Origin of the sequence: Exiguobacterium alkaliphilum 12/1 (genome assembly GCF_000714435.1) — a bacterium.
Taxonomy (GTDB): Bacteria; Bacillota; Bacilli; order Exiguobacteriales; family Exiguobacteriaceae; genus Exiguobacterium; species Exiguobacterium alkaliphilum.
The window spans coordinates 1-115,343 of record NZ_JJMW01000019.1 but is presented as its reverse complement, the minus strand read 5'-3'; the positions used below and the strand labels follow the sequence as shown (position 1 = coordinate 115,343).

Annotated in this window: 116 protein-coding genes, 2 pseudogenes and 1 riboswitch (1 of these 119 running past the window's edge); of the genes and pseudogenes, 9 read left to right on the top strand and 109 right to left on the bottom strand. The window is 54.3% G+C overall.

Features of this window, described 5'->3' with window-relative positions; genetic code table 11:
* The 29 genes from fliI to smc all read right to left on the bottom strand — a co-directional run.
* Positions 1-969 carry the 5' portion of a flagellar protein export ATPase FliI gene (fliI, locus tag RT52_RS03480; protein ID WP_034808895.1) on the bottom strand. Its footprint begins 351 nt before the window's first position, so 969 of the gene's 1,320 nt are visible here — the first part of the coding sequence; its start codon is at positions 967-969; its stop codon lies beyond the left edge, outside the window.
* A complete protein-coding gene (locus tag RT52_RS03475; protein ID WP_034815094.1) occupies positions 956-1,678 on the bottom strand; it encodes a FliH/SctL family protein in 723 nt (240 codons plus the stop codon). The genes fliI and RT52_RS03475 overlap by 14 nt, the downstream gene beginning before the upstream one ends.
* Positions 1,662-2,669 (bottom strand): flagellar motor switch protein FliG, encoded by a 1,008-nt coding sequence (fliG, locus tag RT52_RS03470; RefSeq protein ID WP_034808899.1) that lies wholly within the window; start codon positions 2,667-2,669, stop codon positions 1,662-1,664. Before fliG ends, RT52_RS03475 begins: the two co-directional genes overlap by 17 nt.
* 5 nt (positions 2,670-2,674) lie before the next feature.
* Positions 2,675-4,243, bottom strand: a complete 1,569-nt coding sequence (gene fliF, locus RT52_RS03465; RefSeq protein WP_034815092.1) for a flagellar basal-body MS-ring/collar protein FliF — start codon at positions 4,241-4,243, stop codon at positions 2,675-2,677.
* A gap of 21 nt (positions 4,244-4,264) precedes the next feature.
* A complete protein-coding gene (gene fliE / locus RT52_RS03460; protein ID WP_034808903.1) occupies positions 4,265-4,549 on the bottom strand; it encodes a flagellar hook-basal body complex protein FliE in 285 nt (94 codons plus the stop codon).
* A 13-nt stretch (positions 4,550-4,562) separates the two neighbouring features.
* Positions 4,563-4,994, bottom strand: a complete 432-nt coding sequence (flgC, locus tag RT52_RS03455) for a flagellar basal body rod protein FlgC (RefSeq protein WP_034808904.1) — start codon at positions 4,992-4,994, stop codon at positions 4,563-4,565.
* A gap of 2 nt (positions 4,995-4,996) precedes the next feature.
* Positions 4,997-5,365, bottom strand: a complete 369-nt coding sequence (flgB, locus tag RT52_RS03450; RefSeq protein WP_034808906.1) for a flagellar basal body rod protein FlgB — start codon at positions 5,363-5,365, stop codon at positions 4,997-4,999.
* 272 nt (positions 5,366-5,637) lie between these two features.
* Complete coding sequence (codY, locus tag RT52_RS03445; RefSeq protein WP_024370097.1) at positions 5,638-6,417, bottom strand: GTP-sensing pleiotropic transcriptional regulator CodY; 780 nt, start codon at positions 6,415-6,417, stop codon at positions 5,638-5,640.
* 37 nt (positions 6,418-6,454) lie between these two features.
* Positions 6,455-7,828: an ATP-dependent protease ATPase subunit HslU gene (gene hslU, locus RT52_RS03440; RefSeq protein WP_034815090.1), complete on the bottom strand. Its 1,374-nt coding sequence runs from the start codon at positions 7,826-7,828 to the stop codon at positions 6,455-6,457.
* Positions 7,825-8,373 carry an ATP-dependent protease subunit HslV gene (hslV, locus tag RT52_RS03435; protein WP_034808912.1) on the bottom strand — a complete coding sequence of 183 codons (549 nt, stop codon included), beginning with the start codon at positions 8,371-8,373 and terminating at the stop codon, positions 7,825-7,827. Before hslV ends, hslU begins: the two co-directional genes overlap by 4 nt.
* An 11-nt stretch (positions 8,374-8,384) precedes the next feature.
* Positions 8,385-9,266: a tyrosine recombinase XerC gene (locus RT52_RS03430; protein ID WP_034815088.1), complete on the bottom strand. Its 882-nt coding sequence runs from the start codon at positions 9,264-9,266 to the stop codon at positions 8,385-8,387.
* A 187-nt stretch (positions 9,267-9,453) separates the two neighbouring features.
* Positions 9,454-10,812 (bottom strand): FADH(2)-oxidizing methylenetetrahydrofolate--tRNA-(uracil(54)-C(5))-methyltransferase TrmFO, encoded by a 1,359-nt coding sequence (trmFO, locus tag RT52_RS03425; protein WP_051690253.1) that lies wholly within the window; start codon positions 10,810-10,812, stop codon positions 9,454-9,456.
* Entirely contained in the window at positions 10,764-12,860 is a 2,097-nt protein-coding gene (topA, locus tag RT52_RS03420) for a type I DNA topoisomerase (RefSeq protein WP_034815084.1), read from the bottom strand. The genes trmFO and topA overlap by 49 nt, the downstream gene beginning before the upstream one ends.
* A gap of 65 nt (positions 12,861-12,925) precedes the next feature.
* A complete protein-coding gene (dprA, locus tag RT52_RS03415) occupies positions 12,926-13,714 on the bottom strand; it encodes a DNA-processing protein DprA (protein WP_034815082.1) in 789 nt (262 codons plus the stop codon).
* A gap of 56 nt (positions 13,715-13,770) precedes the next feature.
* Positions 13,771-14,688, bottom strand: a complete 918-nt coding sequence (sucD, locus tag RT52_RS03410) for a succinate--CoA ligase subunit alpha (protein ID WP_034808921.1) — start codon at positions 14,686-14,688, stop codon at positions 13,771-13,773.
* 12 nt (positions 14,689-14,700) lie between these two features.
* Positions 14,701-15,861, bottom strand: coding sequence for an ADP-forming succinate--CoA ligase subunit beta (sucC, locus tag RT52_RS03405; protein WP_034808924.1), 1,161 nt, complete (start codon positions 15,859-15,861; stop codon positions 14,701-14,703).
* A gap of 111 nt (positions 15,862-15,972) precedes the next feature.
* Positions 15,973-16,242 carry an EscU/YscU/HrcU family type III secretion system export apparatus switch protein gene (locus tag RT52_RS03400; RefSeq protein ID WP_034815080.1) on the bottom strand — a complete coding sequence of 90 codons (270 nt, stop codon included), beginning with the start codon at positions 16,240-16,242 and terminating at the stop codon, positions 15,973-15,975.
* Entirely contained in the window at positions 16,239-17,078 is an 840-nt protein-coding gene (locus RT52_RS03395; protein WP_034815079.1) for a hypothetical protein, read from the bottom strand. The genes RT52_RS03400 and RT52_RS03395 overlap by 4 nt, the downstream gene beginning before the upstream one ends.
* Positions 17,079-17,089: 11 nt before the next feature.
* Positions 17,090-17,842, bottom strand: a complete 753-nt coding sequence (locus RT52_RS03390; RefSeq protein ID WP_034808930.1) for a ribonuclease HII — start codon at positions 17,840-17,842, stop codon at positions 17,090-17,092.
* A 41-nt stretch (positions 17,843-17,883) separates the two neighbouring features.
* Positions 17,884-18,744, bottom strand: coding sequence for a ribosome biogenesis GTPase YlqF (ylqF, locus tag RT52_RS03385; protein WP_034808931.1), 861 nt, complete (start codon positions 18,742-18,744; stop codon positions 17,884-17,886).
* Positions 18,745-18,756: 12 nt separating this feature from the next.
* Entirely contained in the window at positions 18,757-19,302 is a 546-nt protein-coding gene (lepB, locus tag RT52_RS03380; protein ID WP_034815076.1) for a signal peptidase I, read from the bottom strand.
* Between the two features lie 78 nt (positions 19,303-19,380).
* Positions 19,381-19,734, bottom strand: coding sequence for a 50S ribosomal protein L19 (gene rplS, locus RT52_RS03375; RefSeq protein ID WP_024370083.1), 354 nt, complete (start codon positions 19,732-19,734; stop codon positions 19,381-19,383).
* Between the two features lie 114 nt (positions 19,735-19,848).
* Complete coding sequence (gene trmD, locus RT52_RS03370; protein WP_034815075.1) at positions 19,849-20,565, bottom strand: tRNA (guanosine(37)-N1)-methyltransferase TrmD; 717 nt, start codon at positions 20,563-20,565, stop codon at positions 19,849-19,851.
* The gene (gene rimM, locus RT52_RS03365; RefSeq protein WP_034808938.1) at positions 20,555-21,070 is read right to left on the bottom strand and encodes a ribosome maturation factor RimM; all 516 of its coding nucleotides are present in this window, start codon (positions 21,068-21,070) and stop codon (positions 20,555-20,557) included. Before rimM ends, trmD begins: the two co-directional genes overlap by 11 nt.
* 52 nt (positions 21,071-21,122) lie before the next feature.
* The gene (rpsP, locus tag RT52_RS03360; RefSeq protein ID WP_034808940.1) at positions 21,123-21,398 is read right to left on the bottom strand and encodes a 30S ribosomal protein S16; all 276 of its coding nucleotides are present in this window, start codon (positions 21,396-21,398) and stop codon (positions 21,123-21,125) included.
* Positions 21,399-21,480: 82 nt separating this feature from the next.
* Complete coding sequence (gene ffh, locus RT52_RS03355; protein ID WP_034815072.1) at positions 21,481-22,821, bottom strand: signal recognition particle protein; 1,341 nt, start codon at positions 22,819-22,821, stop codon at positions 21,481-21,483.
* Positions 22,822-22,832: 11 nt separating this feature from the next.
* The gene (locus tag RT52_RS03350; RefSeq protein ID WP_034808944.1) at positions 22,833-23,156 is read right to left on the bottom strand and encodes a putative DNA-binding protein; all 324 of its coding nucleotides are present in this window, start codon (positions 23,154-23,156) and stop codon (positions 22,833-22,835) included.
* Between the two features lie 96 nt (positions 23,157-23,252).
* A complete protein-coding gene (gene ftsY / locus RT52_RS03345) occupies positions 23,253-24,224 on the bottom strand; it encodes a signal recognition particle-docking protein FtsY (protein WP_034815070.1) in 972 nt (323 codons plus the stop codon).
* 25 nt (positions 24,225-24,249) lie between these two features.
* Positions 24,250-27,807 (bottom strand): chromosome segregation protein SMC, encoded by a 3,558-nt coding sequence (smc, locus tag RT52_RS03340; RefSeq protein WP_034815069.1) that lies wholly within the window; start codon positions 27,805-27,807, stop codon positions 24,250-24,252.
* 115 nt (positions 27,808-27,922) lie between these two features.
* On the opposite strand from smc, the gene RT52_RS03335 reads away from it, so the two are divergent.
* On the top strand, positions 27,923-28,117 hold the full coding sequence (locus RT52_RS03335) for a DUF1128 family protein (RefSeq protein WP_034808954.1): 195 nt from the start codon (positions 27,923-27,925) through the stop codon (positions 28,115-28,117).
* A 31-nt stretch (positions 28,118-28,148) separates the two neighbouring features.
* Here RT52_RS03335 and rnc read toward each other — a convergent pair whose 3' ends face one another.
* The 11 genes from rnc to RT52_RS03280 form a co-directional block, all read right to left on the bottom strand.
* The gene (gene rnc, locus RT52_RS03330; protein ID WP_051622719.1) at positions 28,149-28,928 is read right to left on the bottom strand and encodes a ribonuclease III; all 780 of its coding nucleotides are present in this window, start codon (positions 28,926-28,928) and stop codon (positions 28,149-28,151) included.
* Between the two features lie 56 nt (positions 28,929-28,984).
* Positions 28,985-29,224, bottom strand: a complete 240-nt coding sequence (gene acpP / locus RT52_RS03325; protein ID WP_034808956.1) for an acyl carrier protein — start codon at positions 29,222-29,224, stop codon at positions 28,985-28,987.
* 58 nt (positions 29,225-29,282) lie between these two features.
* A complete protein-coding gene (gene fabG / locus RT52_RS03320) occupies positions 29,283-30,023 on the bottom strand; it encodes a 3-oxoacyl-[acyl-carrier-protein] reductase (RefSeq protein WP_034808958.1) in 741 nt (246 codons plus the stop codon).
* The gene (gene fabD / locus RT52_RS03315; protein ID WP_034815067.1) at positions 30,016-30,936 is read right to left on the bottom strand and encodes an ACP S-malonyltransferase; all 921 of its coding nucleotides are present in this window, start codon (positions 30,934-30,936) and stop codon (positions 30,016-30,018) included. The genes fabG and fabD overlap by 8 nt, the downstream gene beginning before the upstream one ends.
* Positions 30,937-30,954: 18 nt before the next feature.
* Positions 30,955-31,950, bottom strand: a complete 996-nt coding sequence (plsX, locus tag RT52_RS03310; protein WP_034808962.1) for a phosphate acyltransferase PlsX — start codon at positions 31,948-31,950, stop codon at positions 30,955-30,957.
* Positions 31,947-32,516, bottom strand: coding sequence for a transcription factor FapR (gene fapR, locus RT52_RS03305; RefSeq protein ID WP_034815065.1), 570 nt, complete (start codon positions 32,514-32,516; stop codon positions 31,947-31,949). The genes plsX and fapR overlap by 4 nt, the downstream gene beginning before the upstream one ends.
* An 85-nt stretch (positions 32,517-32,601) precedes the next feature.
* Positions 32,602-34,632 carry an ATP-dependent DNA helicase RecG gene (gene recG, locus RT52_RS03300; RefSeq protein WP_034815064.1) on the bottom strand — a complete coding sequence of 677 codons (2,031 nt, stop codon included), beginning with the start codon at positions 34,630-34,632 and terminating at the stop codon, positions 32,602-32,604.
* Positions 34,619-35,506, bottom strand: coding sequence for an L-serine ammonia-lyase, iron-sulfur-dependent, subunit alpha (gene sdaAA, locus RT52_RS03295; protein WP_034808968.1), 888 nt, complete (start codon positions 35,504-35,506; stop codon positions 34,619-34,621). Before sdaAA ends, recG begins: the two co-directional genes overlap by 14 nt.
* Positions 35,507-35,518: 12 nt before the next feature.
* Entirely contained in the window at positions 35,519-36,181 is a 663-nt protein-coding gene (sdaAB, locus tag RT52_RS03290) for an L-serine ammonia-lyase, iron-sulfur-dependent subunit beta (protein ID WP_034808970.1), read from the bottom strand.
* 62 nt (positions 36,182-36,243) lie between these two features.
* The gene (locus tag RT52_RS03285) at positions 36,244-37,938 is read right to left on the bottom strand and encodes a DAK2 domain-containing protein (RefSeq protein ID WP_034815062.1); all 1,695 of its coding nucleotides are present in this window, start codon (positions 37,936-37,938) and stop codon (positions 36,244-36,246) included.
* A 22-nt stretch (positions 37,939-37,960) separates the two neighbouring features.
* Positions 37,961-38,323: an Asp23/Gls24 family envelope stress response protein gene (locus RT52_RS03280; protein WP_034808973.1), complete on the bottom strand. Its 363-nt coding sequence runs from the start codon at positions 38,321-38,323 to the stop codon at positions 37,961-37,963.
* A 252-nt stretch (positions 38,324-38,575) separates the two neighbouring features.
* Here RT52_RS03280 and rpmB point away from each other — a divergent pair, with 252 nt between their 5' ends.
* Positions 38,576-38,764, top strand: a complete 189-nt coding sequence (gene rpmB, locus RT52_RS16150; protein WP_015881349.1) for a 50S ribosomal protein L28 — start codon at positions 38,576-38,578, stop codon at positions 38,762-38,764.
* Between the two features lie 57 nt (positions 38,765-38,821).
* Here rpmB and RT52_RS03275 read toward each other — a convergent pair whose 3' ends face one another.
* From RT52_RS03275 to gmk, 14 genes and pseudogenes are all read right to left on the bottom strand, one after another.
* A complete protein-coding gene (locus RT52_RS03275; RefSeq protein ID WP_034808974.1) occupies positions 38,822-39,409 on the bottom strand; it encodes a thiamine diphosphokinase in 588 nt (195 codons plus the stop codon).
* On the bottom strand, positions 39,409-39,981 hold the full coding sequence (gene thiT, locus RT52_RS03270; RefSeq protein ID WP_034808975.1) for an energy-coupled thiamine transporter ThiT: 573 nt from the start codon (positions 39,979-39,981) through the stop codon (positions 39,409-39,411). Before thiT ends, RT52_RS03275 begins: the two co-directional genes overlap by 1 nt.
* Positions 39,982-40,056: 75 nt before the next feature.
* A riboswitch (TPP riboswitch) is annotated at positions 40,057-40,156 on the bottom strand.
* Positions 40,157-40,175: 19 nt separating this feature from the next.
* A complete protein-coding gene (rpe, locus tag RT52_RS03265) occupies positions 40,176-40,832 on the bottom strand; it encodes a ribulose-phosphate 3-epimerase (RefSeq protein WP_034815060.1) in 657 nt (218 codons plus the stop codon).
* 4 nt (positions 40,833-40,836) lie between these two features.
* The gene (gene rsgA / locus RT52_RS03260; RefSeq protein WP_034815058.1) at positions 40,837-41,721 is read right to left on the bottom strand and encodes a ribosome small subunit-dependent GTPase A; all 885 of its coding nucleotides are present in this window, start codon (positions 41,719-41,721) and stop codon (positions 40,837-40,839) included.
* 46 nt (positions 41,722-41,767) lie between these two features.
* Entirely contained in the window at positions 41,768-43,711 is a 1,944-nt protein-coding gene (gene pknB, locus RT52_RS03255) for a Stk1 family PASTA domain-containing Ser/Thr kinase (RefSeq protein ID WP_034815056.1), read from the bottom strand.
* Between the two features lie 5 nt (positions 43,712-43,716).
* Positions 43,717-44,451: a Stp1/IreP family PP2C-type Ser/Thr phosphatase gene (locus tag RT52_RS03250; RefSeq protein ID WP_034815466.1), complete on the bottom strand. Its 735-nt coding sequence runs from the start codon at positions 44,449-44,451 to the stop codon at positions 43,717-43,719.
* 8 nt (positions 44,452-44,459) lie between these two features.
* Entirely contained in the window at positions 44,460-45,545 is a 1,086-nt protein-coding gene (gene rlmN, locus RT52_RS03245) for a dual-specificity RNA methyltransferase RlmN (RefSeq protein WP_034808979.1), read from the bottom strand.
* A gap of 2 nt (positions 45,546-45,547) precedes the next feature.
* Positions 45,548-46,876, bottom strand: a complete 1,329-nt coding sequence (gene rsmB / locus RT52_RS03240; RefSeq protein ID WP_034815055.1) for a 16S rRNA (cytosine(967)-C(5))-methyltransferase RsmB — start codon at positions 46,874-46,876, stop codon at positions 45,548-45,550.
* Between the two features lies 1 nt (position 46,877).
* Positions 46,878-47,849, bottom strand: coding sequence for a methionyl-tRNA formyltransferase (gene fmt, locus RT52_RS03235; protein WP_256440919.1), 972 nt, complete (start codon positions 47,847-47,849; stop codon positions 46,878-46,880).
* Positions 47,838-48,263 (bottom strand): annotated as a pseudogene (def, locus tag RT52_RS16695) (peptide deformylase); the annotation flags it as partial. The gene fmt and the pseudogene def, both read right to left, overlap by 12 nt.
* A gap of 11 nt (positions 48,264-48,274) precedes the next feature.
* Positions 48,275-50,598: pseudogene (gene priA / locus RT52_RS03225) on the bottom strand (primosomal protein N').
* Positions 50,595-51,785 carry a bifunctional phosphopantothenoylcysteine decarboxylase/phosphopantothenate--cysteine ligase CoaBC gene (gene coaBC, locus RT52_RS03220; RefSeq protein ID WP_034815054.1) on the bottom strand — a complete coding sequence of 397 codons (1,191 nt, stop codon included), beginning with the start codon at positions 51,783-51,785 and terminating at the stop codon, positions 50,595-50,597. The pseudogene priA and the gene coaBC overlap by 4 nt, the downstream one beginning before the upstream one ends.
* 59 nt (positions 51,786-51,844) lie before the next feature.
* Entirely contained in the window at positions 51,845-52,054 is a 210-nt protein-coding gene (rpoZ, locus tag RT52_RS03215) for a DNA-directed RNA polymerase subunit omega (RefSeq protein ID WP_034806394.1), read from the bottom strand.
* Positions 52,054-52,677, bottom strand: coding sequence for a guanylate kinase (gmk, locus tag RT52_RS03210; protein ID WP_081825825.1), 624 nt, complete (start codon positions 52,675-52,677; stop codon positions 52,054-52,056). The genes rpoZ and gmk overlap by 1 nt, the downstream gene beginning before the upstream one ends.
* Positions 52,678-52,833: 156 nt before the next feature.
* Between gmk and RT52_RS03205 the strand changes: the two genes are divergently transcribed.
* Positions 52,834-54,522, top strand: coding sequence for an Rqc2 family fibronectin-binding protein (locus RT52_RS03205; RefSeq protein WP_034815053.1), 1,689 nt, complete (start codon positions 52,834-52,836; stop codon positions 54,520-54,522).
* A 196-nt stretch (positions 54,523-54,718) separates the two neighbouring features.
* Here the strand turns inward: RT52_RS03205 and RT52_RS03200 are convergent, their stop codons facing one another.
* From RT52_RS03200 to RT52_RS03030, 36 genes are all read right to left on the bottom strand, one after another.
* Positions 54,719-55,675 carry an FUSC family protein gene (locus RT52_RS03200; protein WP_034806401.1) on the bottom strand — a complete coding sequence of 319 codons (957 nt, stop codon included), beginning with the start codon at positions 55,673-55,675 and terminating at the stop codon, positions 54,719-54,721.
* Positions 55,672-56,502, bottom strand: coding sequence for a DUF4097 family beta strand repeat-containing protein (locus RT52_RS03195; protein WP_034815052.1), 831 nt, complete (start codon positions 56,500-56,502; stop codon positions 55,672-55,674). The genes RT52_RS03200 and RT52_RS03195 overlap by 4 nt, the downstream gene beginning before the upstream one ends.
* A gap of 104 nt (positions 56,503-56,606) precedes the next feature.
* Positions 56,607-57,233: an orotate phosphoribosyltransferase gene (pyrE, locus tag RT52_RS03190; protein WP_034806405.1), complete on the bottom strand. Its 627-nt coding sequence runs from the start codon at positions 57,231-57,233 to the stop codon at positions 56,607-56,609.
* Complete coding sequence (pyrF, locus tag RT52_RS03185; protein WP_034815051.1) at positions 57,217-57,921, bottom strand: orotidine-5'-phosphate decarboxylase; 705 nt, start codon at positions 57,919-57,921, stop codon at positions 57,217-57,219. Before pyrF ends, pyrE begins: the two co-directional genes overlap by 17 nt.
* Positions 57,896-58,822 (bottom strand): dihydroorotate dehydrogenase, encoded by a 927-nt coding sequence (locus RT52_RS03180; protein ID WP_034815050.1) that lies wholly within the window; start codon positions 58,820-58,822, stop codon positions 57,896-57,898. Before RT52_RS03180 ends, pyrF begins: the two co-directional genes overlap by 26 nt.
* Complete coding sequence (locus tag RT52_RS03175; protein WP_034815049.1) at positions 58,819-59,538, bottom strand: dihydroorotate dehydrogenase electron transfer subunit; 720 nt, start codon at positions 59,536-59,538, stop codon at positions 58,819-58,821. Before RT52_RS03175 ends, RT52_RS03180 begins: the two co-directional genes overlap by 4 nt.
* The gene (gene carB, locus RT52_RS03170) at positions 59,535-62,735 is read right to left on the bottom strand and encodes a carbamoyl-phosphate synthase large subunit (protein WP_034815046.1); all 3,201 of its coding nucleotides are present in this window, start codon (positions 62,733-62,735) and stop codon (positions 59,535-59,537) included. Before carB ends, RT52_RS03175 begins: the two co-directional genes overlap by 4 nt.
* Before the next feature lies 1 nt (position 62,736).
* Positions 62,737-63,819 (bottom strand): carbamoyl phosphate synthase small subunit, encoded by a 1,083-nt coding sequence (locus RT52_RS03165; RefSeq protein ID WP_034806420.1) that lies wholly within the window; start codon positions 63,817-63,819, stop codon positions 62,737-62,739.
* Positions 63,797-65,077 (bottom strand): dihydroorotase, encoded by a 1,281-nt coding sequence (locus tag RT52_RS03160; protein WP_051622587.1) that lies wholly within the window; start codon positions 65,075-65,077, stop codon positions 63,797-63,799. Before RT52_RS03160 ends, RT52_RS03165 begins: the two co-directional genes overlap by 23 nt.
* Entirely contained in the window at positions 65,074-65,979 is a 906-nt protein-coding gene (locus RT52_RS03155) for an aspartate carbamoyltransferase catalytic subunit (RefSeq protein WP_034806422.1), read from the bottom strand. Before RT52_RS03155 ends, RT52_RS03160 begins: the two co-directional genes overlap by 4 nt.
* A gap of 130 nt (positions 65,980-66,109) precedes the next feature.
* Positions 66,110-67,411, bottom strand: a complete 1,302-nt coding sequence (locus RT52_RS03150) for a uracil-xanthine permease family protein (protein ID WP_034815044.1) — start codon at positions 67,409-67,411, stop codon at positions 66,110-66,112.
* Between the two features lie 48 nt (positions 67,412-67,459).
* Complete coding sequence (gene pyrR, locus RT52_RS03145; RefSeq protein ID WP_034806428.1) at positions 67,460-67,993, bottom strand: bifunctional pyr operon transcriptional regulator/uracil phosphoribosyltransferase PyrR; 534 nt, start codon at positions 67,991-67,993, stop codon at positions 67,460-67,462.
* Positions 67,994-68,185: 192 nt separating this feature from the next.
* On the bottom strand, positions 68,186-69,097 hold the full coding sequence (locus RT52_RS03140; RefSeq protein WP_034805573.1) for an RluA family pseudouridine synthase: 912 nt from the start codon (positions 69,095-69,097) through the stop codon (positions 68,186-68,188).
* A complete protein-coding gene (lspA, locus tag RT52_RS03135; RefSeq protein WP_034815042.1) occupies positions 69,097-69,570 on the bottom strand; it encodes a signal peptidase II in 474 nt (157 codons plus the stop codon). The genes RT52_RS03140 and lspA overlap by 1 nt, the downstream gene beginning before the upstream one ends.
* A gap of 58 nt (positions 69,571-69,628) precedes the next feature.
* Positions 69,629-72,355 (bottom strand): isoleucine--tRNA ligase, encoded by a 2,727-nt coding sequence (gene ileS / locus RT52_RS03130; RefSeq protein ID WP_034805579.1) that lies wholly within the window; start codon positions 72,353-72,355, stop codon positions 69,629-69,631.
* Between the two features lie 266 nt (positions 72,356-72,621).
* Positions 72,622-73,167: a DivIVA domain-containing protein gene (locus RT52_RS03125; RefSeq protein WP_024370036.1), complete on the bottom strand. Its 546-nt coding sequence runs from the start codon at positions 73,165-73,167 to the stop codon at positions 72,622-72,624.
* 18 nt (positions 73,168-73,185) lie between these two features.
* The gene (locus RT52_RS03120) at positions 73,186-73,956 is read right to left on the bottom strand and encodes a YlmH family RNA-binding protein (RefSeq protein WP_034815040.1); all 771 of its coding nucleotides are present in this window, start codon (positions 73,954-73,956) and stop codon (positions 73,186-73,188) included.
* Complete coding sequence (locus RT52_RS03115; protein WP_034805585.1) at positions 73,957-74,229, bottom strand: YggT family protein; 273 nt, start codon at positions 74,227-74,229, stop codon at positions 73,957-73,959. It abuts the gene before it with no gap.
* Positions 74,230-74,233: 4 nt separating this feature from the next.
* Positions 74,234-74,701: a cell division protein SepF gene (locus RT52_RS03110; RefSeq protein ID WP_034805588.1), complete on the bottom strand. Its 468-nt coding sequence runs from the start codon at positions 74,699-74,701 to the stop codon at positions 74,234-74,236.
* Between the two features lie 23 nt (positions 74,702-74,724).
* Entirely contained in the window at positions 74,725-75,378 is a 654-nt protein-coding gene (locus tag RT52_RS03105) for a YggS family pyridoxal phosphate-dependent enzyme (RefSeq protein WP_034815038.1), read from the bottom strand.
* A complete protein-coding gene (gene pgeF, locus RT52_RS03100) occupies positions 75,375-76,136 on the bottom strand; it encodes a peptidoglycan editing factor PgeF (RefSeq protein WP_034815036.1) in 762 nt (253 codons plus the stop codon). Before pgeF ends, RT52_RS03105 begins: the two co-directional genes overlap by 4 nt.
* A gap of 54 nt (positions 76,137-76,190) precedes the next feature.
* Positions 76,191-77,333 carry a cell division protein FtsZ gene (gene ftsZ, locus RT52_RS03095; protein WP_034805598.1) on the bottom strand — a complete coding sequence of 381 codons (1,143 nt, stop codon included), beginning with the start codon at positions 77,331-77,333 and terminating at the stop codon, positions 76,191-76,193.
* Positions 77,334-77,377: 44 nt separating this feature from the next.
* On the bottom strand, positions 77,378-78,664 hold the full coding sequence (gene ftsA / locus RT52_RS03090; RefSeq protein WP_034805600.1) for a cell division protein FtsA: 1,287 nt from the start codon (positions 78,662-78,664) through the stop codon (positions 77,378-77,380).
* A gap of 227 nt (positions 78,665-78,891) precedes the next feature.
* Positions 78,892-79,662, bottom strand: coding sequence for a cell division protein FtsQ/DivIB (locus tag RT52_RS03085; RefSeq protein ID WP_034815035.1), 771 nt, complete (start codon positions 79,660-79,662; stop codon positions 78,892-78,894).
* Between the two features lie 12 nt (positions 79,663-79,674).
* Positions 79,675-80,751 (bottom strand): undecaprenyldiphospho-muramoylpentapeptide beta-N-acetylglucosaminyltransferase, encoded by a 1,077-nt coding sequence (murG, locus tag RT52_RS03080; protein ID WP_034815033.1) that lies wholly within the window; start codon positions 80,749-80,751, stop codon positions 79,675-79,677.
* Positions 80,748-82,085, bottom strand: a complete 1,338-nt coding sequence (gene murD / locus RT52_RS03075; RefSeq protein ID WP_034815030.1) for a UDP-N-acetylmuramoyl-L-alanine--D-glutamate ligase — start codon at positions 82,083-82,085, stop codon at positions 80,748-80,750. Before murD ends, murG begins: the two co-directional genes overlap by 4 nt.
* A gap of 15 nt (positions 82,086-82,100) precedes the next feature.
* Complete coding sequence (gene mraY, locus RT52_RS03070; protein ID WP_034815028.1) at positions 82,101-83,060, bottom strand: phospho-N-acetylmuramoyl-pentapeptide-transferase; 960 nt, start codon at positions 83,058-83,060, stop codon at positions 82,101-82,103.
* A gap of 22 nt (positions 83,061-83,082) precedes the next feature.
* A complete protein-coding gene (locus RT52_RS03065) occupies positions 83,083-84,387 on the bottom strand; it encodes a UDP-N-acetylmuramoyl-tripeptide--D-alanyl-D-alanine ligase (protein ID WP_034815026.1) in 1,305 nt (434 codons plus the stop codon).
* Between the two features lie 57 nt (positions 84,388-84,444).
* Positions 84,445-86,592 carry a penicillin-binding transpeptidase domain-containing protein gene (locus tag RT52_RS03060; RefSeq protein ID WP_034815025.1) on the bottom strand — a complete coding sequence of 716 codons (2,148 nt, stop codon included), beginning with the start codon at positions 86,590-86,592 and terminating at the stop codon, positions 84,445-84,447.
* Positions 86,589-86,954 carry a cell division protein FtsL gene (ftsL, locus tag RT52_RS03055; protein WP_034805621.1) on the bottom strand — a complete coding sequence of 122 codons (366 nt, stop codon included), beginning with the start codon at positions 86,952-86,954 and terminating at the stop codon, positions 86,589-86,591. The genes RT52_RS03060 and ftsL overlap by 4 nt, the downstream gene beginning before the upstream one ends.
* Positions 86,955-86,977: 23 nt before the next feature.
* A complete protein-coding gene (rsmH, locus tag RT52_RS03050; RefSeq protein ID WP_034805624.1) occupies positions 86,978-87,910 on the bottom strand; it encodes a 16S rRNA (cytosine(1402)-N(4))-methyltransferase RsmH in 933 nt (310 codons plus the stop codon).
* Positions 87,911-88,076: 166 nt separating this feature from the next.
* Positions 88,077-89,633, bottom strand: a complete 1,557-nt coding sequence (bshC, locus tag RT52_RS03045; protein ID WP_034815023.1) for a bacillithiol biosynthesis cysteine-adding enzyme BshC — start codon at positions 89,631-89,633, stop codon at positions 88,077-88,079.
* A gap of 24 nt (positions 89,634-89,657) precedes the next feature.
* On the bottom strand, positions 89,658-90,017 hold the full coding sequence (locus tag RT52_RS03040; RefSeq protein ID WP_034805628.1) for a DUF3397 domain-containing protein: 360 nt from the start codon (positions 90,015-90,017) through the stop codon (positions 89,658-89,660).
* Entirely contained in the window at positions 90,011-90,850 is an 840-nt protein-coding gene (locus tag RT52_RS03035) for a ketopantoate reductase C-terminal domain-containing protein (protein WP_034815021.1), read from the bottom strand. The genes RT52_RS03040 and RT52_RS03035 overlap by 7 nt, the downstream gene beginning before the upstream one ends.
* 102 nt (positions 90,851-90,952) lie before the next feature.
* Entirely contained in the window at positions 90,953-91,126 is a 174-nt protein-coding gene (gene rpmF, locus RT52_RS16145) for a 50S ribosomal protein L32 (RefSeq protein WP_015881300.1), read from the bottom strand.
* 22 nt (positions 91,127-91,148) lie between these two features.
* Positions 91,149-91,676, bottom strand: coding sequence for a YceD family protein (locus RT52_RS03030; protein ID WP_034805635.1), 528 nt, complete (start codon positions 91,674-91,676; stop codon positions 91,149-91,151).
* 157 nt (positions 91,677-91,833) lie between these two features.
* Here RT52_RS03030 and RT52_RS03025 point away from each other — a divergent pair, with 157 nt between their 5' ends.
* Positions 91,834-92,961 (top strand): tRNA(Met) cytidine acetate ligase, encoded by a 1,128-nt coding sequence (locus RT52_RS03025; protein WP_034815019.1) that lies wholly within the window; start codon positions 91,834-91,836, stop codon positions 92,959-92,961.
* Here RT52_RS03025 and RT52_RS03020 read toward each other — a convergent pair.
* The 5 genes from RT52_RS03020 to RT52_RS03000 are packed head-to-tail and all read right to left on the bottom strand — an operon-like array spanning position 92,940 to position 95,753.
* Positions 92,940-93,932 carry a SepM family pheromone-processing serine protease gene (locus RT52_RS03020; protein ID WP_034815016.1) on the bottom strand — a complete coding sequence of 331 codons (993 nt, stop codon included), beginning with the start codon at positions 93,930-93,932 and terminating at the stop codon, positions 92,940-92,942. The two genes, RT52_RS03025 and RT52_RS03020, sit on opposite strands and share 22 nt — an antisense overlap.
* Positions 93,929-94,426: a pantetheine-phosphate adenylyltransferase gene (gene coaD, locus RT52_RS03015; protein WP_034805643.1), complete on the bottom strand. Its 498-nt coding sequence runs from the start codon at positions 94,424-94,426 to the stop codon at positions 93,929-93,931. Before coaD ends, RT52_RS03020 begins: the two co-directional genes overlap by 4 nt.
* A gap of 4 nt (positions 94,427-94,430) precedes the next feature.
* Positions 94,431-94,997: a 16S rRNA (guanine(966)-N(2))-methyltransferase RsmD gene (rsmD, locus tag RT52_RS03010; RefSeq protein WP_034815014.1), complete on the bottom strand. Its 567-nt coding sequence runs from the start codon at positions 94,995-94,997 to the stop codon at positions 94,431-94,433.
* Between the two features lie 56 nt (positions 94,998-95,053).
* Entirely contained in the window at positions 95,054-95,317 is a 264-nt protein-coding gene (locus RT52_RS03005; protein WP_051622553.1) for a DUF2129 domain-containing protein, read from the bottom strand.
* Positions 95,301-95,753, bottom strand: a complete 453-nt coding sequence (locus tag RT52_RS03000; RefSeq protein WP_034815012.1) for a YlbF/YmcA family competence regulator — start codon at positions 95,751-95,753, stop codon at positions 95,301-95,303. Before RT52_RS03000 ends, RT52_RS03005 begins: the two co-directional genes overlap by 17 nt.
* A gap of 111 nt (positions 95,754-95,864) precedes the next feature.
* Between RT52_RS03000 and RT52_RS02995 the strand changes: the two genes are divergently transcribed.
* Both RT52_RS02995 and RT52_RS02990 read left to right on the top strand, forming a co-directional pair.
* Positions 95,865-96,638 (top strand): ATP-grasp domain-containing protein, encoded by a 774-nt coding sequence (locus RT52_RS02995; RefSeq protein WP_245175456.1) that lies wholly within the window; start codon positions 95,865-95,867, stop codon positions 96,636-96,638.
* A gap of 101 nt (positions 96,639-96,739) precedes the next feature.
* Complete coding sequence (locus RT52_RS02990; protein WP_034805655.1) at positions 96,740-97,099, top strand: YugN family protein; 360 nt, start codon at positions 96,740-96,742, stop codon at positions 97,097-97,099.
* A gap of 91 nt (positions 97,100-97,190) precedes the next feature.
* Here the strand turns inward: RT52_RS02990 and RT52_RS02985 are convergent, their stop codons facing one another.
* From RT52_RS02985 to cyoE, 10 genes are all read right to left on the bottom strand, one after another.
* A complete protein-coding gene (locus RT52_RS02985) occupies positions 97,191-97,682 on the bottom strand; it encodes a cysteine hydrolase family protein (RefSeq protein ID WP_034815008.1) in 492 nt (163 codons plus the stop codon).
* Positions 97,683-98,098: 416 nt separating this feature from the next.
* On the bottom strand, positions 98,099-98,371 hold the full coding sequence (locus RT52_RS02980; RefSeq protein WP_034815006.1) for a hypothetical protein: 273 nt from the start codon (positions 98,369-98,371) through the stop codon (positions 98,099-98,101).
* 5 nt (positions 98,372-98,376) lie between these two features.
* Positions 98,377-98,991 (bottom strand): SCO family protein, encoded by a 615-nt coding sequence (locus tag RT52_RS02975; protein ID WP_034815004.1) that lies wholly within the window; start codon positions 98,989-98,991, stop codon positions 98,377-98,379.
* 20 nt (positions 98,992-99,011) lie between these two features.
* Positions 99,012-99,473 carry a DUF420 domain-containing protein gene (locus RT52_RS02970; protein WP_034805677.1) on the bottom strand — a complete coding sequence of 154 codons (462 nt, stop codon included), beginning with the start codon at positions 99,471-99,473 and terminating at the stop codon, positions 99,012-99,014.
* Positions 99,474-99,496: 23 nt separating this feature from the next.
* Positions 99,497-100,420, bottom strand: a complete 924-nt coding sequence (locus RT52_RS02965) for a cytochrome c oxidase assembly protein (protein WP_034815003.1) — start codon at positions 100,418-100,420, stop codon at positions 99,497-99,499.
* A gap of 134 nt (positions 100,421-100,554) precedes the next feature.
* Positions 100,555-100,884 carry a cytochrome C oxidase subunit IV family protein gene (locus RT52_RS02960; protein WP_034815002.1) on the bottom strand — a complete coding sequence of 110 codons (330 nt, stop codon included), beginning with the start codon at positions 100,882-100,884 and terminating at the stop codon, positions 100,555-100,557.
* A 1-nt stretch (position 100,885) separates the two neighbouring features.
* Positions 100,886-101,512 (bottom strand): cytochrome c oxidase subunit 3, encoded by a 627-nt coding sequence (locus RT52_RS02955; RefSeq protein WP_034815001.1) that lies wholly within the window; start codon positions 101,510-101,512, stop codon positions 100,886-100,888.
* Complete coding sequence (gene ctaD / locus RT52_RS02950; RefSeq protein WP_051622557.1) at positions 101,513-103,351, bottom strand: cytochrome c oxidase subunit I; 1,839 nt, start codon at positions 103,349-103,351, stop codon at positions 101,513-101,515.
* Positions 103,352-103,419: 68 nt separating this feature from the next.
* Positions 103,420-104,397 (bottom strand): cytochrome c oxidase subunit II, encoded by a 978-nt coding sequence (gene coxB, locus RT52_RS02945; protein WP_034815463.1) that lies wholly within the window; start codon positions 104,395-104,397, stop codon positions 103,420-103,422.
* 109 nt (positions 104,398-104,506) lie between these two features.
* The gene (gene cyoE, locus RT52_RS02940) at positions 104,507-105,436 is read right to left on the bottom strand and encodes a heme o synthase (RefSeq protein WP_034815000.1); all 930 of its coding nucleotides are present in this window, start codon (positions 105,434-105,436) and stop codon (positions 104,507-104,509) included.
* Positions 105,437-105,768: 332 nt separating this feature from the next.
* Between cyoE and RT52_RS02935 the strand changes: the two genes are divergently transcribed.
* Positions 105,769-106,668 (top strand): COX15/CtaA family protein, encoded by a 900-nt coding sequence (locus RT52_RS02935; protein ID WP_034814999.1) that lies wholly within the window; start codon positions 105,769-105,771, stop codon positions 106,666-106,668.
* A gap of 70 nt (positions 106,669-106,738) precedes the next feature.
* On the opposite strand, the gene RT52_RS02930 is transcribed toward RT52_RS02935, so the two are convergent.
* From RT52_RS02930 to RT52_RS02915, 4 genes are all read right to left on the bottom strand, one after another.
* Complete coding sequence (locus RT52_RS02930; RefSeq protein WP_034814998.1) at positions 106,739-108,094, bottom strand: cryptochrome/photolyase family protein; 1,356 nt, start codon at positions 108,092-108,094, stop codon at positions 106,739-106,741.
* Between the two features lie 52 nt (positions 108,095-108,146).
* Complete coding sequence (locus tag RT52_RS02925; protein ID WP_376778072.1) at positions 108,147-111,587, bottom strand: pyruvate carboxylase; 3,441 nt, start codon at positions 111,585-111,587, stop codon at positions 108,147-108,149.
* Between the two features lie 28 nt (positions 111,588-111,615).
* Complete coding sequence (locus RT52_RS02920) at positions 111,616-112,851, bottom strand: FtsW/RodA/SpoVE family cell cycle protein (protein WP_034814996.1); 1,236 nt, start codon at positions 112,849-112,851, stop codon at positions 111,616-111,618.
* Positions 112,852-112,938: 87 nt separating this feature from the next.
* A complete protein-coding gene (locus RT52_RS02915; protein WP_034805704.1) occupies positions 112,939-113,217 on the bottom strand; it encodes an Fpa/YlaN family protein in 279 nt (92 codons plus the stop codon).
* Positions 113,218-113,389: 172 nt separating this feature from the next.
* Here RT52_RS02915 and RT52_RS02910 point away from each other — a divergent pair, with 172 nt between their 5' ends.
* Complete coding sequence (locus tag RT52_RS02910) at positions 113,390-113,857, top strand: hypothetical protein (RefSeq protein ID WP_034814994.1); 468 nt, start codon at positions 113,390-113,392, stop codon at positions 113,855-113,857.
* A gap of 97 nt (positions 113,858-113,954) precedes the next feature.
* Positions 113,955-115,151 carry a multidrug efflux MFS transporter gene (locus tag RT52_RS02905; protein ID WP_034815461.1) on the top strand — a complete coding sequence of 399 codons (1,197 nt, stop codon included), beginning with the start codon at positions 113,955-113,957 and terminating at the stop codon, positions 115,149-115,151.
* Positions 115,152-115,343: the final 192 nt, after the last annotated feature.

Here is a 115,343-nt window from a genome sequence, read left to right as displayed (position 1 = left end):
ATCGGCAATCGGTTCGTTCATGTCGTCCCCATCGACGAGTACGGTGTAAAACGCCGTGATGGAGCCGGTGACAGCCGTCCCGCTCCGCTCGAGTAGTTGCGGCAACATGGCGAAAACGGACGGGGTGTACCCTTTAGATGTCGGGGGTTCGCCTGTGGCGAGCCCGATTTCACGTTGCGCCATCGCGAAACGCGTCACCGAATCCATCATCAACACGACTTCTTTCCCTTGGTCGCGGAAATACTCGGCAATCGCCGTTGCCGTATAGGCACCTTTCAATCGGACGAGTGGCGGTTGATCGCTCGTCGCCACGATGACGACCGAACGCGCCATCCCTTCTGGCCCGAGCTCTTTCTCGATAAACTCTTTCACTTCCCGCCCCCGCTCACCAATCAACGCGATGACGTTAACGTGTGCGGACGAGCGTTTGGCGATCATGCCGAGCAATGTCGACTTCCCGACACCCGATCCGGCAAACAAGCCGACCCGTTGTCCTTTGCCGACGGTCAATAGTCCGTCGATGACGCGGACCCCGGTCGATAAGGAGTCGAGGATTCGCGGCCGTTCGAGCGGGTTCGGCGGCTTGCGCAATACGTCGTATCGTTTTGCCGGGCGCTTACCTTCCCCGGATAACGGACGGCCGAGCCCATCGAGCACTTGACCAATCAACTCGAACCCGACCGGCACTTGGAGCATGCGGCCGGTCCCTTTGACGATACAACCGGGTGCGATTTGAGTCGTCTCGCCGTAAGGCATGAGGAGCACGCGCGCATCGTTGAATCCGACGACTTCCGCTTCAACGGCTGGACCGTTCGGCAACTCGATGAGGCACCGCTCACCGATGAACGCGCTCGGCCCGCTCGCTTCGATCATCAATCCGACGACGCGACAGACGCGCCCGACTTTCCGGACGTATTCGTCTTCCGGTGACCGGGACACGGTCTCCGTGACGAGATCAATAAGCCCCATCGGCCAATACCTCCTCGATCGTCGCCCGAATCCGTTCCAAACTGTAGGACACGTCGCGCTCACTGCCGTGGTGCGGCGTCTCGATTCGGACGCTCACCTCATCTAGCGACGCGTCGGCCCGATATTTCATCAACGGTGCATTGTCCGTCTGCCACATCGTCTCGAACCGTTGAATCGAGGCGAGGCGGGTCGGATGGACATAGATGGTCAAACTGTCGGCGTCGGGCTCACGCAAGACTTGGTCACGAATCAAATCGGCGAACAGCTGCTCATCTTTTCGGATGAGGTCGGTCGTCAACTTGGCGGCGACCTCGACCGCGAGCTCGACGAGTTGGCGTTCGGCCGAGCGCCACTTTTCGTCGTATAACTGTTCGAGTTCGACGAGCACCGTGTTCAATCGGGTCGTCAACTCATCGAACGTCGCCTTCCCTTCGCCATGCCCTTGGTCAAACCCCGCGGCATAGCCTTCGTTGTAAGCCGCTTCAAGCGCCTCGGCTTTCAAGCGCTCAATCGTCTCTTCTGCGGCGTGCCACCGTTCGCTGGCTTCGGCTTCTTCTTGCCTGAGTTTTTCATAACGGGCCGCGATTCCTGACTCGTGATCGATCTCGGGTACTACCTCAACCGCCTCAAACAACGGCTTCGAGTCGATCCGTTGCGGCTCGAACGCTGTCGCCCGTCCTCGTTTAATCACATTAGACAACGATGTCATCTCCTCCACCGCGACTGATCACGATTTCTCCGACGTCTTCTAGGCGACGGATAATCCCGACGATACGACTTTGCGCTTCTTCGACGTCACGCAACCGCACAGGTCCCATGAATTCCATGTCTTCTTTGAACGTATCCACCATTCGCTGTGACATGTTTTTGAAGATGATTTGTTTGACTTCTTCGGACGAGACTTTGAGCGCGAGCAAAAGATCGTCGTTCGCCACTTCCCGGATAATCCGTTGTATCGCCCGCGAGTCGAGCGTGACGATATCTTCGAACACGAACATCCGCTTTTTGATCTCTTCGGCGAGCTCCGGGTCTTCGATTTCAAGCGCATCGAGAATCGTCCGCTCCGTCGTCCGGTCGACGCCGTTGAGCACTTCGACGACCGCTTCGATTCCACCAGACTGCGCGTAGTCCTGCATGTCGGTCTGCGACAAGTTCTTCTCGAGAATCTGCTCGACTTCATGGATGACGTCCGGGTTGAGCCGGTCCATCGTCGCAATCCGTTTGGCGACTTCCGATTGAATCTCAGGCGGCAGTTCGGATAAGATTTGTCCTGATTTGACCGGCTCGAGGTGAGCCAAAATCAACGCGATCGTTTGCGGGTGCTCGTTTTGGATAAAGTTGAGCAACTGCTTCGGATCGGCTTTTCGCGCGAACTCGAACGGTCTGACTTGGAGCGTCGAGGTGAGACGGTGGATGAGGGCCATCGCCTTCTCTTCCCCGACCGCTTTTTCAAGCACCGTCTTCGCGAAGCCGATGCCACCTTGCGTAATGTAGCTCTGTGCCATCGCGAGCTCATGGAACTCGCCCATGATCGTCTCTTTCTGTTCAGGCGATACTTTTTTCAGTGCCGAGATTTGTAGCGTTAACTGCTCCATCTCTTCTTCGGACAGATGCTTGTACACGTTCGCCGCGACTTCTGGTCCGAGCGAGATCATGAGCATCGCCGCTTTTTCTCGGTTCGATTGTTTTGCATAGTTCACGGTACTCACTCCTCAGACATCCAAGTACGAAGAAGCTTGGCGAACTCTTCTGGGTTGCTCTCTGCCAATTTCTCCAACTGTTTCTTCTTGACGGCGCCTTCGCCTCGTTCTTCAAGGTCGAGGTCCGGCACTTCGTCTTCATATGGGACTTCCCACTCGTTCGTCTCAGCGAGCGGCTCTTGCTTGCGCTTGCGTAGTGCGAAGAAGACGAGGGCGAGTAGGACGACCGCGCCGGCTGCGGCGGCATACATCCACCATGGCGTCGCTTGCTCGGTCGTCGCGACCGCTTCCGCTTCTGCGAACGGGCGAGACACGACGACGACTTTTTGTTCCAATTCCGCTTCCGTGAGGGCTTCGCCCGTCTTCGCGAGCGATGTGCGGATAATCGAATACATCATCGTCTCGAGGTCACCTTCGAGTTGCGGGTCAATCGTCGTCGCCCCGTTCGGTGGTTCGACGATGAGCTGGACACCGAGGTCTCGAATCGTGTACGGCGCGTTTTGGATCTGTTTTGTGATGCGATTCACTTCATAGTTGATGATTTCATGATTTTTCTCGCTCTCTTCGTTACCGGTACCCGTCGCGGCTGGGAAGTTGACCGTGTCGTTCTCGGCCGTCCCGGCTGCTGTTTGCGCTCCGGTCCCGCCTGTGTACGCCTCGGCGATTCGTTCGGCCGATGTGACGATCCCTTCCATGCTGTCTTCATTGACCGGGGTGACGAGGTTTTGCTCTTCTGCCGTCTGCGTCGTGTCGATGTCGGCTGTGACCGATACGAGCACGCTACGCTCACCGAGAAGCACCGAGAGCATCTGTTGAATCTGTTGACGTACGTCTTTCTCGACTTGGCGCTTCAAAGCGAGCGGGTCGGTCGAGCCACCGCCGGCCATCGTCGACTGGTCCAGGTCGTAATACGTGAAGTATTGGTCCATAATCGAGATGTTTTCCGGCTTCAAGTTCGGTACGCTCTTACTAATCAAGTGATACAGTCCTTTCACCGTCGCCGGTTCGAGTGACGTCCCAGCACCGAGGTTCAAGACGATTGACGCCGTCGGTTCGCCTTGGTCCTCTGCTAGAAAGACAGACTTCTCGGGTAGCGAGATGATGACTTTTGCCTGATTGATGCCTTCGATTTGCGTGATCAATCGTTCGAGCTCGGTTTGCATCGCGCTTCGTTCGATCACGGCCATCTCACGGTCGGTCGTCCCGAACCCGGCGTTGTCGCTGAAAAAGCTATAATCGATGGCACCCGACTTCGGGATTCCAGCCGCGGCCAAATTGACTTTCAACTGGTCGACCCGTTCGCTCGGGACATAAACACTCACTCCGTTCGAGGTCGCTTTAATTTCTGATTTCACTCCGTCAGCCGTCAGCTTCTCTGTCACTTCTCCGGCTTCTTGGGCCGACAAGTTCGTGTACAGAGGCGCCATGTTCGGTCGTGCGAGCAACATGGTCAAGACCACCGCGACGAGTAATACGCCGGCGATGACGATGCCCCAAAAGATTTTACGGTTCTTCGGCAACGCTTGGAGCGAACCCGTCAGTGAACTGAATCGTTCTTTTAACTTCTCATTCATCGCAACTCGTCATCCTCTACATTAAACTTGCATTCGCATCATTTCTTGATAGGCTTCGACAGCCTTGTTCCGCACCTCAATCGCGAGTTGCATCGCTATCGACGACTCTTCACTTTGAATCATCACTTGATGAAGGTCGGCTTTTCCGACGGCAAGGTCGGCGCGAGCCGCACTCGTCGCCTGTTGCACGTCGTTCAACGAGCGCATCGCCTCATTCAAATACGATCCAAATTGAGATGGCGTATCTTTCACCGGGTTCACCCCGGTCGGTTGAGTTCCAATCATCGAAATCGGATTGATTTGCATCCGTCTTCACTCCTTATCCTTTACCAATTTCCATCGCTTTGACGAGCATCGCCTTCGTCGCATTCATCGCCGCCACGTTGGCCTCGTATGAGCGGGTTGCCCCCATCAGGTCGACCATCTCTTTTAACAAGTCCACGTTCGGCAACTGCACGTAGCCGCGTTCGTCCGCGTCGGGATGCGACGGGTCATAAGACAATTTATAAGGCGCCTCGTCCTCGACGATTCGTGCCACTTGCACGCCGCCCGAGACGGCGTTCGATAACTGTTTTCGAAACGGCGCTTCCTGAAGCACCGTCATCTTACGCGTATACGGCTGCCATTCTCCATCGACAAGTTTGCCGCGTGTCGTCTGCGCGTTCGCGATATTCGCTGAGACGGTGTCCATCCGTAACCGTTGTGACGTCAGCGCCGTCGCTGAGATATGAAAACTATCAAACATCCCCATCGTTAACGTCCTCCTCGTATCACCGTCTTCAAACCACCGAGCCGACGGTTGAGTTGTTCCATCATCGCCTCATATTGCAATTGGTTCCGCGCTAGTTCACTCATCTCGAAATCGAGGTCGACGTTATTCCCGTCACTGCGCATCGCACCTCCTGCACGGTCGACGATTTGGCTCGTCGCCCGCTCGCTCGGTCGCCCGCCGGCAAGTTTCAACCGCATCTCGTTCGATAGCGTCTGTTCGAAGACGGCTTGTTTCGCTTTAAAATTCGGGGTATCGATATTCGACAAATTATGACTGATCACTTTCTGGTGTAAGACCGAATGGTTGATCGCTTGCTTCATCAACTGATAGTCGGTGCCAATCCATTTCATGCGGCTCACTCGCTTTCACATAAAGATGCATGTATATACCTTATTTGGAAATTCCACTATTACATTGAAACAAATCTGTAACAGTTCTGAAAGATATTTTTAGTAAAACAGGTAAATGGTCTAACTTCTTTTTGTCGAATTTACGACATATTCTGAAAATAATTACTTTTGCACTAAAAAACCCGTTCTTTCATTCGAAAGAACGGGTTTTTGGACCTAAAGCGGTCTTTATCTAGCGATTGTAAGGCTGTTCGTGATGAACTTGCTCTGTTTCAATTAGATTTCAGCTTCTGTAACTCAAACAAGAAATTATCATTCAGTATCTTGATATAGGTTCCTTTCATCCCGAGCGAGCGAGATTCGATGACGCCGGCGCTCTCGAGCTTCCGTAGCGCGTTGACGATAACCGAACGAGTGATTCCCACTCTATCGGCAATTTTGGAAGCAACTAACAATCCTTCGTTTCCACCGAGCTCTTCGAAGATGTGCTCAATCGCTTCGAGTTCAGAATACGAGAGGGAGTTGATCGCCATTTGCACGACTGCCTTCTTCCGGGCAGACGCCTCGGCTTCCGCCGCTTTTTCACGCAAGATCTCCATCCCAACGACTGTCGCGCTATATTCTGCGAGGACGAGGTCGTCTTGCGTGAATTCGTTATTCAAGCGTCCGAGCACGAGCGTGCCGAGACGTTCGCCGCCGCCGATAATCGGAACGATCGTCGTCTTCGATTCGAGAAAGAGTTCGCGGTTCTCAACCGGGAATGCCGTATATTCGCTATCGATATCGATATTTTCCGTCGTCTCTTTCACGTTGAACAAGTTCGACGCATACGGCTCCGGGAACTGGCGGTCGACAAGGAACGCCTTCATCCGCTCATTTTCAATCTGTTGTTTGATCGCAAAGCCGAGCAAGCGGCCGCGACGGCTGACGATGAATGTGTTCGCCTCAAGCACTTCACGCATCTTGTCCGCCATCTCTTTAAAGTCGACGTGCGCGCTCGCCTCTTGTTGAAGCATCGTGTTCAATTGGCGTGTTTTATCTAGTAAGTTCATAGTTCTGATTTTCCTCCCTGTATGTGCATACAGAATCTTATAGTATATATTGGCTTAAGTCTCGATCTTCCGCAATCGAACCGACTTTTTCTTTGACGTAAGCAGGTGTGATTTGAACGTTCGTCTGTGGCATGTCGGCCGCCTCGAACGACAAGTCCTCGAGCACACGTTCCATGATCGTATAAAGGCGACGTGCGCCGATGTCATCCGTCTCGCGGTTGACGTGCGTCGCAATCTTCGCAATCTCTTCAATCGCCTCATGGGTGAACTCGACCCCGATCTCTTCAGACTCGAGGAGCGCCGTATATTGCTTGATGAGCGCTTGCGACGGTTCGGTCAAAATCTTGACGAAGTCTTCTTCCGTCAAGCTGCTCAGCTCGACGCGAATCGGGAAGCGCCCTTGCAGCTCCGGAATCAAATCGGACGGCTTCGCCATATGGAACGCTCCGGCCGCGATGAAAAGGACGTGATCCGTTTTGACGGGACCGTATTTTGTCACGACCGTCGACCCTTCGACGATTGGCAGGATGTCGCGCTGAACGCCTTCACGCGAGACGCCGGCATGGTCTTGCGACTTCGTGGCAATCTTGTCGATTTCATCGACGAAGATGATCCCCATCTGTTCGCTACGCTGCACGGCCTCGTCATGGACCTCGTTCATGTCGAGCAAGTTCTCCGCCTCTTCGGCGATGAGGAGCGGGCGGGCCTCACGGACCGAGATTTTCCGCTTCTTCCGTTTCTTCGGTACGATTTGTCCGAGCATGTCTTGAAGGTTCGACAGCCCTTCCATCCCTTGCCCTTGGAACAAGTCGACCGTCTGCTTCTCTTCCAAATCGACTTCAATCAACCGTTCCTCCAACTCGCCGAGCTCGAGCAGGCGCCGAAGCTGGGCCCGATCGCTCGCTTGTGTCGAGTCGGTCGCCGGTTCTGCCTGTTGCGCCTGACCGCCAAACAGTGCCTCGAACGGGTTCGAGGCTGTCGGGGCGGCTTTCGCCTTCCCTTGAAGCGCATCGAGGATCCGCTCCTTGGCGACGGCTTCGGCTTGGTCTTTGACGCCTTCCTTCTTGTCTTCTTTGACGAGACGGACTGACGCCTCAACGAGGTCCCGGACCATCGATTCGACGTCGCGGCCGACGTAGCCGACTTCTGTGAACTTCGTCGCCTCGACCTTGACGAACGGGGCACCGACGAGTTTGGCGAGACGGCGGGCAATCTCGGTCTTCCCGACACCGGTCGGGCCGATCATCAAGATATTTTTCGGCGTCACTTCATCCCGAAGGTCCGCGCTCAGCTTTTGACGGCGATAGCGGTTACGAAGTGCGATCGCGACTGCCCGTTTCGCATCTTTTTGGCCAATGACGAAGCGGTCTAGTTCCGACACGATTTGGCGTGGTGTCAATTCACGTTTCATTTCGAATCGCCTCCAATTGTTTCGACAATGACTTGGTCGTTCGTATAGACACATAGCTCTCCAGCAATCTCGAGTGCGGCTCGCGCGATCTCTTCGGCCGATTTTTCTGGCGAGTAGCGGACGAGGGCCCGCCCCGCAGCCAGGGCGTAATTGCCGCCCGACCCGATAGCGAGGATGCCGTCATCCGGTTCAATCACTTCGCCGTTACCTGAGACGAGAAGCAAGTGATCGGCGTCCATGACGATGAGGAGCGCTTCGAGCTGACGGAGCATTTTATCGCCGCGCCACTCTTTCGCGAGTTCGACGGCCGCCCGCGGCAAATTCCCGTTATACATCTCGAGCTTTGACTCGAACTTCTCGAACAGGGTGAACGCGTCGGCGACGCTACCGGCGAAACCGGCTACGACTTTTCCGCCATAGAGCCGGCGTACTTTTTTCGCTTTGTTCTTCATGATGACCGCGTTTCCGAGCGTGACTTGTCCGTCCCCGCTCATTGCGCCTTTGCCTTCGTGTCGGACTGCAAAAATCGTTGTTGCATGGAACATAGTATGACCCCCTACTTTCTCGGATGTGTTGCTTGATAGACCGCCCTCAGCCGTTCGGTCGACACGTGCGTATAGCGCCCCGTCGTCGACAGCGATTCGTGGCCGAGTAATTCTTGGACGGCACGAAGATCAGCCCCGCGTTCTAATAGATCGGTCGCAAAGCTGTGGCGGAGCGAGTGCGGTGTCAACGGCTTCTGGAGACCACCGCGTTTCCGTAGCCGCTTCATAACATATCGGATTTGGTCTGTTGTCACTCGATTCCCGTTTTGACCGAGAAATAAAGCCGTTTCCTCGGCACTAGTATGCGCCTGTCTGACGAGCAGATAGCGGTCGAGCGCTTCCATCGCATATTTGCCGAGCGGGATGTAGCGTTCCTTCTTCCCTTTCCCGACGACATGGACGAAGGCGAGCGCCTTGTCATACGACGCGAGGTCCATTCCGCACAGTTCCGCCACGCGCATCCCGGTGCCATACAGCATCTCGACGATGGCGACGTCACGTGCGCGCATAAACGGGTCCTCCTCGGCTGCCGCGGCATGAAGCAGCTGTTCTACCTCACTCGGAACGGCAAACGTCGGCAACGACTTGCGTCGCTTCGGTGACGTCAGGCCATGAAACAGCGGTTCCCCCCCGTTTTCACGGGCGATGAACTTCCCGAACTGCTTCAGGCAAGATACTTTTTGCGAGACGGTCGTCGTCTTGGCGTCCGCCTCGTAAAGAGCATATAAATAACGCCGCGCCGACTCCACATCATACGGATCGAGATGCGTCGTTTGGCAATATGCGGCGTACTGGTCAAGCGTCTGCCCATAAGAGCGTTTCGTATGAGGCGACAGTCGTCGTTCGACTTGGCAATAGCGTAAAAATGATTGTTGATCCTCGCCGAATCCCATTCGCTCGCCCCCTTGTTTTTGGCATAAAAACGTCTGTTCCCGTCAAATCGAAATTAGCATAGCATACAGAAAGTAAGGTGACAATAGATAGCCCTTCAATAATCTGAAAATTTTCAAAGTGTTGTACAAATTACACAATTGAAATTTAAATTCAGAAAAAAGGAAGCCAAATAATGGCTCCCTTCCCTTAAATCTCTTTATACTGTTGGATCGTCTCAAGGGCACGATTGGCGTATTTCTCGTAGCGTTCTTGTTTCTTCATTTTCTTCGGCGCGTCTTCAAGCGACGGCACAAGTCCAAAGTTTGCGTTCATCGGTTGGAAGTGCTTTCCGTCCGTCGTCGTGATGTAATGCGCCATCGAACCGAGCATCGTCTCACGTGGGAGCACGACCAACTCTTCCCCTTGAATCAGTTTCGCCGCATTGATTCCGGCAAGGAGTCCTGAAGCGGCAGACTCGACGTAACCTTCGACGCCCGTCATTTGTCCGGCGAAGAAGAGTGTGTCACGCGTACGCGCCTGATATGTCGGCTTGAGCAAGTTCGGCGAGTTGATGAACGTGTTACGGTGCATCACACCGTAACGGACGATCTCAGCGTTCTCAAGTCCCGGGATGAGTTGGATGATGCGCTTTTGCTCGCCCCATTTCAAATGGGTCTGGAACCCGACCAAGTTGAAAAGCGTCCCGGCCGAGTTGTCTTGACGAAGTTGTACGACCGCATGCGGACGCTTATTCGTCTTCGGATCTTCAAGGCCGACCGGTTTCATCGGTCCGAACAGAAGCGTCTTTTTCCCGCGCTGGGCGAGCACCTCGAACGGCATGCAGCCTTCGAAATAAATCTCTTTCTCAAATTCTTTGAGCGGGACGACTTCGGCTTTGACGAGTTCGTCATAGAAGACATCGAACTCTTCTTCTGTCATCGGACAGTTCAAGTACGCCGCCTCGCCTTTGTCGTAACGCGATTTCAAATATACTTTGTCGCGGTCGATCGTCTCCCCGTCAAGAATCGGAGCCGCTGCGTCGTAGAAGTACAAGTAGTCTTCGCCTGTGAATGCTTTGAGCGAAGCCGACAAGTCAGGTGACGTGAGCGGCCCCGTCGCCACGATGACGATGCCGTCTGGAATCGCTTGAATCTCTTCGTTGTGAACGGTCACGTTCGGATGGTTCTTTAGCGTGTCAGTGACGAAGCCGGCAAAGTCATGCCGATCGACGGCGAGCGCGCCACCGGCAGGGACGCTCGCCGTATCCGCCGCTTTCAAGATGAGTGAGTCGAGCGTGCGCATTTCTTCTTTTAATACGCCGACTGCATTTTGCAGACCGTTCGCCCGAAGCGAGTTCGAGCAGACGAGCTCTGCGAATTGATCGGTATGGTGGGCCGGTGTTTGACGGACCGGTCTCATTTCATATAAATCGACTTGAATCCCGCGCTTCGCGAGTTGCCAAGCCGCCTCGGAACCGGCAAGCCCGGCCCCGATGACAGTTACACGTTGTGACAATCTTAATCCTCCTCTTGCTGATGTACCTCGGTATGGGTACAGTTCGTACATTGATATTTGACGCCGTCTTTAATTTTCTTCTCGACCATCATGTGATCACATTCCGGACAAGGTTTTGCGACCGGTTTGTCCCAAGAAACGAACTCACAATCCGGATAGTTCGAGCATCCGTAGAACAGACGCCCTTTCTTGCTGCGTCGTTCGACGACTTGACCGTCTTTACAGCTCGGACACGGGACGCCAATCTCGACTTGGACCGGCTTCGTGTTCGTACAGTTCGGGAAACCAGAACAAGCCATGAATTTGCCGTAGCGCCCCATCTTGATGACCATCGGCGAACCGCAAATCTCACAATCGATTCCGGCCGGCTCATCTTTCACTTCAATCTTCTCAATTTCTGACTCGGCCCGTTTCAACCGTTTCTCGAAACTGCGATAAATCGGAGCGACGACATCGGTCCATGCCACTTCCTCGTTCTCGATGGAGTCGAGCAGTGTTTCCATGTCGGCCGTGAACTGGACGGTAATGAAGTCGTTGAAGTATTCGTCAATCATTTCGATGACGAGCTCACCGAGTTCGGTCGGGACGAACTTCTTCTCTTCTAACACGACATAGCCACGTTTTTGAATCGTGTCGAGCGTCGGCGCATACGTCGATGGACGACCGATCCCGAGCTCTTCCATCGCACGAACGAGTCGGGCTTCCGTATAGCGCGGCGGCGGTTGCGTGAAGTGTTGTTTCGGCTCGATCGTTTCGAAGGCGACCGTGTCGTCCACTTCAAGCGGCGGCAACAAGCCTTCCTTCTCAGGGTTCGCTTCTTCGATATCATCGTCTTTTGACTCGATATACACTTTCATGAAACCAGGGAACTTGACGGTCGAGCCGTTGGCGCGGAACGTCATCCCGTTCGACTCGACATCGATTTTCACCGTATCAAGGACAGCCGGTGCCATTTGGCTGGCGATGAGCCGTTCCCAAATGAGTTTGTACAACCGGAGTTGATCACGTGACAAGTACGGTTTCATCATGGCCGGGTCACGCAGCGCCGACGTCGGACGAATCGCTTCGTGTGCGTCCTGGGCGTTCGTCGCTTTCTTCTCTTTTTGCTTTTGAAGCGCGACATATTCTTCGCCGAACGTCGATTCGATATATTCTTTCGCTTCGGCTTTCGCCAAATCGGAAATTCGCGTCGAATCGGTACGCATGTACGTGATCAAACCGACCGTGCCTTCTTTTTTGCCAAGGTCGATCCCTTCATACAACTGCTGGGCGAGCATCATCGTCTTTTTCGCACGGAAGTTCAGCTTACGGGCCGCATCTTGCTGAAGCGAGCTCGTCGTGAACGGGAGGGACGGGTTTCGTTTGCGTTCCTTTTTCGTGACGTCGACGACGTTGAACGAGTCCCCAATCGTATTGAGCACTTCGTTCGCGTCAGCCTCTGTCTTCAGTTCGACTTTCTTGCCGTCTTTTCCGAAGAAAGAAGTCTCGAACGTCTCCCCGTCATGGTTGAGGTTCAGTTTGATCGTCCAGTACTCTTCTGGGTCGAAAGCGTTGATTTCCCGCTCGCGATCGATAATCATCTTCACGGCGACCGACTGGACACGTCCAGCCGACAATCCTTTTTTCACTTTCTTCCATAATAACGGACTCATCCCGTATCCGACGAGACGGTCCAAGATCCGTCGCGCCTGTTGGGCATCGACGAGGTCGTGATTGATTTTACGCGGGTGTTTGAACGATTCTTTAATCGCATCTTTCGTGATCTCGTTGAAGACGACACGACATTCCGTCGTCTCATCGACACCGAGGGCACGGGCTAAATGCCATGCGATCGCTTCCCCTTCGCGATCCGGGTCAGCCGCGAGAAAGATTTTCGTCGCTTTTTTAGCGGCCGTCTTCAATTCTTTCAAGACCGGCCCTTTACCACGAATCGTAATATACTTCGGTTCAAAGTCGTGTTCGACGTCGACACCGAGCTGACTCTTCGGTAAATCAATGACGTGACCCATCGAGGCTTTGACCGTATAATTCGATCCTAAATACCGTTTAATTGTTTTTGCTTTCGCAGGTGATTCGACGATCACCAAATATTTTGCCATACATCTGCTCCCCTTTTAGAGGTCATTTAAATCCCTACCATAATATTCATGTTCTCGATGATTTGTCAACGTACAATCATGAGATCGTTTAGAAATTGATCGGGATTCGTCAATGGAATCGCACCTTCTTCAATCAATCGATTCGGTCCGGCGGCGAGTCGATCGAGCGGGCTGCCCGGGACGGCAAACACCGTCTTTCCTTGCTCGAGCGCATGGCTGACTGTATTCATCGTCCCACTTTTTTCCCTACCTTGGACGACGACGAGCCGATCGCCAAGCCCACTGACGAGACGATTCCGTTCCAAAAATTGAAATTTTTTAACTGGCGTGTCCGGCACGTATTCGCTCAACAATAATCCGGTTCGTTCAATCTTGTCAAACAACGGACCATGCGCGGTCGGATAAAGGTGAGAAAATCCCGATCCGAGAACGGCGACGGTCGGTCGATTGCGGACGAGCGAGGCTTCATGTACGAGCCCATCGATGCCTTTCGCCCCGCCCGAAATCGATACAGTTTCTTCTATTAAAGGATGCAAAAACTCGACGAGCGGACGACTGATGCGATTCAATTCACGGCTACCGACCAATGCGGTCGTTCTTTCATGTAGTACCTCTAAATCCCCTCGATAAAACAAACAATACGGGGGATTCGGGATGACGAGCAAACGTGTCGGGAACAACGGGTCTTCCCACGTCATGAAGTTGGTGTACGTCTCGGTATTTCGCTTCGCCCGTTCCACTTTCCTCAAGACGGCAGAAGAAGCGTAATACGTATCGAGCGTACCGGATAAATAATGATGAACGAACTCGACAGGCAACCGTTCGGCTGCAAAACGTGCTATTGTTTGATTCATCACAATCTCCTTTATAAGAAAGAGGGATGAAAATTCATCCCTCAGACCGATTTGGCTTACGTCGTCGGTTGACCCGTGACACAAGCGTCGTATATCCCTTTTTCTTTCAAAACGCGAATGAGCGTCTCGCCGATGACAGCCGGCGTCTCGGCCACTTCAATCCCGTTGGCGTTGAGTGTCTTAATCTTCTCGGCCGCAGTTCCTTTACCGCCAGAGATGATGGCGCCAGCGTGACCCATCCGTTTGCCTTCTGGGGCTGTTTGGCCGCCAATGAAGCCGATGACTGGCTTCGTCATGTTCGCCTTCACCCATTCGGCCGCTTCTTCTTCAGCAGTCCCGCCAATCTCACCGATCATGATGACCGCTTTCGTGTCTTCGTCTTCGTTGAACGCTTTGAGCGTGTCGATGAAGTTCGTGCCGTTGACCGGGTCGCCCCCGATGCCGACTGCCGTCGATTGTCCGATACCGGCTGTCGTCAATTGATGCACCGCCTCATACGTGAGCGTTCCTGAACGCGACACGATCCCGACGTGACCTTTCGTATGGATATACCCTGGCATGATTCCAAGCTTCGCTTCCCCTGGCGTGATAATCCCTGGACAGTTCGGTCCGATTAAACGAGCCGGTTTGTCCTCGAGATAACGTTTCACTTGGATCATGTCGATGACTGGAATCCCTTCCGTGATGCAGATGATGAGTTCGATTCCGCTATCGGCCGCTTCCATGATTGAGTCAGCAGCGAACGCAGGTGGCACGTAGATGATTGACGCGTTCGCGCCCGTCGCTTCGACTGCCTCAGACACCGTGTTGAAGACCGGCACACCATCAAGGACCGTCGTACCGCCCTTACCAGGCGTGACGCCTCCGACTAGCTTCGTGTTATAAGCCAACATCTGTTCGCCGTGGAACAGACCTTGTTTCCCTGTGATCCCTTGAATGATCACTTTTGTATCTTGATTCGCCCAAATACTCATGTCGTTTCCCCCTTATCGAACGAGTGCCGCGATTTTTTCTGCACCGTCAGCCATCGAGCTCGCCGACGTGATCGCAAGACCAGATTCATCGAGAATGCGTCGTCCCGCATCCACGTTTGTTCCCTCTAAACGAACGACGAGTGGTAAATCGAGTCCGATTTCTTTCGTCGCCGCGACGATTCCTTCAGCGATGATGTCACACTTCATGATGCCACCGAAGATGTTGACGAAGATCCCTTTGACTTGGTCGTCTGACAAAATCAACTTGAACGCTTCCGTTACTTTCTCTTTCGTCGCACCGCCGCCTACATCGAGGAAGTTGGCGGGCTCGGCGCCGTAATGCTTGATGATATCCATCGTCGCCATCGCGAGACCAGCCCCGTTGACGAGACATCCGATATTCCCATCGAGCGCGATATAGCTGAGGTCGTGTTTCGACGCTTCGACTTCACGTGGATCTTCTTCCGTCGTGTCGCGCAAATCGAGAATGTCTGAATGACGGTAGAGCGCGTTGCTATCGAAGTTGAGTTTCGCATCGAGCGCGATGACGTTGCCGTCTTTCGTCGTCACGAGCGGGTTGATTTCCGCAATCGTGCAATCTGTCTCGACGTATACTTTGTACAACTTCATGACCATGTCACTGAACTTGTTGACGAGCTTCGTTGGTACTTCCATCTTGAAAGCGAGACGACGGGCTTGGAACGGACGGAGTCCGACGACCGGGTCGACGATTTCTTTATGAATCTTCTCTGGTGTATGTTCAGCGACTTCTTCGATGTCCATACCACCTTCAGATGAACCCATGATGACGATTCGGCCGATCGAACGGTCAAGCACAAGTCCTAAGTAAAATTCTTGATCGATTGCCGATCCTTCTTCGATGTAAAGACGTTGAACGACTTTTCCTTCCGGTCCAGTCTGATGCGTGACGAGCGTTTTGCCGAGAATCTCAGACGCATACTGTTTGACTTCCTCATCCGTCTTCGCAAGTTTGACACCGCCGGCTTTCCCGCGGCCACCTGCATGGATTTGTGCTTTGACAACTTTCAATTCACCGTCTAGCTTGGCGGCGGCTGAAACTGCCTCCTCTACCGTAAACGCCGGATAACCGGTCGGTACGGCGACTCCAAATGCGCGGAGCAGTTCTTTTGCCTGATACTCATGGATATTCATTTGATTTCCCCCTTAGTCCCCTTTAATATCGGCACGTCTATTGTAACGAAAAACTGAAAGCGCTGTCTATCGTTCTTGCTTTAACTTTTCATCTTTTTTTCACAAATAGCGCTAGACATCTATGATTTTATCCTGTTCCATTTGATAAAGAAACACAAACAGCTCGGCGATGACCTGATACAGGTCGTCCGGGATGTGCTCTTCGATTTGTAGCGCGTCGAGAAGCGACAACAGCGCCGGGTCCTCGTGAATCGGGATCCCGTTCGCTTGGGCGAGGGCGAGCATTCGCTCGGCGACGAGTCCGCCCCCTTTGGCGACGACGCGAGGCGACTCCATCGTTTGCTCATACGACAAGGCGATGGCTTGCTTACGTTCGCTCATATTCGAAGATCCACCTTTCCGAGCGGGGCGAACGGCTCTGGCACCGCTTCTATTTTTTGTTCGAACGCGAATCGGGACAGTTCATACCCCGCGTTATGTAACGCCAAAGAGAGTGTTGGCTCATAGGCGCGGACGAACGGACTTAAGTCGTGGCCTTCGTTATACACTTTAATCGTGATTTGCCGCTTATGGACGAGCAAATCGATCCCCGTCTCGCCGAACCGGGGCGTCTCGAGGAAGAGGACGATGCGAGCATGATCGGCGTCGAGCATCTCACGTTTCGGACCCTCGAGACGGAACTTGACGTTCTCGAACGGTCCTAAATGCGGTATGTGAAATCCATGAGCGGCGAACGGAGAGGTCTGCAACGCGTTGAACGTCTCTTGGGCGCGCATGAACGGCTCGAACTTCGCATCTTTCGTTCTGAACAGTTCGCCAATCAACTGCTTCACCTCGCTGCCGGCGCCGCTGTCGAGCAACTTTTGACCTTGCACCTTGATCTGTTCTGGCGTCTCGAGCGGTTGACGGGCGAACTTGGCGAGCTCTGAAGTGAGTAAGGCGAGCGGCGAGCGTGCTACTTGCGCTTCGGTCGTCTGCGGGACGACTTTCAACACGAGTTTCGGCTCGAGCTCTGTGACGACCATCTTATACGTGACGTTCTCTTTCACGTCGGCGTTCACCCCGACGCGAAACAGGCCTTGCGGCAGTTGCATGACGGCCTCACCGCCGGGCAATAACTGGAGCACCCTGCCGACGACCGTATTGCCGACGAGCAGTTGGCGTGACGTCTGTTCCGTCACTTTGAACGGCATGACGCCTTGGTGATCGATGCGCATCGTTTCCCCTCCTACATCTGTTTGATTGGCGCGAACGACTTCCGGTGAATCGGCGTGACGCCACGTTCGGCAAGACCAGACAGATGGTCTTTCGTCCCGTAGCCGGCGTTGCGCTCAAAGCCGTAGCCCGGATAGAGGACGGCGTAATCTTCCATCATCTTGTCCCGGACGACTTTGGCGACGACACTCGCCGCCGCAATCGAGACGCTCCGCGTGTCGCCCTTGATGAGCGACGTCTGCGGCAGCTCGAGTTCGAGGCGCATCGCATCGATCAAGAGCGCATCGACGTCATCGAGCCGCTCGACCGCTTCCTGCATCGCTAGCTTCGTCGCCTCATAGATGTTCACCTCGTCGATGACGTCGGCGGCCACGATGCCGACCCCGACCGTCGCCTCGGCCATGATCTGCTCGAAGGCGCGCTCACGGGCTCGTTTCGACATCTTCTTCGAGTCGTTCAATCCAGGATGATAAAACGAATCGGGCAATACGACCGCTGCCGCGACGACCGGACCTGCGAGCGGGCCACGGCCCACTTCGTCGACACCGGCGATGCGTTCGAATCCCGAGGCGATCAGTTCCCGCTCGAACGCCATCCGGCTCGTGTAATCGTCCCGCTCGGCCTGTTCGTGTAAGAACTGCCTATCTTTTTTGGCGATGAGCGCTAGGACGCCTTTACGCGTCTCAGTGTCGAACGACGCGCGCACCGCTTCCCACTCCTCATATCGGACGGTCTCGAGCCGTCGTTTAATTTCTTCAATCGTCATCGTATCCCTCCTATCCAAAAAAGCCCTGTTTGCACAGGGCTTCACGCCAGCTCATGGTCGGCCGGTGTCTCGAGTGAGATTCGGCCAATCTTTTCGTGACGCAACTCGTTTAACAACAACTCGCTCGCTTTCTCGAAATCGACGTAGCCGCCGCTGATGAGACCGCGTTTCTTGCCAATCAACTCAAGCAGTTCGACCGCATCCTCCGGCAACTCCTCGAGCTTGAAGCGGTCCTTCAACTGTTCCGGATACCGCGTCCGTAGCTCGCGCGCCGTGTAGAGGGCGATATCGTCCAAGTTCAAGATTTCGTCCTTGATCGCCCCTGTCGCCGCCAAACGATAGCCGACGAGCTGGTCCTCGAACTTCGGCCACAAAATCCCCGGTGTATCGAGCAGCTCCATCTCGCCGCCTTTCATCTTGATCCATTGCTGGCGCTTCGTCACACCCGGGCGGTCACCCGTGATGGCGATGTTGCGCCCGGCGAGGCGGTTGATGAGCGTCGACTTCCCGACGTTCGGGATCCCGATGATGAGGGCACGGATTGGACCAGGGTTACGGCCTTTCTCACGCATCCGGTCGTGCTTGTCTTTCATGAGCTTCTCGGCGCCCGTCATGAGCTGCTTCAAGCCTTTGCTGTGCTTCGAGTCGACGGCGACGACTTCGACGTCGTCCCGCTTGAACGCTTTGAGCCAAGCGTCTGTGACGGCAGGGTCGGCCATGTCGGCTTTATTGAGGACGATGAGACGCGGCTTGCCCGCCGTGATCTCATCGACGATCGGATTTCGGCTCGACTGCGGGACGCGTGCATCGACGAGCTCGATGACGACGTCAATCAGTTTAATCTTTTCTGTTACTTGTCTTCTTGCTTTGGCCATGTGGCCAGGAAACCATTGAATTGCCAAAAAAACACCACCTTATTCTTCTACCGTCCCGAAGTCGTCTAGCGGCCAGAACACGAAGTTCGTTTTGCCGACGACGTCCTCTTTCGAGACGAGACCGATCTCTCGGCTATCTTTCGAGTTTTGTCGATTGTCACCCATGACGAAGTATTGATCGTCCGGGACGACCGACTCGCCCGTCACTTGTTCGAGCGTAAAGTTCTCGGTGAGCGGGAACCCGTTCATTTGGGCGCGGAAGTCATCCAAATACGGCTCTTCCATCGCCTCTCCGTTCAAATAGAGCGTATCGTCACGATATTCGAGCGTGTCGCCTGGGATGGCGATGACGCGTTTGATGTAATCTTTCGATTCGGTCGCATGGAAGACGATGATGTCCCCACGATCGAGCTCTCCGACATAGTTCGAGATTTTACTGACGATCATGCGATCAGCATTTTGGAGCGTCGGCATCATCGATTCTCCTTCGACGATGACAGGTACAAAGATGAACGTCCGGATCACGAACGCGATGACGAGCGCTACAACGATCGCCTTAATCCAACTGAACACTTCTTTCAACATGCCTCACTCCTCTATCCGTTTGAACTTATTGTACTAGAAAAAAGAAGCTTGTCGCAAGCGACAAGCTTAATCCCCATCTTAACGACGGATTTCTTTAATACGTGCTGCTTTACCGCGAAGGTTGCGGAGGTAGTAAAGTTTCGCACGGCGGACTTTACCGTAACGAACGACTTCGATTTGCGCGACACGTGGTGAGTGAAGCGGGAATGCACGCTCAACACCTACGCCGTAAGAAATCTTACGGACTGTGAATGTTTCGCTGATGCCGCCACCTTTACGTTTGATGACTACGCCTTCGAACATCTGGATACGCTCACGCGTTCCCTCTACGACTTTAACGTGGACACGTACTGTGTCACCAGGACGGAAAGCAGGTACGTCCGATTTGAATTGTTCTTCTGTGATTTCACGGAACAGTTTTTGTGTGTTCATGAATGTATTCTCCTTTTTCTTCAATGTTCATGTCTTCATATGCCCAGGCATCCAACAGCGGAACATCGGTAATCGGCGGGTTTAACCCACATGCTCAAACATAGCATAAATTGATCAATCGCGCAACGACTCGAGGAAGATTTTATCGCGTTCTGTCAGCTCGGCCGCTTCGAGTAAGTCCGGTCGCCGCTCATACGTCTTTAAAAGCGACTGCTCACGTCGCCACGCCTCGATTCTCGCATGGTTGCCGGACAAGAGGACGTCCGGCACCTTCAAGCCTCGGAAGTCGGCAGGACGGGTATAGTGCGGGTATTCGAGGAGGCCGGTCGAGAACGAATCGTCCTCGTGGCTCGCCTGCGCCCCTAATACATCCGGCAACAGCCGGACGGTCGCGTCGATCATGACCATGGCGGCGAGCTCGCCCCCGGTCAAGACGAAATCTCCGATCGACACTTCATCGGTCGCGAGCTCGTCATGGATCCGTTGGTCGAACCCTTCATAATGGCCGCACAGGAAGACGAGGTGGCCTTCCCCGGCCCATTCCTCGGCGATTTGTTGGGTGAACGGCCGGCCCGTCGGCGTCGTGACGATGACGCGCGGACGATTTGCGTCGAGCGAGGCGAACGCATCGAAAATCGGTTGCGGCGTCAGCAACATGCCGGCACCGCCCCCGTACGGATAGTCATCGACTTTATGATGTTTGTTCGTCGAGAAGTCTCGAAAGTTCGTGAAGCCGATGTCGACTTGCCCGAGCCCTTTCGCTCGCCCGACGATGGAATGGTCGAGCGGGGCGAACATCTCGGGGAAGAGCGTCAACACGTCAATCTTCATCTTCAATCATTCCCGGAATCGGGGTGATGACGACCCGCTTCGCTTCGACGTCAATCTCGCTGACGACCGACTCGATGTACGGAATCAACGCATCAGACTTTCCAGGCCGTTTGATGACCCAGACGTCGTTCGCGCCCGTCTCGAAGATATCATCGACGACGCCGATGACCTCACCGTCGACGACGACGTCGCAACCGATAATCTCATGGTAATAAAACTCGTGCTCCGGGAGCTCGTGCACGTGCTCGGCATGGACGTACAGCTTCATCCCTTTATACTTCTCGACGTGGTTGATGTTCTCGAACCCTTTGAACGTGACGAGATGGAACTGCTTATGGGGACGATACGTCGTGATGGTCATCTCTTGCTTCTTCCCATCGACGTCGAGGAAGAGCGTGTTTCCTTTTTTGAACCGTTCTTCCGGGAAGTCCGTCGCAGCCAAAATCTTCACTTCGCCTTTCAACCCATGGGTGTTGGCGATCTTTCCTACGTACAACCAATCCATTGTATCCCTCCTCATAAAAATAGGCCGACCTCATAAAAGGTCGGCCGCAGGCTTACTTCGCGTTTTTCGCGTTGTGGAATTTCTCCATGATCCCTGCTTTAGAGAACAAGTTACGAACTGTGTCAGATGGCTTCGCGCCGTCTGCCAACCATTTGAGCGCGAGTTCTTCGTCGATGCGAACTTCTGCCTCTGGTTTTGCAACCGGGTTGTAGTATCCTACTTGCTCGATGAAACGACCGTCACGTGGTGAACGTGAATCAGCGACAACGATCCGGTAGAAAGGTGATTTTTTTGCGCCCATGCGCTTAAGACGAATTTTAACTGCCATGGTAATATACCTCCATCATGTGTTTAAGAATTGACAACTTTAATAGTATACTGCTTTTTCGTCCGACTGACAAAAGGTTTCTTTAGAAGAACGGAAAACCGAGGCCTTTTTTCTTCCCTTTCATTTGTCCCGACATTTGCTTCATCAGCTTCTTCATGTCGTCGAACTGTTTGATGAGGCGGTTCACTTCCTGGATGGAGCGACCGCTTCCTTTTGCGATCCGTTTTCGACGACTCGCATTGAGCACTTCAGGATGAGCGCGCTCATGTTTTGTCATCGAGCGGATAATCGCTTCGACGTGATCGAGTTGTTTCTCGTCGATTTGGACGTTCTTCAACCCTTTCATCTTACCTGCACCAGGTAACATCGAAAGTAACTCATCAATCGGGCCCATGTTTTTCACTTGACCCAATTGCTCGATAAAATCATCGAACGTGAATGATGCATCGCGCATTTTGCTCTCGAGCTCTTTGGCGGCATCTTGGTCCATCTGCGACTCGGCTTTTTCAATGAGCGTGAGCACGTCACCCATCCCGAGAATCCGTGACGCCATGCGTTCCGGATGGAATGGTTCGAGGGCATCCAACTTTTCACCGAGACCGACGAACTTAATCGGCGCTCCCGTGACTGCCTTGATTGAAAGGGCTGCCCCACCACGCGTATCACCGTCGAGCTTCGTGAGCACGACGCCGGTAATTCCGAGCAAATCATTGAAGCTGTCGGCCACATTGACCGCATCTTGTCCCGTCATCGCATCGACGACGAGGAAGATTTCATTTGGTTTGGCGATCGTTTTCACGTTTTCGAGCTCACCCATGAGCGTCTCGTCAATGTGAAGGCGACCGGCCGTATCTATCAACACGAAGTCGTGATGATTCGTTTTCGCGTACTCGAGCGCTTGTGTGACAATCTCTTCCGGTGTCACTTGATCCCCAAGCGAGAAGACCGGTAAATCGAGTTGCTTGCCGAGCGTCTCAAGTTGCTTGATGGCCGCGGGACGATAAATATCGGCCGCGACGAGGAGCGGACTCCGGTTGTGCTTTTTGCGAATCAAGTTCGCGAGCTTGCCGGTCGTCGTCGTTTTCCCCGCGCCTTGTAGTCCGACCATCATGACGACCGTCGGCGGTTTTTGGCTAAAGGTGATTGGGACGACGTCGCTACCCATCAGAGTCGTTAACTCATCGTGAACGATTTTGACGACTTGTTGTCCTGGTGTCAACGATTTCATGACGTCTTGGCCGATGGCCCGTTCTTTCACGTCGTTGACGAACTGTTTGACGACTTTGAAGTTGACATCGGCTTCTAGGAGCGCGAGGCGAACTTCACGCATCATCTCTTTGACGTCTGCCTCCGAGATTTTCCCTTTGCCGCGCATCTTCGCAAGTGACGCCTGCAATCGTTCTGATAATCCTTCAAATGCCATGCTCCAGCCCCCTACTCTAAATTTTCAAGCGCTGAAATCGTCGCTGTCACGTCGGGGGTTGTCCCGACTTGACGTTTGAGCGTCTGAAGCAACTGTTGGCGCTGTTCGTGTTTCTCGAACAGACCGAGCTTTGCTTCGTACTGCTCGAGCATCGTTTCCGTGCGCTTTATGTTATCGTAGACCGCTTGACGGCTGACTTCGAACTCTTCTGCAATTTCTCCGAGCGAAAAGTCATCTAGGTAATAAAGAGACATATAGTTGCGCTGTTTCGGTGTGAGAAGCGCCTGATAAAAATCGAATAAATAGTTCATCCGATTCGTCTTTTCTAGCGACATCCGTTCCACCTCCACATGTTAAGTGAAATCCCTTTACAACTAACAATAGTACAGCCGTCCTAACTTCTTGTCAAGTTTTTTTCTTAACAGTGAAAGTCAGGCGAGGTCATCGTTTGTCTGTTCTTTTTCCTCGAACACGTCACCGAACAGACCGAGGACGAACTGCTCTGGGTCGAACGGTTGCAAATCATCGATTTTCTCACCGAGCCCGACGTATTTGACCGGGATATCGAGCTCGTTTCGAATCGCGAGCACGATCCCACCTTTGGCCGTCCCGTCGAGTTTCGTCAACACGATGCCGCTCACGTTCGTCGCTTCTCGGAACGACTTCGCTTGCAACATCGCGTTTTGGCCCGTCGTCGCATCGAGTGCAAGGAGCACCTCGTGTGGTCCGTTCGGCACTTCCCGTTCGATGACACGCTTCACTTTTTCAAGTTCTTTCATCAAGTTGACCTTGTTTTGGAGACGTCCCGCCGTGTCACAAATGAGGACATCGACCCCGCGCGACTTCGCCGCTTGGACGGCATCGAACACGACCGCGGCCGGGTCAGACCCTTCCGCTTGACGAATGACCGGCACGCCGGCCCGTTCGCCCCAAACTTGGAGCTGGTCGATGGCCCCGGCGCGGAACGTATCGCCTGCCGCAAGCATGACCGAGCGGCCCTCTGATTTCAATTGGTGGGCGAGTTTGCCAATCGTCGTCGTCTTGCCGACCCCGTTCACACCGACGAACAGGATGACCGTGAGACCGTCCTGCATGTTGAGTTCACGCTCCGACTCGTCCTCTTGAAGACGTTTCGCCACGACCTCGACGAGCGCATCGCGGACGGCGGCCGGGTCTTTTAAGTTGCGGCGTTTCACTTCTTCTTTCAAGTCTTCAACGAGATCCATCGTCGTCGTCACGCCGACGTCCGCCTGGATGAGCAAGTCTTCGAGTTCATCGAAGAAGTCCTCATCGACTTCACGAAAGCGATAGACGAGGTCGTTGACGGCGCTCGCGAATCCGTCACGCGTCTTCGTCAAACCGTCTGTAAACTTTTGCGACACCTCTTGGGTCGAGGTCGTCAATTTATCTTTTAACTTCTTAAAAAACTCAAGTCAATTCCTCCATCTCTTGTTCCGTCTCGACGACGCGCTTCGCCTCGGCCAGTTCGACCGAGAGCACTTCGGAGACCCCGTTTTGTTGCATCGTCACGCCGTAAAGCGTGTCGGCCGCCTCCATCGTCCCTTTGCGGTGGGTGATGATGACGAATTGTGTATCGATTGAGAGCGTGCGGACGTATTCACCGAAACGATGGACGTTCGCTTCGTCGAGTGCCGCCTCGACTTCATCAAGGACGCAAAACGGCACCGGACGCGTCTTCAAGATGGCGAATAACAACGCGATCGCGGTCAAGGCACGTTCACCGCCAGAAAGCAGGCTGAGCGTCTGCAACTTCTTGCCCGGCGGTTTGGCGACGATATCGATCCCGGTATTGAGCAAGTCATGTTCATCCACTAGTTTCAAATCGGCCTCGCCGCCGCCAAACAGTTCGATGAACGTCTGTTTGAAGTGGGCGCGGACGGACGTGTATGTCTCCTTGAAGAGACGGGTCACTTCCTGGTCCATCTCGGAGATGATCGCATACAAGTCCTCTTTCGCGCTGACGAGGTCGTCGCGCTGTTCCGATAAGAACGTGAAGCGCTCGTTGACGACGTCGAACTCTTCGATCGCATTGATGTTGACCGGACCGATCTCCTCGATTTGACGGACGAGCAACTTGAACTCCTCACGCGCCTCTTCTAAGGCGATTTCGAGTGCCGGGAGGAGCTCGTAGACGAGTCCACGCTCCTCGAGGGCATCGAGTTTCCACTGTCGTTTCAACTCGAGTTCGTTATGTGTCGACTCGATTTTCCGGACGTCACTTTCCATGCGCCGGAGCACGTCCGTCGCCTGTTGCTCACGTTGACGAATAATCCGGTGCGATTCTTCGAGTGCTTTAAGTGAAGCCGTCTCGGTCTCGATGTGACGTTTGAGCGCCTCCATCTCGCCCTGCGCCGCCTCGTGGGTGAGACGGAGTTCAGCAGACGAGACGATTTTTCCGGTCGCGAGACGGTCGAGCTCGGCCTCGATTTGACCGATCCGTTCGGTGAGCTTCACACGTTCTTGATTGAACCGCTCGACTTCCGCCTCGACCCGTTCGAATTCGAGCGCATGACGCTGGCGGTCGAGCTCGAGTTGACGCATCTGTTCGCGCAAGTCCCCCGTCGTCTCGACACTTTTCGCTTGTTCGACACGGAGTGACTCGAGCTGTTTGCGGAGGACCGTCTCTTTCGCTGCTGTCGCCGCGATCTCCTCGGTCAGACGAGCGAGCTCGGACGTCGACGCATCAATCGTTCGTGCGTATCGATTCATCTCATGGTCGAACAGTTCGAGTTGTGCTTTCGCGTCTTGGCTGACGCGTTCGAGGTCACGATAACTCGTCTCGCGTTCGCGAAGGGTGATCTCTTGCTCACGTTTTTCTGTCCGTACCGTCTCGAGTTCTGCCTCGAGACGTTTAATCTCATCCGTATACTCCGTCACCCGTAACTGCTGCTCATGGAGCATGGCGAGCCCTTGCGTCAATCCTTGCTTCAAGTCATCGAGCTCGCGTGACTGCGTGAACAACGCCACACCTTGTTTCCGGCTCCCCCCCGTCATCGAACCACCGACGTTGACGATGTCCCCGTCGAGGGTGACGATGCGGTAGCGATACCCCGTCGTCTGGGCAATCCGGTTCGCCACTTCGAGCGACTTCGCGACGACGACCGCGCCGAGAAGCGACCGCTTCAATCGATCATACGACTCGTCTGTCGTGACGAGGTCGGCGGCGACCCCGACGAACCCGTCCATCGCTTCGAGGCGATGCACGACCTCACTCGGAACGTACCGCTCCTTCACCGTCGTCATCGGGACGAACGTCGCCCGACCGGCGTTCGCCCGGCGCAACTTGTCAATCTCGCGCCGGCCGACTGCCTCGTCGGCGACGACGATGTGTTGTTGCGTCTGTCCGAGCGCCGTCTCGATGGCGGCTTCGTAAGACGGCTGGACTTGAATCAGTTCGGCCACGGCACCGAGGACGCCCGGGCCCCGGTCTTTCAGCACGAACTTGACGGCATGGAAGTAGCCTTCATACGATTGCTTCATCCGCTCGAGCATATCGATTCGGTCTTCGGTCTTCTGGCGACGGCGGTCGAGGTCATGGTACGACTGTTCGGCACGCGTCAACTTGTCTCGGAGCGCACGCTCACGAGTCGTCAACTCGTCTTCGCGTTCGAGCAACTGTTGCCATGCCGCCCGCGCAACCTCGAGCGTCGAGCGCTCCGCGTCGAGCGCGGTCGTCTGTTCGCTTCGCACGTCAAGCCGGTCCTTGTTCTCACGCAGGAGGCGTTCGGTCGCTTCTCTCGCTTGCTCGATATCTCGTTCTTCGCGCTTCTGCTGATTCGTCAACGTGGCTCGTGTCGTCGCAAGTTCGAACGCTTCGCCCTGAAGCTGCTCAATTTCCGACTCGAAATCGCGTGACGCCGCCACGAGTTTTTGATCGAGCGCGTCACGCGAAGTGTCGGCCACCTCGAGCGTCGACCGTTTCTTCGCCATATCGTCCCGTGCGATGGACAAGCGGGCATCGAGCTGTTCCAGCTCAGCAGCCAACTCTTCACGTTGACGTTCAAGGCGTTCTTTCGTCTCGGCACCATGCTCTTCACGAGCCTTTGCCAAGTTGATCTCGCCAACCAAACGTTCGAGCTCGGTCGCCTGTGACCGCTCGGTTTGATGCGACGACTCGAGATGATCCCGTTTGTCCGAAAGATTCGTCTCGAGTTCGGCTCGCTCCGCTTGTAGCGTAGCCAGCGACTCGTTCAAACGCTGTTGTTCTTTCGTCGCCGCATCGAGCTCCGTCTGACAGGTCGTCAACTTTTGACCGAGCTCGGTGATTTCGGCTCCGAGGATGCCGGTCTCGAGTTCGTCATGCCGTATTTTTGCGACTTGATATTCCCGTGCGAGTGCCGCTTGTTCACGTAGCGGTTCGACACGATCGGCGAGCTCATATAAGATGTCGTCGACACGAGACAAGTTGAGCTCCGTGTCTTGCAATTTGCGCTCGGCTTGCTTCTTCCGTTGACGATACTTCAGTACACCAGCCGCCTCTTCGATGACGGCACGACGGTCTTCCGGTTTACCAGAGATGACCTGTTCGACCCGGCCTTGTCCGATGATGGCGAACGCGTCACGGGAAAGACCTGTATCCATGAACAAATCAAGGACGTCTTTTAGACGACATGGCTTTTTATTCATGAAGTAATCGCTATCCCCGCTCCTTGAAACGCGTCGCGTCACACTCACTTCTTCATAAGGGAGTCGCAGATGAGCGTCAGAATTATCGAGCACGAGGGTCACTTCGGCGACGTTCCGATGATTCTCTCCCTCACTCCCGGCAAAGATGACATCTTCCATCTTCGCGCCGCGTAGCGATTTGGCCGATTGCTCCCCGAGCACCCAGCGTACCGCGTCCGATATATTTGATTTCCCGCTCCCGTTCGGCCCAACGACCGCCGTGACACCAGGACGGAAATCTAGTTCAATCCGCTTGGCAAATGATTTAAAGCCCGCGAGTTCAATTCGTTTTAAGTGCATCGTGACCATCCTATCCTCAGTAAGCATTCATTCGTTTATTTTACCACAGTTGACAGTTCGTCAAAATGCTAGAATCATGCTATTCTAAAAAGAACTGTAGAAAGGGGTACGACACATGACGAACGAACAAATGATCGAGGCGATTCTCGACAAGATGAACATCATCAACCGCGGCGCAATCAAAGCCGAAGAATATAACCGGGCCGACAGCTCGGCCGTGAAAGAGATTTATGACTACGTGATGAACCGCTCATCGCTCTCCATCTCTGAAGTCGACGGCATCGTCGAGGAGCTCGGACAATTGAACTGAAAAAGAGTGAGCCGCGGCGGCTCACTCTTTTTCATAGGTCGGCGTAGCGCCGATTGAATTCGATTAACGCCTCTTTCGCGGCAATCTGTTCTGCTTCCTTTTTCGAGCGACCGACCCCTTCTCCGACGATATCGTCAGACAAACGGGCGTGCGCGACGAACTCCCGGCTATGGGCCGGACCGCGCTCTTCGATAATCGTATAGGAGACCGGACCGAGACCTTCCCGCTGGACGCTCTCTTGCAGCTGGCTCTTATAATCCGTCTGTTCTTCAAACACACCGGCCAAGACTTTCGGAAAAACCGCTTCGGCGAGGAACTGTTCGACTGGTTCGATCCCTTGGTCGAGATAGAGTGCGCCGATGTAAGATTCGAACACATCAGCGAGCAACGCCGGACGTTTACGTCCACCCGTCAACTCTTCTCCTTTCCCAAGCAGGATGAACTCAGAGAAAGCGTAAGCTTCGGCAAAGTTGACGAGCGATGGCTCACACACGATGGCAGCCCGTAACTTCGTTAATTCCCCCTCGGAGCGCTCCGGGTACGTCTCATACAAAAATCGTGAGACGGTCAGTTCGAGGACTGCGTCTCCTAAAAACTCCAATCGTTCATTGTCTTTCTTCAGTCCACGTTGTTCATTCACATATGAGGAATGCGTGAACGCCTGCATCAATAGCTCTTTATTCGCGAACTGAACCGAGAGCTTTCGTTCGAGCGCATTGAACTGCTCGAGGATGCGCGCGCGTTCGATTTCGTTTCGTCGGCGCCGCTGTGCCGACCCTTGACGGTCAAACCGTCGTTTGTCTTTTGTCATGGTTCCCTCCAAATAGAAGCATGCCCACCGCTCGGAATGAGCGGTGGGAAGCTGGATTACACTTTTGTTTCGATATACGCGACGACGTCGCCGACCGTTGCGAGTTTCTCTGCATCTTCGTCCTCGATCGTGATGTCGAACTTGTCTTCGAGGTCCATGACCATTTCCATCACTTCGAGCGAGTCCGCGCCGAGGTCGTCCTTAAACGATTTGTCAGCCGTTACTTCTGCCACGTCTACGCCGAGCTTCTCGGCCACTGCTGCTTGTACGTCTACTAAGATTTGTTCTTTTGTCATGATAAAATCCCTCCAGATTAAAGTATATAAAATGTGTTGTGATTGGTAAAGTTCTGTTTTACGCCATTGTCATGCCGCCGTCGACGGCAATCGTTTGACCGGTGACGTAGGCGGCTTTGTCTGATGCGAGGAACGAGACGAGGTTCGCCACTTCTTCGACTTGACCGAAGCGATTGAACGGGATTTGCCCGAGCGTCGCGTCGCGTTGCGCTTCCGTGAGCGCATCGGTCATATCGGTCTCGATGAATCCAGGACAAACGGCGTTGACCGTCACGTGGCGACCGGCAAGTTCACGGGCGACCGACTTCGTCAATCCGATAAGTCCAGCCTTCGCCGCCGCATAGTTCGCCTGGCCGGCATTTCCGGTAATGCCGACGACCGAGGCGATGTTGATGATGCGCCCAGCAGATGACTTGAGAAGTGGGCGCGTCACGGCTTGTGACGTCAAGAACGCCCCTTTCAAGTTCGTCGAGAGCACATCATCAAAATCGGCCTCTTTCATGCGCATGAGCAATCCGTCACGCGTGATGCCGGCGTTGTTGACGAGACAGTCGAGACGACCGAACGTCTCAATCGTCGTCTTGACGAGCGCCTTCACATCATCGGCGTTCGAGACGTCGGCCTGAACGGCGATCGCCTCGCCACCATTTTCTTCAATCGCGGCTACGACCGCGTTTGCTTTCTCGACACTACCCGAGTAATTCACGACGACCCGAAAGCCGTCCTCCCCTAAACGCTTCGCGATGGCGGCCCCAATTCCTCGGGACGCACCGGTCACGATGGCTACATGGTCATGCACGTACTTCTCCTCCTAACGATGCCACTTCCTCTAACGTCGTCACTTGCTTGAGCGTCACGTTCTTGTCGATTCGCTTAATCAAGCCTGAAAGCGGCGAGCTCGGCCCGAATTCGATGAACGTATCGACGCCTGAGTCAATCGCTTTACGGACACAATCCTCAAAACGGACCGATGCGTACAGTTGCTCGGCAAGTAACGCCTTTAGCTGATCCGGGTCCGTATGGACGTCAGCATCGACGTTCGAGACGATGCCGATTGACGCCGGCTTGAACGGCGACGACGCTAAGACGTCTTTGAAGCGTGACGCAGCAGGCATCATGTAGGCGCTATGGAACGCCCCTGAGACGTCGAGCGGCAAGACACGTTTCGCGCCCGCTGCCTTCAGTTCCGTCTCTGCTTGCTTAATCGCGTCGACGTGCCCTGAGATGACGAATTGACCCGGACAGTTATAGTTGGCGATTTGTACAAGGTTGCCGCTAGCACTGATTTTTTCGGTGACGTGGAACGCTTCGGCGACATCGGTCATCCCGATCACCGCTGCCATCGTCCCGTCTTTCACCTCGGACATGAGTTTCCCGCGTTCACGTACGAGAACGCTCGCCTCTTCCAAATCGATGACGCCCGCGATGACGAGGGCCGCATATTCGCCGACGCTGTGACCGATGACGACATCTGGCGCCGCCCCGGTCTCCCCATACGCGAGTGCGAGCGATGCCGCATGCGCCACGATGGCCGGTTGGGCCACCTCGGTCTGTTGAAGCTCTTCTTTCGACCCGGCTGCCATCACATCGAGTAAGTCAAACCCGAGGCGACGACCAATCGTTTGTAACGTTTCAGGACGGTCTAAGAACGTTTGGCCCATGCCGACGGCTTGTGAGCCTTGTCCCGGAAATATCCATGCTGTCTTCCCCATGTACTCACCTTCTTTACTTTAATCTGCGGTCTTCGCAGTGGCTTGTTTGATTTTAGCGACGACGTCGTGCTCCACCATGATTTTCGCTTGTTTGAGCGCGCTCATGATGGCGAGGGCGTCGCTCGATCCGTGGGCCTTGATGACAGGTGCGTTGATGCCGAACAATCCGGCCCCACCTTGCTCACGGTAATCTAGCGTCTGTTTCAATTTTTTCAACTTCGGTTTTAAGACGAGAGCAGCAAGCTTCGAGACGACGTCGCTCGTGAATTGCTCTTTCATCATCTTCATGAGCATCGACGAAGAGCCTTCGACACCTTTCAATAAAATGTTTCCGGCAAATCCTTCCGTCACGATGACGTCGACGTCGCCTGACATCGCCTCTCGGGCTTCGACGTTACCGACGAAGTGGACCGGTGCTTGTTCAAGGAGGGGGAACGCTTCTTTCGTCAGCGCATTTCCTTTCCCTGCCTCGGTCCCGATATTGAGGAGTGCGACGCGCGGACGACTGACACCGCGGACGTGCTCCGCATAGAGCGAACCCATGATGGCGTAGTCGACCAGATGTTCAGGCTTCGCGTCGGGGTTCGCCCCGACGTCTAGAATGACGACGCCGCTTCCCGTATATGTAGGGAACGTTGGCGATAGGGCCGGGCGTTCGATTCCTGGAATCCGTCCGATGACGAATAACGAGACCGCCATGAGCGCCCCAGTATTACCCGCTGAAACGAGTGCGTCGGCTTTCCCGTCTTTGACGAGTTGTGCCGCCACGACGAGCGAGCTGTCTTTTTTACGGCGAACCGCCCGGACCGGCTCGTCTTCTCCGGTGATGACTTCACTTGCAGGCACGATTGTGACCCGCGAATCGGTCAATCCGTAGGAAGCGAGCTTCACCGCGTCCCCGACTAAAAAGAGTTCCATTTGTTCGTTCGGGAAGCGGTCGACGAATTGCTTGACGCCATCCACGATCGCTTTCGGGGCATGATCCCCGCCCATTGCATCGATTGCTAACTTCATGCTTGTTCCTCCTCACCGCGACGATAAATCGTGAAGTCTCCACTGAAGACACATTCATCGCCAACATAACTTTCCACTGTGACGTCCGTCCGTCCGTCCCGACGCAGTTTGATCACACGAGCCTTGGCAACGACTCGCTCACCGAGATGCACTTGGCGACTAAAGCGGATTTCCGCTTTAGTGGTCAACGCCAATTCATCGTTGATGAGCGCCACCGCTAACGAGTTGGCCTGGGCGAACAAGACGTGCCCCCGGGCGATTTCGTTGCGGCTAAAGACGTGTTCTCGCTCTATGTCGAGGACCGAGATGGCCGATTCGTCAAGTTTCAAGTCAATCATATCACCGATGACCTCGCTCATCGCGAGCGACTTCACTTCATCGAGGTGTTCTGAAGCAACATGCTTGATCCGTTCCCGTACTTCCGGAATCTTTAGCTCCATCCGATCGAGTCGAATCGTTTGAATGCTGACAGCGAACTGTTTGGATAGTTCGTCGTCCTTGATGAACGGGTTTTGTTCAATCGTTTCTTGCAGCAAGCGTTGCCGCTCTTTCTTAGGTACCCGCATTCAGTTCCCTCCTAAACTCTATGCTAAAGAACTTAATACCTGGTACTAATAGCAGTATATATTCTTTAGGTTTTATTTTCAAGTGTTATTCTAACCTTTCGCCGACGAGCAAATCGAGACGCTTCAAATAGTCGCGAAGCGGTCCGTATGCCGGTTCGTGCCAAAACGTGTCGCTACCGAGCAGACGGACCGCGTCTTGCATCGCGACCTCCATTACTTTCAGGTCGAGGACGGGATCGGCGACACGGAAGCTCGGCAGGCCGCTCTGGGCCGTCCCGAAGAAGTCACCCGCCCCTCGCAGCTCGAGATCTTTCTCGGCCAAGACGAAACCGTCGTTCGTCTCGGTCATCGTCTTCAGGCGCAACTTCCCGACGTCCGATTTCGGGTCGCCGATTAAAATACAGTACGATTGGTCGGCACCCCGTCCGACACGTCCTCTCAATTGGTGCAACTGCGCCAAGCCGAACCGTTCGGCGTCGTGGATGATGATGAGCGAGGCGTTCGGTACGTTCACGCCTACCTCGACGACCGTCGTCGAGACGAGCACTTTTAACTCAGCGGCCGCGAACGCCTTCATGACCTCATCTTTTTCGCTACTCGCCAACTTCCCGTGCATGAGACCAATCGCCGTACTCGGGAAACGCTGTTGCAACAGTTCAAAGAGCGCCGTCGCACTCTCGACTTCGAGCGTATCCGATTCCTCGATGAGCGGCGCGATGACGTACGCTTGGCGCCCGAGAGCGAGTTCCCGTTCGACCATCGTATGGACGCGTTCGATTTGGTCGGGTTTGGCCCAATACGTCTCGATCGGTTTTCGGCCGGCCGGCATTTCATCGATTGTCGAGACGTCCATCTCCCCGAACGCACTGATGGCGAGTGTGCGTGGAATCGGGGTCGCCGTCATATAGAGCACATCAGCGAGTTCGGCCTTGTCGCGAAGCATTTTGCGCTGTTCGACGCCGAACCGATGCTGTTCATCCGTGATGGCCAAGTGTAATCGATTGAACTCGACTGGTCCTTGAATCAACGCGTGCGTCCCGACGATGATGTCGACGTCGCCCGCTTTGATGGCGGTGAGCAACTCTGTCCGCGCTTTGCCTTTGACCGAACTCGTGAGTAGCGCGACGCGGATGCCGTACGGCTCGAAAAGGGCTTGAAGTGACGCGACGTGTTGTTCGGCCAATATCTCAGTCGGGACCATGAGCGCCCCTTGGAATCCCGCTCGCACGGTCGCATACAAGGCAATCGCGGCAACGACGGTCTTCCCGCTCCCGACATCCCCTTGTAACAAGCGGTTCATCCGTTCTGGCCGTTCCAGGTCGCCGATGATTTCCCGGACGACGCGCGTCTGCGCACCGGTGAGCGGAAACGCCAACTGTTTGACGAACGCGTTCAACTGTTGCTTGTCGAGTGTGAGCGCGCGTCCTTTCCCGGACCGTTCCATTTTACGAAACGCCTGCAACTTCAATTGATAGAGCAGGCACTCCTCATAGACGTAACTGCGGCGCGCTTGCTTGTACGCGTCGACCGATTCCGGGAAATGCATCCCTCTGAGCATCGAGGCCCGGTCTTTGAGACGATAGCGTTCACGGATTGACGTCGGCAAACGGTCCTCGAACGTCGTCACTTCGTTGAACGCGAGCTTGACGATCCGGCTGAAGTTCTTTTGGGTCAGGCCGGCTCGGAGCGAGTAAATCGGTTGGAGCCCATCCGACAATTTCCCGAACTCGAGATCGGTCGCACTGATCGTCATCCGGTTCATATCCCATTTCCCTTTGACCGTCACGGTCGATCCGAGCGTCAATTTGTCTTTATAGAACGCGCGGTTGAACATCGTCACGTGCACGACGTACCGCTCCTCGAGTAAGAGCCGGAACTGAAGCCGGTTCTTCCCTTTACTATAATAGCGGACGAGCGGTTCGGCTTGCACCGTGCCGCTCCATTTGACGAGATCCCCATGCACGGCCGTCGTCACCGTCCCACTATTATAGTTCTCATAACGAAACGGGACGTGCTCAAGCACGTCCTCGATTCGTTCGAGACCCATCGCCTCTAATTTTTTGGCCATTTCCGGCCCGATACCTTTTAGTGTCGTGAGCGGCTCACTTCTCGACATTTTCTTTCGCTCCGAAGATGTTTTTCTCGAGTCGACGAGCCGTCGGTGTGTTCGCCAATCCGCCACGTGCCGTCTCTTTGAGCGCCGTCGGCATCATTTGACCAATCTCATGCATCGCCGAGATGACTTCGTCACACGGGATGCGCGACGTGATGCCCGCGAGCGCCATATCGGCCGCAACGACCGCATTGGCGCCGCCCATGGCGTTTCGTTTCACGCACGGCACTTCGACGAGCCCGGCGACCGGGTCACAGACGAGCCCGAGCATGTTTTTCAAGGCGATTGCGAACGCTGTCGCCGACTGTTCTGGCGTCCCGCCGGCAGCTTCGACGATTGCCGCAGCCGCCATTCCCGTCGCGGAACCGACCTCGGCTTGACAACCACCGGCCGCACCAGAGATTGAGGCGTTGTTCGCCACGACGAACCCGAACGCACCGGACGTGAACAAGTAACGGACCATCGCTTCACGGTCCATCTCAAGCCGGTCTTTCACCGCAAAGAGTGTACCCGGTACGACACCAGCGCTCCCTGCCGTCGGCGTCGCACAAATCCGTCCCATCGCAGCGTTCACTTCGTTCGTCCCAATCGCTTTGGCGACCGCATCTAAAATCAAATCGCCGGCGAGCGATTTCCCGGACCGGACGTAGTCTTGCATGAGCACGGCATCGTTGCCTGTGAGGCCGGTGACGGACGTCACGCCTTGGAGCGCACGCTCGACCGCTTCTTCCATCACCTCGAGGTTCCGTTCCATCATCCCGAACACGTCCTCGCGGGACGCCCGACGTACGTGCATCTCTTGCTCAATCATCACTTCCGAGATCGGGACGCCTCGTTCCGTCGCCGTCCGGACCAATTCTTCTACTGATTTAAACATAATCGATTCTCCTTATTCCCCAAAGATGGCTACCCGTTCGATTTGTGGCAACCGTTCAATCTCCGCCAACACGTCTTTTGATAAATGTTCATCAATCTCGATCGCCATAAGCGCTTGTTTGCCTTTTTCATGGCGGCTCACTTCCATATGGCCGATGTTCAGTTCGTGCTTGGCGAGGATGCCCGTCACCGCCGCAATCGCCCCGAAGCGATCATGATGCAAGACGACGAGCGCCGGGCCACCGCCAGATAGTTTCAGTGGGAAGCCGTTCAACTCGGTGATTTCAATCGTACCACCACCAATCGAGATTCCGACGATTTCAAACGTCCCGTCCTCATCCTCGAGATGGACGCGGGCCGTGTTCGGATGGTCCGTCAATGCATCGCTCGTCTCGAACCGGACCTCGATTCCGCGTTCGCGAGCGATGTCAAGCGCTTGTGGGATGCGCAAATCGAACGTATCGAATCCCATGATGCCGCCGACGATGGCGACATCGGTCCCGTGTCCGCGATACGTGTCGGCAAAACTACCGTAAAACGTGATGCGGGCGACGCGCGGTTGCCGACCGAACAACTTCCCAGCCATGAGACCGATACGCGCGGCGCCGGCCGTATGCGAACTGGACGGTCCGACCATGACCGGACCGATGATATCAAACACACTGCGATATTTCATCGCATTTCCCCCTTTCAAAAAACCCTACCTTCATTATACAGAAGGTAGGGCCGAGATACAGCTTATTCCACACTAAAAATATAGGAGTAGAGCGGTTGCTTCCCGTCATGAACTTCGATTTCAATCTCATCGTTCTTCGATTCGATATAAGCCGACAGTTCCGCGACGTCTTCAGCCGATGAACCTTCTCCTGTTAAAATCGTGATAATCTCATCGTCTGCATCGATGAGCGCGTCGACGAGTTGTTTTGCCGCTTCGAGACTCGAAGCCGAAGAGGCGACGATCTTCTTCTCGGCAATGGCCATATGGTCGTCTTTCCGAATCTCGACACCGTCGATACTCGTATCACGGACGGCGTACGTCACTTGGCCAGACTTGACCGCACTTGCCGCCGATTTCATGCCTGACTCGTTCGTCTCGACGTCCGCCTCTGGATTGAAGGCGATTGCCGCTGCGAGTCCTTGTGGGACCGTCTTCGTCGGGATGACCGAGACACCGCATGGGGCGACCGAAGCTGCTTGCTCCGCTGCCATGATGATGTTTGAGTTGTTCGGGAAGATGAAGACGTGCTCGGCGTTCGCCGCTTCGACTGCCTTGACGATATCTTCCGTCGATGGGTTCATCGTCTGCCCGCCTTCGATGACGTGTGCTGCTCCGAGTGAGCGGAACAAGTCGCTGACGCCTTCACCCATCGCAACCGTGACGATTGCGTATGGCGCTTTTGGTTTCGGAGCTGTCGCTACTGGAGTCGGTTGGACACCGTGTTGGTTCGCGCCGTGCTCTTCTTCGAGAATCGTCGAATGCTGTTGACGCATGTTCTCGATTTTGACCGCGACGAGCTCGCCGAAACGTTGTCCTTTCGTGATGACGTCTCCTGGCGTCTCGACGTGGACGTGAACTTTGAGCAATTCTTCGTCGGCGACGACGAGGAGCGAGTCTCCGAGTTCAGACAGTTCGTTCCGGAACGCATCTTCATTGAACGGTGCGTCTTTCAACTTCTCATCTTGGAAACGAACCATGATTTCCGTGCAGTAACCAAATTCGATGTCTTCGGTCGACATGAATCCTTGGGCCGCATGGGCGTGATGTTCGGCTTCGATGAGCGCGTCCATGACCGGTGTGTGCGGTTTTTCAAGTTCTTTCCCTTCGAGCGTGGCGAGGAACCCTTCATAGATGACGAGTAACCCTTGGCCGCCAGAGTCGACGACGCCGACTTCTTTCAATACCGGAAGCAAGTCCGGTGTGCGATCGAGCGACGCTTTCGCCTCAGCGACGATTCGCTCCATCAATTCGTTGAAGTCACTTGTCGACTCGGCCGCGACGAGTGCCTCGTCTGCCGCTTCACGGGCGACCGTCAAAATCGTTCCTTCAACCGGTTTCATGACCGCTTTATACGCCGTATCGACACCGCGTTTGAGCGCCTCTGCGAAATCGAGAGTCGAGAGTTCTGACTTGCCTTCAATCGACTTGCCGAATCCACGGAATAATTGACTTAAGATGACGCCTGAGTTCCCACGCGCCCCCATCAATAACCCGCGCGCAAATTTCGCCGACACGTCGGCCGCGTTCTCCGTGTTGAGTGCCGCGACTTCCTTCGCTCCTGACGTCATCGTCAAGTTCATGTTCGTTCCTGTATCCCCGTCTGGGACCGGGAAAACGTTAAGCGAATCCACGTAATCCGCATTTTGACTTAAGTTGGCTGCTCCGTTTGCGATCATGTTCGCGAGCACCAATCCATCTAGACGTTTTAAACCCACACCAAATCCTCCTCCGTTTCCGTCAGTCATTCGTCAGCCGAACGCCTTGGACGAATATGTTTACTGACGAAACGTTTAATCCTAACGTTTCACCGAGCGTGTACTTCACGCGACTTTGCACGTTGTATGCCACTTCTGACACTTTCGTACCGTAGCTGACAATAATGTGCATGTCGATATGTACATCATCACCATCTTGTCGTACGACGACACCGCGCGCGTAGTTCTCACGTTTCAATAGTTCCGCGATTCCGTCTTTCAATTGAGCTTGAGACGCCATGCCGACGACTCCGAAACATTCCATCGCCGCGCCACCCGCGAGTGTTGCCACGACGTCGTTCGTAATGTCAATATTGCCATATGTTGTCTTCATATCAATTGCCATATGGAGTAGCCTCCTTCATTCGGAATGATTCCTTCACTACATTCTACAATATCTACCTCGTTATTTAAAGGACCTGCTCCTAAACTCGGTCAATTGTGGTCGTAACCCTCATCCATTATTAAAATCCTTACCAGTAATGTCAAGTTTTTTTCTTGTCATACTATTATTTTCTAGTTGCATCGGGAAAAAACCCGTGCTAATATAAACGAGTGTCTATTAGGACGAACCCACATAAAAAAGGAGGGGAAACGCATGGCACGTAAATGCTACGTAACAGGTAAATCACCTAAGTCAGGTAACAACCGTTCGCACGCACTCAACAAGACGAAACGTACTTGGGGTGTAAACGTACAAAAAGTTCGTATTCTCGTTGACGGTAAACCGAAACGCGTTTGGGTTTCAGCTCGCGCTCTTAAATCAGGTCTCGTTGAACGCGTATAATCTTATACACGAACGAAACAAATCCCAGCGGCATGCGCCGATGGGATTTTTTTGTGCTTATTTTTTGACGTACAAGACGAGGACCATACCGTCATGTACGACGAGTTCTGCCGTTTTTGCGTCCCACTCGTTTGAAATCGTCAACGCCTCGTGGCTGACGACGTCGTGACGGTCGAGCGGGTATTTGACGCCACGGATCGTGACGTTCGCCCGCTTCCATGGAATGAGCGACAAATAATGGTCGTCACGCCGCGCAAGCGCGTGTCGGCCCTCCCGTGCGAGAGAGACGATTTGGCCGTCGGCATAAAGACACATCTCCGGGTAAGCCTCGAGCAACCCGATGTTCCCGAGCGTCATGTCGAGCCTGCCTCCGAGCGCCCCGTAGACGAGCATCTCGTCAGCCCCATGCCCGCGTGCCGCCTCGAGGGCGATCTCGAGGTCGGTCACGTCTTTTTCAGACGGATAGCGTAACGCCTCATCCGGTACGACTCCCGTGAACGAATCGAAGTCGCCGACGACGAGGTTCGGTTCAATCCCTTGGGCGAGGAGCGTCGCGTAACCCCCGTCGACAGCGATGACGTAATCGACGTCGTCGGGAAGAGACGGAACGGGTGACGGACTAGCCGCCACAATCAAGACACGCATTAGCGGACGTCCCGCGTGGCGAGCGTCGCGAAGCGCGGCGCCGTCGTGAACAAGAGCACGAGCACGATCGTCGCAATCAAGAAGGACGGGAGCATATACGTCATGTTATAGCCGAGCGAATAGGCGACGACCGGCCCTTCCGCATATTGGGCGAAGAAGACGATTCCCGACAGGACGTGCGCGGCGTAACGGAGGAGCGAACCGAGGAGCGCCCCGAGCACCAAATAGAGGACGAGCGTCTTTTTCGAACCGTCTTTGGCGGCCCGTTTCACTTGTCCGGCGAAGACGCCCGCCATCCCGACGAGGCCATACGCGAACGTGTAGTCGACTAAAAATTGGACCGGCGTGAAGATGTAGGCGCCGAACAGCAGTTGGAGCGTCCCGACGAGCGCGCCGGTCGCGAGACCGCCTTTTAATCCATGGCGATACGCCATCACGAAAATCGGCAACATGACGAGTGTGATCGACCCACCTTGCGGCATCCGATACGGCATGAGCAAATCAAAGATCAAGGCGAGCGCCGAGAAGAGTGAAATCTCAATCAGCGCCTGTAGTGTTAATTTTTGTTTCATTTTCCATTTCCCCCTTTATCGTAAAGAACGACAAAAAGCAGCATGACGTAAACGCCATGCTGCTTGGATTCGCAACGTGCATTTTCGCCACATCCCTACGTCCGTGTGAACGGAACAGGTTCAAAGGGTTAGCGCATGCCTCTCAGCCACAGATGTGACACCCCTTGCGACAATATTTGTTGTTCTATCCTCGATTATACACGAGATGCGTTGCGAATGCCATCGATTGCTGCTTTATAGTCCGGTTCGTTGTAAATCGCCGAGCCCGCAACGAGGACGTCAGCCCCTGCGTCGATGCACAGTTTCGCAGTCGTCGCGTTCACGCCGCCATCAATCTCGATTTCAAAGTCGAGCCCACGTGCTTGACGCATCTCGCGGAGTGCTGCGATTTTCGGAACGACCGACTCGATGAACGCCTGCCCCCCAAAGCCCGGGTTCACGGTCATAAGAAGCACCATGTCGACGTCTTGGACGACATGCTCAATCGTACTGATTGGCGTATGCGGGTTCAAGACGACCCCACTTTTCGCCCCGGCCGCCTTGATTTGTTGCAAGACGCGATGTACGTGATTCGTCGCCTCGACGTGGATCGTGACGATGTCCGCTCCCGCTTTAATGAAATCATCGACGAACCGTTCCGGCTGGTCAATCATCAAGTGGACGTCCAATACCATGTCGGTCTTTTGACGTAAGCTCGAAAGGACAGGCAAGCCAATCGAGATGTTCGGGACGAACTGTCCGTCCATGACGTCAAAATGGATATAATCGGCCCCGGCCGTCTCGACCGCTTTCACTTCTGCTTCTAGGTTGGCGAAGTCCGCCGCTAAAATCGATGGTGCAATTTTAATCATCAGTTCAGTACCTCCGTTGTCTATCGTTAATCTCTTCCATAAACGTAACATAGTTGTCGTAACGAGTGGAAGCGATTTCGCCCGATTCGACGGCCGCCTTGACGGCACAGCCCGGCTCGTTCACGTGGGCACAGCCCCGGAACTTGCAGTCGTCATGTCGTTCGACGAACTCGGGGAAGCACCAACGCAACTCTTCCGCTTCGAGCTCTTGTGGGAACTCGAGGCTTGAGAAGCCAGGCGTGTCGGCGACGAGACCACCGCCGAGTTGAATTAGCGTGACATGACGCGTCGTATGCTTCCCGCGGCCGAGCGACTTCGAGATTTTCCCGGTCGCAAGCTCAAGTTCAGGCGCGACGGCGTTCAACAGTGAACTCTTCCCGACACCGGTCTGACCCGCAAATACACTTGTCTTCGCCTCGAACAAGTCCCGTATCGCCTCGACCCCAGACCCTTTCTCTGTCGACGTCTCGATGACGTCATAGCCAATCGACCGATAGAGCGAAGCCGCCTGTTCAATTGCTTCCATCTCATCCTCATTCAGCAGGTCCATCTTCGTCAACACGATGATCGGATGAATCTGTTTCGATTCAATCAAGACGAGAAAACGATCGAGCAAGTGATACGAGAAAGCCGGTTCCTTCACCGAGAACAGTAAGAACGCTTGATCGATATTGGCGATCGGTGGTCGGACGAGGTGGTTCGACCGCTCGTCGACGGCTAAAATGTAGCCGGTCCCGTCTTTTTGATCTTGAATCTCAACATCGTCTCCGACGACCGGCGAGATGTTGCGATTACGGAAATTTCCGCGTGCACGACAGCGAATCTCTTGCTTTGTTTCTGTCATGACATCGTAAAAACCGCCTTGTAGGCGAATGATCGTTCCTTTCATCCTGTTTCCTCCTAGAAAAAGAGGTGACGCGCACGCCACCTCTTTGTTATTGTGCATCCTTCGCTTGGGCGTACGTGACCGAGTCGGTCCGAACGACTTCCCCATCGACTTCAATCGTCGCCGTCCCGACTTCATCAGGCGCGATGACGAGCGTATAGGAGTATGTCGTCGTCTCCGTTATCTTATCACGGAGCACTTCAATCTCGCCACGCGCATCGACCGTCCGAATGACGACCTCGACGGGCTCAGGCGTCTCGCCTTCTGCCGGTGGTTCAATCTCAACGCTCACTTCTCGTTCGATGGACGCATCCGTCGGTTCGACACCGAGCGAGACGATGACCGTCAATTCCGTACCTGGGTCAACGGCCGTGCCTGCTGTCGGCAGCTGGCGGATGATTTGGTTCGAAGGTACGCTCGTCGAATACTCGTCACGCTTGACGATTTTCAAGTTGTTTTGTTCGGCGTACGTCGTCGCTTCTTCGAACGTGTAACCGGCCAAGTTGGCAAGTTCGATTTTATTGCTGCCCGTCGACACGACGAGCGTGACCGTCACTTCTGACGGGACGACTTCTTCGCCCGGAGCGAGCGATTGTGAGATGACATCTCCGTTATCGACCGTCTCCGAAGCTTCTTTTTGGATGTCGATATCCGTGAAGTCCAAGTCTTTCAACGTTCGCTCTGCCGCCGACTGGGACAACCCTTCGACGTCCGGCATCCGGACCGTCTCTTTCCCTGCCGAGACGACGAGCGTGACCGTCGTACCGCGTTTTGGCTTCCGTCCGGCCGGTGGATTTTGTGAAATGACGTTACCAGCTTCGATGTTGTCACTAGCCCGTTCCGTCACATCGACGACGAAGCCCGAAGCCTCGAGTTCTGTCGTCGCCTCGTCTTCAGTCATTCCGACGACGTCAGGTACGACGGACCGTGACATCTCGTCTGCGACGACGTACGCCCCGATTCCACCGCCGATGAGTAACAGCGCGAGCAATAACCAGAGCCACCATTTGCGTTTCTTCGGTTTCTTGGCGTCCGGTTTCGGCTCGACCGGTGCGACCGGTTTCGACGGCTGCTCGCTCGGTGGCGTCGTCTCTTCCGCGACGACCGGTGCCATGACGAGCGTCTGGTCGAACGCATCTTGTTCCGCATTCACTCGTTTCGGCTCGTTCGCGCGCGCCGGGTCGAGTGAAGTCATGCAGTCTTTCTTGAATGAGGCGACCGACGTGTGTCGTGCGCCTGGCGATTTCGCGAGCGCCTGCATGATACAGTTCTCAAGCGCTTGCGGAATCTTCGGGTTCAAGTCCATCGGTCGAATCGGGTCGTCTTGCAGATGCTGAAGTGCGACGGCGACCGGCGTCTCTCCGATGAACGGAACACGTCCGGTCACGAGTTCGTACAACACGGCACCGAGCGAATAAATATCCGATTTCTCGTCGGCGAACTTTCCACGTGCCTGCTCTGGTGAGAAGTAATGGACCGAGCCGAGCACCGACATCGTATGCGTGAGCGTCGCGTTCGACATGGCGACGGCGATTCCGAAGTCGGTCACTTTCACGTTGCCGTTTTGGTCGATCATCATGTTTTGTGGTTTGATGTCGCGATGGATGATTCGGTTCGCATGGGCGTGGTCAATTGCATCACAAATCTGTCCCATGATGCGTAACGCCTCTTCGACAGATATGTATTCTTCTTGCAAATATTGTTTGAGCGTCATCCCATCGACATGCTCCATGACGATATAATAGATGTCTTGCTCATCCCCGACGTCATAGATGGCGACGATATTCGGATGGTTGAGGCTAGTTGCCGCGTGGGCTTCTCGTTCGAACCGTCGGATAAACTGTTCGTTATGCGAGAATTCAGATCGTAACACTTTGATGGCGACAGTACGGTTCAAAATCTCATCGTGGGCCCGATAGACATTTGCCATACCCCCGCTGCCGATTTGCTGTTCGATCCGATAACGATCGTTAATTCGTTCTCCGCTTCGCATCGGATTCATCCTCTCTTTCTATCTGTGAATTGGACGATGGCGACGGTAATGTTGTCGCTTCCGCCCAAGCGGTTGGCTTGATCGATCAATTGATCGGCTTTGACGTCAGCAGAAATCGGACGTTCGAGCACGAGCAATATATCTTCATCCGTCAAGTGATTCGTCAACCCGTCCGTACAGATTAGAATCGTGTCGAATTCAGGTTCGGCAAATACTTGTAAATCAGGTTCGACGTGCTCGTTAGAACCAATCGCGCGCGTGATGATATTCCGTTTCGGATGGACCCGCATCTCTTCCTCGGTCAGTTCACCGAGCTGTTTCAAGACGTTGACGTAAGAATGGTCTTCGGTCAACTGATGCAGCGCCCCGTCGCGTAACGCATAGACGCGGCTGTCCCCGACGTGAACGATGACGATCGTCTCATCGTGCCAGCACACCCCGGCAATCGTCGTCCCCATCATGACGAGGTTCGACTGTTTTGAAAAGGCGAGCACTTGTTCATTGGCTAGTTCCACGTTGTCGCGGAACCACTGCTCCATTTCCATCGGCGTGGCCGGAAGCGTCGGGAAAGCGCGTCGGAACTGTTCGATGACGAGTTCACTCGCGACTTCCCCGGCTTCATGCCCGCCCATCCCGTCGGCAACGAGGGCGATTCCGGCGTGCTCGTCCCCTAAAATCAGAACGGCATCCTCGTTTTGCGTCCTCACTTGCCCACGGTCGGTTCGATAGGCTAATTCCATCTTTCCCATTACCTCGTTTCTTGTTCGCGCTCCTTCGCTCGAAGCTGCCCACAAGCGGCATCGATATCCGAACCTTGTTCGCGACGAATCGTCACGTTCACTTTTCGATCTTTGAGCACTTTTTCAAAGGCAAAAATTTGTTTACGCGGTGTGCGGACGTAGTCACGCTCGAGTACGTGGTTGACCGGAATCAAGTTGACGTGACATTTGACGCCTTTCAACAAGTCGGCGAGTTGATGCGCGTGCTCTTCCGTGTCGTTGACGCCGCCAAATAAACCGTATTCGAACGTGATGCGGCGACCGCTCTTCTCCGTATAGTAATTGACGGCTTCCATCAACTTATCCAAGTTGTAGGCCCGGTTGATCGGCATGAGACGTGTCCGGATTTCCGTCGTCGGCGCGTGAAGCGAGATGGCGAAGTTGATACGCATCCCTTCATCGGCGAACTTGTAGATTTTCGGTACGATCCCACTCGTCGACACCGTGATGTGGCGTGAACCGATGTTCAAGCCGTCGTCGTGGTTGACCGTGCGCAAAAAGCGCATCAATTCGTCGTAGTTATCAAACGGTTCGCCGATTCCCATGACGACGATCGAGTCGACACGTTCACCGCTCGCGTCGAGCGCGCGTTGGACGTCGAGCACCTGGGCCGTGATTTCACCGGCTTCTAGGTTACGTTTCAAACCGCCGAGCGTCGAGGCACAGAACGTGCAGCCGATGCGGCAGCCGACTTGGGTCGTGACACAGACCGAGTTGCCGTACTCATGGCGCATGAGCACCGTCTCGATGGAATAACCGTCTTGAAGCTCGAACAAGAACTTGATCGTCCCGTCCTGTGACTCTTGACGGACGAGTTCTTTGAGCGTCGTCAATTGGAACGCCGCGTCTAATTTCTCGCGGAGCGGCTTCGAGACGTTCGTCATGTCGTCGAACGATGTCACCCGCTTGACGTACATCCAGTCGTATAACTGTTTCGCGCGGAACGACTTTTCTCCTGCCTCGATGAGCCACTGTTCGAGCTCTGCGTACGTGAGGGAATAAAGTGACGGTTTGGCACCGACCAATGGATTTTTTTCAACTGCTTTTGGATTCATGTTTATACCTCTTTCTTGAATGCGGCGATATAGAAGCCGTCCGTCCCGAACGACGTCGGGAGTAATTTAAGTTCAGCACGGTCCGATGGCACCATCGAACGTACAGCGTGCGGGAGTCGCTCACGGAGCGTGTCATCCCACGTCAATCCGTTCGACAAGATATAGTCGGCCTGCTGCTCATTCTCAGACGGGTCGATTGTACATGTCGAGTACACTAGCGTACCACCTCGTTTTAAGAGAGGCAAGACAGCGTCGATAATTTCCCGCTGGACTTTCGGTAGCCCTGCGAGTCCGGCTTTGTCTTTTGTCCACTTGATGTCCGGTTTCCGGCGAATGACGCCTAACCCTGAACACGGGACGTCGAGCAAAATTCGGTCAAAGCTCTCTCGTTCGAACTTGTCTCCGGCGCTACGCGCATCGAGGGCAAGTGCGGTCACTCCATCGATCTGAAGACGTTTCGCTTGGCGTTCAATCAATTTTGCTTTGTGCGGGTGCAAGTCGAGCGCCGTGAGCGAGCCACCGTCCATCCGTTCGGCCGTATGCATCGCTTTACCGCCCGGGGCGGCACATGCGTCGAGCACGTCATCATTCGCGTCGACACCGATCGCGTCGGCGACGAGCATCGAACTCTCATCTTGAACGGAGAGCAACCCTTCATCAATCAAGGATGTCGCGTGGACGTTCCCCGATTCGATGACGAGCCCGTCTTCTGACAACTCGGAACGTGACGTCAGTACCCCTTCGTCGGCTAAACGGTTCATCACCGCCTCGACGGTCGTCTGTTTCCGGTTGACCCGGACGGTGACCGGTGCCGGCTCATTGTTCAATTTACACATCGCCTCTGTCGCTTCGACGCCGTACGTATCGACCCAATCGGCGACGAGCCAATCGGGATGGCTATGTTCGATGGCGATGCGTTTCACGTCCGGCAATGTCGACAAATCAGGGAATCCGTCGCGAAGCACGTTTCGGAGTACGCCGTTCACGAATTTACCAGTGCCCGAATGGCCACGCTTTTTCGCGATTTCGACCGCCTCATGCAAGACGGCGCGGTCAGGCACTTTGTCGAGATAAAACAGTTGATACACACTCATGCGCAACAACGGCAAAACGAAACGGTCGAGCTTCCTCGGATTCTGAATCCGTTTCTCTAAAATATAATCGAGCGTCCGTTTCCGCCCGAGCGTCCCGTAGACGAGTTCTGTGTAGAGGCCGACATCTTTCGGGGCCAACTTCTTTTGTTTCAACAAATCGTTGACGGCAATCGTCGAATAGGCCCCGCCTTGTTCAATTTTAATCAGCGTATCAAGCGCTGCTTGTCTTACGTTCATGTCATCCTCCTAATTGGTCGCCCACTTGCAGTTTCTGTCCAGCTCCACGCATGAACGTGGCACCGTCCATTTGTTTTTTTCCAGCCGGTTGTAACAACGTCACTTTGATGGCGACATCATTTCCGGTCGCGACGACAAATCCGTCCTCCTCGAGGCGGACGATCGTGCCCGCTTCCCCGCTGCCCGTCGTCTTCTCGCTCGCGAACACTTTGACGCGTTCTCCGGCAATCGTCGTATAGGCGGTCGGGAACGGGTTCATCCCGCGGATATGGTTGTAAATCGTTTCGCCCGGTTGCGTCCAGTCGAGCGCTTCCCGCTCGCGACTGATGTTCGGCGCGAACGTGACGTCTTGCTCGTCTTGCGGCACTGCTTCAATCCAGCCTGCCAAAAATGCCGGTAGCGTCCGAATCAACAAGTCAGAGCCAGAAACGGCGAGCTTGTCGAACAGTGTGCCGACCGTATCCGTCTCCTCGATTGGCACAATCGTATTCGCAATCATGTCACCCGCGTCGAGCTTATCGACCATATACATGATCGTGACGCCCGTCTCGCGCTCTCCGTCGAGAATCGCTTGATGAATCGGCGCCCCGCCGCGGTACTTTGGTAGCAATGAAGCGTGAACGTTGATGGCGCCGTGTGGCGGTGCCTCTAACAGCTCCGTCGGGACGATTTGTCCATATGCGGCCGTCACGATCAAGTCTGGCTTGAGCGCGAGGATGTCCGCATAATCGGTGCGAACTTTTTCCGGCTGCAACACCGGAATGTCGTGGCGAAGCGCACACGCTTTCACCGGTGTCGGTTTCAATTCACGTTTGCGGCCGACCGGTTTATCCGGTTGCGAGACGACACCTACGACATTGTATCCTTCTTCGAGCAGGCGCTCAAGCACAGATACGGCAAACGTCGGCGTTCCCATGAAGACGATTCGCTTGTCCGTCCCTTTATCCGGAACGGCGAGCTTATCCGTGAACAACACACCATCTAAGTGGTCAATCTCATGTTGAATCGCTCGAGCGAAAAACCCGCTCGCTTTCACGCGCTGCTCGCGCCCTTTTAAATCTTGTGTCTTGACGACAATCGTCTCATGGCGTTCGACGAAACCGAATTCACCCGGAATGCTCAAACAGCCTTCGAGCCCGACTTCTTGACCCGACGTCTCGATGATCTCCGGGTTAATCAAGACGAGCGGTCCCGTCTCGTCATCCGTATGGACGACGGCGAGACGTTGGTTCAAGTTCACTTGCGGCGCGGCGACGCCGACCCCGTCATACTCGTACATCGTGTCGAACAGACGGTCGACCGTTTGACGCAACTTTTTATCAAACTTCGTCACCGGCTCACAGACGACCCGTAAAATCTCGTTTGGTACTTCTACTACTTTATACATCAAGTTCCACCTCACATGAATACGTATGGATTTACATCGATACTCAATTGATATTCTTTTTTGCTTATCGCTTTCGCCCGTGCCTGTTGGAGCGTGGCGAGCGCCGGATAGAGCGACTCGGGCTGTTTCGTCTTGATGAACAGCTGATAGCGATACATATTTTTCAATTTTGACAGCGGCGCCGGCATCGGTCCGTTCAATCGCGATTGGTCGATGTGCATGTTCATAAAGTCTTCGGCGAACTGCTCGGCCTCGGTCTGCGCGACGAGCGGGTTCTCGGCCGCGATCGTGACGAGCGTGACGTACCAATACGGTGGATGCGTCCCGACTTGCCGCAGTCGCATCTCCTGCTCATAAAATGCTTCATAGTCATGTTCACTCGCCGTCTCGATGACGTAATGCTCCGGGTTGTACGTTTGGACGTACGCCTCTCCCGGAAGCTTACCTCGACCGGCACGGCCCGCCACTTGTGTGACGAGTTGGAACGTGCGCTCGGTCGCCCGAAAGTCCGGCATGCCGAGCGTCGCATCGGCCGCGAGTACCCCGACGAGCGTGACGTTCGGGAAGTCGAGCCCTTTGGCAATCATTTGCGTGCCGAGCAAGATGTCGGCCTCGCCGTCCTCGAACCGTTTCAGCAGTTGTTCATGCGCCCCTTTGCGTGACGTCGTGTCTTGGTCCATTCGGATGATTCTCGCGTCCGGGATGCGGTTGAGCAGCTCCGTCTCGATTTTCTGGGTACCGGTACCGAACTGTTTAATTTTTTACTGTCGCACGATGGACATTTGGATGGCATCCCCATCTCATAACCACAATAGTGACACTTCAATCGATCGCCGTGTTGATGATACGTCAAGTTGACGGCACAGTGCGGGCACGTCAGTCCCTCCCCGCAATCCCGACACATGACGAACGTCGTGAACCCGCGCCGGTTGAGCAAGATGACACATTGTTCTTTTTTCGCGATGCGGTCGTTGATGGCGACAAACAAATCTTCCGAGAACATCGTCGTGTTGCCTCGTGCGAGTTCGCGCCGCATATCGATAATGTGCACCGGCGGCATCTTACCACCGTAACGCTCTTTCAAATGAAGATAGCGATAGACGCCGCGTTGCGCCCGTGCATACGACTCGAGCGACGGTGTCGCACTGCCGAGCACGACCGGACAGCCGTGATAGCGGGCCCGCCAAATCGCCACGTCCCGCGCATGATAGCGCGGGTTCTCTTCTTGCTTATACGTCGTCTCATGCTCTTCATCTAAAATGATGAGCCCGATGTTCTCGAGCGGGGCAAATACGGCCGAACGGGCCCCGACGACGACGTCGACTTCACGGCGCTTGATTTTACGCCATTCGTCGTATTTCTCTCCTTGGGAAAGCGCGCTATGGAGCACAGCGACGCGGTCCCCGAAACGGCGTTTGAATCGCTTCACCATCATCGGGGTCAAACTGATTTCCGGGACGAGTAAAATCGCTTGTCTGCCTTCATCGACGACTTGGCCAATCGCTTCGAGATATACTTCAGTCTTTCCGCTCCCTGTCACGCCATGCAACAACAGCGTCTCCCCGGCCTCCGCTTCACGAATCGCTCTCACGGCGACCGTCTGACTGTCGTTTAACTCGACCGTCTCGGTCACTTGCTCAATCAAGGCGTACGGGTCACGATTCAATTCAACCTCGGTCACCCGGACGGCGCCGAGCGCCTCGAGTTTTTGAAGCTGTGCCCGTGACAGGCCGATTTGCCTGAGCGACGACCAATACATGCGGGGCACGTCTTCAAGCAGACGCATCGCTTCTTGTTGCTTTTTCGCCCGGGCCGGAACGACACTCGCATCCAATCGTTCGATGACGAGGTCTGTCTTCACGGTCCGTTTTTCTTTTAATACAGGCGACAACGAGAGCTCGCCTTTTTTGGCGAGATCGAGAATGACGGACTGGACGTCTTTCGGATATTCCGACAAATGTGTACCGGCCCGAACCCCTTCCGGGAGCACCTCGCCTTTTATCTCTTTGTCATAACTGACTTTGAGCGCGGCCGGGAGCATGGCGAGTAAGGCTGATGATCGGAAACAGAGCGTCGTCTGTTTCACGTGGGTCGACAAATCGAGCAGCTCATCGGTCAAGGACGATTCCTCATCAAGAAGTGCCTCGAGCGGCTTGAGCCCGTCCCGGGTCCCTTCGGACAGACCGGTGACGATTCCAAGGAGCCGCCGCGTTCCGAACGGGACCGAGACACGCATCCCCGGCTCGATGAGCGATTCGAACTGGACCGGCACTTCGTAATCGAACGGCCGGTCAATCGTGATGACCGGTGCATCGACGTGGACGTGTGCAATCATCGAATCGCTTCCTTAAATTGAAGCAACAGCGCATGCGCCAACTCCTGTTTCGATTGGCGCGGTAGCCGGTGAACCGTGCCGTCCGCACGGAAGAGGGTGACCTCGTTCTCGTCTGCCCCGAACCCGATGCCCGGTGTCGCCACGTGATTCGCCACGAGATAATCGACACGCTTTTTCTCGAGTTTGGCGCGGGCATGCGTCTCGAGCTGCTCGGTCTCGGCGGCGAAACCGACGAGTATTTGGTCCCTTTTCTTCATCCCGAGCGTCTTTAATATATCTGTCGTCTCTTCGAGCTCGATCGTCAACGGCCCATGGACTTTCTTATGTTTCTCGGCATGGACGGTCGTCGGTCGATAGTCGGCGACCGCGGCCGATTTAATGACGAGGTGCTGGTCGTCGAAATGTGCGAGCACCGTCTCGAGCATTTCCGCGCTCGACTCGACGGGGAGCGCGGTCACGCCGTCGGGAATCGGGATTTGAAGCGGCCCGTGCACGAGCGTGACGTAGGCGCCCATATCCCGGGCCGCCTCGGCGAGGGCGACACCCATCTTCCCGGATGAGTCGTTCGAAAGGAACCGGACCGGATCAATCCGTTCGACCGTCGGGCCGGCTGTCACGAGCACGCGTTTACCGAGGAGATGTTTTGGGACGAATTGGCTCGCGATGATGCGCAGTAAGTCTTCCGGTTCCGGCAGACGTCCTCCGCCAATCCAACCGCAGGCGAGGTTGCCGACGCCAGGTTCAATGATTTGATACCCGTATGATTTGAGCGTCTCGATGTTACGGCGCGTCGCCGGATGGTCGAGCATGTTGACGTTCATCGCCGGCGAGATGATGACCGGACACGTCGCCGCTAAAATCGAAGTCGTGATAAAATCGTCCGCTAACCCGTTCGCGAGCTTTGCAATCATGTTCGCCGTCGCTGGTGCGACGACGATCAAGTCACTCGTATCCGGGACGTCGATGTGCGCGATTTTTGTCGGGTCATGTTCTTCGAACACATCCGTATAGACCGGATTCCGGCTGAGCGCTTGGAACGTCGCTTGACCGACGAACTGCTCGGCAGATGCGGTCATGGCGACGCGCACGTTCGCGCCCGCTTGTACGAGTTTCGACGTGAGTGCACACGCCTTGTAAGCAGCGATCCCACCGCTCACACAAAGCAAGATGTTCCGATCGTTCACCATTCACCATTCTCCCCTTTATAGACAATGAGACCCAAGTCGCAAACGACTTGGGTCACACTTCATCCGTTGTTCTTTTCGTTCGCGATGATTGTCGTGTCACCCGAATACAGTTCTTCTAGCGCTTGTCCGACCGGCTTATACGATTTTGGCGCGGCAACTTTCGGAGCTTTTCCGTCCTGAATTTGACGGGCCCGTTTAGCAGCGACCGTCACGATCGTGTACTTCGACGGGATTGTACGTTGTAAGGCATCAATCGAAGGGTATAACATTAAATGACCTCCATCATGGCTTTTTTATAGAGAGACGCGACACGTTCACGTTTGCAATGCTCGGCCGTCACGATCGCTTTGATGCGTTCAATCGCTTTTTCGACTTCATCATTGGTCACAACGTAATCATAGGCATCCATCAATTCGATTTCTTCACGAGCGACGAGCAGACGTTGTTTGATGACTTCTTCCGATTCCGTACCTCGACCGACGAGGCGGTTGCGGAGCTCTTGCAGGCTCGGCGGGGCCAAGAATAAAAAGACGGCTTCCGGGAAGCGTTCCTTCACTTGGAACGCACCTTGGACTTCAATCTCTAAAATGACGTCCTTCCCACCTTCGAGCGTTTCGCGTACCCACTCGACCGGTGTCCCGTAATAGTTCCCGACGAACTCGGCATGCTCGAGCAATTGCTTATGCTCAATCATGTCTTCAAACTGTTCTCTCGTTTTAAAGAAGTAATGCACTCCTTCAATCTCACCTTCACGTGGTTTCCGTGTCGTCGCCGATACAGAATATTGAAGGTTGTTATCCTCTTCCTCACGGAGTACGCGGCAAACGGTTCCTTTGCCGACACCGCTTGGACCGGACAAGACGATTAATAAACCTCGTTCTTTAAAATTCAATGCATTGCCCTCCATCTTCTAACATCACATTTCATAATAATAGCAGTCCACCGATTGTTACGGCAAGAAGAAGTTCGGATTTCCTACTTCATCGTACCATATTTTCCGTTAATCTGATAACGTAGAGACAGAAAAAGAACAAAGGTGATGAGACTAGTGGCATATGATGGATTAATGACATACCGAGTCGTGACGGAACTTCAGGCGCTCGTCGGTGGACGAATCAACCGCGTCCACCAGCCGTATGCGCTCGACTTGATGATGCAAGTGAGATCGAATCGACAGAACGTACAATTGCTCGTGTCAGCGAACGCGATGTACGCCCGACTTCAATTGACTGATACCGCAATTAAAAATCCGCAAGAACCTCCGATGTTTTGCATGATTTTACGAAAACATATCGAAGGTGGATTTATCACGGCTGTCGAACAAGTCGGCCGTGACCGTATCATCGTCATTTCGGTCCGTTCGCGAAACGAGCTCGGTGACGAGGAGAACAAACGGGTGTATATCGAATTGATGGGGCGTCACTCGAACGTCGTCTTGACGAACGAGGACGGCAAAATTTTAGACGCCATCAAACATTTACCACCGTCCCAAAACACGTACCGGACAATCATGCCGGGTAGCGAGTACTTGTTGCCACCCGCTCAAGACAAATGCGACCCGCTGACAGAACGAGTGGAAGGATTAAAACGCATCGACTGGAATGCAGGCAAGCTCGATAAACAGCTCGTCTCAAGTTTCGCCGGGATGAGCCCACAAATCGCACAAGAAATCGTCTATCGGGCCAAAACGCCTAACCGCGCGAGTCTCGAGGCGGCGTTTGACAGTGTCATTGCTGACCTTGAAGGCGAATACGTCTTCCAACAGCTCGCCTCCGGAAAAGAACGGTTCGCTCCCGTCCGCTTGACGTTCGGTGACGTCATGTCAGAAGAGACGTATGACTCGAGTAAAGACGTGCTCGACCGCTTCTTCTATGAGAAAGCGAACCGCGACCGCGTCAAACAGCAGGCGCACGATGTCGAACGGTTGCTCAAATCCGAGCTCGAGAAAAATCAGTTGAAACGAAAACGTCTGCTCGATGATTTGAAGGCGACGGAACGGTCCGATGAGCTCCAAAAGTATGGCGAGCTGTTGACGACCTACTTATTCCAACTCGAGAAAGGGATGACCGTCGCTCACGTCGTCGATTATTATGACGAGGACGGTGCCATGATCGACATCCCACTCGACCCGCTCAAGACACCGAACGAGAACGCGCAACGCTATTATAAGAAATACAACAAATTGAAAGTCGCAAAAGTCGAGGTGCAAAAGCAAATCGAGTTGAACGAAGCTGAGATCGTCTATTTGGAGACGTTGATCGCGCAACTCGATGTCGCCGCGCCGTCTGACATTATCGAGATTCGAGAAGAACTCGCTGAAGGCGGGTATATCCGTCAAAAGGCGCAAAAGAAGAAACAGACGAAAAAGATTGCCCTCGAAGGGTACGTCTCGTCGACCGGCACGGAGTTTTATGTCGGGAAGAACAACACGCAAAACGACCATTTGACGTTCAAATTCGCACGACGTGACGAGATTTGGCTTCACGTGAAAGACATTCCAGGCTCCCACGTCATCATCCGTTCGGTTGAACCGGACGAGACGACACTCCTCGAGGCGGCGACGGTCGCCGCCTACTTCTCGAAGGCGCGTGCCTCGAGCGGGGTTCCGGTCGACTACACGAAAGCGCGCCACGTGAAAAAACCGAGCGGCGCGAAGCCCGGGTTCGTCATCTACACGGATCAGCAGACGGTGTACGTCACGCCGGATGAGCGGCTCGTCAAATCACTCCAGCAATGAGCATCGGCCACGTCGCATGACGTGGTCTTGTTTGTGTAGATTCTTAGTATTGCCTTCGCTGGCACCCTCCGTTGCTGGGGCGATGCGACGGAGACCCAGCAGCGACTTCACGTCGCGATGCGGCTCCGGGATTGCCTGAGGAAAGCGTAGGCGCCGAGCGGACGAGCATTTTTATGAATCATGAACACAGGCTCCGTCATCGCGACGGAGCCTGTGTTTGTTTCGGGTCATGTTTGAACAACTCAAGCTGTTCATGGTAGTCAAGCAAGTGCCCGTGCAAGATTTCTGAGACGGATAAGTCTTCATGGGGCAACGTGAACAGCGAGTACGGCTTATCACACGTATAGAGGATGTCATGGTGATGGGCGAGCAAATATAAAAACTCGGCCTCGAACGTCTTTCGATCCTCCTCATCCATCAATAAGAGCGCCTCGCGATGTTCCGCTAAACTCTCGAGCAAGAGGACGAGCTTGTCCTCAAGGTGAATCAACAACCGATATTGTTTAATCGTCAAATGCTTCAACTTCACGTTCGTGACTTTCATGTCCTCTTGTAGCATCATGTGCAGTTCTTGATGACCGAGGATGCGGGCCCTCGTCTCGAGCAGTTCGGCCGGCGAACCGACGAGTTCACGCCAATGATGGAACATATAAGACGACGTCTTCCGAATCTCGCCGAGGAGTCGCTCCTCGTAACGCGGCGGCATGAACGCATAGTTCACACCGAGCGAGACGAAGACACCGACCGCGGTCAACAACGACCGGGTCCACGCGTAGTGGAAGAAGTCGGTCGTCGGATTCTCGAGCATGAGGACGATGGCGAACGCGGCGTACGTCGACATATGCGTCTTATCGAACGTCGTGTTCAGCGTCAAGGCGACGATGACGGCGAGTCCGATTGAGATCGGGTTGACACCGAACGCATAGACGATGAGAAGGCCACACATCAGTCCGACCATCGTCCCGAAGATTCGACTGAAGACGATTTTTGACGAACGTTTGACGGTCGGCTGCATCGCGACGACCGCGGCGATGGCGCCCATACCGGAATAAATGCCGAACACGTACCACGATAACGCGATGGTGATGGCGACGGCGATGCCGGTCTTCAACGTCCGAAGACCGACTTTCGGGATGTATCGCTTATCCATCATCTCAACTCAACCTTCCCTGTCTCCGCAATCAAATCGATCGTCGGTCGGTTCGAGTTTGACAGCTGATACACACCGCTGCCAACCTCGTTGTAGCGTTCGGCAGCAGTCACGCTTCCTCCCGTATCGACGTTCACTTGACCAGTCGCATGTCGCGGCTCGAACGTGAGCGCTCCGGCTTCGGTTTGAACGGTCAACGCCCGGTTGACGACGATGTCGCGCACGGATGCCTCACGGTAAGAACGGATGTCCGCTTGGACGACCCGGACCGTCTCGAGCGTCACATCACTGCGCGTCTCGACACGTAGCCGGTCCGACTCGACTTTCGTCAAGTTGACCGCGTTCGCATCCAAGACGATCGACTTCGCAATCAACCCTTGACCCGTCACTTGCTCGGCCGTCACATCAATCGATGTCATCGAGCTCGGCAAGGCGACACGGATCTTATAGCGCGACGGGGATGCGCTCGGTCGGCTGCCGAACTGGCTGAAACGTCCGAACCGTTCGACGATTGAAATCGTATCCCCGACCGCCTTCACTTTGATCGTCCGTTCTTTCGAGTTCGTCTGTAGCACCTCGACTTGGACTTTTTCATTCGTGCTACGGACGAACTCGACGTTGCCATGCGCCGTCTCGAGCCGCAACTTCTTCATTTGATAACGGTCCTCATATTTGTCCCCGAGTGCCAACACGTCGCTAAATACGAATAAGTTCACGAAAAAGAGGGCGGGGAGGATGAGGAATACAAGGCCGAATGTGATTTTACGATGCTTCGGGACGTCTTGGAACCGTGCTTTCCACGACTTCCCTTTCATTCTAGAGTACGCCATATCTATCTCCTTCTTCATCTGCTTTCCCTATTCTAACACGTTCAGTATCCCATGATGCACATCGAAAAAGAATCCGCCCGGAGGTGGATTCTTCGAAAGGGTGATTATGATGTGACGCGTTCGCTCCAGCCTGTCGGATTTGTACGCCAGTCACGTAACGAAGCAGCTTCGTCTTCACGGATGATTCGCTTCTTGACGGCGACGTCGAGCAAATCCGATAAGGTCGTCAGTGCATCCGCAGTTAGGCCAGAGTCCAACAGGTTGATGGCGAGACGGTTCAAGCTGTACGAGAAAATCGCTTGAATCTTCACGACTTCGCCGCCCGCTGTCTCGACCGCTCGAGCGGCTTTGATGCTCGATTCCCCGGTCGACAACAAATCTTCAATCACGACGACACGAGCCCCTCGTTCGAACCGGCCCTCGATTAAATTCCCTTTGCCATGACCTTTCGCGCTTGAACGGACATAGACGAGTGGTAACCCGAGACGGTCGGCAACAAGCGTCGCATGCGGAATCCCCGCTGTCGCCGTCCCTGCGATGACATCGACGTCGAGCGGTCGAATCGCTTCGACGAGCGCGTCGACAATCAAGTTCCGAACCTCGGGATAGCTAAGCGTCAAGCGGTTGTCACAATAGATCGGACTTTTCAGTCCGCTCGACCATGTGTACGGGTTCTCCGGCGAGAGTGTCACGGCTTCAATCTTTAGCAATGCTTCAGCGATTTGTTTCATACGTTCGACTCCATTCGTTAAGGTAATGTGTGTAAGCGGCGTTCGGGTCAACGGATCGGGTGATCGGTCGGCCGACGACGATGGCGGACACGCCGGCGTCGCGGGCTGCCTGAGGCGTGGCGACGCGTACTTGGTCGTCGGCTGCCTCGTTCAGTCGGATACCCGGCGTCACCGTCAAAAAGGTTGAGCCGAGCGCTTGGTGAATCGCCTCGGCTTCATGGACCGACGCGACGACCCCGTCGAGCCCCGCCCGTTGTGCCATCGACGCCTGCCTAAGGACGGCCTGTTCGAGCCCATCGCGAATGTGTAGCTCATCGGCGAGCATCCGTTCATCGGTCGACGTCAGTTGAGTGACCCCAATCAATCGCGTCGTGTCGGTCACGTCACGCAATCCATCTAACGCATAGCGCATCATCGTCTCGCCCCCAAGCGTATGGACGTTTGTCAATTCGACGCCGAGGCGACCGATTTGACGGAGCGTCCGCCGTGCCGTCTCTGGGATGTCATGGACTTTGACGTCTAAAAACACCGGGTACCCTTCGCCGACGAGCCGTTCGACGAATCGCCCTCCTTCGCGATAGAACAGCTCCATGCCGACTTTTACGGCCGGTCGTGCCTCGATGCGCCGTAACAAGCGAAACGCATCGTCCGCCGTCTCGACATCAAGCGCGAGATACAGTCTGTTCATACGCTTTCCCCCTCACGTCTAAAATATGATTGATTCCGAGTTCGTCAAGTCTGTGCGGCAACGCTTCAATAATCTCTTGGCAGACGTACGGATTCTCAAAGTTGGCCGTTCCGACGGCGACGGCCGAGGCGCCCGCATAAATGAACTCGAGCACGTCATCGACCGACCGCACGCCGCCCATCCCGATAATCGGGATATCGACTGCTTGGGCGACCTCGTATACCATCCGGATCGCGACCGGTTTGACGGCCGGCCCTGACAGCCCCCCGATGCGGTTGGCAAGAATCGGTCTCCCCGTCGTGACATCGATGCGCATCCCGACGAGCGTATTGATCATCGTGATGCCGTCGGCTCCGGCCGCTTCGACCGCCTTCGCCATGTCCGTGATGGACGTGACGTTCGGTGACAACTTGACGTACACCGGTTTGGATGAAGCCGCTTTGACGAGACGGGTCAGTTCGGCCGCCATGACCGGATCGGTCCCGAACTGCATCCCGCCACACTTCACGTTCGGACACGAGATGTTCAGTTCGAGCGCTTTCACGGTCGGGTCCGCGCTCATCGTCTCGGCGACGTACATGTATTCTTCCGGCGTTGAACCGGCGACGTTCGCGATAATCTCGGTATCGAACGTTGCGAGAAACGGTAGCTTGTCCGATACGATCGCTTCAACACCGGGATTTTGAAGCCCAATCGCGTTCAGCATCCCTTCTGCCGTCTCGGCGACGCGCGGCGTCGTGTTACCGAACCGCGACTCGCCTGTCGCCGCCTTGATCATGATGCCGCCAAGCATCGATAAATCATATAATTTCGCGAACTCTTCTCCAAAGCCGAAACAGCCGGACGCCGGCATGATCGGATTTTTTAACTGGAGCCCGGGTAAATCGACATGTAACCTCATAGCGTCACCTCCTCTGCTCGGAACACTGGCCCGTCGCTACACACTTTGACATAACCGCCAGGCGCCTCGCACACACAAGCGAAGCACGCCCCGATGCCACATCCCATCCGGTTTTCAATTGAGATGAAGCGCTCTTTGATATGCGACGCCGCGACCGCCTTGAGCATCGGTTCCGGTCCACAGCTGAACAAGACGTCGGCCTCGATGTCCGCGAGCGGACCGGTCACAAATCCGGCTTCCCCGTAGGAACCATCGACCGTCGTGATGATCGTCTCCCCGAGCGCACGGAACGCCTCTTCATAGAACACACTTTCTTTTGTATCAAACCCGAGAATCGCAATCGTTTTAATCCCCCGTTCCGTGAGCAGCCGTCTCGTATAATAGAGCGGCGGCACGCCGATGCCACCACCGACGAGGACGACACGCTTACCCGTCTGTTCGAGTGGAAACCCGTTGCCGAGCGGACCGAGGACGTCTAATACGTCACCCGGCCGCCGTGCAGCGAGGTCTTGTGTCCCTTTCCCGATGACTTTGTATAGGAATGTCACGACGTCCCCCTCGACGTTCGCGACCGACAGCGGGCGCCGGAGTAACTCGGACGTCTTCACATGGAAGAACGTCCCTGGCGCGATCACGCTGTCCTCGACCGACACTTTCATCTCCATCGCCCCTTTTGCGATTGGATGATTCGACAATACGGTTGCGAACTGTCTCATACGCTCACTCCGAACTCGGTGAATGCCGGCAGGCTCGTCGTCTGGAACGAGAGGCTCTCGATGACTTGGAGCAGCGCCTTCACCGTATCGAGCGACGTCAGGCAGAGCACCCCTTGCTCGGCCGCGGCCCGACGGATGATGAACCCGTCTTTCGTCGTGAGGGCGTCGCGTGTCGTCGTGTTCAAGACGATGTCGACACCACGTTCGATGACGCTCAGCATCGTCTCGCCTTCCTCACTGATTTTCCCGACCCGTTTTACTGGAAGTGCCGCTTGCTCGAGCGCGTGTGCCGTACCGCTCGTCGCCATCAATCGGAATCCGAGCCGATGGAACCGCCGCGCGATGTCGAGCGCTTCGGCTTTATCTTGATCGGCGATTGTCAACAGGACGTTCCCTTTCAAGGCGATCGTCATGCCGGCGGCGACGAGCCCTTTATACAGCGCCTTCTCGAGCGTCCGGTCGGTCGCCATGACTTCACCGGTCGACTTCATTTCCGGCCCGAGCGTTGGATCGACTTCTTTTAGTTTTGCGAAACTGAATACCGGTACTTTGACCGAGATGGCGTCCGCTTCCGGATGCAAGCCGGTCCCAAGCCCGAGGTCTTTCAAACCCGTCCCGAGAATCGCCTGCGTGGCGATGCGCGCGACCGGGAGGCCTGTCACTTTCGAGATGAACGGGACGGTCCGGCTCGCCCGTGGATTGACCTCGATGACATACAAATCGTCGGCATAGACGAACTGGATGTTGAGCAGCCCTTTTATGCGGAACGCCTTGGCAAGTTTAATCGTGTAGTCGACGACTTGTCGTTTCAACTCGTCAGAGAGTCGCTGTGGTGGATAGACGGCGATTGAGTCGCCCGAGTGAACGCCAGCCCGCTCGATATGTTCCATGATGCCCGGGATATAGACGTCCGTCCCGTCACAGATGGCGTCGACTTCAATCTCGATGCCTGTCAAGTAGCGGTCGATGAGTACCGGGCGCTCTTTTGAGGCGACGACGGCATGGCGCATGTAGCGTTCGAGCTCCGACTGCTCATACACGATTTCCATCGCCCGTCCGCCGAGCACGTAGGACGGGCGGACGAGGACCGGATAGCCGAGCATGTCGGCACAGGCGACGGCTTCTTCGACCGTCACCGCTGTCTTCCCTGGTGGCTGGGCGAGTCCTTCTTTTGTCAACGTCGCCTCGAACGCTTTCCGGTCTTCGGCGCGGTCGAGGTCCTCGAGTGACGTCCCTAAAATCTTGACGCCTTCCGCTTCGAGCGAGGCCGCCAAGTTGATGGCCGTCTGACCGCCGAACTGGACGATGACGCCGAGCGGCTGTTCGTTCCGAATGACTTCGAGCACGTCTTCGGTCGTGAGCGGTTCGAAGTAGAGCCGGTCCGAGATGGAGAAGTCGGTGGACACCGTCTCCGGGTTGTTGTTGATGATGATTGCTTCATAGCCCGCGTCACGAATCGTCTGAATCGAGTGGACGGTCGCATAGTCGAACTCGACGCCTTGTCCGATGCGGATCGGACCCGAGCCGAGGACGAGAATCGACGGTTTTTCGGTCTTCACGGCCTCGTTCTCGACTTCGTACGTCCCATAAAAGTACGGCGTCTCCGAGGCGAACTCGGCGGCACACGTATCCACCATCTTATACACTGGCCGGACACCCCAGTCGTTCCGGAGCGATGTGATCGTCTCCACATTCTCGTTCACGATCCGGGCGATCATCTTGTCGCTGAAGCCGAGTCGTTTCGACTCGACGAGGCTGGCTGGTGTGAGCGGTTCACGCCGGAGCGTCGCTTCCTGTTGCCAAATTCGGGTGAGTTTCGACAGGAAAAAGCGGTCGATTTTCGTCAACTCATGTAACTGCTCTGGCGAATACCCGCGACGAAGCGCCTCATACAGCATCCATAACCGCTCGTCGGTCGGCGTCGTCAACTCGCGTTCAAGTTCATGTTGACTCAATTGTGCGAGTCGCGGCACGGCCAGGTCCTCTATCCCGAGTTCGAGTGAGCGGACGGCCTTGAGGAGCGCCTCTTCGACGTTACGCCCGATCGCCATCACTTCCCCAGTCGCTTTCATTTGCGTGCCGAGACGGCGGTCAGCCGATTCGAACTTGTCGAAGGCGAAGCGCGGAATTTTGGCGACGACGTAGTCGAGCGCCGGTTCGAACGAGGCGTAACTCGTCTCCGTCACCGGGTTCTTCAGCTCCGACAGCTTATAGCCGACGGCGACCTTGGCCGCGAGCTTGGCAATCGGGTAGCCCGTCGCTTTCGAGGCGAGCGCCGAACTGCGCGACACGCGCGGGTTGACTTCGATGACGTAGTACGTGAAGCTGTCCGGGTCGAGGGCGAACTGGATGTTGCATCCCCCTTCGATGCCGAGGGCGCGGATGATGTCGAGCGAGACGCTACGGAGCATCTGATAGTCGCGATCCGACAACGTCTGAGTCGGGGCGAAGACGATCGAGTCGCCCGTATGGACCCCGACCGGATCAAAGTTTTCCATCGCACAGACGATGATCGCCTGGTCGCTCGAGTCGCGCATGACCTCATATTCGACTTCTTTCATCCCGGCGATCGACTTCTCGAGCAACACTTGTGTCACCGGGCTCGCCTTGAGACCCGACTCGACGATTTGCTCGAACGACGCCCGGTCATGGGCGATCCCGCCACCGGTTCCTCCGAGCGTGTAGGCCGGACGGATGATGATCGGATACCCGATTTGCTCCGCGAAGCCCCAGGCCGCGTCGAGCGACTGGACGATCTCGCTTTCCGGTACCCCGTGGCCGAGCTTGTACATCAAGTCGCGGAACTGTTCCCGGTCCTCCGCTTGTTCGATGGCCGACAGTTTCGTCCCGAGCAATTCGACACCGCAGTCCGCCAAGACACCGCGACGGTCCAGTTCCATCGCCAAGTTGAGTCCGGTCTGGCCGCCGAGTGTGGCGAGAAGCGCGTCGGGACGCTCTTGACGAATGATCCGTTCGACGAACTCCGGTTCGAGCGGTTCGATATAGACACGGTCCGCCGTCGTCGGGTCGGTCATGATCGTAGCGGGGTTCGAGTTGACGAGGATGACTTCGTAGCCTTCTTCTTTCAAGGCAAGACATGCCTGTGTACCAGCATAGTCAAATTCTGCCGCCTGTCCGATGACGATGGGGCCTGATCCGATGACGAGGATTTTCTGAATATCTGGTCGTTTTGGCATGTCACATTCCTACTTTCTGTTTGTTTTCTTGAACGAGTTGCATGAAACGGTCGAATAAATCGTTAGCGTCGTACGGTCCAGGTGCCGCCTCAGGGTGGTATTGGACCGAGAACGTCGGATAGTGGAGATGTTTGACGCCTTCGACGGTCCCGTCGTTGACGGCACGGTGCGTGACGACGAGCCCAGTTGTCGCGAGTGACGACTCATCGACGGCGTAGCCGTGGTTTTGGGACGTGATCGTCACCGCCCCGGTCTCTAGTTCGAGCACGGGATGGTTGGCACCGCGATGGCCGAACGGGAGTTTGAACGTGTCTGCCCCGCCGGCGAGGCTAATCAATTGATGGCCGAGACAGATGCCAAACAGCGGTAACTTCGGCATGAGCGTCTCGATGAGCGGGAGCGCCGTCGGGACGTCTTTCGGGTCCCCCGGTCCGTTCGACAACATGATGCCGTCCGGTTCGTAGCGCAAAACTTCTTCCGCCGTCACGTCGTGCGGCAAGACGACGACTTCACAGTCACGTTTGACGAGTTCGCGCATAATCCCGAGCTTCGCCCCGAAATCGATGAGGGCGATGCGGGGACCGCTTCCGGTCGTCACATAGGCCCGCTTCGTCGAGACGCGTTCGACTTGGTCGGTCGGAAGCAGACCGTCGAAGCGGTCTTTGACGAGGTCCCACGTCGATTCTCCGTCGACCATGACGCCGCGCATGACACCGCGAGAACGTAAGTGACGTGTGAGCATCCGTGTGTCGACGCCCGCAAGACCTGGAATGTTGAATCGTTTGAGCGTATCCGATAACGTCGCCGTCGAGCGGAAGTTTGAAGGTGCATCGCACACTTCCTTGACGATGAGACCTTTTGCCATCGGAACGGTCGTCTCGAAATCTTCACGGTTGACGCCATAGTTCCCAATCAACGGATTCGTCAGCACGATGAGTTGATCACAATAGGATGGATCGGACAACATCTCTTGATATCCGGTCATCCCAGTCTGGAAGACGACTTCCCCGGTCGTCTCGATGTCAGCACCAAACGCTGTCCCTACAAATGAAGTCCCGTCTTCAAGCCATAATGTTCGTTTCATCGAATCTCCCCTTATATACGATTTCTCCGGCCACGATCGTCAAGACCGGCCAGCCGACCAAGTGTTTCCCTGCGAACGGTGTGTTCTTTCCTTTCGACTTGAACGTCGTCGGGTCGACGACCCGTTCCGTCTCCGTGTCAACGAGGACGAGGTCCGCCGCTCGTCCGACTTCGATCGCACCGTACGGCAATCCGAATACGTCACTCGGACGTTTCGTCATCCACTCGATGAGCGCGACTTCTTCTAGCTGTCCCGTCTTGACGAACGTCGTGTATAGAAGCGGGAACGCCGTCTCGAATCCGGTGATGCCGAACGGGGCCCGCTCCATTCCTTCTGCTTTCTCTGCTGCCGTATGCGGAGCGTGATCGGTCGCAATCATGTCAATCGTCCCGTCCATCAACCCTTCGATAAGCGCCGCACGGTCGTCCGCACTTCGGAGCGGCGGGTTCATCTTGAAGTTTGGATCAAGACCCGGGATGTCGTCTTCACAGAGGACGAGGTGGTGTGGGGTCACTTCGGCCGTGACGTGGATGCCGGCACGTTTGGCGTCCCGGATGACGCGGACCGATTGCCGTGACGAGACGTGACAGACGTGATAGTGACAGCCCGTCTCTTCGGCGATTAAAACGTCGCGGGCGATATGGATACTCTCGGCGAGGCTCGGAATGCCTTGGATGCCGTGTTCTTCACTGAAGCGACCTTCGTGAACCGAACCGGCCTTCAGCGTATTGTCCTCACAGTGGGCGACGACTGCCTTGCCGAGTCGTTTCGCTTCCCGCATCGCCTGACGCATCATCGCGGCAGACTGTACGCCGACCCCGTCATCGGTGAAGGCGAACGCGTCCTTAAGCGAATCCATGTCGACTTGTTCGGTTCCGAGTTGCCGCTTCGTGATGGCAGCGTACGGAAGGACACGGACGATGGCGTCTTCTTCGATTTTACGAACCAGTCGATCCATCGTCTCGCGGTCGTCTGGGACAGGGCGCGTGTTCGGCATCGCACAGATTGTGGTGAAACCACCAGCTGCCGCGGCTTCGGTCCCGGTCTTAATCGTCTCTTTCTTCTCCCCGCCCGGTTCGCGCAGATGGACGTGGACGTCGACGAGTCCCGGGATGAGGAGCTTTCCGCTCGCGTCGATGACTTCGTGGCCATCGGTCGTGCCGTCATAGTCGACAGCGCGAATCTCGCCGTGTTCGATTAAGATGTTCGTCGTCCGTTTTGTGTTCCCGTCATACCAGGTTGCGTGTTGAAGTATCATGATTGTCCCCCTAATGCTCGATGTAAGATGGCCATCCGGGCGTATACGCCGTTCGTCATCTGTGGAAAGATGCGTGACTTTTCGTGTTCAATCAAACTGCCGGCAATCTCGACGTCCCGGTTGACCGGTGCCGGATGCATGATGATTGCGTCCGGTTTCATCCGTTCGACCCGATCGACCGTCAAGCCGAACTGGGTGTGATAGTCTTCTTTCGAGAAGATGTCGCCCATGATGTGACGCTCGTGTTGGACCCGGAGCAACATGATGACGTCACTCTCGTGTAACACGTCGTCGATGTTTCGCCGCTCGAGTCCCATCGACTCGTCCCACCACGACTCCGGGCTGCAGCCGACGACGTTCGCGCCGAGCCGTCGCAAGACCGAGGCGTTCGATCGGGCGACACGGCTATGGACAAGGTCGCCACAGATGGCGACGTTCAATCCTTGGAACGTCTTGAACTCCTCGTAAATCGTGACGAGGTCGAGGAGCGACTGGGACGGATGTTCCCCGCTCCCGTCCCCGCCGTTTAAGACCGGGATGTTCAATCTCTCGACGAGTTCGTGATAATAGCCCGCTTCCGGATGGCGGATGACGAGCGCATTGATGCCGATCGCCTCGAGCGTCTTGCACGTGTCGTAAAGCGTCTCGCCTTTCGTCACCGACGATGTCGCCACGTCGAACGGGATCTCTTGGATGTTCAAGTGACGCTCGGCCATTTGAAACGAGTTCTTCGTCCGCGTGGAGTTTTCAAAGAACAAGTTCGCGACCGTCTTCCCGTCAAACAGCGGCGGCATGTCGCCTTGCTTATAGCGGAGCGACTCTTCAATCAAGCCCATGATCTCATCGAGTGCGAGCGTGTCGAGACTGACAAAATGTTTCGGTTGTTGTTGAATCAAGTTCATGTTCGTCTCCTCCTTTTGTATAGAAGGCAAAGAGAAAAGGCGCCTCTTCACCTACGTGAAGGGACGCCTTCATTTGGGTGGACACACCCAAATAAACGAGCCTTCACTTTGCCGACCTCACGGGATCGAATTAAAAGTTACTTGCTTGTCGTGTTTCTTCAGTTGTTTCATTCGCTGATTCCGTCGGCTCTTCTTTCGGCAAGAAGGCGTTCAACAAAATGCCGACGATCGTCGCGAGTGCCATCCCTTGGACCGGGAAGCTGCCGAGTTGGACCATCGCCCCACCGAGACCGACGACGAGGATGACCGAGGCGATGATCAAGTTGCGTTTTTCGGCGAGGTCGACTTTGCTTTCGACCATCGTCCGAAGTCCGTTCGAGGCGATGACGCCGAACAAGAGAATCGAGATGCCGCCTTTGACCGGATTTGGAATCGTCGAGATGAACGCTTCGACGTGACCGAGGAAGCCGAAGCTGATGGCCATGAGCGCAGCACCGGCGATCACGTATACACTGTATACTTTCGTGATGGCCATGACACCGTTGTTTTCCCCGTACGTCGTACACGGTGGGCCACCGAGTGCCGAGGCGACCGCTTTCCCGACACCGTCGCCAAGGAGCGTGCGGTGAAGGCCCGGGTCTTTCATCGTCTCACGTCCGATAATCTTTGACGTGACCATCTGGTCGCCGATATGTTCCGTCATCGTGACGAGGGCGACCGGGACGATGGCGAGGAGTGCCCCGATTTGCCACATCGGCATGTAGTCGACGAACACCATCGTGAAGTCCGGGAGTTGGAACAAGCTCGCTTGTCCGATGGCCGAGTAGTCGATAATCCCGAACATGGCGGCGATGGCGTACCCTCCGACAATCCCGAACAAAATCGGCACGGCGCCCCAGACGCCTTTTAGCTTCGTCATCGCGAGCATCGTGATGCCGAGCGTGAGGAGTGCGATCGTGATGAACGTCCCGTTATACGCCCCGTTGTCGTTCATCGACATGTCGATGGCGACCGGCGCGAGTGACAAGCCGATGACCATGATGACCGGGCCGACGACGACCGGCGGCAAGAGCCGTAACAGCCAGCGGACGCCCGTCTTATAAATGATGAGCGAGACGACGCCGTATACCGAGCCGGCGATGATGCCGCCGAACAAGGCGGCTTCGACGCCCCACTGTTGACTGACGGCGATAATCGGGGCGATGTAGGCGAAACTCGATCCGAGATACGTTGGGACTTTGAAGCGGGTGATGGCTAAGAATGAGAGCGTGGCCACGCCGGAAGCGACGAGGGCGACCGATGTGTTGAGCCCCGTCAAAATCGGGACTAAAATCGTCGCTCCGAACATGGCGAAGACGTGTTGCAAGCTGAAGAGCAGCCATTGCGGCAAGTGAGCGGGACGCTCGTGGATGTTGAGGATGGGTTGTTTCATGTCGTTCTCCTTCCTGGCCTCTCTGGACCACCTTAAAGGTTTATTGGGTTATTGCTGATTGATGAAGACTTCGTCTGTCGCGTCGACTTCACTGAGTCGAACGACGACTTGTTCTGACTTCGACGTCGGGACGTTTTTTCCGATAAAGTCTGGGCGAATCGGTAACTCGCGGTGTCCGCGGTCAATCAAGACGGCGAGTTGGATGTAATCTGGGCGACCGTGGTCGACAAGGGCGTCCATTGCGGCACGCACCGTCCGACCGGTGTAGAGGACGTCGTCGATGAGGACGACCGTCTTTCCGTTAATGTCATGCGGAAGTTCCGTCGCTTTCACTTCCGGGTCGAGCGACTTTTTCGACAAGTCGTCACGATACATCGTGATGTCTAAATTGCCGAGGGCGATCGGCTTGCCTTCAATCTCTTCAATCCGGCGTGCGAGCCGGTCGGCGAGCGTCTCGCCTCGGGTTTTTATCCCGACGAGCACGACGTTATCCGTCCCTTTGTTGCGTTCGATAATCTCATGGGCGATTCGTGTGAGCGCGCGTCGGATGGCGGCTTCATCTAAAATGGTAGAACGTTTCATGGCGTTCCTCCTTTCTACAAAAAAAGAAGACTTCCTCGTCCGGCTGGAAAAGGAAGTCTTCATATGTGAGGGCAGACGTCTGCCTCAAATAATCGACGTGTCGTGGCCGCGGCCACATTCCTTTCACAGCCTCTCTGGACTGGGTTTAAAGGTGTTATGCTTTCTAGACTATAAATCGGAATGAGCGGAATGTCAACGCGTTTTCTCGATTTTGTCCAATTTGGCAAGTTCTGTCTCGAAGTCGGCCGGGAGCTTCGCCTCGAATTCGAGCCATTCGTTCGTCCGCGGATGGAAGAACCCAAGCGTCGCCGCGTGAAGCGCCTGACCGTTCAATTGAATCGTCCGGCGCGGCCCATATTTCGGGTCTCCGGCGAGCGGGTGGCCGATGTAGCGCATGTGGACGCGAATTTGGTGCGTCCGTCCCGTCTCGAGTTTACACTCGACGAGCGTGAAGTCTTTGTAACGCTCAAGCAGACGGAAGTGTGTCACCGCTTCTTTCGCGTTCTTATCCGTCACGGTCATACGCTGGCGGTCGTTCGTGTCGCGTCCGATCGGTGCCTCAATCGTGCCGAGCTCATGGACGAGTTCCCCGTGGACGAGCGCGATGTATTCACGCTTGATTTTACGGTCTTTCAACTGCGTCGCGAGCGACTCGTGAGCCAAGTCGTTTTTGGCGACCATCAAGAGGCCGGTCGTGTCTTTATCGATGCGGTGAACGATGCCGGGACGTTTGACGCCGTTGATGCCTGACAAGTCATCACAATGGTAAAGGAGCGCGTTGACGAGCGTCCCTGACGTGTGACCGGCCGCCGGATGGACGACCATGCCACGTGCCTTGTTGACGACGATGACGTCCTCATCCTCATAGACGATCTCGAGCGGGATGTCTTCCGGTAAGACTTCAAGCTCGACCGCTTCCGGTACGTTGACGATGATCTCGTCGCCGATTTGTAGTTTATAGTTCGGTTTCACGGCTTGACCGTTCACGAGCAGGTCGCCCGCTTTAATCCAATCTTGAATTTGCGAACGGGACCAATCGCTCCGTTCACTCATCCATTTATCGATTCGTGCCTTTTCTTCGGCGACAAATGTGAATGTTTCCATTACGCATGTCCCCTTTCTTTGTTTAGTTTTTCTTCGAACAAGACGCCGATGACCATAAAGATGACACCGAACGTGAGCGCCATATCGGCGACGTTAAAAATCGGGAAGTTGTAGCCGAACGGATACGTATCGACGAAATCGACGACTTCTCCTCGGAACAGTCGGTCGATGAAGTTCCCGATTGCTCCGGCAAGCAGTAACCCGACGCTATAGCCGAGCAAGTTGAATCCGTTCACTTCTTTATGCAGGAAGTAAATCAAGCCGACGACGACAATGGCCGTGACGATAAAGAAGAACGTCATCTGTCCTTCGAGCATGCCCCAAGCCGCTCCTTTATTGCGGTAAGACGTCAAATAGAGCCAGCCTGGAATGAGTTCAATCGACTGTCCAATCGTCATCGTCTGGACGACGATCCACTTCGTCACTTGATCGAGCACGATGAGAAATAGGGCCAATCCGTAATAGCGCTTCATCAAATTCTCCTTTCACGTCATAAGAAACCGGAGTGGACGTTCGCCACTCCGGTCCGGCTTATGCGATGACTTCCGTACAGCGCGGGCAAAGCTCTGGATGCTCGGCATGTTGACCAAGCTCCGTCGAGTACGTCCAACAACGGGCACAGGCGGCACCGTCGGCTTTCGTGACGGTGATTTCTGCCGTCGCATAATCGACATCCGCGTGCGCGACATAGTCGAGTTGCGACACTTGGAGCAGTTGACGAACGTTGTCGATTGTCTCGAGCAACGCTTTCGTCTCACCCTTCGGTGCGACGAGCAACTTCGCCTCGAGCGGTTTCCCAATCAATTTTTCACCGCGGGCGATCTCAATCGCTTTCAACACGTCGTTACGGAACGTGAGGAACTTCGACCATTTCGCAAGTAACGCCGTCTCTTCTTCTGAGAGCGCGACGACTTCATCGAGATCCGACAAGAAGACGCTATCGGCTGCCTTCGCCGGAATCTCTTGCCACACTTCGTCCGCCGTGTGCGGAAGGATTGGCGCGATCAACTTCGTGAGCGCAATGACCGTATCGTACATGACCGTTTGAACGGCACGACGGCGTGCGTCATCTTCACGCTCGATGTAGAGGATGTCTTTCGTGAAGTCGAGATAGAACGAAGACAACTCGTTGACACAGAAGTTGTGAATCAAGTGGTAGACGGCCATGAAGTCGAACGTGTCGTATGCTTTGATGACTTTCGCCTGCAACTGCTTGAGTTTCGTCGCCATGAATTGATCGGCTTCTGGCATGTCTTCGAAAGCGACGCGCATCGACGGGTCGAACCCGTTCAAGTTCCCGAGTAAGAAACGGAGCGTGTTGCGGATTTTCCGGTACACTTCCGACACTTGCTTGAAGTTGTCGTGCGAAGCGCGTACGTCAGATTGGTAATCGACCGACGACACCCAAAGACGGACGATTTCGGCACCGTATTGTTTTACGAGATCGTTCGGCGCGATCGTGTTGCCGAGCGATTTCGACATCTTACGTCCGTCGCCGTCAAGCACGAATCCGTGACTGAGAACCGTACGATACGGCGCTTTCCCGGTCGTCGCGACAGCCGTCGAGAGCGACGAGTTGAACCAACCGCGATACTGGTCTGACCCTTCCAAGTAGAGGTCGGCCGGACGGCGAAGGTTGGCGCGTTCTTCGAGCACACCTGCGTGTGACGAGCCCGAGTCGAACCAAACGTCCATAATGTCGAGCTCTTTACGGAACTCCCCGTTCGGGCTGTTCGGATGCGTGAACCCTGCTGGGAGCAAGTCTTTCGCTTCGCGCTCATACCAGACGTTCGAACCGTGCTCACGGAACAAGTTGGCGACGTGGTCGATCGTCTCGTTCGTGATGATCTCCGTGCCGTCTTCCGCGTAGAAGATCGGGATTGGCACACCCCATGCCCGTTGACGGCTGATGACCCAGTCCCCACGGTCACGGACCATGTTGTAAAGACGCGTCATGCCCCATTCCGGCACCCAGTTCACTTCTTCGATCTCACGAAGCAAGTCACTCCGGAAGTCTTTGATTGACGCGAACCATTGCGGCGTCGCACGGAAGATGACCGGTTTTTTCGTACGCCAATCGTGCGGGTACGAGTGTTTGATGAACTTCAAGTTGAGGAGATAGCCGTTCTCTTCGAGCTTCATCCCGATTTGTTTGTTGGCATCTTCATAGAAGAGCCCTTCAAATCCTGGAGCCTCGTCCGTCATGTAGCCGCGATCATCGACCGGGCAGAGGACGTCGAGCCCGTACGCTTGTCCGACACGATAGTCGTCTTCCCCGTGTCCTGGTGCCGTATGGACGAGACCTGTCGCGTCAGCCGTGACGTGGTCGCCAATCATGACGAGGGACGTCCGGTCGTAGAGCGGATGTTGCGCCGTCATATGTTCGAACGCCTGTCCGTTCCATGAACCGTCGACCGTGAAGTCGGTCCAGCCGAGCGCTGTCGTCACGTCTTCCACGAGGCTTTCGGCGACGATATAGCCTTTGCCGTCATGGTTGATTCGCGTATAGGTCAATTCATTGCTGACGGCGATCCCGAGGTTGGCCGGAATCGTCCACGGCGTCGTCGTCCAGATGACGAAATGATCCGTCGTATCGAGGACCCCTTTTCCGTCGACGACTTGGAACGCTACATAGATGGCGGGCGACTTCTTGTCATAGTACTCGATTTCCGCTTCGGCGAGGGCCGACTCTGAAGAAGGTGACCAATAGACCGGTTTCTTCCCTTTATAGATGTAGCCTTTTTCAGCCATCGTCCCGAATAGACGGATCTGGGCCGCCTCATATTCTGGGAGGAGCGTGATGTACGGGTTCTCAAAGTCTGCGAGTAAACCGAGACGTTTGAACTGTTCGCGCTGCGAGTTCACTTGTTCCATCGCATACGCCGCACATTTCTCACGGAATTCGGCGACCGTCATCTCTTTACGGTTGACACCAGCTTTTTGGAGCGCGTTCTCGATTGGAAGACCGTGCGTGTCCCAGCCCGGAATCATCGGCGACTGATAGCCGTTGAGTGACTTGAAACGGACGATGATGTCTTTCAACACTTTGTTGAGGGCGTGCCCCATATGGATGTCGCCGTTCGCGTACGGCGGGCCGTCATGCAAGATGTATTGTGGTTTCCCCGCATTCTTTTCGAGCACACGGTTATAAAGGTCCATCTGTTCCCATGCTTCTTGCATTTGTGGTTCACGTTTCGGCAGGTTTCCGCGCATGGCGAAATCTGTTTCGGGCATCAATAGGGTGTCTTTATAGTTCATTGAAACTCCTCCTTATTTTTTGACAACAAAAAAACCCGTCCCTAAATAGGGACGAGTTGGTCGACTCGCGGTACCACCCTACTAGTCTCGACATAGGTCGAGACCGCTCTTGGCGACCGATAACGGGGTCAGGCGGTCGTGCTTACTCGTTTCAGCACGACACTCGTAGGGGATACCGAATAAAGTCTTTCTCTTAGGCTCCCACCTTCCCTAAGTCGCTTCGTAGGTATGACTTTATCGACGTGTCCTAGTCGACGTATTGTGTATTATCCGTGATGTTTGTTTGGTATGACTTCGTCGTCATTATACGGAAGTTCGGTCGTATCGTCAAGAACCGTTTGGACCGGGGGCTCCCCGACGATCGTATCCCATTCCGTACTGTTCAACAGCTCCATTTGGGCATCGACGAGAACGCGGAAACGTGTCCGGTACAGCTCGACTTTCTTCAACATTTGGACGACCTCGCGCTCGGCGAGTTGCTCTTTGCGTGCCGCTTCCTCTTCACGGGCGAGTGCTTCGCGCTCCGCCTGTTTCAAGATGAGGCTCGCTTCTTTCGCAGCGTTCGTCTTCACTTCTTCCGCCGCCTCTTGCGCGACGATAATCGACTTGTTCAACGTGTCTTCCATCGAGGAGAAGTAGTCAATCCGAGCTTGCATATCGTTGACGAGTTCTTCATACCTTCTATTCTCACGAATCAACAGTTCGAACTCTTTGATGATTTGATCTAAAAACTCATTGACCTCATCGATGTCGTACCCGCGAAAACGAGTCGAGAACTCTTTATTATGAATATCAATCGGTGTCAACGCCATTCGACTTTCCTCCTAAATTCAACGTATGATGCCATACTGGATTTTTATTTTCTCACGTTTCGTCGAGCCGAGAATCGCTGTCAATTTCACTCGACCGTAGCCGCGAATCGAGATTAAATCATCGGGCTCTAAGATGAAGCTTGCGTCCTCGATTTGTTTATGGTTTACTTTGCAGTCGCCGTGTTTGACGAGCGCCTGCGCTTTTTGTCGTGATAAGTTGAGTACTTCACTCACGACGACATCAAATCGAAGCGATGAGACGATTCCGAACTCTTCCGTCCACTTCGTCTCCGGTACGACGAGCACGGCTTCCGGTGCCACGTTTGAAATGCGGATGCGAGCCTTTCCGACCCGATCGACGTTCATTTCGATGAAACTGGCTGCCTCGGCGGTCGTCGCGAATTGAGCGATTCCGTCTTCTAACACGACGTCGCCAAACTTCTGACGCTTCAGTCCAGCGTTCAAGAGCGTGCCCGTCACTTGACGGTGGGTCAAGTCGACAAACTTCGTCGGATAGTCGATTTGACGGATTGCGATTTCAAAGTCGTTCGGCTCGAGTTCATAATAGTCCGGCGCCAAGATGAGCCGACGCCGTTCCGCTCCTTCAAAACCACCGTCATCGAAAATCACCAGACGCTTCCCGACGATTTGTTTGACGATTTGTTGTTCACGCGGGTCTAAAAAGTCCGTCAGTTTGAACAAGTAGTTGTCCTCGACTTGTTGCACCCAGTCGAGCACTTGCTCGATGAACGCCCGTTCGCTCGGACGATAATGGTCGAAGACGCTCATTTACAGACCGAAAATCGCTCGCACCCCAACCTGCGCCATTCGAAGTACGAACAAGGCGACGATTGGCGAGATGTCGAGCATGCCGCCGATTGGCGGAATGATGCGGCGGAACGGGTTGAGGAACGGTTCGCACAAATAAGACAAGATTTGTCCGAACTTAGACTCGCGCGCGTTCGGGAACCACGACAACAAAATATAAGCGATTAACACCCAGCTATAATACCCGAGAAGCGTAACAATCGTATTTCCTAAAGCTTCTACTACGTTATTCATTCACTTACCATCCTTTACTATTGAGTTCGTCCTCCGAAATCAAGTTCGAGATCGACCCCGTCAACTCGATATTGTTCGGAGTACATAGAATCGTGTTATGTCCAATCGACGTCATCGTCCCTTCGAGCGCGTAGACGACACCCGATAAGAAATTGACGACTTGACGAGATTGTTCTTTTGACATGCGTTGAAGGTTGACGATGACAGCGCGGTTTTCTTTCAATTGGTCGCTAATGTCTTGCGCTTCGGCGAAGACGCGCGGCTCGGCAAGAACGACTTTCGAACGTTCTTTTTTCTTCGAGTTGAACGCGACGAGATTGTTTGACGTTTTCGGGCGATCGTCTGTCTTGACGATTTGCTCGGTCATCGGCTGTTGCTTCGTCTCGGCGACGACATACTCTTCTCCTTCATACGCATTCCGTTCTTCTTCTTCGAGTCCGAAGAAATCTTTCATCTTGTTTTTGATTGACATAACGGATTCCTCCTTAAGATATATTATTGCACAAGTATGGTTCCAATACGAACAAACGATGCGCCTTCTTCGACGGCAATCGGATAGTCATTCGACATGCCCATCGACAGTTCCGTACACGGGGCGTGAGCGTACCCTTTCGCCAACACGTCGTCACGTAACGTCCGCAACTGATGGAACGTGTCGCGAAGTACCGACTCATCTTCTGTCAACGGTGCCATGGTCATGAGACCGATCACCCGGATGTGCGGATACTGTTTACAGTTCTCGATGAAGGCGTGCACCTCCTCTTTTTCAATCCCATGTTTCGATGCCTCGCCCGACACGTTCACTTGGACGAAACAGTCGATGACACGATTCGCTCGCTTATCGATTTCCGCTGCGAGCGACAAGCGGTCGAGTGAGTGGATGGCCGCGACGCGGTCGATGATTTGTCGCACTTTGCGCGTCTGCAGGCTTCCGATGAAATGGATGAGCGCATCATCTGGCAACACTTCTGCCTTTGCCAACAGTCCTTCCGGTCGATTTTCTCCGAAATGACGTACGCCTTCTTCATAAAGGGCGGTCGCCACGTCCGGACCGACCGATTTCGTGACGGCGATAAGGGTCACGTCCTGTCCGGCTCGATGTTGTTCGATGGTTTGTCTGACATGTTTCACGTTATTCGCTATACTCACGACTTCTTCTCCTTGACGAGGACGGCCGCAAATCGACGTAACGCATCCCCGTTCCGATACGAGAAAAACGTTCGGTCCGAGACGGTCGACAAGTTCGATTGGGTGACGTCCAGTTTTCTTTCGACGGCGAGCGTCTCATTCACTTGTTGTAGCGACAAGTGCGCATGTCCGTCTCGCTCATCTGTGACCGCGGCGTCATATGCCGCTTCCGACACGTCTTTGACGGCGTCGAGCACTCGTTGGTCGACCTCATACGCGTCGGCCGTGATGGCCGGCCCGACGACCATGTCAATCGCATCAGCGGGCACCCCGAGTTTGGCGAACGCATCGGTCATCGAAGCGACGATGTTGCCGACCGTCCCTTTCCAACCCGCATGGGCCATACCGATGACGCCATGATCTTTCGCACAAAAGAACAGTGGGACGCAGTCGGCGAAGACGAGGGCGAGCGGCATGTCCTCCGTCGTCGTGACGAGGCCGTCTGTCGCTTCAATCGCTTCCGCGTAATCATACGCCCCTTTGCCTCGATCGTTCGTATCGACGAATGCGACACGATTGCTATGAACTTGGTCGGCCCAAACCGAGTCAGTTAACGCAAGACCGGCGTCCATAAAGAAACGTTCTCGGTTTTTCACGACGAGGGCACGGTCGTCTCCGACGTGGAGGCCGACATTCCCTTCATTGTGCCAATCTGTGCGGGTCGTCACGTAGGCCGAGTAGCGCTCCGTTTCAGTTTCCCATGAATGAATCAATCGCATGTCGTTCTCCTTTTTTACAAAAAAGGAGTGCCGAGAACCGGCACCCCCTATTTTTTAGTTACGGCGTTGTCTTACGAACGCTGGGATGTTGATCGTCTCGTCTGGGACGTCACCACCATAGACCGGTCTATGGAAGTTCCCTTCTTCTTGTTGCGCAGAGTCCGCTTTCGGTTGAGCCTCTTTCTTCACTTCTGCCTCAGGTTGTTTCTTCGGCTGTTGAAGGAACGGGTTCGAGCCTTGTGCTTCTTCTGCAAATTCAGTTGCGATGACCGTCACGATAATCTCGTCGTTCAAGTTTTCGTTGATGACCGAACCGAAAATCAAGTTCACTTCTTCATCCGCAGCACTTTGAACGATTTGAGCCGCTTCCGTCACTTCATAAAGACTGAGGCTGAGACCGCCCGTGATGTTCATCAACACGCCTTTCGCGCCTTCGATTGAAGACTCGAGAAGCGGTGAAGAGATGGCTTTCTTCGCGGCTTCAACGGCACGGTTTTCACCTGTCGCGACACCGACACCCATAAGGGCCGAGCCTTTTTCAGTCATAATCGTCTTCACGTCAGCGAAGTCGAGGTTGATGAGACCTGGGATAGCAATCAAGTCCGTGATCCCTTGTACACCTTGGCGCAAGACGTTATCCGCTTCACGGAACGCCTCAATCATCGGCGTGTTGCGCTCGACGATTTCAAGAAGCTTGTCGTTCGGGATGACGATGAGCGTGTCAACTTTTTCTTTGAACGCTTGAATGCCGTGTTGGGCATGTTGCATCCGCTTGCGTCCTTCGAACATGAACGGTTTCGTGACGACACCGACCGTCAAGGCGCCGATTTCTTTCGAAATCTCTGCGATGACAGGGGCTGCCCCTGTACCCGTTCCGCCACCCATACCGGCTGTGACGAAGACCATGTCCGCACCATCAAGCGCTTCAATCAACTGTTCACGGCTCTCTTCGGCTGCTTTCTTCCCGATATCAGGATTTGCACCGGCACCGAGTCCGCGTGTCAATTTCGCACCGAGTTGGAGCTTCACGTCCGCTTTCGACATGTTGAGTGCTTGCGCGTCCGTGTTGACCGCGATGAACTCGACACCTTGCACGCCGTGTTCGATCATGCGGTTGACGGCGTTTGAACCGCCGCCACCGACTCCAATTACTTTAATTTTTGCTACGGCGTCAATCGCCTCATCAAAGTACATCATTCAGGTATCCCCCTACGTAATTTCCGATTGTGAATCGCATCAGCTTACACGCCAAATAATTTTTCCATTAACCGTCCGAATCCGTTTTTCGATTCGCGCTCTGTCGAATCGTACTCGTCACCAGCATCCGGTTGTCGATCTGTCTTCGTTGTCGACGAGACGACTTCGCGTTCTTCCGGCTTCTCCAAGTTTTGCTTCGAGACGTGGTGATCGCTCATGAGCACGTACTTGAGAACGCCGACAGCTGTCGCATATTTCGGATGTCTGACACCGATGGACGATGGTTGATAAAGTCTCGTCTTTTGACCCATGACACGGGTCGCCAGCTCTTGGATGCCAGGCAAGGCAGCGGCGCCACCACAGAGCAAATAGCCTCCGCTCAGTGCCGGAACTCCTACCTTTTGCACTCTATTCAACACCAATGTAAACATTTCCTCTATTCTCGCCTCTAAAACATAACTAATTTCAGCTTGCGGCTCATACGCCACTTCCCCGTTAATGTTCGTGAACGAGAATCCTTCAGTCGCATCTGCCATTTCTTCAAGCGCAAGACCATATTCTTCTTTCGCGACTTTCGCATCTTGGTATTTGCAGTTGAGCTTGTATACCAAGTCGCGCGTCATATGATCGCCCCCGACTGGAAGGATGTAAGAATAGACGAGGTCACCACGGTAGAAGACAGATACAGTCGTCTTCTCGTGTCCGATGTCGATCAAGCCGATCCCAAGGTCAATCTCATCCACAGAAGCGGCACTCATGCCGAGCGCCAAATTGCCGAGCACGAATCCGTCGAGCTTCAGTCCCGCCCGCTCAATCGAACGACGGATGCTATGTAAGATCGTCTTCGAGCCCGTCACCATCTTCCCGTGCATCTCTAACCGATAGCCGAGCATCCCACGCGGGTCCACGACGCCGGTCTGTTGATCGACCGTGAACGAGGACGGAATGACGTCAATCACGCTCATCTCGTCGGGTAGACGCATCACTTGTGCCGAATTGATGACTTCAATCACGTCGGCATCCGTAATTTCTTGGTCTTCTCGTTTGACCGAGGCGATTCCATGACATGGGGCAATTTGGATATGTTCCCCTTCGATGGCAACGTATACCGAACGAACTTGATCACCGAGTGCCGCTTCGGCATGTTCGACGGCTTGTTTGATGGCTTGAACCGTCTTATCGATGTCGACGACGGCGCCACGTTTTACTCCTGCAGACGGAGCACAACCTTCTGCCAAAATGTTAAGCGTTCCCCCGAGCAATTCACCCACGACAAGCTTAATTTCTGACGTTCCAATATCTAATGCGGCTACATAACCATTCGCTTCCAACAGGGAAACACCTCCGCGCTAAAATTTCAGTTTCAGTCTTCCATTACAATATTACAGATATCCAAAAATATTGTTAGGTCCGGCAAGATATCTCACGTCTAAGTTTACAACAAATAAGATAGTGAGAAAAGGTAGAATCCTACAAATTAAGCGGTTTTGGGGTGTCAATTCGATTACAAACGATAAAAAAACAGCCCCGGCATGTCGCAGGGCTGTAAAAATTCAGACTATTCTTCCGATTTTTCATATGGGACGAAATAATAGCCTCCATCCATGACGACCGTTCCTCGCTGTCCTTTCGGGATATTTTCAAAAATTTCACCGTACTTGGACACCGTTTGACTCAGTTTGAACGTCGGTGTGAGCAACGTGTTCCCGTCGTTCATGTAAATCTCATAACGTGTCGGTTCGCCTTCTTGTTGTTTGAACACGATCTCAGACATTCTCGCCCGTAACGCGTCATCGACCTGCTCGAGCTCACCGGCCACTTTCTCAAGATCGGCCTCTTTGTCAAACTGTCTCAAGAGCGGCCCGTCTTTCAACTTTGCCGGGTCATCGATTTGCCCGGTCGGATGAAGCGAGCCGTCCGCTAAGACGACGACTTCCCGGTCGTCCGTCCTCGAATAGGCGATCATCTTCTCCTCTTCGAGCTTGATGGTGACGATATTGTACCAACTTCGATCCACTTCCACGTCTTTTACGCCGGGAAGTTCACGAATCGCCGTCTCGAGTCGGCTAGGAGACACTTCGACGATTTTTGACGTCGTGTCTAGGTCAATTTGTTCTAACACGTAAGACTCGGTCAACCAAGCCAAGCCAGACACGTTCACCGCCTTCACGTCAGACACCGACGTCTGCATATAGACGACGAGGGCGATCAATACGGCGAACAGCAGCAAAATCGCAGACAATCGACGGTTCGCCTTCTTCCGTCGCTGATTTTTCATATATGGAATCCGGTCTTCCAAACTACGGACGGTGTTCTGACGTGTCTCCATGCTTCCTCTCCTTTAGCGACTTACTTCTTCTACAAGCGCGGCGAGGGATTCCGCGGCCTGCGGGAACCCTAACCGTTTCGACGCTTCCGCCATCTGTTGTTCGTTTTCCAAGACGTGCTGTATCTTCTCGACGAGCGTTTTGCCCGTCAAGTCCGCTTCTCGAATCAAGACGGCAGCTCCGCTCTCAACGAGTGCCGAAGCATTTTTCGTTTGATGGTCGGCCGTGACATACGGGCTCGGAATCAAAATGCTCGGCAAACCGAGCGCCGTCAATTCAGAAATGGTCGATGCGCCCGCCCGTGACACGACGAGCGTCGCACAGGCGAGCAGGGCAGGCATATCGTAAACGTATGGCAAGATATGGACGTTTTCCGCCGGCTTCGCTTCGGCGACGACCGCCTCATAGTGCACGTTCCCGGTCACATACAGTACGTTGACCGGTTGTTGGCTCAGTTCCGGAATCGCTTCGAGCACGGCCCGGTTAATCGCCTCGGCCCCACGGCTCCCGCCATAGATGACGATAATCGGACGCTCATCGATTCCGTACGTCGCTCGGATTTGAGTCGGGTCGGCGACTGTCTGTAACACTTCGCTCCCGCGCGGGTTGCCGATGACGCGAACGTTCGCCCCCGGGAACTGTGACTCGGACCCGGCGAACGACAGCGCGACACGGTCAGCTTTCTTCGATAAGAACTTGTTCGTCAGCCCTGGGATGCTGTTTTGTTCGTGAAGGATTGTCGGGATGCCCAACTGCTGGGCCGTGAACACGACCGGCCCGGACACGAAACCGCCTGTCCCGATGACGACGTCCGGACGGAACGCCTTCATTTCTTTTCTTAGCTGACGGACCGATTTCAAGAACCAATAGCCCGTCTTCACGTTCTCAAGCGACAATGACCGCTTCAACCCGGCGATTCGAATCGATTTGAACGGGATGCCGGCCCGTGGCACGAGATCGGCCTCGAACCCGTTCTCCGTTCCGATATAGAGCACCTCTAAATCGTCGTGACGCGCCTTTAACGTATCGAGCAATGCGAGGGCCGGATAAATATGGCCTCCCGTCCCGCCTCCTGAAATGATGACTCTCATCGACTCGCCTCCTCGATTGAACGGACGAGGTCGACGAAATGGGCACCGCGTTCCTCGAACGTCTTGTATTGATCCCAACTTGCGCAAGCTGGCGATAATAAGATCACGTCTTCTTCTGCCGACTGCTCGAACGCGAGCGGTACGGCTTCTTCTAATGTTTCGACAGCAAAGGCCGGGACTCCTTGGGATTCTCCGAGCGTCTTGAACCGTTCGGCCGTCTCCCCGTACGCGACGACCGCTTTGACACGTGACATCGCCGGGACGAGTGAAGACAAGTCAGCGCCTCGCTCGAGTCCGCCGCAAAGCCAGACGATTGGCGCATCGAAACCGGCAAGTGCCGCTTCGGTCGCCACGTTGTTCGTCGCTTTCGAGTCGTTGTAAACTCGGCGGCCAAGCACGCGGCCGACGTTCTCCGTCCGGTGGGCGACCCCGCCGAACGTGCGCAACACACGCTCAACATGTTCACGCGGGATGTTGAATGGTTCGACGAGGAGCAGTGCAGCCAAGACGTTTTCCACGTTATGGGCACCGCCGAGCGCGAGTTCAGACACGCGGACGATGTTGTCCCCATGAAGTGTAATCCAGCCGTCTCGTACGGAAGCATCGCCGGCATCATAACCGAACGTCGATGCGTGTAACGCGTCAGGGACACGCTTCATCACTTCTTCGTCGGCTCCTTTGACGACGATTCGGTCCGAAGAAGTCATGTTGCGGAACAAGTTTGCCTTCGCATCGGCATAGGAATCAAAGTCGCCGTGATAATCAAGGTGCGCTTCCGATAAGTTCAGTAGCGCCGCTGCTTTCGGATGGAACGTCTCGACGCCCATCAGTTGAAAGCTCGACAGTTCGATGACGATGAGATCATCCGGCTTGGCGCGGGTCGCCACCTCGATTGCTGGGAAGCCGATGTTTCCCGCCACGTGCACGGGACGGTCACCGCCTTTTAACAGTTCGTGGACGAGCGTTGTCGTCGTCGTCTTCCCGTTCGACCCGGTGATGGCGACGAACGCAGCGTCTGTCTCCATATAAGCGAGTTCGACTTCTGTATAAATCGGGATGCCTCGATCCATCGCTGCTTGGAGGAGCGGGATATGGTACGGGATTCCCGGATTTTTGACGATGACGTCTGTGTCATCCAATAAGTCGAGTGGGTGCGAGCCGAACACCGACGTGATGCCCAACTGCTCAACTTTCGTCCGCTCTTCTGTCGACGGCTCCGAACCTGTGTTCATCGTCACGATCGCCCCGACACCTACCAAATAAGTGGCGGCGGCGATGCCGCTGCGTGCGGCGCCGAGGACGAGTACGCGCTTACCTTTCCACTGTGCTTCCATTTGTTCCACCATCCATTACATAAGAAGTAACGACAACACTGCCGTGATCAAGCTGATTCCACCGAACGTCAAGACGATGCGCCATTCCGACCATCCGACCATTTCAAAGTGGTGATGAATCGGGCTCATCTTGAAGATGCGCTTCCCGGTCGTCTTAAATGAGATGACTTGCAAGATGACGCTGAGCGTCTCGATGACGAAGATGATTCCGACGAAGACGAGCAACAGCTCGAGCTTCAACATGAGCGCAAGTCCGGCGACCGCGCCACCAAGTGCGAGCGATCCCGTGTCACCCATGAAGATTTTCGCCGGATATTTGTTGAAGACGAGGAATCCGAGAAGTGCCCCGACCGCACTGAAGGCAAACCAGGCGATTCCGGCCTCGTCTTGCCCAAGCGCATAAATCCCGAAGAACGCGAACGTCGGGATGGCCGAGAACGAGACGAGACCATCGAGACCGTCCGTCAAGTTGACGGCGTTCGAGAATCCGACGAGCCAGAAGATGACGATGGCGACATACAACCAACCCGTATCAAACGCGATCGAAGTGAACGGGATTTGAATCGTCGTATCCAAGCCGTCTCCGAGTGACAAGAACCAGACGAACAAGACCGAGACGACAATTTGTCCAATCAACTTTTGGAGTGATGTCAGACCGAGGTTTCGTTTGTTCACGACTTTAATATAGTCGTCGAGGAAGCCGATCACACCGAACGCGAGCGTGACGAACAAGAGCGTGCCGAAACCCGCGACCGCGTCTCCGAAGATGAGCGAGACGATGAATCCGATGACGAGCGCGAGCAAGATGACAATCCCGCCCATCGTTGGCGTTCCCGATTTCTTTTGATGCCAATCCGGACCTTCATCCCGAATCTCTTGACCGAACTTCAGCTGCCGGAGCGCGGGAATCGCGCGCGGCATGACGACCAAAACGGTCAATAATGAACTGATTAAGACGATTAAACTAATTAACATGTTCGTACCTCACTACTCTCTATTATTGAACTAGACGTTCGAGCGCCAGTCCTCGCGATGCCTTTAACAATATCACAGTCTGTGGTCGTTGATAACTGCCAAGGAGCGGTTTCGCCTCTTCGACCGTCCCGACGTGCATCACGTTGACGGACGCGTCCGAAATCCCTTCGGCAATCCATTTCGCCTTATCGCCAATCAAGAGGACATCCGTCACCGGGGCCGTGATGGCATGCCCGACTTTTACGTGTTGCGTCTGTTCGTCGGCACCGAGCTCATACATGTCGCCGAGCACGAGGACACGGCGCGAGAATCCAACGAGCGACTTTACCGTCTCAATCGCCGCAATCATCGAGGTCGGACTCGCATTGTAAGCATCGTTGATCAAGTGCGCATCCCCGAACATCTGTTTCTCCATGCGCATCGTCGTCAGCTTGACCCGGTCGAGACCGCGTTGGATCATGGCATGGTCGAGCCCGAACTGACGGCCACACGCAATCGCGTACGCGGCGTTTCGAATCTGATGGGCACCGAGCACTTTCAGTTCGAACAACTCGCCATCATACCGGAAAATCGACGCGTCGAACGTCGTCTCGACGACCTCGATTTTCCCGTCGGCATCGTCCGCGTAGCCGACACGAAACCCTTGGCCGGACAGAAGTGGCTCATCCGCATCGACAATCAAGATGCCCTCGTCTTTCAATCCAGCCTTAATCTCAAGTTTCGCTTTCGCGATGCCTTGACGGCCCCCGACTTGTTCCCCGTGCGACTCACCGATATTCGTGACGAACGCGACGTCCGGCTTCGCGATGTTCGACAACAGTTCGATTTGCCCGAACCCGTTCATGCCCATCTCGAGGACGGCCACTTCGGTATCGCGTGGCATGCGGAGCACCGTGAGCGGCAAGCCGACGTCCGAGTTAAAGTTTCCGGCCGTCTTGTGCGTCTTGAACTTTTCCTCGAGCACGACCGCGACCATATCTTTCGTCGACGTCTTGCCGTTCGAACCGGTGATGGCGACGACGAGCGGATCGATTTCTGCCAAATAGCGGGCTGCCGCTTCTTGGAGTGCCTTGAGCGGTGACGGCACCGGGATGACAATGATCCCTTCCGGTCGTTCCCGTCCTTCTTCCCAAAACGTGACGATGGCGCCTTGCTCGATCGCCTTGTCAATAAAGTCGTGCCCGTCGACGCGCGCCCCGATGATTGGGACGAATAGTCCGTCTCCGTTCTCATCACGCGAGTCCGTCGCCACTCGGCGTACTTCCCGTGTGTCTTCAATCGTCACACCGAACCAGCTGGCCAATGTTTGAATCGTTAGTTGTTCCATCGTATTTCCTCCTGTGACAAAGGAAAAGAGAGCCGAGGCCCTCTTGATCCTGTTGCGTTAATTCGACGGGGATTGGAGCTTCACCTTAAGTGTCGCCCCGGTTTTGACAGGCTTGTCTTTCCCGATAGACTGGGAAGTGACGAAGCCGGTCCCGTCGATTTCTAAATTCAATTGATACAACGTTGCCAATCGTTTCACATCTCGGAGTGACCAACCCGACAAGTTCGGCATCGCGAACGTATCGTCGGTCTTGAGCAATAACCGTTCGCCCGTGACGTACGACTGACCTTCGACTGGGCTTTGGGCCGTCACACTACCGCCACTACCGAGAAGGACCGGTGCGAACGCGGCTTCTCGCGACGTGTCGACTGCTTCCTTCCGACTAAGGTCGATGTAGGATGCAGTCGTCTTCGCTGAGGCCTCGACCGCTTTCTCTTGCTTCTCCGGCTCGACGCTCCGATAGCGGAGCGCCACGTCCATGACGTCCTTGAACAACGGGGCCATGATCCGCGGACCGGTCGTCGACGAGTCGCTGTTCGGACGATCGACGGCGATATACATGACGAGCTCCGGATCCTCTTCTGGGGCCATGCCGACGAACGAGTGAATGTACTGGCCACTCAAATACTTCCCGTTCTCGGCAATCTGGGCCGTTCCCGTCTTCCCGATGACGCGGTAGTTTTCGAGGGCGTACAGTTGCCCGGTACCGAGGTCGCTGTTGACGACCCCGTCGAGTGCTTCTCGCGTCTTTTGGGCCGCCTCGGCCGTAATCGGTTGGCCGACGACTTTCGGGTTCGTCGTCCGAATCGTCTCACCGGTCTCGCGATTGACGACTTTTTTAATGACGTGGGGCTGTTTCATCGTCCCATCCGTCGCAATCGCCGACGTCGCTTGCAAGATTTGCATCGGCGTCACCGCGGTCGATTGTCCCCATGCGGTGATGAGCACGTTGAGCGGGCTGTCGAAGTCGTATTGACTGTTGACCTCGCCCGGCAAATCGACGCCTGTCCGTTGATCGAACTTGAAGGCGTTGAAGTAGTCTTCGTAACGCCCGAGACCGAGCCGTTCGTTTGCCATGATGGAGAATGCGACGTTCGACGAATGCCAGACACCTTCTACCATAGGGATGGTACCCCATCCGGTAATATTGTAATCATTGAACGTCGTCCGTCCATACGTGTAAGAGCCGGACTTGTACAGTTCGTTCGGATCGAACACGCCTTCGTTGATCGCCGCGGCGAGGGTGAAGATTTTCATCGTCGATCCCGGCTCGAAACGTGACGAGACGGAAAAGTTGCTGTACGACGTGATTTCACGCGTGTTCGGGTCGAACGACGGCCGGTCAGACAAGGCGACGATCTCACCCGTCTTCGGGTCCATGATGATGGCCGTCGCATTTTTCGGTGCGTACTCTTTATACAATTCATCCATCTTCGTGTCGAGTAGTTGCTGAATCCGGTGGTCGATCGTCAACTGGACGTCGGCCCCGTCTTCCGGCTCGATTCGCAGCTGCTCGTCGCTCGCGATGAGCGGACGACCGGCCAAATCTTTCTCGAACCGGGTCAGTCCATACGACTCGCTCAAGATGTCGTTTAGTGACTTCTCAATCCCGAGTTCGCCGACGAGTTCGATTCGTCCGTTCTGATCGATTTTTTGCGCATACCCGATGACGCTTGATGCGAACACTTTGTTCGGGTAATAGCGTTTCGGTTCCTCGACGAACGTGATGCCTGGAATCTCGAACGCTTCAAGCTCTTCTTTTTGCTCGACCGTCAAATCACGTCCGGGGACACCGAACTCGATTTGTCCACGGTCGACGTTTTGTTCGAGCCGTTTTAAGATGTCCGCTTCGGTCATCGGAATGACGCTCGCGAGTTCGCGTGCGGCTTCTGGAAACTCTTCGGGCATGAGCGTCTTTCCTTCGACGCGCTCGCCGCCGAGCTTCAAGACCGCCACGACCCGGTAAGACGGGATGTTGATGGCAATCGGCTGACCGAACCGGTCAAAGATTTCGCCACGTTCTGCTTTCAACGTGCTGACCGCTTTCCACCGTTCTTCTTCGGCGAACGCGAGCATATTCTCACCTTTGTACGTTTGAAAGACAGATAGATAGAAGAACCAACCGACAAAAAATAAAAAGAGTGGTGTGAAGCAAACAATCGCTACCCACGCCACTCTTTTTTTACTCTGTTGTAGAGAGTTCATCTGTCAATCACCTTGACGTTCTTTTCGTTGAACTGCATTCCGAGCTTTTCAGCTATCGCATAGATTCTCTCTGGCGAGCTTAATTGGGCGATCTCATATTTCAATTCTTCATTTTCTTTGGCGAGGGCGTTCGTCTCTTGCGTGATTAACGCCGTGTCGCGCATGATGTTGTACGCTTCGTTATGTTTCGACACCGTGATGCCACCGAACAAGACGACAGAACCAATCATGGTCGGATACAAAATAGCTTCGAACAAAGTTAACGTACGTCGTTTTGGAGCAGGTATCGGTCGTTCTTGCGGAATCGGATTTCGATTCGGTGAAATGTGAGGCTGCAAAGCCTTGCGGGCAGCTTCTGGCATCAGGTATCCCTCCTACGTACAGTCTATTTTTGTTTTTCAGCGACGCGCAGTTTCGCAGAGCGGGCGCGGCGGTTGTCTTCGAGCTCTTCCCCGCCGGCCGTGATCGGCTTTCGGGTGATGAGTTTAAGTTCAGGTTCAAACTCTTTCGGAATGACCGGCAACCCTGGCGGAAGCGGCGGGTGCTGACTTTTCTCTTTAAAGACTTGTTTACAAATCCGGTCCTCTAATGAGTGGAACGTGATGACACAGATGCGGCCGTTGATGGCGAGCATGTCAATCGCGTCTTGCACGGCGCGGTCGAACACGTTCAATTCATCGTTGACCGCGATACGAATCGCTTGGAACGTCCGCTTGGCAGGATGTCCGCCTTTGCGTCGTGCCGGTGCCGGGATCGCATCTTTAATCAAGTCGACGAGTTCGAACGTCGTCTCAATCGGTTTTTCGGCACGTGCCTGCTCAATCTTTCGGGCAATCTGTTTCGAGAACTTCTCTTCCCCATATGTAAAGAAGATGCGGGCAAGGTCCCCGAACGCCCATTCATTTACGACGTGATAAGCCGAAAACGGCTTCGAGCGATCCATTCGCATGTCGAGCGGCGCGTCAAAGTTGTAACTGAACCCTCGTTCCGCCTCGTCGAGTTGTGGCGAGGAGACGCCGAGGTCAAATAAGACGCCGTCAACTTGTGTCACACCGCGACTGAGAAGCTCGTCTTTCAAATGGACGAAGTTGCTCTTTATAAAAGTAACCCGGTCTTCATATGGAGCCAATCGCTCTTTCGCATGTGCGAGTGCGACGTCATCTTGGTCGAACGCGTACAGATGACCGGTCGTCAATCGCTTCACAATCTCTTCGCTATGACCCGCTCCACCTAATGTACAGTCGACATAAATGCCGTCCGGTTTGATGTTCAATCCTTCGATGGACTCCATTTTTAAAACCGTTTCATGCTCAAACATACAAAAACCCTCTCAACCTACAAATTTCAACTGTTTTATTACACTTACTTTATCATAAAAATGTCAAGCACCGCATTCGTTTTTAGCGAAAAGAGGAAACAAAAAGGTAACAAACGAAAAAAGATTCCCTGTTTTCAAGGGAATCAAATTTTAAACATCCTTTTTCTTACAATTTAACTAAACATCGCTCAATTTCAGAGGTTTCATACGCACGGAACAGACGTTTGAACAAATCGAGACCGTGCCGGTTCAACATCGGCACCATCGACCAAATCCGTTCTTGCGGCGCATTCATCGGGACGAGACGGGTCGACAGATGGATGCGACGATCGTTCAATCGGTACTGTTCACGCTTCGCCTCGGCCCGCATCTCGTCGGCGAGCCGCTCGAGCAATTGTTTCGCGCTCGATTCAAACCGATGACCGTGACGCCCCGCTTCTTTGCCGACCGCCGCGGCTAACGCCCGATAGCTATACAGTTGTTCATCGAAAGCCGCATCGTCGAACGCATGGTCCGGGAGCGGCGTTGCCAAGTATTCCGCGAGGTCGACCCCTTCTTGCCGTAACTTCTTCTCATCATTTGACGAGAGAAGGACCGCACCGAGCCGCGGAAGCAGGATCGGCATCTTCCAGCCGAAGACGTGGAACAACGGACGCAACTGAAGCCAATAGGCGATCTCACCTGGCCCGGCGACATAGGCGAGCGTCGGGAACAGATAGTCTTGCATGAGCGGACGCGAGACGACGTTGTTCGAGAACCGCTCCGGGTGCGCTTCGATTTCTGCGAGCAGCTCCGCCTCTGTGAAACGATGTCCCCGCTTCGTCGTGAAGACATCACCTTCTTTCGTCAACAGCTCACGCGTCCCGTCATGATAGAAGACGTGTGCCGCTTCTCGGTTCAGCTCCACTTCCGGCATCCCCGGTTCGTACGCCTGCAGGAAAGCCTGTTTTACTTCGTCGTGCCCTTTGATGAGCCGACCGAACGCCGTCTGTCCGAGTGTCCGCACTTCTTTTTGGTGCGGGTCGAAGAGGAGGAACTCCTGACCGACGAAGCGACGCATCATCTTCCCGAAAAATTGGGCGAACGAATGCGACTGTTGCAACACGTCCACGAGCTCACGATAGAGAGAAGGGGTGTGGACCGTCTCCGTCTCGGCGAGGAGCATGCGCTGTAGCATTTGAACGAGTTCAATTTTCAACCGATCGAACTCGAGCTCTCCGACCGAAGCCTTTCCGGCAAGCGGGACGACCGAGAGTGTTTCTTTACGGAACTGACGGGACATCGGTTGCGGGACGAAGACGTGGTTGATTTCGGCGTAATCATGGTCCTCCGTCGCCATCCAGAAAATCGGCAATACCGGTTTATTCAACACGGCCTCGGCTTGTTTGGCCCGTTTGAGCACGGTCAACAGCTTGTACACCGCGAACAATGGACCGCCGAACACACCGACTTGTTGTCCGGTCACCATCGTATACGCGTCACCGTTCGCGAACGCTTCAAGCTTTCGCTCCATCGCTTCTGATAGCGGGCCGTACTCGGCTTGTTGGGTTCGTAAGATTGACGCGAGCGCTTCTCGATGCGGATACGTCCGTCCATCGAGCTCTTCTGCCCGCGCCTTCAACTCACCCATTCCTTTATAATCAAGCCAATCTGCATACCCTTCCTCGATTTGAATCATCGGAGAAGACGAGGCATACATGGCATCAAGCGACTCTATCCTCACGTATAACGACTTCCTTTCAATCAATCAATACATCATATGCTTGGCGATGCCGACGATGAACAAGACGGCATGGGTCGGGACGAGCAATAAAAAGAGCAAGCGCCAACCATGGATAAACATCTTCGTGAAGATGACCTCCTCGTGCCTCACCCGCTGCCAAATCGCGTTTATCGGAAAAATGGCAACGCACGCGGCGAGCAACAACCAAAACAGGTCATCCCCGACAATCGCCTCTAACAGGACGGCGCACGCATAAAACCAGAGCACGACGCCGACATCACAAACCAGCTTAAACGTATTGACCGATTTCGGCATAATTTTTCTAAGTATCATATACACCATAAACCAAATGATGAGTGGAAATGAAACGATATACACTAACACGATGCGCTCGCCCCTATAATCAGTTTTTGCATGAGCGGGATGACCGTCAGTTCGACCCCTCGCGTCTCCGCCCGTTTCAAGAGCGGCGTCAGGATAGCGTCCACTTCGGTCGGCCGGCCGGCTTCTATGTCCCGTAACATCGAGGAGCGATTGGTCGCCGTTTTCTCGATGATCGACTCGATATATGTATAGGGTACGGACTCGTCGAACAGCGACGTCAATTCCTTATAAATTGCGAGTGCGACGTCTCGGCACGGCGGTTGCCCGACCATACCGTTTGGCACCCGACAAAGCGCCGTGATCGGATTGATGATGGCGTTCGCGAACAACTTCTCGACGACGACGTGCCGGATATCGGATTCCCAGACGATCTGTAACGGGGACGCGCTAAAAACGAGCGGCTCCATACCTGTCAGGCTGCCGATTCGGACACGCCCGAGTCCGCTATGGCGGATGGTCGTCCCGTCACGTGTCACGCCGTGTTCGACGACTCCAAGCTGAAACCCACGCCGTTCTGCATAATCGAGATGGGCAATCCCGTTCGCACAGATAAACACGGGCACGTTCCCCGTCAACCGCTCGGTCGCCGCTTCCACGTGATGCGCTTTTGTCGTCACAAAAAAGACGTCCGCTTCCGTCTCGTCAAGCAGATGAATCGGTTTGGACACGACACGTGCCGTCCCGCTCGTCACCCCAACGCGTTCGATTGTGACGTCACCGTGTTCGCCGTTTCGACCGTATAACGTCACCGTATACTCTTCTGCGAGGAACGACGCCATCAACATGCCGACGGCTCCGTTCCCGATGATGCCTATCCGTTCAATCGGTCGCATCGGCAACCCTCCTTCTCGTCATACACAAAAAGAGTTTACCACAATCCGAATCGATGACCATAAAAAAAGAAGCGGCCTCCTAAGAGACCGCTTCTTCAAGCATTATTTGCTTGTTACTTCTTTACCGTTGTAATGTCCGCAAGATTTGCAAACACGGTGTGAAAGTTTCATTTCGCCACAGTTCGGGCACTCGTTCATACCAGGTACGTTGAGTTTGAAGTGAGTACGACGAAGACGTTTGCGAGTTTTCGACGTTCTACGGAATGGTACTGCCATCGTTGTCCACCTCCTTGAAAAGTTAGCCTTTCTCGTCCTCTTTTTTCGAGAACAAGTCGGCAAGTCCCGCGAGGCGCGGGTCAATTTTTGGTTGGTCGTCCAGCTGATCCTCTACGAGGGCCCAGCCTTCCCCTTCAACCTGAGTTTTGTCTGTTTCGTTCCCGAACACTTGCATCGGGACGTCTAACATGATGAGCTCACGTACGATCGGTCGCAGATCAATCGTATTTCCTTCTGGCAAATTGACGTCATCGAATTGCTCCGTGTAACGCCCGTTCTCCAAAAAGAAAGGCTCGAGTGATTCAATATCGAATTCATACATGACATCGTCTAACGTACGCGCATCTGGCAACGTCAGGTCACCTTGAATCTTCAGATTGAATGTAACTTGATTAGATGTGAACGACGCATCCCCGTGCACATGCACTGGGCGAATCGATCGGATATCCGGATGGAGCTGAGTCAGCTCCGGAAGTTCGACCGTCTCATCGACGATAAAACTGTCACCTTGGTTTCGAAGCTTAAGTAGCTGTGCAATAGACCATTTCATCCGAATCACCTCAATTGCAACAATATGAATTATAGATAGGCCAACTTGTTTTGTCAATGTTTTTTCTTTACACTAAAATCAGTTGACGACGGCGCTTTGTCAAAGCGTACTTATCCATCTTACACCAATCCAATCGACATTGCAAAGGAGTAATTTTATGCAAAAGACGGCCATCATCGCCGAGTATAATCCTTTTCACAACGGTCACCTGTATCAAGCGGAAACCGCCCGGCTCGAGACCGAGGCCGAAGCCGTCATCGCCATCATGAGTGGACAGTTCACCCAGCGCGGCGAACCGGCCGCCTTCGACAAGTGGTCACGGGCTCGAGCGGCGGTCGAGACCGGGGCAATCGACCTCGTCGTCGAACTCCCGACCCGCTACGGCGTTCAACGCGCCGACCGCTTCGCGAGCGCAGCCGTCCATCTCGCCGAGCGGATGGATTGCCAGACACTGTCGTTCGGAAGCGAGAGCGGTGACGTATCGGCGATTCAGCAGGCCGCCAAGTCCGAGGTCGAATCGACACCGGCCTATCGTGACGCGTTCCAATCTGCGTTAAAGGAAGGATCGTCCCCGGCGAAGGCATCGAGTACGGCGTTCGCTTCCCTGTATCCCGATTTTGACTTGACGCTCCCGAACAATATTTTGGCCTACCACTACGCGCAAGCGGCCAGTTCCATCAATCTTCATACCGTCCGGCGTCTCGGGGCCGGTTATCACGACACCGGCGTCTCGGACGTCATGTCGGCCACGGGCGTCCGCGCCCATTACCTTGAGGCCGGAAGCGTGCGAGCGGTGCCTGAGGCCACGCGGAGGCTGTTTGAACGTCAGTCGATGGCGCATTGGTCGCTCTATTGGCCGATGCTTCAATATAAGCTACGGACGACGCCAAAATACGTGCTCGAGCAGCTCGTCGGCATCGACGCCTCGCTCTCGCCGCGTCTCATCGAGGCCGGGATGGAACCGACGTTCGAACGGGCCCTCTCGAAGATGCTGACGCGCCGGTATACGCGGACGGCGATTCAGCGGGCGCTCGTCTCGGTGCTCATCCACTTCGAGCGGACAGAGTTGCCCGTCCGTTTCGATGACGTCCCTTACGTGCGTCCCCTCGCCTTCAATCCGGTCGGCCGACGCGTCTTGAACGAATTAAAAAAGACGGTACCGCTTCTCAGCAAGTACCACCCTGACCTCGCCTTCGAGGCGCGCGTAACCGAGGCGTACCGCCTCCCGCTCGGCCTGTCCCGGCCCGAATATAGGGAGACGCCTCAGTTCATCGACTCCAAATAACGAATCGCCTCTTCGACCGTCTTGACCGGTACGACTTCAATGTCGGACTCGAGCCGGTCGAGGGACGACCTCGCTTCCTCGTAGTTCGGTCCGTCCGGCACGAAGAACACGGTCGCCCCGGCACGGTCGGCGGCGACGATCTTTTGCCACGCTCCACCAATTGGTCCGACGTTCCCTTCCTCATCGACCGTACCGGTCCCGGCAATCCTCTCTCCGTTCGCCAAGTCACCAGGCGTCAATTGATCATAAATTTCAAGCGTGAACATGAGACCGGCCGACGGCCCCCCGACGTTCGTGAGTTCAAAGGCGACGGACGGGTCCGTGACGACGTCCTGGACCGGCAACGGTTCATAGATGCCGATACCGACCCGATCGCCGGAGCGGTCGAGCGGTTGGACGAGCGTAGTGACGACCCGTTCCCGCCCGTCCCGTTCAATCGTGAGTGTCACCTCGTCGCCTGCCTCAAACGTCGCCACTTGATCGAGAAAATCAAGTCGTGACATGAAGGCGCGGCCGTCGATTGCCGTGATCACGTCGCCGGGCTTCAATACGTTCGAAGCGAGCGACCCGGTAATTGGGGCCGAGACGTACATGCCATTGAAATCGACGTCTACGTCCGCCTCGGCGAGCGCGTAGGCATATTGGATCGCCGCTTGTTGCGATGAAGCCATGAGCAGTTGTTGACGCCGTTCGTAGTCCTGTTCACCTTCCCCGTCATATAAATAACGGCTCGATGGGCTCGCTTCGGTGAACGGTGTGAACCAGCTCCCGACGAGCCACAGTGGTGTCGCCCGTCGCTGCGAGATGGTGACCATCATGAGCTCGCCCGGCTCTTTCTCTCCATCTTCGACCGTCATGAACCGTTCAATCGATGTCGCCTCGCCCGGATACGTGATGTAATACGGTAACGGGACGAACAAGAACATGAGCACGGCGACGAGTAAGCCGAATCCGATTTTGAGCGACTTCATGGTTGTCGGCTCGCTTCAAACTTTCTGCGGAGCGCCTCTTCGACTTGAACCGGAACGAGCTCATTGACGGAAGCCCCATATTTCGCGACTTCTTTGACGATGGAAGAGCTGAGGAACGAGTACTGGCTGTTCGTCATCATGAAGAGCGTCTCAACGTCTTCGTTCAACTTTTTGTTAATGGACGCGATTTGCAGCTCATACTCAAAGTCGGAAACGGCACGCAAGCCTCGGACGATGGTCGCCGCTTCCCGCTCGGCGGCGTATTCGACGAGCAAACCGCCGAACGCGTCGGCCGTCACGTTCGGCAAATGTGTCGTCACGTCACGGATGAGCGTGAGCCGCTCCTCGACGTCAAATAACGGTGCTTTGCTCGAGTTTTCGAGGACGGCGACAATCACTTCGTCAAAGATGGCCGCGGCGCGCTCGATGATATCTAAATGACCGTTCGTAATCGGGTCAAAGCTTCCTGGACAGATGGCGATGCGTTTGGACATGTTCTCACTCCTCAGTTGATGCGTACTCATAAAAACTGATCGTGATCACGTCTGAGTAGCGCTGAACTTTTATTTTTTCGAGTCGCCCGACACGTTCCGGCAACTCGGCCTCACTCCCATGTTCGCAGACGACGACCCCGTTATCGGTCAGGAGGTGGTTCGCCTCGATGAGCTGTAAAAACGTCTCATGTGTTTCGGCGTGATACGGTGGATCCATGAAAATGAGCTTGAATTCTCGTCCGCTCGTGATCAGCTCGTCGAGCGCTTGTCGTGCATCTTGACGATAAACGGTCGCATTCGCTTCGTAGCGCGTGACGCGCAAGTTCTCTTGAATCGTCTGAATCGCCTTCGTCTGCTTGTCGACGAACACCGCGTGGTCACAGCCACGGGAGAGCGCTTCGATTCCGAGCCCGCCACTTCCGGCATACAAATCGAGCGCGTCTCCCCCCGCGAAATAAGGACCGATGATGTTAAATAACGATTCTTTTACTTTATCTGTCGTCGGACGTGTCGCCGACCCCGGGACCGCTTTTAATCGTGTCCCTTTGCGTTCTCCTGAAATGACGCGCATGGTTCTCTCCCCCACCAGAAAAGATGAAGGTGTCGCCACCTTCATCTTGTTTCGTTTTATTTCTGTTTCGGCGCATACGTCTCGGCGATGAACGGCCGTTCGCTACGCACGACGTCCTCGACGAACGGCAACGCCCGCATTTGCTCGATGACCGCCTCGTGTCCGTCCAAGTCCGTATACAAAAAGGCATACTTCTCCCGTTTCGACACATAATACAAGTTCGCGTATCGTCTGAGCACTTTCACTTGTTTAAGCGACTGGACGTACACGACAAGGCCGATGCGTCCGTTCAGCTCAAACGAGTTAGACAGCACATCCACAGCTTCCGCCTCCTCCGCCACAGCTTCCTCCGCCGGAACAGCCACCCTCATCGAAGAACGGGTTGCCCGTCGGGACTTTTATTTTCGGGGATACGGAGTGGGCCAGTAAGCCGCTCACTTCCCCGAGCAGTTTGTCCAAATTCCGCTCCGCTTTCTTGAAAGCGGCCACTTCCGGTTGGACGTCGAGCCGACGCTTGACGAGATGCATCTCTTTTTTGATGCGGTCATGGTCCGGGTGATGTTTGCCGAACCGCTGCACGTACTCGTAATCTTCTTTCATGCGTAAAAACTCACGCTCTACGTCACGCGCCTCGTCTGACGCCAGGCGTGCCCGCTTCGTCGTGATATATGTTTGGAACGACTCGCTCGACTCAATCCATTCGGCCAACGTTTCGGCCTGGTCGAGAAGTGCGATCGTCTGTTCAGTGATAATCATGGCTTTCACCCTTTCTGACATGATTTTACCACAATTGATTCCCTCTGTGAGCAATCGGCTTTATAATTGAATGTGACTCATGCGTTCAGAACAGAAAGGAAGTGAATCACCGTGCCTGCACGGTGTCCGATGAAAAAAGTCTCGTTCAATATGATTCGCTCGGCCGGCATCATAACCGACTACGCGAAACCAGAATACTACTTTGACCAACTCGATAAAGTACGCGCCGCTGAACTCGTCTTGTTCCCCGAATATTGGATGGTCAATTCCATCATCTACGGTTTAAATAAACCGATTTATCCGTCTCCAGCGACGTATCACCTCGGCCACGATAAAATCGAGATGACGCGGGCGTTCAAGGCGACGTTCCCGGACCGCATCCCAAAGACCCTCATTTACGGAAAGAACGCGTACACGATTGAACGCGTGCTCGAGGAGTTCACCTACCCGTTCGTCGCCAAGACGGCAAAATCGTCGATGGGGCAAGGCGTCTGGCTCATCAAACAGGAGCAAGACTGGCTCGAGTATGTCGAGAAACACGATACGTTTTACGTACAGGAATACATCCCGAACGACCGTGACCTTCGCATCATCATCATCGGCGAAGACGTCGCCGGCGCCTACTGGCGTGTCAGCGAGGCGTTCCTAAACAACGTCGCCCAAGGCGCTCACTTCTCTTATGACGATATCCCGCAAGACGTCGTCGACGAAGTACTCGAGATTGCAAAGACGCTGCACATCAACCACGCGGCGTTCGATGTCATCGTCACCGCCGAAGGCTTTTATATCCTCGAGTTCAACGTCTTCTTCGGTTCAGAAGGCCTGATGCCGCTCGGAGTCCGCTTGGCAGAGAAGATTGACGCCTACCTCGAGACGCTTCGTTGACCGTTCATCTTTTTTTCACAATTTGAACACACGTTATTCCAACAATGTTTTTGGATATGATATGATGACATATGAGGTTTATTGAAAAAAGGGGGATTATGATGAAATTTGAGCAGTTCCACATCGAGGGAAAAGAGATCCGCTTCGGTTTGCTCGAGACGATCATGGATCATCATCATTTCATCCGTGAAGGCGCTTGGGACTACGAGCGTGCGACGTATGATATGAAATACGAGAAGCAATCGACGGGTGAGACGTTCTACCTTCGCTTACCGGTCTACGCGATTGAAGGCCAAATCGAGGACCGTCACGCTGTCGTAAAAATGTTGACACCGATTCTCGGGAAACACTATTACCCACACGGCGTCGAATATGACGAAGAGTTTCCGGAAGAGATTGTCCGCGACTGCGAGCGTCGCTTGACGGCTCTCGCCGACACATTAGAAGTCAAACCCCTTTAATCGTAAAGGGGTTTTTCATTTGAAGACATATGTCTGTCAACGAAAAAGGACCCCCTATAGAGTCCGTATCCCGTCATGTTCAACCCCCAAGTCAAGCAGGTAAGTCCTCCACTCGAATAATCTTGCAGCCTTTCCCTTCATAATACTGAATCATCTCGGCAATCTTCTTTTGATCATAACTTGTTATACAATCGGACAAGACTTGAACATCATAGTTTGATTTTCGCATGTTGTAACACGTCGACTTCACGCAGGCGATGGCATCCGCCCCGGTGATGTAGAACGTCTCGACTTCATGCTGCTCGATGAAGGTTGCGAACGCTTCGCTCGTTAACGCGTTTCCTTTATATTTCGTGAAGACGTGGTCAGACACCACCTTCAAGTCCGGGACGAGCTCGGCCCCGCGCGTACCCGTTTTAAACGTCCTCGTCCCTGCCGAGAGATTCTCATGACGGATGTAGACGACCGGCACGTCATGCTCGACGGCCCAATCAATCGAGTGATTGACGTTTTCAATCACGGTTTTGTAATTTTTCGTAATATCGTTTTGAAGATCAATGACGACTAACGCTTCTTTTCCCATCCTTCTTCCTCCTCGTTTCGAACAGATGTGCTGGTAGTCTTTTCTTTTCCTAATCATAACAGAGTTCACTTATGGAAAATATAGGTACAAAGAAAACAGGACTGCGTTGTTGCCCTCGAGCTGTGGATGAGACGAATCGTGACCTGCGATTTAGTTCGTCTTCTTTGGGTTCAATAATCCCGAGACGCACGGCCCGACAGAAAAATTGAAGAAACGCAAAGACGAGAGGCCGCACAAAGGCGGCCTCTCGCGGCGCTCATCCGACGGCGCCGTAGACAATAGCGAGCGGAGGGAGACCCGGCAGCGTTACCCGATGCGGCTCCCTGCTCGCCCTAAGAGCGGAGACGCCAAGAGGATGAGTGAAAACATTCTGTTCGTCAACAAACGGAGGACCGCAACGCGGCCCTCCGTTGTCGTTACGTCGCGATGACGTTCAACGTCACATCGACTTGCCCGAGCAACAAATCGAATTGATCTCGGATGTAACGGTACAACCGTTCCGCCTCTGCGAGCGAGAGCGGTGCGATCACTTGATAATCGTAGCGATCTTTCGACAAAGAAACGACTTTCACTTCAGCCAAGCCGAACTCGATTGCACTACATGCAATCAAATCCTCAATCGCCCGTTCCGCAATCGTCACATCTCCATACGAATAATCGTTCCCAATCACAGCCATCGTATCGTTCATCGTCTTCACTCCTTTTCAGCAACGAGCACGTTCACGTCCTCCATGATAGATTCTATATCGACCGGCTGATCTCCTGTCGTCGCCATTTGCGCGACGGCCCGCACGTCATGCTGTCGATCGACGATATACATCGTCGTGGCGTGCGTGACGAGCCCGCTGTTCGCCTTCGAATAATAGAATTGAAGCTGGCGCGTGATGCGGTCGATGTCCGCTTTCTCACCCGTCAACACTTTCCATCCTGTAGGTTCCGCTTGAAAGGCGGCACCGTAATTTTCAAGCACCGGTACCGTATCGACTTCCGGGTCGACCGTGATGGCGACGAGTTCGACATCGGTCCCATACAATCCGTCGGCCTTCAACTCTTGCTCGAGTTTCATAAAGTCCCGGAGCGTGAGCGGACAGATGTCCGGACAGTTCGTGTAAAAGAACGTAATCACTTTTACTTTCCCGTTGTCGGAGTTGTACGTCTCACCATCTAGTGCATTCGTGAGTGTGAACGGTGTCGGTTCTTGAATGACCGGCAAATCGTCCTGTTTAAAGAATAAGAAATAAGATGCGACGCCGATGGTGATTAGGACGGCTACCGTCAAACCGACCGTCATATAACTGTTCCGTTTCATCCTCATCCCCCTCTCTTGGGTCACCCTCCGATAATGGCGCGGAAGACGTTCGTCGTCTCACCCGGCTCGAACGCGACATAGAGGAGAACGTATACCGTGACACCGGTAATCGCCGTGAAGAACCAGACGACCGAGGCTTTCGGGGCAATCTTGCGGTGTTTTGCGACTTTGTTTTTATAACCGAGGTAGAGCGTGATCAAACCGAGCACGCCCCCCGTCGTCGCGAGTAAGATATGGAAAATCATGAACGCCAAATAATATGGTTTGATGCTGTCCGGACCGCCGAACGCCGTGTTGCCGACGAAGATGGTGCGTGACACGTAAAGAATGAAGAACGTCGTGGCGGCCACCGCTGCGGCCGTCATGACTTTTTTGTGCTTCTCGATGTCACGGCGGTCCCGTGCGATGATGACCCAGCCGATGGCGACTAAAATCGCGCTGAGCACAATGAATGAAACACTAATCAATGCAAGATAATTCATCGTTGTTTCCCCTTTGCCTTAACTCATTTTTTCTCTTGTTGCTCTTGCGGCGAGAACGACATGCCTTCCTCGAGCGCGAGCGACTTCGTCCGGCGAACCCAGCCAAAGAACGTCCAACCGAAGAAGAAGCCGTAGACGAGTTCTTGACCAAGCTTCATCAATACCCCGCCGAAGCGTTGGTCTTCTAGCGCACTATTCGTCGCACCCATGAGCGCGTTCAAATCGAGTCCTGACACGTCGCCGTTCGGCATACAGTAGCCGAGTACTGTCGCGAACGTCTCGACGTCCGTGTACGCATCGTAAAGGATATTATGACTAAAGATGATGAGCGCACATGCGGGCGTCAAAAGCACCCCGTTGGCGATGATGTATACCATCCGTTTCAAATCGGACATGCCTTCTTCTTCCTCTGAGAGGAACGGTGCGATCACCGGATACCACATCGTCAAACTGAAGACGAGGAGCGCACCGTGGAAAATACGGTGGACTTCATAATTCGTCAACACGTAATCGAAGATGAATGGCATATGATACAACGTGAATAACGCGTTGAACAAGATGAGCGCGATGAGCGGCTTCGTCATGAACTTGAGTGTCGGCCCAATCACTTTATAGCTAAATAATTTTTCAAATACCCAATACGGCAACCCGTAGACGACGAGCGCCGGTGCGAGCACGTAGACGAGCACCATTTGGAACATATGCACCGAGAAGATGATGTGCGCGAGCACGTCGACCGGGCTTCCGAATCCGATGTAATACAAAACGATGGCAAATAGCATACTGAACTTTTGCAACAACGTGGTCGACTCATATCCCCGCTTCGCCATTTTCTCTGTGACGACCGCGTACAGGACGTACAGTCCTACCATGAGCAATCCGAAGAATGGACTCCAAAGCGTCATCCAATCGAACTGCCTGAGTAGCTCTGATGTATTCCAGAGCATCCCTTCACCCCTTTTCTCTCTCTCCCAAACCGATGAAACCGTTCACTTCAAGATTACTATTCCTTTATTTTTGAAGTAAAGCAAAAAGGACCGAATCATCTGTGTTTCCACAGATGTTCAATCCTTTGTCACATTTACCAAATGAGCAAACGAAGTGCCGCTACCGTGATGACGGCGACAAAAATGCCGAGCCACATCATCCCAACGATCCATGTGTTACCACGGTTGTTCATATGCATGAACATGTACAACTGCAAGAACACTTGAATGATGGCGAGGATAATCAAGAAACCACCCGCCGCCCACACCGGCATGAGTTCAGCGTACACAGCGCCGAACGCTAGGAATGTGAGTAAAATCATCATGGCGAAACTGATCAACTGGAGCTGATATTCGCGTTTCGACTCGGCTTTTACTTCGAGCTCTAACTGCTTGTGCGATTCGTTCATTGGACGTTTTTCCATATTAGCTCACCATCCCTAGGAGATAGACGATCGAGAAGATGAAAACCCAGACGACATCGATGAAGTGCCAATACAGGCTCGACACATAAAACTTCGGTGCGTTGTACACATCGATTGGACGGTTCCAGTTCCGGATGAGAAGCGTCCCAATCCAGAATAGACCGAACGTGACGTGCGCGCCGTGGAATCCGACGAGCGTGTAGAACGCTGAACCGAACGCGCTCGACGTGAACGTATGACCGATATGGTAGTAGTGAATGAACTCGTAAATCTCAGCTGCAAGGAAGCCCGCACCGAGAACGAGCGTGACGATCAACCAGAACTTCATGCGGCCAGGGTTGTTCGCTTTCATATTCATCATCGCGAGCACGCTCGTAAGCGAACTCGTGAGGAGGAGCATCGTCATGAAGAAGACGAGCCCCATCTCAAAGATATTGTACGAGCGGAGTTCCTCTGGCGCACCAGAGTTCAATAGGCCGACATACGTTCCGAATAGCGAGGCGAAGAGAACGGTCTCTCCACCAAGGAAGAACCAGAAGGCCACATATTTATTTTTCCCATCCAGCGTGGCTTTCTCTGGATTGGCCGGAAGGCCGGTTACCGGGTGTTTTTCAACTGCATGTGCCATTTATTGTTCTCCTTTCTCACGAATCGCTTTCAAATCCGCTTCGACTTGTGATTTTGGAATGTAGTATCCGTGATCGTCGATCCATGAACGGAGGAACATCGATACGAATGTCATGAGTAAACCGAATGCGATGAGCGACCAACCGATGATCATGTTGTCCTTTTGGAAAATCGCGCCAAGACCGGCGATGAACAGTCCAAGTGACATGAAGAACGGAATCAACGAGTTGTTCGGCATGTGAATGTCTGTCACCGGTTCAGAGACAGACACCCGTTTGTTGCCAGCCATCTTCTCGAGCCAGAACGTATCGAGACCTTTGACGAGTGGCGTTTGCGCGAAGTTGTACTCTGGCGTCGGCACGGGAAGTGTCCACTCCAATGTACGACCGTCTTCCCAATGGTCTGGTTTGACAACTTGTTTCGACATGAATGCTTTCACGACTGCGACGAGCAAGATGATCGTCGACACACCCATGAAGAAGGCACCGATTGTCGACAGTAAGTTCATCGTTTCAAACCCTTGGTTCGGAAGGTATGTGAAGACGCGGCGTGGCATCCCGAACAATCCGAGGAAGTGTTGAGGGAAGAACGTCAAGTGGAAGCCAATAAAGAACAACCAGAACTGCCAATAGCCGAGCTTCTCAGAGAGTGCCTTACCGAACATGAGCGGGAACCAGTAGTAAAGTCCAGCAAACAGTCCGTAGACGACCCCACCTACGATTACGTAGTGGAAGTGAGCGACAACGAAGTAACTATCATGGTACTGATAATCCGCCGGTGCAACCGAGAGCATGACCCCTGTCATCCCTCCGACGAGAAACGATGGAATGAATGCGACCGAATAAAGCATCGCGACGTTGAACTTAATTTGGCCGCCCCATAGCGTGAACAACCAGTTAAAGATTTTAACCCCGGTCGGGACAGCGATCGCCATCGTCGCGACCGCGAAGATTGAGTTGGCAACCGGTCCGAGACCGACTGTGAACATATGGTGGACCCAAACCATGAATCCTAAGAACCCGATGAGCATCGTCGCAAATACCATCGTCGTGTAACCGAAGAGGCGTTTACGTGCGAACGTCGGGATGATTTCCGAGAAAATACCGAAAGCCGGTAAAATCAAAATGTATACTTCCGGGTGACCGAAAATCCAGAAGAGGTGTTCCCAGATGATGACGTTTCCGCCCATCGCCGGGTTGAAGTAAACGGCTCCGAACAGTCGTTCGAACATCAACATGAACAATCCGACCGTAAGTGGCGGGAATGCGAAGACGATCAAAGCCGAAGCGACGAACGTCGTCCATGTGAAGAGCGGCATGCGCATGAGCTTCATGCCCGGTGCACGCATGTTTAAAATCGTGACGAGGAAGTTAATCCCGGCCATGAGTGAACCAAAACCTGAAATTTGAAGACCGAGCGCATAGAAGTCAACGCCCGTCGCTTCCGGTTGTGTCGAGAGCGGCGCATAAGCCGTCCACCCTGCGTTCGGTGCAGCGCCGAAGAACCAGCTCAAGTTGAGCATGACGCCACCGAAGAAGAACAACCAGAATCCAAGTGAGTTAATGAACGGGAACGCGACGTCGCGTGCCCCGATTTGAAGCGGTACGACGGCGTTCATGAAACCGAAGAGCATCGGCATCGCCGCTAGGAAAATCATCGTCGTTCCGTGCATTGTGATCAATTGGTTAAACGTCTCACCGCTGACGAAGTCGTTCATCGGACGAACGAGTTGCCAACGAATGAGTAACGCTTCAATTCCACCGAGAAGGAGGAAGAAAATCCCTGAGAACAAATACAAAATACCGATCTTTTTGTGGTCAACCGTCGTAATCCAGTCCATAAGGCCATTGTATTTACGCGATTGCTGCAATGCAGTGGTCTGTGCCACGTGAAATCCCCCTTTTCCCGTTAGTCAATCTTCTGATCGTACAAGAAGTCAACGAGTGCGTCTAACTCTTCATCACTGATTTGGCCTTCCGTGAAGCCAGGCATGAGCGCGCCTTGTTTCAAGCTTTGCGGGTCACGAATCCATTGCTTCAACTCTTCCTCGTTGTTCTCGAGGTAGCCAGCCAACCATTCGCGATCCCCATAGTTCGTCAAACTCGGCGCAACTTTCCCACCACCGTGACAGCTCAAGCAGCTCTCGACGTATACGGCTTCGCCGACTGTGAGATTTTCGTTGTTCGCTGTGAGGCGTTCCGCATCTTCATCTTGCTTCGCTTTCATGTCCTCAAGCCATTGATCGTAATCCGCTTGATCGAGCGCGATGACTTTAAAGTCCATGAGTGCGTGTGACGGACCGCAAAGCTCGGCACACTTCCCGTAAAACGTACCTGGTTCGTTTGCATGGAGCCACATTTCGTTGTCGAGTCCAGGGTTCGTATCCGTTTTACCAGACAATGCCGGAACCCAGAACGAGTGAATGACATCTTTTGACGTCAAGTTGATGCCGACACGCTTGCCTGTCGGGATGACGAGTTCTTGACCAGTGACGACGCCCGCGTTCGGGTACTCGAATTCCCACCAATAAAGGTTCGCCGTGACGTTGATTTCTTCTTCTTTTTTCGCTTCTTTCGCTTTCGCGAGTTCGACGGTCGTCGTGATCGTCGGGACAGCGAGAATGATAAGCAAGATGATTGGAACGACTGTCCAAATCAATTCGAGTGTACTGCTTCCTTCTACCTGTTTCGGAATCGAATCATCTTTCCGACGGAATTTCATAAGGACGTACACGTGAATAACCGTAACGATGACGAGTACGAAGAGCATGATTGCCAAACTGATGAGAATGATGCGAAGCTGAATCTCAGCCCCTTCTCCCATCGGCCGCAATGCAGACAATCCCTCAACGCCACACCCTGATAACAGGAGTGCAAACATCATCATCGGGACGATTCCAAACAGAAGCTTCTTAAATGATTTCACAACAATCCCCACTTTCTCCCAAAATGATGTGCAAAAGTATCTATATAGTGAGTGCGATTAAAACTTGCCGTCACGATGAAGGCAATGCCGTCAACATGAGGGCGACAATCCACACGACTAAATAAATTAATGAATAAAAGAACATTTTATTGGCCCACTTGATTTCGTCATCGGCTTTAAACCCTTTCAAACCGAGATACAACCAGTACCCCCCGAGTACGGCCGCGATAATCACGTAGACTGTACCGTAGTGCATGAAGAGAAGCGATGCCGGAATGAGCGTCGCGATCCACCAAATGATTTGGCGTTTCGTAATGGCGAATCCGTTCACGACAGGTAGCATCGGGATGCCAGCTGCGCGATATTCCTCGACGCGACGCATCGCGAGCGCGAGGAAGTGCGGCGGTTGCCACAAGAACATGACGAGGAACATAAGCCACGCATCGATATGAAGCGCCGGGTCGATTGCTGCCCATCCGATAAGCGGTGGGACCGCTCCCGAAATGCTACCAACGACCGTGTTCAACGTGTGCGTACGTTTCAGCCACATCGTATAGATGACGACATAAAAAAATGCCCCGATTAAACCGAATACTGCTGCCACATACGACACAATCAAAAGCATGAATGTCCCGACCGCGAGTTGCGTCAATCCGAGGAGTAAAATACGTTCTCCTGAAATTTTCCCGGTGACACTCGGTCGATTGTCCGTACGTCCCATCAAGTAATCGATATCACGGTCCACGAAGTTGTTTAGGTAACAACTCCCGGAGATGACGAGTGCGCTGCCTAACATGGTTAATAAGAGCTGCGGCCATACTTCAAATAAATAAAGTACGGGCGTATCGCTCTGGTATGTTGCTGCTACGAAGAAACCGGCGAACACTAACAACAAGTTAGCACGGACGATTCCCATTTTTGCGAGAGCAACATAGTCACGGAACGAGGCGGATTCTGTATATTCTACTTCTGCCATCATTCCTGGGTTGACTTTTGTCATACTGACCCCCCCACATAATCACGAAATCCTCGTATTCTTTTCACAAAAAAAACACAATATAAGCAAAGTACACCTAACTCATAACAAAGATACCATATTTTTAAAAAGAATACGTCGTTTATGCTTGTAAAATAGCGAGTTTTTTGTGACGAACGTGTGATAATTGTCACACCAAAAAACCATTACTAATACTAGAATAGCGATTTTGATAGCGATTGCAAGCTTTTCCGTTTCGTTTTTTGGATCGAAACCCGTATAATAAGTATGGCGAAAAAAATAACAACTTACAAGGCGCAATTGTCGTGATTTTTCTCAAAAGCAGGTGGTAACGAATGCATAAAAAACTCGCACTCTTCTCTGGGTTTGTCACCCTCGGGATGATGCTCGTCCTCATCATGGGTGGAACCGTGACGAAGACGGACTCGGGTGACGGCTGCGGCACGGACTGGCCGCTCTGTCACGGAAAACTGATTCCGACGAACCCGAGCATCGAGACGATGATTGAATACAGTCACCGGGTCGTCTCCGGGATTGAAGGGCTTCTCATCATCGCCTTGACGATTTGGACGTTCGCGGTCGTGAAAAACCGCTTCGACGTCAAAGTGTTCGCGTTCCTCGCGTTCATCTTCATGTTGATTCAGTCGATCATCGGAGCCGGTGCCGTCATCTGGCAACAGTCGGATGCGATTCTCGCCCTCCATTTCGGCATCTCGCTCGTCTCGTTCGCATCCTTACTCATCTTGACGATTCTTTTATTTGAGGGTGAGCGGGTTCATAAGACCGTGTCTGAAAAATTAAAGATCCATCTGTACGGCTTGACGATTTACACGATGGTCGTCGTCTACACCGGCGCTTACGTCCGTCACCTCGGCGCCACGTACTCATGCGTCGGCTGGCCGATTTGCGCACAAGAAGTGTGGACATTCGAATCCTGGGTCCAAATGGGCCACCGTGCCATGGCCGCGTTGCTCGTTTTCTATACGCTATACGTCCTGTACTTGGCACGCCGGGAGACGAACCGTCTCGTTGAACGTGGCATGTGGGCCTCGCTCTTCTTCATCATGCTGCAAGTCGGCACTGGCGCTTGGATCGTTCTCGGCGGGCACGCGACTTACGTGCCGCTCCTTCACGCCTTCTTGATCACGTGCTATTTCGGGATTATCTCCTACTTGGCGTATCATGCGTATCGGGCCCAAGCGAGTCATGATGCCTCGAAACAAAACATCAGCTAATGCGTAAACGGACCAAGTCGCTTTTGCGACCTGGTCCGTCTCTGGCCTTCCGTCTATTCGGGAGGCTTTTTTATTGCGCGTCTTTAAAGCGTTCGAGCGCCCTTGCCCGTGCTTCTTTATGGTCGACAATCGGGTCGACGTACCCGTCCCGTTCGCTTGCATCAGGGAAATGAATCGCCTTCGCGTCGAGATGGTCCAGCTCAGGCACAAACTTCCGGATGAACGTCCCGTCTTTGTCGAACTTCTCCGACTGCGTCGTCGGGTTAAAGATGCGGAAGTACGGTACGGCGTCCGTTCCGACTGAGGCGGCCCATTGCCATCCGCCGATGTTCGAGGCGGCCTCATAGTCGATCAACTTCTGTTCAAAGTAGCGTTCACCTTTACGCCAATCGATGAGCAAATGTTTTGATAAGAACGAGGCGACAATCATCCGTAAACGGTTGTGCATCCAACCCGTCTCGTTCATTTGGCGCATCGCCGCATCGACGATCGGATAACCGGTCTCCCCTCGGCACCAGCGGTCGAACTGTTCGTCGTTGTCCTCCCAGTCGAGGTGTTTATACTTGTCGTTGAACGGCCGATCTTTCAGCCCTGGGAATTGGACCATAATCATGTAGTAGAACTCGCGCCACAACAGTTCATCGTAATACGTGTCACGTCCTTTCGACTTCGGTGCCGACAAGACGGCGTCGGCGACGGTCCGAATCGATAAGACGCCGGTCCGTAAATACGGGGACAGACGGCTCGTCCCGGCGATGGACGGAACGTCACGGTCCTCGTCATACTGGTTGATCCGTTCGTTCACGAAGTCGGTCAACCGGCGTTTCGCAGCCGTCTCCCCGAGCGCTTTCCATTCCCGCTCGCACCGGTCGAACTGCTTCTTCAGTTCAGGCGGTACCTCGTTTTTTGACGTCACAAGTCGTTTCAAACGGTCACGACTCACTTCATACGGTTTTGGCGGCACCTCTTCATAGGCCGCCTTTTTGAACGGAGTGTACACTTTATAGGGATCACCGTCTTTTTTCGTGAAGGCGTTCGGTGCGAACAAGTGTCGATCGAGCAACCGGACGACGAGCACCTCATCCCCGAGTAACTTGATGACGTTGTCGTCCCGTTGTTTGAACGGCTCGACATACTCCGCATTGAAGTAAAGCGCCCCCACCGCTCCGAGTTGGTCGACAAAATCATCTTCCGTCTCGGCCACAATCACATGAAGCCCGAGGTCGCGTTCTTCTAATTCGTCCATGAAACGCTTCATCGTCGAGAAGTAATAGTCATGCCGCGTATCGAACGGGTCGCAGTATTTCGGATTCAGCCAAAACACGAACGCCACTTCATCGCCTTCCTCCGCGTCTTTCAAGACACGATGCAACATATGGTTGTCATGCAACCGAAAATCGGACCGGAACCAACAAACTCGTCTCATCTTTCCCTCTCCCATCTAAAAAAGAAGCATAGCCATGCTATGCTTCTTCCCATTATACAAACTCAATTAACAAGTCGTCACTTTGGATTGTGTCGCCTTCCTTGATGTGGATCGCTTTAATCTCCCCGTCTTGGGCGGCTTGGACGGTCGTTTCCATCTTCATCGCTTCCGTGACAAGCAGTTGCTCCCCGCGGTGGACACGGCTACCCGGTTCGACGAGTACTTTCAACACTGAGCCCGGCATCGACGCCCCGACTTGTTTCGGGTTCGTCCGGTCGACTTTCGGACGGCTCGTCGTCGCCGATTTTACGTTCACGTCTTTAATCTCGATTTCACGCGGTACCCCGTTCATCTCGTACGAGACGAGACGGATGCCATCCTCGTTCGGCGCACTCACCTGGACGAGCTTGATGATGAGCGTTTTCCCTGTCTCAATCTCGACTTGAATCGTCTCACCGACGTTCAATCCGTAGAAGAACGTTAACGTGTCGAGCACCGAGACGTCACCGTACGTGTTCGTATGTTTGACGTAGTCGTCATACACTTTCGGATAAAGCGCATGGGCGAGCAACTCGAAGTCTGTGACCGGACGTTCGAACTTCTCGAACAGCTCCGTCCGCGCCGCTTCGAAATTATACGGTTCAATCAACTTGCCAGGACGAACCTCGAGCGGGTTCTCCCCTTTCAAAATCGCTTGTTGCACATCGGTCGGGAAACCACCTGGAGGCGTCCCGAGCTCGCCACGCATCATCTCGACGACCGAATCCGGGAAGTCGAGTTGGTGGCCACGGTCAATCACATCTTGTTCATTCAAGTCGTGTTGGACCATGAAGAGCGCCATGTCGCCGACAACTTTCGACGACGGGGTCACTTTGACGATATCTCCGAACAACATGTTCACCCGGGCGTACATCGCCTTCACTTCACCCCAGCGGTCGCCGAGACCGACGGCTTTCGCCTGCTGTTGCAAGTTCGAGTACTGGCCGCCCGGCATCTCGTGCTCATACACGGATGGATGCGGCGCGCGCATATCGCTCTCGAACGGCTCGTAGTTGTGGCGCACGTCTTGCCAGTAGTCGCTGATGACCTCGTAATGTTTCACATCGACTTTCGGCTGGCGTTCGTGATGGTCGAGCGCATAGATCAAACTGCCACCTGAAGGTTGCGACGTCATCCCTGACATCGAGCTAGCGGCGACGTCGACGATATCGACACCTGCATCCGTCGCCCGCGCGTACGTGAAGATCCCGTTGCCGGAAGCATCGTGCGTGTGCAAGTGGATTGGTAAATCGACGGCGTCTTTCAATGCCGAGACGAGCGCGTACGCGGACTCTGGCTTCAAGAGACCCGCCATATCTTTAATCGCCAAGATGTGGGCGCCGCTCGCTTCGAGTTGCTTCGCAAGGTCGACGTAATACGGCAAGTGATACTTCGGACGGTTGCCGTCGTACAAGTCACCCGTATAACAGATGGCCGCCTCGGCGACTTTCCCAGTCGGAAGTGTCGCATCGATGGCGAGTTGAATCGATTCGATATTGTTCAAGCTGTCGAAGATGCGGAAGACGTCGACACCGGCATACGCCGCCTCGTGCACGAACTTCTCGATGACGTTGTCGGCATAGTTTTTATAGCCGACGGCGTTCGCCCCACGTAAGAGCATTTGAATCAAGACGTTCGGCATCCGTTCACGCAGGCGCATGAGTCGGACCCATGGGTCTTCTGACAAGAAACGGTACGCCACATCGAACGTCGCCCCGCCCCACGCCTCGACCGAGAACAGTTCCGGCATGAGCTTGCTCGTCGGCTCCGCGATATTTAAGATGTCTTGCGTGCGCATCCGGGTCGCGAGGAGCGACTGATGGGCGTCGCGCATCGTCGTATCGGTCAATAACAGCTCAGGCTGACGTTTGACCCAATCGGCGAGACCGGTCGGACCGAGCTCCGTCAAGATTTGTTTCGAGCCCGGCTTCGCCTCGGCCGGAAGGTCGTGCGGAATCCGGACCGAGCGACTGATCGGTTTGTCTTTCAATCCGACGCCCGGGAATCCGTTCACCGTGACGTCGCCGATATAGTTGAGTAACTTCGTTCCACGGTCTTTCCGTTTCGGGAAGACGAACAGTTCCGGCGTCTCATCGATGAACGACGTGTTATAGTCACCGCTAATAAAGTTCTGGTGCTTCATCACGTTAATCAAGAACGGGATGTTCGTCTTGATGCCGCGAATCCGGAACTCGTTCAAGTTACGGACCATCTTCGAAGCAGCTTGTTCGAACGTCATCCCATGCGTCGACAACTTGACGAGGAGCGAGTCATAATATGGTGAGATTTCAGCCCCGACATAAGCGTTCCCGCCGTCAAGGCGAACCCCGAAACCGCCCGGTGAACGATATGCCATGATCTTCCCGGTGTCCGGCATGAAACTGTTGGCCGGGTCTTCTGACGTGACGCGCGATTGAATCGCGAAACCGAGCAACTTGATATCTTCTTGCTTCGGCATGTGAATCATTTCACCGTGGAGCGACTCGCCTTGCGCGATCATGAGTTGCGTTTGGACGATATCGAATCCGGTCACCATCTCGGTGATTGTATGCTCGACTTGGATGCGCGGATTGACCTCGATGAAGTAGAACGACTCGTCTTCTGTGACGAGGAACTCGACCGTCCCGGCGTTCACGTAGCCGACATGGCGCATCAGCTGGACGGCCGCGTCGCAAATCGCTTGGCGCGACTCTCCCGAGAGCGTCACACACGGTGCGACTTCGACAACTTTTTGGTGACGGCGCTGGACCGAGCAGTCGCGCTCGAACAAGTGGATGATGTTACCGTGGTCATCACCGAGGATTTGGACCTCGATATGTTTTGGTCGTTCGACCAGTTTCTCTATGTACACTTCGTCCGAACCGAACGCTTGCTTCGCTTCTGACTTGGCACGTTCAATCAAATCTTTCATCTCGGCTTCTGAACGGATGACACGCATCCCCCGTCCGCCTCCGCCCATCGCGGCTTTGACCATGAGCGGGAAACCGTGCTCGTTTGAGAACGCCAAGGCGTCTTCATATGATGTGAGCGGCCCATCTGAACCCGGAATGACCGGAAGCCCGGCCGCAATCGCATTTTGACGGGCGCGCACTTTGTCGCCGAACGCATGCAAGTGGGATTCGTTCGGCCCGACAAAGATGATGCCTTCTTCGCGGCAACGACGTGCGAGTTCAATGTTCTCCGACAAGAAGCCGTAGCCTGGGTGAATCGCGTCAGCCCCCGACTGTTTCGCGATTCGAATCACGTCCTCGATATCGAGGTACGCATCAATCGGCTTTTTATCTAGACCGACCAAGTACGCTTCGTCCGCTTTAAAACGGTGTAACGACCCGCTGTCTTCTTGTGAATAGATGGCGACAGTGCGCATCCCTAACTCTGTGGCGGCACGAAATACGCGAATGGCGATTTCCCCACGGTTGGCTACTAGTAATTTGCTAATTGGTTTCAAATGAATTCCCCCCATTAAAGTAGTCCTTTCAGTCTTACCTTACTACATGCAACGACGAGCTTTGAACGTTTTCTGCTGACTTTTCTCGAATCTCAGCCCGTCTCGTCGCTTCGCGATGCCGGTTTCGCATCGAGATGCTACTCAATACGCCGAGGATGCCCATCGTCATGATGAGTGACGTCCCCCCGTAACTGACGAGCGGAAGCGTGACCCCGGTACCCGGGAACCAGCCCGACATCGCCCCGATATTGATGGCCGTTTGCACCATCAGCTGGGCCGCAATCCCGAACGAGACGAACATGGCGAAATGGTTGTCCGAATGGTTGGCGATGTTGATGGCCCGGAACGCGATGAAAAAGAGTAGCGTCAAGACGGCGAGCACGCCGACAAAACCGAGCTCTTCCGCGATGATCGACATAATATAGTCCGTCTCCGGCTCCGGCAAGTACCCGTACTTCTGATAACTGTTGCCGAGCCCGACGCCCGTCAAGCCCCCATGGACGATGGAGATGATCGACATGAGCAACTGATGTCCGTAACCTTCCGGGTCCATGAACGGATTGAACACGACGTCGACGCGACTCACTTGGTTATCGGTGAAGACGAACGTATACATCGCATAGACGAAGCCGATTCCCGCCAAGATTGCCGGGACGATAATCCGAAGCGGTGAGCCGACAGCGAGCCACATCATGAACATGATGGCCCCGAGGACGAACAGCCCCCCATGGTCCGGCTGTCCATTGATGGCGATGGCGTACGGTAGGAAAAAGTAAATGATCGGAATCAAGAAGAATGCGCCGATTTGAGCACGCCACCCTTTTTTGACGATGGCGGCCCGTCCGATTCGGCCCGGGAGACCTTTGAGGTCATCGTTCCACAGGCGGTGATAATAGTTCGCCAAGAGCAAGATGAGCGCGAACTTGGCGATCTCGACCGGTTGCATCGTGAAGCCGCCGACGACGAGCCACGCCCGAGCCCCGTTTAGTGGCGGCATCGCCCATGTGACGAACAACAGGATGACCGTTAACGCATACAGCCCATACAGGATATGTGGTTTCCGGAAGTTCTCATAGCGGAATAGCGTCGCCACCAAATAGACGACGATCCCGATTCCGGCGTAGACGAGCTGTCGGTAAAACAGACCACTATTCGCATAATCCCCGCGGTTCCACACACTGGCACTGTAAATCATGACCGAGCTGATGCCAACGAGCATGAGCACGGCGATAAACAACGTAAAATCAAAATACTGAAATCTCGTTTTCATCTGTTCACTTCCTTATGTACAGCAATCCGATTGACCATTATAAAAAAATACTCAAACAGCGCCGCTTGCACAGTTTGAGTATAAGGTTCATAGTTCTGAAGCTTCCGCGAGCGCGGATAACTTTTGTTCCAATGAATCGAGCAGTCCTTTACCTTCAATGTCTGAAATGAGTCCAAGACGGACCGCGAAATCAATTTGGCGTGATAGACCGAACATATGTGTATCAAGCACCTCTTCATAAAGCGGGCACTTCGGCATTTTTAGGTTTTCTAACTGCACTTCAATCAAACAACGGATTTTCTCCGCATCGGCTTCAAGTAATTGAAGCGCTTGCTCCCGTTGGACTGCAGCCAAATTTGTCGCCACTACGACCCCTCCTCCGTACAATGACAGACTGTTTGTCATAACTCAACTGTACATTATATTTCATCATAATTCAATGAACAGTCGTGATTCAAAGCGAGTTTCTGTCTTGTTCCCAAATTGATGCCAAACCTTGTATAATGAACAGTGTATCGTGAATAAAGGGGGACTACCAATGATTTTTCCGTTGGACGGGGCCGTGCGTCACGCGTTGACGATCGACCCGACCGTTTGGATTTTTGACGAACGCAAGCGAAATGTCGAAGCACTTGATTCTGAACTCGAAAGCGATCAGGACGCCTACTATGCCAAAATGGGGAAGGCATGGGACGAGGGACTGACCCAAGGCGCTCGGATTGACCACAACAAGCCGATGTCACGCGCCGATAAAGATGCTGCGCTCCGCGACTCGTTCGCCATGCCGTTCGCTCCGTTTTTGCAAAACGCCGAACCGCTCACGACGGCGACCCACGTCAGCTTTTACGGGGAGACGACGTTGACGCTTTCGCTCGCAGAAGCGCGCACCGTCTATCTTCAGTTCTCAAAAGACGGGAAAGTGCTCGATGACGGACCCGTATACGTGCTGTATGACAATCAATGTGTCCGCTCGGTCGACCATATCGTCGTCCGGAGCAATGGATGAGGAGGCTTCGGCCTTCTCTTTTTTTTTAGACTTTTTACTTCATAAAGTGTAAGATATACCGTATGTAGAATATGATGGAAAGGAAGTGACGCTCACGGTGCCACTGTGGAAAAAGAATCTACTCATCGTTTGGCTCGGGAGTTTCTTGACGGCCGCTTCGATGAGTCTCGTGTTGCCGTTCCTGCCGCTCTTCATTGAAGAGCTGGGTGTGCACGACCCGGACGACGTCGTCACGTGGTCGGCCATCGCGTTCGGTGCCACGTTCCTCGTCGCCGCAATCGTCTCCCCGCTGTGGGGACGGCTCGCCGACCAAAAAGGGCGCAAGTTGATGCTCATCCGGGCAAGCCTCGGGATGGCAACGGTCATGACGCTCATCAGCTTCGTCCAAGACGTCTATCAGCTCGTCGGGCTTCGGCTCTTGATGGGTGCCGTCTCCGGGTTCATCTCGGCCGGCATCACGCTTGTCGCTTCACAAACACCAAAAGAGAAAAGTGGCTGGGCGCTCGGTACGTTGTCGACCGGCGGCATCACCGGTGGTCTCCTCGGTCCGTTGATTGGCGGACTGCTCGCTGACTGGGTTGGGCTTCGATCCGTTTTTCTCTTTACCGGAAGCGCGCTCTTCTTGACGTTCCTCATCACGCTCGTCTTCGTCAAAGAAGACTTCGTGCCCGTGGCGCGCGAAAAACTCGATTCGACGAAATCGATTATCCGCTCCGTGCGTCACCCGCAATTGATTCTCAGCTTGTTTCTCACGACGTTCTTAATCACGTTCTCGACACAATCGATCGGTCCGTTGTTGACGCTATACGTCCGCGAGTTGAACCCATACACGACGTCGCTCGCATTTCTTGCTGGAATCGTCGCCTCGGCCCCGGGAGTCGCCGCCCTGATTTCGGCGCCGCGGCTCGGCCAATGGTCGGACCGATTCGGCGCGGAACGCATCTTGTTTTGGGCGCTCATCGTCTATAGCGCGCTCCTCATCCCACAGGCGTTCGTCACATCGACAACACAGCTCGTCTTCTTGCGCTTCGGTCTCGGGTTCGCGACAGCGGCGCTCCTGCCGTCCGTACAGTCGTTGCTGCGGCAACATACGCCGAGCTTCGCCACAGGTCGAATCTTCTCATACAATCAGTCCGCCCAGTTTATGGGGAACTTGCTCGGTCCGTTGTTCGGATCTCAAATCGTCGTCCATTTTGGATTTTCGGCTTTGTTCGTCGTCACCGGGCTCATCATGTTGATGAACGCATTTTTAGAGAAATCAAACGTTCGTTCACTTGTTGCAAAGCCAAAATAAAACGCCGAACGTTAACTCGGCGCAGGATGTTGACGAACCAAATCGCCCCTTGCGATTTGATTCGTCTTTTTTGTGTTCAACGAGTTCAATCTACTCACCCCGACACGGAATGGATGACGTACGATGTCGACGTTCGTTTCGGCTATCATGGCGACAGAAATAGAAAAACGGCCGTCAGATGGCGACCGTTTG

Bases quoted from the DNA above. Each gene is read 5' to 3' on its own strand.
- RT52_RS03475 (WP_034815094.1), bottom strand. From the start codon at position 1,678: ATGACATCGTTGTCTAATGTGATTAAACGAGGACGGGCGACAGCGTTC.
- fliF (WP_034815092.1), bottom strand. From the start codon at position 4,243: ATGAATGAGAAGTTAAAAGAACGATTCAGTTCACTGACGGGTTCGCTC.
- fliE (WP_034808903.1), bottom strand. From the start codon at position 4,549: ATGCAAATCAATCCGATTTCGATGATTGGAACTCAACCGACCGGGGTG.
- flgC (WP_034808904.1), bottom strand. From the start codon at position 4,994: ATGGGGATGTTTGATAGTTTTCATATCTCAGCGACGGCGCTGACGTCA.
- flgB (WP_034808906.1), bottom strand. From the start codon at position 5,365: ATGAAATGGATTGGCACCGACTATCAGTTGATGAAGCAAGCGATCAAC.
- codY (WP_024370097.1), bottom strand. From the start codon at position 6,417: ATGAACTTACTAGATAAAACACGCCAATTGAACACGATGCTTCAACAA.
- hslU (WP_034815090.1), bottom strand. From the start codon at position 7,828: ATGAAACGTGAATTGACACCACGCCAAATCGTGTCGGAACTAGACCGC.
- hslV (WP_034808912.1), bottom strand. From the start codon at position 8,373: ATGTTCCATGCAACAACGATTTTTGCAGTCCGACACGAAGGCAAAGGC.
- RT52_RS03430 (WP_034815088.1), bottom strand. From the start codon at position 9,266: ATGGGATTCGGCGAGGATCAACAATCATTTTTACGCTATTGCCAAGTC.
- trmFO (WP_051690253.1), bottom strand. From the start codon at position 10,812: ATGTACGAACTGTACCCATACCGAGGTACATCAGCAAGAGGAGGATTA.
- topA (WP_034815084.1), bottom strand. From the start codon at position 12,860: ATGGCAAAATATTTGGTGATCGTCGAATCACCTGCGAAAGCAAAAACA.
- dprA (WP_034815082.1), bottom strand. From the start codon at position 13,714: ATGAATCAAACAATAGCACGTTTTGCAGCCGAACGGTTGCCTGTCGAG.
- sucD (WP_034808921.1), bottom strand. From the start codon at position 14,688: ATGAGTATTTGGGCGAATCAAGATACAAAAGTGATCATTCAAGGGATC.
- sucC (WP_034808924.1), bottom strand. From the start codon at position 15,861: ATGAATATCCATGAGTATCAGGCAAAAGAACTGCTCCGCGCATTTGGA.
- RT52_RS03400 (WP_034815080.1), bottom strand. From the start codon at position 16,242: ATGAGCGAACGTAAGCAAGCCATCGCCTTGTCGTATGAGCAAACGATG.
- RT52_RS03395 (WP_034815079.1), bottom strand. From the start codon at position 17,078: ATGCGCATCGATCACCAAGGCGTCATGCCGTTCAAAGTGACGGAACAG.
- RT52_RS03390 (WP_034808930.1), bottom strand. From the start codon at position 17,842: ATGACGATTGAAGAAATTAAACGACGGCTCGAGACCGTCCGATATGAG.
- lepB (WP_034815076.1), bottom strand. From the start codon at position 19,302: ATGTTGAAAGAAGTGTTCAGTTGGATTAAGGCGATCGTTGTAGCGCTC.
- rplS (WP_024370083.1), bottom strand. From the start codon at position 19,734: ATGAACACACAAAAACTGTTCCGTGAAATCACAGAAGAACAATTCAAA.
- trmD (WP_034815075.1), bottom strand. From the start codon at position 20,565: ATGAAGATTGACGTGTTGACGCTCTTCCCCGAGATGTTCGCCCCGCTC.
- rimM (WP_034808938.1), bottom strand. From the start codon at position 21,070: ATGGATTGGTTGTACGTAGGAAAGATCGCCAACACCCATGGGTTGAAA.
- rpsP (WP_034808940.1), bottom strand. From the start codon at position 21,398: ATGGCAGTTAAAATTCGTCTTAAGCGCATGGGCGCAAAAAAATCACCT.
- ffh (WP_034815072.1), bottom strand. From the start codon at position 22,821: ATGGCATTTGAAGGATTATCAGAACGATTGCAGGCGTCACTTGCGAAG.
- RT52_RS03350 (WP_034808944.1), bottom strand. From the start codon at position 23,156: ATGTCGCTAGAAAAGACGAATCGGATGAACTATTTATTCGATTTTTAT.
- smc (WP_034815069.1), bottom strand. From the start codon at position 27,807: ATGCACTTAAAACGAATTGAACTCGCGGGCTTTAAATCATTTGCCAAG.
- RT52_RS03335 (WP_034808954.1), top strand. From the start codon at position 27,923: ATGACGAACGAACAAATGATCGAGGCGATTCTCGACAAGATGAACATC.
- rnc (WP_051622719.1), bottom strand. From the start codon at position 28,928: ATGACAAAAGACAAACGACGGTTTGACCGTCAAGGGTCGGCACAGCGG.
- acpP (WP_034808956.1), bottom strand. From the start codon at position 29,224: ATGACAAAAGAACAAATCTTAGTAGACGTACAAGCAGCAGTGGCCGAG.
- fabD (WP_034815067.1), bottom strand. From the start codon at position 30,936: ATGGGGAAGACAGCATGGATATTTCCGGGACAAGGCTCACAAGCCGTC.
- plsX (WP_034808962.1), bottom strand. From the start codon at position 31,950: ATGAAGTTAGCAATCGATGCAATGGGCGGGGATCATGCCCCGAAAGCG.
- fapR (WP_034815065.1), bottom strand. From the start codon at position 32,516: ATGCGGGTACCTAAGAAAGAGCGGCAACGCTTGCTGCAAGAAACGATT.
- recG (WP_034815064.1), bottom strand. From the start codon at position 34,632: ATGTCGAGAAGTGAGCCGCTCACGACACTAAAAGGTATCGGGCCGGAA.
- sdaAA (WP_034808968.1), bottom strand. From the start codon at position 35,506: ATGTTTAAATCAGTAGAAGAATTGGTCCGGACGGCGACGGAACGAGGC.
- sdaAB (WP_034808970.1), bottom strand. From the start codon at position 36,181: ATGAAATATCGCAGTGTGTTTGATATCATCGGTCCGGTCATGGTCGGA.
- RT52_RS03280 (WP_034808973.1), bottom strand. From the start codon at position 38,323: ATGGCAATTGATATGAAGACAACATATGGCAATATTGACATTACGAAC.
- rpmB (WP_015881349.1), top strand. From the start codon at position 38,576: ATGGCACGTAAATGCTACGTAACAGGTAAATCACCTAAGTCAGGTAAC.
- RT52_RS03275 (WP_034808974.1), bottom strand. From the start codon at position 39,409: ATGCGTGTCTTGATTGTGGCGGCTAGTCCGTCACCCGTTCCGTCTCTT.
- thiT (WP_034808975.1), bottom strand. From the start codon at position 39,981: ATGAAACAAAAATTAACACTACAGGCGCTGATTGAGATTTCACTCTTC.
- rpe (WP_034815060.1), bottom strand. From the start codon at position 40,832: ATGATTAAAATTGCACCATCGATTTTAGCGGCGGACTTCGCCAACCTA.
- rsgA (WP_034815058.1), bottom strand. From the start codon at position 41,721: ATGAAAGGAACGATCATTCGCCTACAAGGCGGTTTTTACGATGTCATG.
- pknB (WP_034815056.1), bottom strand. From the start codon at position 43,711: ATGCGAAGCGGAGAACGAATTAACGATCGTTATCGGATCGAACAGCAA.
- RT52_RS03250 (WP_034815466.1), bottom strand. From the start codon at position 44,451: ATGGAATTAGCCTATCGAACCGACCGTGGGCAAGTGAGGACGCAAAAC.
- rlmN (WP_034808979.1), bottom strand. From the start codon at position 45,545: ATGAATCCAAAAGCAGTTGAAAAAAATCCATTGGTCGGTGCCAAACCG.
- rsmB (WP_034815055.1), bottom strand. From the start codon at position 46,876: ATGAACGTAAGACAAGCAGCGCTTGATACGCTGATTAAAATTGAACAA.
- coaBC (WP_034815054.1), bottom strand. From the start codon at position 51,785: ATGGTGAACGATCGGAACATCTTGCTTTGTGTGAGCGGTGGGATCGCT.
- rpoZ (WP_034806394.1), bottom strand. From the start codon at position 52,054: ATGTTATACCCTTCGATTGATGCCTTACAACGTACAATCCCGTCGAAG.
- RT52_RS03200 (WP_034806401.1), bottom strand. From the start codon at position 55,675: ATGATGGATAAGCGATACATCCCGAAAGTCGGTCTTCGGACGTTGAAG.
- RT52_RS03195 (WP_034815052.1), bottom strand. From the start codon at position 56,502: ATGGCGTACTCTAGAATGAAAGGGAAGTCGTGGAAAGCACGGTTCCAA.
- pyrE (WP_034806405.1), bottom strand. From the start codon at position 57,233: ATGAAACAAATCGCTGAAGCATTGCTAAAGATTGAAGCCGTGACACTC.
- pyrF (WP_034815051.1), bottom strand. From the start codon at position 57,921: ATGAACAGACTGTATCTCGCGCTTGATGTCGAGACGGCGGACGATGCG.
- RT52_RS03180 (WP_034815050.1), bottom strand. From the start codon at position 58,822: ATGAGGTTACATGTCGATTTACCCGGGCTCCAGTTAAAAAATCCGATC.
- RT52_RS03175 (WP_034815049.1), bottom strand. From the start codon at position 59,538: ATGAGACAGTTCGCAACCGTATTGTCGAATCATCCAATCGCAAAAGGG.
- carB (WP_034815046.1), bottom strand. From the start codon at position 62,735: ATGCCAAAACGACCAGATATTCAGAAAATCCTCGTCATCGGATCAGGC.
- RT52_RS03165 (WP_034806420.1), bottom strand. From the start codon at position 63,819: ATGAAACGAACATTATGGCTTGAAGACGGGACTTCATTTGTAGGGACA.
- RT52_RS03160 (WP_051622587.1), bottom strand. From the start codon at position 65,077: ATGATACTTCAACACGCAACCTGGTATGACGGGAACACAAAACGGACG.
- RT52_RS03155 (WP_034806422.1), bottom strand. From the start codon at position 65,979: ATGAACTTGATTCAACAACAACCGAAACATTTTGTCAGTCTCGACACG.
- RT52_RS03150 (WP_034815044.1), bottom strand. From the start codon at position 67,411: ATGAAACAACCCATCCTCAACATCCACGAGCGTCCCGCTCACTTGCCG.
- pyrR (WP_034806428.1), bottom strand. From the start codon at position 67,993: ATGAAACGTTCTACCATTTTAGATGAAGCCGCCATCCGACGCGCGCTC.
- RT52_RS03140 (WP_034805573.1), bottom strand. From the start codon at position 69,097: ATGGAAACATTCACATTTGTCGCCGAAGAAAAGGCACGAATCGATAAA.
- lspA (WP_034815042.1), bottom strand. From the start codon at position 69,570: ATGAAGCGCTATTACGGATTGGCCCTATTTCTCATCGTGCTCGATCAA.
- ileS (WP_034805579.1), bottom strand. From the start codon at position 72,355: ATGAACTATAAAGACACCCTATTGATGCCCGAAACAGATTTCGCCATG.
- RT52_RS03125 (WP_024370036.1), bottom strand. From the start codon at position 73,167: ATGGCGTTGACACCGATTGATATTCATAATAAAGAGTTCTCGACTCGT.
- RT52_RS03120 (WP_034815040.1), bottom strand. From the start codon at position 73,956: ATGAGCGTCTTCGACCATTATCGTCCGAGCGAACGGGCGTTCATCGAG.
- RT52_RS03115 (WP_034805585.1), bottom strand. From the start codon at position 74,229: ATGAATAACGTAGTAGAAGCTTTAGGAAATACGATTGTTACGCTTCTC.
- RT52_RS03110 (WP_034805588.1), bottom strand. From the start codon at position 74,701: ATGTCAATCAAAAACAAGATGAAAGATTTCTTCGGACTCGAAGAAGAA.
- pgeF (WP_034815036.1), bottom strand. From the start codon at position 76,136: ATGCGATTGATTCATTCATGGGAAACTGAAACGGAGCGCTACTCGGCC.
- ftsZ (WP_034805598.1), bottom strand. From the start codon at position 77,333: ATGATGTACTTTGATGAGGCGATTGACGCCGTAGCAAAAATTAAAGTA.
- RT52_RS03085 (WP_034815035.1), bottom strand. From the start codon at position 79,662: ATGGAGACACGTCAGAACACCGTCCGTAGTTTGGAAGACCGGATTCCA.
- murG (WP_034815033.1), bottom strand. From the start codon at position 80,751: ATGAGAGTCATCATTTCAGGAGGCGGGACGGGAGGCCATATTTATCCG.
- murD (WP_034815030.1), bottom strand. From the start codon at position 82,085: ATGGAAGCACAGTGGAAAGGTAAGCGCGTACTCGTCCTCGGCGCCGCA.
- mraY (WP_034815028.1), bottom strand. From the start codon at position 83,060: ATGTTAATTAGTTTAATCGTCTTAATCAGTTCATTATTGACCGTTTTG.
- RT52_RS03065 (WP_034815026.1), bottom strand. From the start codon at position 84,387: ATGGAACAACTAACGATTCAAACATTGGCCAGCTGGTTCGGTGTGACG.
- RT52_RS03060 (WP_034815025.1), bottom strand. From the start codon at position 86,592: ATGAACTCTCTACAACAGAGTAAAAAAAGAGTGGCGTGGGTAGCGATT.
- ftsL (WP_034805621.1), bottom strand. From the start codon at position 86,954: ATGCCAGAAGCTGCCCGCAAGGCTTTGCAGCCTCACATTTCACCGAAT.
- rsmH (WP_034805624.1), bottom strand. From the start codon at position 87,910: ATGTTTGAGCATGAAACGGTTTTAAAAATGGAGTCCATCGAAGGATTG.
- RT52_RS03035 (WP_034815021.1), bottom strand. From the start codon at position 90,850: ATGCGACCGATTGAACGGATAGGCATCATCGGGAACGGAGCCGTCGGC.
- rpmF (WP_015881300.1), bottom strand. From the start codon at position 91,126: ATGGCAGTACCATTCCGTAGAACGTCGAAAACTCGCAAACGTCTTCGT.
- RT52_RS03030 (WP_034805635.1), bottom strand. From the start codon at position 91,676: ATGAAATGGTCTATTGCACAGCTACTTAAGCTTCGAAACCAAGGTGAC.
- RT52_RS03025 (WP_034815019.1), top strand. From the start codon at position 91,834: ATGCAAAAGACGGCCATCATCGCCGAGTATAATCCTTTTCACAACGGT.
- RT52_RS03020 (WP_034815016.1), bottom strand. From the start codon at position 93,932: ATGAAGTCGCTCAAAATCGGATTCGGCTTACTCGTCGCCGTGCTCATG.
- coaD (WP_034805643.1), bottom strand. From the start codon at position 94,426: ATGTCCAAACGCATCGCCATCTGTCCAGGAAGCTTTGACCCGATTACG.
- rsmD (WP_034815014.1), bottom strand. From the start codon at position 94,997: ATGCGCGTCATTTCAGGAGAACGCAAAGGGACACGATTAAAAGCGGTC.
- RT52_RS03000 (WP_034815012.1), bottom strand. From the start codon at position 95,753: ATGATTATCACTGAACAGACGATCGCACTTCTCGACCAGGCCGAAACG.
- RT52_RS02990 (WP_034805655.1), top strand. From the start codon at position 96,740: ATGAAATTTGAGCAGTTCCACATCGAGGGAAAAGAGATCCGCTTCGGT.
- RT52_RS02985 (WP_034815008.1), bottom strand. From the start codon at position 97,682: ATGGGAAAAGAAGCGTTAGTCGTCATTGATCTTCAAAACGATATTACG.
- RT52_RS02980 (WP_034815006.1), bottom strand. From the start codon at position 98,371: ATGAACGATACGATGGCTGTGATTGGGAACGATTATTCGTATGGAGAT.
- RT52_RS02975 (WP_034815004.1), bottom strand. From the start codon at position 98,991: ATGAAACGGAACAGTTATATGACGGTCGGTTTGACGGTAGCCGTCCTA.
- RT52_RS02970 (WP_034805677.1), bottom strand. From the start codon at position 99,473: ATGAATTATCTTGCATTGATTAGTGTTTCATTCATTGTGCTCAGCGCG.
- RT52_RS02965 (WP_034815003.1), bottom strand. From the start codon at position 100,420: ATGCTCTGGAATACATCAGAGCTACTCAGGCAGTTCGATTGGATGACG.
- RT52_RS02960 (WP_034815002.1), bottom strand. From the start codon at position 100,884: ATGGAAAAACGTCCAATGAACGAATCGCACAAGCAGTTAGAGCTCGAA.
- RT52_RS02955 (WP_034815001.1), bottom strand. From the start codon at position 101,512: ATGGCACATGCAGTTGAAAAACACCCGGTAACCGGCCTTCCGGCCAAT.
- ctaD (WP_051622557.1), bottom strand. From the start codon at position 103,351: ATGGACTGGATTACGACGGTTGACCACAAAAAGATCGGTATTTTGTAT.
- coxB (WP_034815463.1), bottom strand. From the start codon at position 104,397: ATGATGATGTTTGCACTCCTGTTATCAGGGTGTGGCGTTGAGGGATTG.
- cyoE (WP_034815000.1), bottom strand. From the start codon at position 105,436: ATGACAAAAGTCAACCCAGGAATGATGGCAGAAGTAGAATATACAGAA.
- RT52_RS02935 (WP_034814999.1), top strand. From the start codon at position 105,769: ATGCATAAAAAACTCGCACTCTTCTCTGGGTTTGTCACCCTCGGGATG.
- RT52_RS02930 (WP_034814998.1), bottom strand. From the start codon at position 108,094: ATGAGACGAGTTTGTTGGTTCCGGTCCGATTTTCGGTTGCATGACAAC.
- RT52_RS02920 (WP_034814996.1), bottom strand. From the start codon at position 112,851: ATGAAAACGAGATTTCAGTATTTTGATTTTACGTTGTTTATCGCCGTG.
- RT52_RS02910 (WP_034814994.1), top strand. From the start codon at position 113,390: ATGATTTTTCCGTTGGACGGGGCCGTGCGTCACGCGTTGACGATCGAC.